General features: G+C 43.3%; 106 protein-coding genes, 4 pseudogenes and 1 riboswitch (2 of these 111 running past the window's edge). Of the genes and pseudogenes, 77 read left to right on the top strand and 33 right to left on the bottom strand.

Annotated elements, in window-relative coordinates; genetic code table 11:
• From JOD82_RS20420 to JOD82_RS20410, 3 genes are all read left to right on the top strand, one after another.
• Positions 1-570, top strand: the 3' portion of a protein-coding gene (locus JOD82_RS20420; RefSeq protein ID WP_080710677.1) for a 5'-3' exonuclease. 327 nt of this gene lie to the left of the window's left edge; only the last 570 of its 897 coding nucleotides appear in the window; its start codon lies off the left edge, out of view; it ends in the stop codon at positions 568-570.
• Positions 571-791: 221 nt separating this feature from the next.
• On the top strand, positions 792-1,670 hold the full coding sequence (locus JOD82_RS20415) for an ROK family protein (RefSeq protein ID WP_209949855.1): 879 nt from the start codon (positions 792-794) through the stop codon (positions 1,668-1,670).
• Positions 1,671-1,835: 165 nt separating this feature from the next.
• On the top strand, positions 1,836-2,843 hold the full coding sequence (locus tag JOD82_RS20410) for an HRDC domain-containing protein (protein ID WP_209949854.1): 1,008 nt from the start codon (positions 1,836-1,838) through the stop codon (positions 2,841-2,843).
• A gap of 160 nt (positions 2,844-3,003) precedes the next feature.
• On the opposite strand, the gene corA is transcribed toward JOD82_RS20410, so the two are convergent.
• A complete protein-coding gene (gene corA / locus JOD82_RS20405; RefSeq protein ID WP_023987788.1) occupies positions 3,004-3,939 on the bottom strand; it encodes a magnesium/cobalt transporter CorA in 936 nt (311 codons plus the stop codon).
• Between the two features lie 552 nt (positions 3,940-4,491).
• Positions 4,492-4,617: riboswitch (SAM riboswitch) on the top strand.
• Positions 4,618-4,735: 118 nt separating this feature from the next.
• Between corA and metA the strand changes: the two genes are divergently transcribed.
• From metA to mqnC, 4 genes are all read left to right on the top strand, one after another.
• On the top strand, positions 4,736-5,653 hold the full coding sequence (gene metA, locus JOD82_RS20400; protein WP_039269776.1) for a homoserine O-acetyltransferase MetA: 918 nt from the start codon (positions 4,736-4,738) through the stop codon (positions 5,651-5,653).
• Positions 5,654-5,778: 125 nt separating this feature from the next.
• Positions 5,779-6,963 (top strand): PLP-dependent transferase, encoded by a 1,185-nt coding sequence (locus JOD82_RS20395; protein ID WP_069012830.1) that lies wholly within the window; start codon positions 5,779-5,781, stop codon positions 6,961-6,963.
• Complete coding sequence (locus tag JOD82_RS20390) at positions 6,960-8,138, top strand: aminotransferase class I/II-fold pyridoxal phosphate-dependent enzyme (RefSeq protein ID WP_069012829.1); 1,179 nt, start codon at positions 6,960-6,962, stop codon at positions 8,136-8,138. Before JOD82_RS20395 ends, JOD82_RS20390 begins: the two co-directional genes overlap by 4 nt.
• A 432-nt stretch (positions 8,139-8,570) precedes the next feature.
• Positions 8,571-9,704 (top strand): cyclic dehypoxanthinyl futalosine synthase, encoded by a 1,134-nt coding sequence (gene mqnC, locus JOD82_RS20385; protein ID WP_069012828.1) that lies wholly within the window; start codon positions 8,571-8,573, stop codon positions 9,702-9,704.
• A 95-nt stretch (positions 9,705-9,799) separates the two neighbouring features.
• Here the strand turns inward: mqnC and JOD82_RS20380 are convergent, their stop codons facing one another.
• The 4 genes from JOD82_RS20380 to JOD82_RS20365 all read right to left on the bottom strand — a co-directional run bounded on the left by JOD82_RS20380 (position 9,800) and on the right by JOD82_RS20365 (position 13,076).
• On the bottom strand, positions 9,800-10,663 hold the full coding sequence (locus JOD82_RS20380; protein ID WP_069012827.1) for a YitT family protein: 864 nt from the start codon (positions 10,661-10,663) through the stop codon (positions 9,800-9,802).
• Between the two features lie 83 nt (positions 10,664-10,746).
• Positions 10,747-11,973, bottom strand: coding sequence for a cation:proton antiporter (locus JOD82_RS20375; RefSeq protein WP_069012826.1), 1,227 nt, complete (start codon positions 11,971-11,973; stop codon positions 10,747-10,749).
• Positions 11,974-11,977: 4 nt separating this feature from the next.
• The gene (locus JOD82_RS20370) at positions 11,978-12,472 is read right to left on the bottom strand and encodes a cation:proton antiporter regulatory subunit (protein WP_039269782.1); all 495 of its coding nucleotides are present in this window, start codon (positions 12,470-12,472) and stop codon (positions 11,978-11,980) included.
• A gap of 208 nt (positions 12,473-12,680) precedes the next feature.
• Positions 12,681-13,076 (bottom strand): hypothetical protein, encoded by a 396-nt coding sequence (locus JOD82_RS20365; RefSeq protein ID WP_069012825.1) that lies wholly within the window; start codon positions 13,074-13,076, stop codon positions 12,681-12,683.
• A 239-nt stretch (positions 13,077-13,315) separates the two neighbouring features.
• Here JOD82_RS20365 and JOD82_RS20360 point away from each other — a divergent pair, with 239 nt between their 5' ends.
• From JOD82_RS20360 to JOD82_RS20305, 12 genes are all read left to right on the top strand, one after another.
• Positions 13,316-14,197, top strand: a complete 882-nt coding sequence (locus JOD82_RS20360) for a putative sporulation protein YtxC (protein WP_069012824.1) — start codon at positions 13,316-13,318, stop codon at positions 14,195-14,197.
• Positions 14,198-14,258: 61 nt separating this feature from the next.
• The gene (locus JOD82_RS20355; protein ID WP_013309429.1) at positions 14,259-14,834 is read left to right on the top strand and encodes a 3D domain-containing protein; all 576 of its coding nucleotides are present in this window, start codon (positions 14,259-14,261) and stop codon (positions 14,832-14,834) included.
• An 84-nt stretch (positions 14,835-14,918) separates the two neighbouring features.
• On the top strand, positions 14,919-15,227 hold the full coding sequence (locus JOD82_RS20350) for a hypothetical protein (protein WP_069012823.1): 309 nt from the start codon (positions 14,919-14,921) through the stop codon (positions 15,225-15,227).
• Positions 15,228-15,422: 195 nt separating this feature from the next.
• Complete coding sequence (locus tag JOD82_RS20345) at positions 15,423-17,009, top strand: S1C family serine protease (RefSeq protein ID WP_029516508.1); 1,587 nt, start codon at positions 15,423-15,425, stop codon at positions 17,007-17,009.
• A gap of 149 nt (positions 17,010-17,158) precedes the next feature.
• Complete coding sequence (locus JOD82_RS20340) at positions 17,159-17,848, top strand: response regulator transcription factor (RefSeq protein WP_069012822.1); 690 nt, start codon at positions 17,159-17,161, stop codon at positions 17,846-17,848.
• A gap of 1 nt (position 17,849) precedes the next feature.
• A complete protein-coding gene (locus JOD82_RS20335; RefSeq protein ID WP_029516510.1) occupies positions 17,850-19,328 on the top strand; it encodes a sensor histidine kinase in 1,479 nt (492 codons plus the stop codon).
• 111 nt (positions 19,329-19,439) lie between these two features.
• Entirely contained in the window at positions 19,440-20,396 is a 957-nt protein-coding gene (locus tag JOD82_RS20330; RefSeq protein ID WP_069012821.1) for a 4-hydroxy-3-methylbut-2-enyl diphosphate reductase, read from the top strand.
• 262 nt (positions 20,397-20,658) lie between these two features.
• Complete coding sequence (gene aroF, locus JOD82_RS20325) at positions 20,659-21,696, top strand: 3-deoxy-7-phosphoheptulonate synthase (RefSeq protein ID WP_023987802.1); 1,038 nt, start codon at positions 20,659-20,661, stop codon at positions 21,694-21,696.
• A gap of 271 nt (positions 21,697-21,967) precedes the next feature.
• Positions 21,968-23,392, top strand: coding sequence for a type I glutamate--ammonia ligase (glnA, locus tag JOD82_RS20320; RefSeq protein ID WP_029516512.1), 1,425 nt, complete (start codon positions 21,968-21,970; stop codon positions 23,390-23,392).
• Between the two features lie 265 nt (positions 23,393-23,657).
• Positions 23,658-24,749 (top strand): 3-phosphoserine/phosphohydroxythreonine transaminase, encoded by a 1,092-nt coding sequence (gene serC / locus JOD82_RS20315; RefSeq protein WP_029516513.1) that lies wholly within the window; start codon positions 23,658-23,660, stop codon positions 24,747-24,749.
• Between the two features lie 239 nt (positions 24,750-24,988).
• The gene (gene trmL / locus JOD82_RS20310) at positions 24,989-25,453 is read left to right on the top strand and encodes a tRNA (uridine(34)/cytosine(34)/5-carboxymethylaminomethyluridine(34)-2'-O)-methyltransferase TrmL (protein ID WP_029516514.1); all 465 of its coding nucleotides are present in this window, start codon (positions 24,989-24,991) and stop codon (positions 25,451-25,453) included.
• A gap of 375 nt (positions 25,454-25,828) precedes the next feature.
• Complete coding sequence (locus JOD82_RS20305; RefSeq protein WP_013309439.1) at positions 25,829-26,077, top strand: AbrB/MazE/SpoVT family DNA-binding domain-containing protein; 249 nt, start codon at positions 25,829-25,831, stop codon at positions 26,075-26,077.
• Positions 26,078-26,175: 98 nt separating this feature from the next.
• Here JOD82_RS20305 and JOD82_RS20300 read toward each other — a convergent pair whose 3' ends face one another.
• Both JOD82_RS20300 and JOD82_RS20295 read right to left on the bottom strand, forming a co-directional pair.
• Complete coding sequence (locus JOD82_RS20300) at positions 26,176-27,243, bottom strand: phosphodiester glycosidase family protein (protein ID WP_029516515.1); 1,068 nt, start codon at positions 27,241-27,243, stop codon at positions 26,176-26,178.
• The gene (locus JOD82_RS20295; RefSeq protein ID WP_029516516.1) at positions 27,240-27,647 is read right to left on the bottom strand and encodes a hypothetical protein; all 408 of its coding nucleotides are present in this window, start codon (positions 27,645-27,647) and stop codon (positions 27,240-27,242) included. Before JOD82_RS20295 ends, JOD82_RS20300 begins: the two co-directional genes overlap by 4 nt.
• 275 nt (positions 27,648-27,922) lie before the next feature.
• Here JOD82_RS20295 and JOD82_RS20290 point away from each other — a divergent pair, with 275 nt between their 5' ends.
• Together JOD82_RS20290 and JOD82_RS20285 are read left to right on the top strand one after the other, a co-directional pair.
• On the top strand, positions 27,923-28,579 hold the full coding sequence (locus tag JOD82_RS20290) for a response regulator transcription factor (protein ID WP_029516517.1): 657 nt from the start codon (positions 27,923-27,925) through the stop codon (positions 28,577-28,579).
• Positions 28,580-28,629: 50 nt separating this feature from the next.
• Positions 28,630-29,883: an aminotransferase-like domain-containing protein gene (locus JOD82_RS20285; protein ID WP_165145068.1), complete on the top strand. Its 1,254-nt coding sequence runs from the start codon at positions 28,630-28,632 to the stop codon at positions 29,881-29,883.
• A 19-nt stretch (positions 29,884-29,902) separates the two neighbouring features.
• Here the strand turns inward: JOD82_RS20285 and JOD82_RS20280 are convergent, their stop codons facing one another.
• On the bottom strand, positions 29,903-30,736 hold the full coding sequence (locus JOD82_RS20280; RefSeq protein WP_209949853.1) for a DUF2161 domain-containing phosphodiesterase: 834 nt from the start codon (positions 30,734-30,736) through the stop codon (positions 29,903-29,905).
• Positions 30,737-31,019: 283 nt separating this feature from the next.
• On the opposite strand from JOD82_RS20280, the gene JOD82_RS20275 reads away from it, so the two are divergent.
• Positions 31,020-32,915, top strand: coding sequence for a PrkA family serine protein kinase (locus JOD82_RS20275; RefSeq protein ID WP_209949852.1), 1,896 nt, complete (start codon positions 31,020-31,022; stop codon positions 32,913-32,915).
• A gap of 325 nt (positions 32,916-33,240) precedes the next feature.
• On the opposite strand, the gene JOD82_RS20270 is transcribed toward JOD82_RS20275, so the two are convergent.
• The 7 genes from JOD82_RS20270 to JOD82_RS20240 all read right to left on the bottom strand — a co-directional run bounded on the left by JOD82_RS20270 (position 33,241) and on the right by JOD82_RS20240 (position 39,839).
• Positions 33,241-34,119, bottom strand: a complete 879-nt coding sequence (locus JOD82_RS20270; RefSeq protein ID WP_209949851.1) for an arylamine N-acetyltransferase family protein — start codon at positions 34,117-34,119, stop codon at positions 33,241-33,243.
• A gap of 244 nt (positions 34,120-34,363) precedes the next feature.
• Positions 34,364-35,260, bottom strand: a complete 897-nt coding sequence (locus JOD82_RS20265) for an aminoglycoside phosphotransferase family protein (RefSeq protein WP_209949850.1) — start codon at positions 35,258-35,260, stop codon at positions 34,364-34,366.
• 18 nt (positions 35,261-35,278) lie between these two features.
• A complete protein-coding gene (locus tag JOD82_RS20260; RefSeq protein ID WP_209949849.1) occupies positions 35,279-36,289 on the bottom strand; it encodes an aminoglycoside phosphotransferase family protein in 1,011 nt (336 codons plus the stop codon).
• 207 nt (positions 36,290-36,496) lie between these two features.
• The gene (locus tag JOD82_RS20255; protein WP_209949848.1) at positions 36,497-37,045 is read right to left on the bottom strand and encodes a PepSY domain-containing protein; all 549 of its coding nucleotides are present in this window, start codon (positions 37,043-37,045) and stop codon (positions 36,497-36,499) included.
• A 118-nt stretch (positions 37,046-37,163) separates the two neighbouring features.
• Complete coding sequence (locus JOD82_RS20250; protein ID WP_209949847.1) at positions 37,164-37,757, bottom strand: PepSY domain-containing protein; 594 nt, start codon at positions 37,755-37,757, stop codon at positions 37,164-37,166.
• Between the two features lie 22 nt (positions 37,758-37,779).
• Complete coding sequence (locus tag JOD82_RS20245) at positions 37,780-39,141, bottom strand: sensor histidine kinase (RefSeq protein WP_209949846.1); 1,362 nt, start codon at positions 39,139-39,141, stop codon at positions 37,780-37,782.
• Positions 39,138-39,839, bottom strand: a complete 702-nt coding sequence (locus JOD82_RS20240; RefSeq protein ID WP_076294949.1) for a response regulator transcription factor — start codon at positions 39,837-39,839, stop codon at positions 39,138-39,140. The genes JOD82_RS20245 and JOD82_RS20240 overlap by 4 nt, the downstream gene beginning before the upstream one ends.
• 252 nt (positions 39,840-40,091) lie before the next feature.
• Between JOD82_RS20240 and JOD82_RS20235 the strand changes: the two genes are divergently transcribed.
• The 3 genes from JOD82_RS20235 to JOD82_RS20225 all read left to right on the top strand — a co-directional run bounded on the left by JOD82_RS20235 (position 40,092) and on the right by JOD82_RS20225 (position 43,662).
• Positions 40,092-40,778 carry a response regulator transcription factor gene (locus JOD82_RS20235; RefSeq protein WP_029516529.1) on the top strand — a complete coding sequence of 229 codons (687 nt, stop codon included), beginning with the start codon at positions 40,092-40,094 and terminating at the stop codon, positions 40,776-40,778.
• The gene (locus JOD82_RS20230) at positions 40,775-42,358 is read left to right on the top strand and encodes a sensor histidine kinase (RefSeq protein ID WP_209949845.1); all 1,584 of its coding nucleotides are present in this window, start codon (positions 40,775-40,777) and stop codon (positions 42,356-42,358) included. The genes JOD82_RS20235 and JOD82_RS20230 overlap by 4 nt, the downstream gene beginning before the upstream one ends.
• A gap of 122 nt (positions 42,359-42,480) precedes the next feature.
• Positions 42,481-43,662: a TolB-like translocation protein gene (locus JOD82_RS20225; RefSeq protein ID WP_209949844.1), complete on the top strand. Its 1,182-nt coding sequence runs from the start codon at positions 42,481-42,483 to the stop codon at positions 43,660-43,662.
• Positions 43,663-43,853: 191 nt separating this feature from the next.
• Here the strand turns inward: JOD82_RS20225 and JOD82_RS20220 are convergent, their stop codons facing one another.
• Together JOD82_RS20220 and yhbH are read right to left on the bottom strand one after the other, a co-directional pair.
• Positions 43,854-45,296: a SpoVR family protein gene (locus JOD82_RS20220; RefSeq protein WP_069012807.1), complete on the bottom strand. Its 1,443-nt coding sequence runs from the start codon at positions 45,294-45,296 to the stop codon at positions 43,854-43,856.
• Positions 45,293-46,459, bottom strand: coding sequence for a sporulation protein YhbH (yhbH, locus tag JOD82_RS20215; RefSeq protein ID WP_029516533.1), 1,167 nt, complete (start codon positions 46,457-46,459; stop codon positions 45,293-45,295). Before yhbH ends, JOD82_RS20220 begins: the two co-directional genes overlap by 4 nt.
• 164 nt (positions 46,460-46,623) lie before the next feature.
• On the opposite strand from yhbH, the gene JOD82_RS20210 reads away from it, so the two are divergent.
• From JOD82_RS20210 to JOD82_RS20165, 10 genes are all read left to right on the top strand, one after another.
• On the top strand, positions 46,624-47,337 hold the full coding sequence (locus JOD82_RS20210; protein ID WP_069012805.1) for a response regulator transcription factor: 714 nt from the start codon (positions 46,624-46,626) through the stop codon (positions 47,335-47,337).
• A 2-nt stretch (positions 47,338-47,339) separates the two neighbouring features.
• Positions 47,340-48,410 carry a sensor histidine kinase gene (locus JOD82_RS20205; RefSeq protein WP_069012804.1) on the top strand — a complete coding sequence of 357 codons (1,071 nt, stop codon included), beginning with the start codon at positions 47,340-47,342 and terminating at the stop codon, positions 48,408-48,410.
• Positions 48,411-48,554: 144 nt separating this feature from the next.
• On the top strand, positions 48,555-49,478 hold the full coding sequence (locus tag JOD82_RS20200; protein WP_069012803.1) for an ABC transporter ATP-binding protein: 924 nt from the start codon (positions 48,555-48,557) through the stop codon (positions 49,476-49,478).
• Positions 49,475-50,182 (top strand): ABC transporter permease, encoded by a 708-nt coding sequence (locus tag JOD82_RS20195; protein ID WP_023987832.1) that lies wholly within the window; start codon positions 49,475-49,477, stop codon positions 50,180-50,182. The genes JOD82_RS20200 and JOD82_RS20195 overlap by 4 nt, the downstream gene beginning before the upstream one ends.
• A 14-nt stretch (positions 50,183-50,196) precedes the next feature.
• A complete protein-coding gene (locus JOD82_RS20190; protein WP_013309463.1) occupies positions 50,197-50,931 on the top strand; it encodes an ABC transporter permease in 735 nt (244 codons plus the stop codon).
• A gap of 225 nt (positions 50,932-51,156) precedes the next feature.
• Positions 51,157-51,849, top strand: coding sequence for an ABC transporter ATP-binding protein (locus JOD82_RS20185; RefSeq protein WP_029516538.1), 693 nt, complete (start codon positions 51,157-51,159; stop codon positions 51,847-51,849).
• Positions 51,850-51,866: 17 nt separating this feature from the next.
• Positions 51,867-53,168, top strand: coding sequence for a radical SAM/SPASM domain-containing protein (locus tag JOD82_RS20180; RefSeq protein ID WP_069012802.1), 1,302 nt, complete (start codon positions 51,867-51,869; stop codon positions 53,166-53,168).
• Positions 53,169-53,386: 218 nt separating this feature from the next.
• Entirely contained in the window at positions 53,387-54,166 is a 780-nt protein-coding gene (locus JOD82_RS20175; RefSeq protein WP_069012801.1) for a hypothetical protein, read from the top strand.
• Positions 54,167-54,215: 49 nt separating this feature from the next.
• On the top strand, positions 54,216-54,827 hold the full coding sequence (locus JOD82_RS20170) for a response regulator transcription factor (RefSeq protein ID WP_209949843.1): 612 nt from the start codon (positions 54,216-54,218) through the stop codon (positions 54,825-54,827).
• Between the two features lie 24 nt (positions 54,828-54,851).
• Positions 54,852-56,573: an ABC transporter ATP-binding protein gene (locus JOD82_RS20165; RefSeq protein ID WP_069012799.1), complete on the top strand. Its 1,722-nt coding sequence runs from the start codon at positions 54,852-54,854 to the stop codon at positions 56,571-56,573.
• Between the two features lie 42 nt (positions 56,574-56,615).
• Here the strand turns inward: JOD82_RS20165 and JOD82_RS20160 are convergent, their stop codons facing one another.
• From JOD82_RS20160 to JOD82_RS20150, 3 genes are all read right to left on the bottom strand, one after another.
• Positions 56,616-56,945, bottom strand: coding sequence for an AzlD domain-containing protein (locus JOD82_RS20160; RefSeq protein WP_029516541.1), 330 nt, complete (start codon positions 56,943-56,945; stop codon positions 56,616-56,618).
• The gene (locus JOD82_RS20155) at positions 56,942-57,667 is read right to left on the bottom strand and encodes an AzlC family ABC transporter permease (protein WP_069012798.1); all 726 of its coding nucleotides are present in this window, start codon (positions 57,665-57,667) and stop codon (positions 56,942-56,944) included. Before JOD82_RS20155 ends, JOD82_RS20160 begins: the two co-directional genes overlap by 4 nt.
• A 323-nt stretch (positions 57,668-57,990) precedes the next feature.
• On the bottom strand, positions 57,991-59,229 hold the full coding sequence (locus tag JOD82_RS20150; RefSeq protein ID WP_029516543.1) for an MFS transporter: 1,239 nt from the start codon (positions 59,227-59,229) through the stop codon (positions 57,991-57,993).
• 334 nt (positions 59,230-59,563) lie between these two features.
• On the opposite strand from JOD82_RS20150, the gene JOD82_RS20145 reads away from it, so the two are divergent.
• On the top strand, positions 59,564-60,112 hold the full coding sequence (locus JOD82_RS20145) for a helix-turn-helix domain-containing protein (RefSeq protein WP_029516544.1): 549 nt from the start codon (positions 59,564-59,566) through the stop codon (positions 60,110-60,112).
• Positions 60,113-60,211: 99 nt separating this feature from the next.
• Positions 60,212-60,727 (top strand): acyl-CoA thioesterase, encoded by a 516-nt coding sequence (locus tag JOD82_RS20140; RefSeq protein ID WP_013309488.1) that lies wholly within the window; start codon positions 60,212-60,214, stop codon positions 60,725-60,727.
• A 109-nt stretch (positions 60,728-60,836) separates the two neighbouring features.
• Here JOD82_RS20140 and JOD82_RS20135 read toward each other — a convergent pair whose 3' ends face one another.
• Positions 60,837-62,303, bottom strand: coding sequence for an RICIN domain-containing protein (locus JOD82_RS20135; protein ID WP_069012797.1), 1,467 nt, complete (start codon positions 62,301-62,303; stop codon positions 60,837-60,839).
• A 227-nt stretch (positions 62,304-62,530) separates the two neighbouring features.
• Here JOD82_RS20135 and JOD82_RS20130 point away from each other — a divergent pair, with 227 nt between their 5' ends.
• Complete coding sequence (locus JOD82_RS20130; RefSeq protein ID WP_069012796.1) at positions 62,531-63,229, top strand: 4'-phosphopantetheinyl transferase family protein; 699 nt, start codon at positions 62,531-62,533, stop codon at positions 63,227-63,229.
• A gap of 45 nt (positions 63,230-63,274) precedes the next feature.
• Complete coding sequence (locus tag JOD82_RS20125; protein ID WP_069012795.1) at positions 63,275-64,864, top strand: amidohydrolase; 1,590 nt, start codon at positions 63,275-63,277, stop codon at positions 64,862-64,864.
• A 69-nt stretch (positions 64,865-64,933) separates the two neighbouring features.
• Here JOD82_RS20125 and JOD82_RS20120 read toward each other — a convergent pair whose 3' ends face one another.
• The 3 genes from JOD82_RS20120 to JOD82_RS20110 form a co-directional block, all read right to left on the bottom strand.
• Positions 64,934-66,559, bottom strand: coding sequence for an S-layer homology domain-containing protein (locus JOD82_RS20120; RefSeq protein ID WP_069012794.1), 1,626 nt, complete (start codon positions 66,557-66,559; stop codon positions 64,934-64,936).
• Between the two features lie 157 nt (positions 66,560-66,716).
• A complete protein-coding gene (locus tag JOD82_RS20115) occupies positions 66,717-67,568 on the bottom strand; it encodes a DegV family protein (RefSeq protein WP_069012793.1) in 852 nt (283 codons plus the stop codon).
• Positions 67,569-67,600: 32 nt separating this feature from the next.
• Complete coding sequence (locus tag JOD82_RS20110; protein ID WP_069012792.1) at positions 67,601-68,074, bottom strand: hypothetical protein; 474 nt, start codon at positions 68,072-68,074, stop codon at positions 67,601-67,603.
• 220 nt (positions 68,075-68,294) lie between these two features.
• On the opposite strand from JOD82_RS20110, the gene JOD82_RS20105 reads away from it, so the two are divergent.
• Positions 68,295-68,678: a DUF423 domain-containing protein gene (locus tag JOD82_RS20105; RefSeq protein WP_069012791.1), complete on the top strand. Its 384-nt coding sequence runs from the start codon at positions 68,295-68,297 to the stop codon at positions 68,676-68,678.
• 106 nt (positions 68,679-68,784) lie between these two features.
• Here JOD82_RS20105 and JOD82_RS20100 read toward each other — a convergent pair whose 3' ends face one another.
• The gene (locus tag JOD82_RS20100) at positions 68,785-69,333 is read right to left on the bottom strand and encodes a hypothetical protein (RefSeq protein WP_029516552.1); all 549 of its coding nucleotides are present in this window, start codon (positions 69,331-69,333) and stop codon (positions 68,785-68,787) included.
• A 437-nt stretch (positions 69,334-69,770) separates the two neighbouring features.
• On the bottom strand, positions 69,771-70,541 hold the full coding sequence (locus JOD82_RS20095) for an ANT(4')-I family aminoglycoside nucleotidyltransferase (RefSeq protein WP_069012790.1): 771 nt from the start codon (positions 70,539-70,541) through the stop codon (positions 69,771-69,773).
• 609 nt (positions 70,542-71,150) lie between these two features.
• On the opposite strand from JOD82_RS20095, the gene JOD82_RS20090 reads away from it, so the two are divergent.
• Together JOD82_RS20090 and JOD82_RS20085 are read left to right on the top strand one after the other, a co-directional pair.
• A complete protein-coding gene (locus tag JOD82_RS20090) occupies positions 71,151-71,732 on the top strand; it encodes an RNA polymerase sigma factor (protein ID WP_238794812.1) in 582 nt (193 codons plus the stop codon).
• Positions 71,689-73,386, top strand: coding sequence for a DUF4179 domain-containing protein (locus tag JOD82_RS20085; RefSeq protein ID WP_069012789.1), 1,698 nt, complete (start codon positions 71,689-71,691; stop codon positions 73,384-73,386). Before JOD82_RS20090 ends, JOD82_RS20085 begins: the two co-directional genes overlap by 44 nt.
• Positions 73,387-73,570: 184 nt before the next feature.
• Here the strand turns inward: JOD82_RS20085 and infC are convergent, their stop codons facing one another.
• Positions 73,571-74,083 carry a translation initiation factor IF-3 gene (gene infC / locus JOD82_RS20080; RefSeq protein WP_069012788.1) on the bottom strand — a complete coding sequence of 171 codons (513 nt, stop codon included), beginning with the start codon at positions 74,081-74,083 and terminating at the stop codon, positions 73,571-73,573.
• Positions 74,084-74,251: 168 nt separating this feature from the next.
• Here infC and JOD82_RS20075 point away from each other — a divergent pair, with 168 nt between their 5' ends.
• From JOD82_RS20075 to JOD82_RS20030, 10 genes are all read left to right on the top strand, one after another.
• Positions 74,252-75,247 (top strand): ABC transporter substrate-binding protein, encoded by a 996-nt coding sequence (locus JOD82_RS20075; protein ID WP_069012787.1) that lies wholly within the window; start codon positions 74,252-74,254, stop codon positions 75,245-75,247.
• Positions 75,244-77,292: an iron ABC transporter permease gene (locus tag JOD82_RS20070; RefSeq protein WP_069012786.1), complete on the top strand. Its 2,049-nt coding sequence runs from the start codon at positions 75,244-75,246 to the stop codon at positions 77,290-77,292. Before JOD82_RS20075 ends, JOD82_RS20070 begins: the two co-directional genes overlap by 4 nt.
• A 130-nt stretch (positions 77,293-77,422) precedes the next feature.
• A complete protein-coding gene (locus JOD82_RS20065; RefSeq protein WP_023987858.1) occupies positions 77,423-77,734 on the top strand; it encodes an ArsR/SmtB family transcription factor in 312 nt (103 codons plus the stop codon).
• A 76-nt stretch (positions 77,735-77,810) separates the two neighbouring features.
• Complete coding sequence (locus tag JOD82_RS20060) at positions 77,811-78,986, top strand: MFS transporter (protein WP_069012785.1); 1,176 nt, start codon at positions 77,811-77,813, stop codon at positions 78,984-78,986.
• Positions 78,987-79,219: 233 nt separating this feature from the next.
• Positions 79,220-79,753 (top strand): hypothetical protein, encoded by a 534-nt coding sequence (locus JOD82_RS20055; protein ID WP_069012784.1) that lies wholly within the window; start codon positions 79,220-79,222, stop codon positions 79,751-79,753.
• 85 nt (positions 79,754-79,838) lie between these two features.
• Positions 79,839-80,513, top strand: a complete 675-nt coding sequence (locus tag JOD82_RS20050) for a VOC family protein (protein ID WP_069012783.1) — start codon at positions 79,839-79,841, stop codon at positions 80,511-80,513.
• 100 nt (positions 80,514-80,613) lie between these two features.
• Positions 80,614-81,069: a GNAT family N-acetyltransferase gene (locus tag JOD82_RS20045; protein WP_069012782.1), complete on the top strand. Its 456-nt coding sequence runs from the start codon at positions 80,614-80,616 to the stop codon at positions 81,067-81,069.
• Positions 81,070-81,292: 223 nt separating this feature from the next.
• Entirely contained in the window at positions 81,293-82,624 is a 1,332-nt protein-coding gene (locus JOD82_RS20040; RefSeq protein ID WP_069012856.1) for a helix-turn-helix domain-containing protein, read from the top strand.
• A gap of 440 nt (positions 82,625-83,064) precedes the next feature.
• On the top strand, positions 83,065-84,438 hold the full coding sequence (locus JOD82_RS20035; protein ID WP_069012781.1) for a transcriptional regulator: 1,374 nt from the start codon (positions 83,065-83,067) through the stop codon (positions 84,436-84,438).
• A gap of 162 nt (positions 84,439-84,600) precedes the next feature.
• Positions 84,601-85,005, top strand: a complete 405-nt coding sequence (locus JOD82_RS20030) for a hypothetical protein (protein WP_069012780.1) — start codon at positions 84,601-84,603, stop codon at positions 85,003-85,005.
• A gap of 139 nt (positions 85,006-85,144) precedes the next feature.
• On the opposite strand, the gene JOD82_RS20025 is transcribed toward JOD82_RS20030, so the two are convergent.
• Positions 85,145-85,384 carry a hypothetical protein gene (locus JOD82_RS20025; protein ID WP_039269860.1) on the bottom strand — a complete coding sequence of 80 codons (240 nt, stop codon included), beginning with the start codon at positions 85,382-85,384 and terminating at the stop codon, positions 85,145-85,147.
• Positions 85,385-85,781: 397 nt separating this feature from the next.
• Between JOD82_RS20025 and JOD82_RS20020 the strand changes: the two genes are divergently transcribed.
• The 5 genes and pseudogenes from JOD82_RS20020 to JOD82_RS29635 form a co-directional block, all read left to right on the top strand.
• Entirely contained in the window at positions 85,782-87,125 is a 1,344-nt protein-coding gene (locus JOD82_RS20020) for a WXG100 family type VII secretion target (protein ID WP_069012778.1), read from the top strand.
• Positions 87,125-87,613 (top strand): hypothetical protein, encoded by a 489-nt coding sequence (locus JOD82_RS20015; protein ID WP_029516567.1) that lies wholly within the window; start codon positions 87,125-87,127, stop codon positions 87,611-87,613. The genes JOD82_RS20020 and JOD82_RS20015 overlap by 1 nt, the downstream gene beginning before the upstream one ends.
• A 718-nt stretch (positions 87,614-88,331) precedes the next feature.
• A complete protein-coding gene (locus tag JOD82_RS20010) occupies positions 88,332-89,111 on the top strand; it encodes a hypothetical protein (protein WP_230584964.1) in 780 nt (259 codons plus the stop codon).
• 149 nt (positions 89,112-89,260) lie between these two features.
• Positions 89,261-89,425 (top strand): hypothetical protein, encoded by a 165-nt coding sequence (locus tag JOD82_RS20005; protein WP_155271686.1) that lies wholly within the window; start codon positions 89,261-89,263, stop codon positions 89,423-89,425.
• Positions 89,426-89,770: 345 nt separating this feature from the next.
• Positions 89,771-89,890 (top strand): annotated as a pseudogene (locus tag JOD82_RS29635) (YunC family protein); the annotation flags it as partial.
• A gap of 265 nt (positions 89,891-90,155) precedes the next feature.
• Here the strand turns inward: JOD82_RS29635 and JOD82_RS19995 are convergent.
• From JOD82_RS19995 to JOD82_RS19985, 3 genes and pseudogenes are all read right to left on the bottom strand, one after another.
• Positions 90,156-90,395 carry a DUF3139 domain-containing protein gene (locus JOD82_RS19995; RefSeq protein WP_245231550.1) on the bottom strand — a complete coding sequence of 80 codons (240 nt, stop codon included), beginning with the start codon at positions 90,393-90,395 and terminating at the stop codon, positions 90,156-90,158.
• A 590-nt stretch (positions 90,396-90,985) separates the two neighbouring features.
• On the bottom strand, positions 90,986-92,230 hold the full coding sequence (locus JOD82_RS19990; RefSeq protein WP_029516570.1) for a hypothetical protein: 1,245 nt from the start codon (positions 92,228-92,230) through the stop codon (positions 90,986-90,988).
• A gap of 615 nt (positions 92,231-92,845) precedes the next feature.
• Positions 92,846-95,123, bottom strand: a pseudogene (locus JOD82_RS19985) (preprotein translocase subunit SecA).
• A gap of 436 nt (positions 95,124-95,559) precedes the next feature.
• Between JOD82_RS19985 and JOD82_RS19980 the strand changes: the two are divergent.
• The 14 genes and pseudogenes from JOD82_RS19980 (at position 95,560) to JOD82_RS19915 (ending at position 106,583) form a co-directional block, all read left to right on the top strand.
• Positions 95,560-95,877: a DUF3102 domain-containing protein gene (locus JOD82_RS19980; protein ID WP_230584987.1), complete on the top strand. Its 318-nt coding sequence runs from the start codon at positions 95,560-95,562 to the stop codon at positions 95,875-95,877.
• Between the two features lie 1,014 nt (positions 95,878-96,891).
• Entirely contained in the window at positions 96,892-97,623 is a 732-nt protein-coding gene (locus JOD82_RS19975) for a YiiX/YebB-like N1pC/P60 family cysteine hydrolase (protein ID WP_029516572.1), read from the top strand.
• 65 nt (positions 97,624-97,688) lie between these two features.
• Complete coding sequence (locus JOD82_RS29330) at positions 97,689-98,861, top strand: YncE family protein (RefSeq protein WP_230584967.1); 1,173 nt, start codon at positions 97,689-97,691, stop codon at positions 98,859-98,861.
• Positions 98,862-98,879: 18 nt separating this feature from the next.
• Entirely contained in the window at positions 98,880-99,158 is a 279-nt protein-coding gene (locus JOD82_RS19965) for a hypothetical protein (RefSeq protein ID WP_029516574.1), read from the top strand.
• A 200-nt stretch (positions 99,159-99,358) separates the two neighbouring features.
• A complete protein-coding gene (locus tag JOD82_RS19960) occupies positions 99,359-99,691 on the top strand; it encodes a hypothetical protein (protein WP_209949842.1) in 333 nt (110 codons plus the stop codon).
• Positions 99,692-99,869: 178 nt separating this feature from the next.
• Positions 99,870-99,953 (top strand): annotated as a pseudogene (locus JOD82_RS29325) (recombinase family protein); the annotation flags it as partial.
• 153 nt (positions 99,954-100,106) lie between these two features.
• Positions 100,107-101,522: a tetratricopeptide repeat protein gene (locus JOD82_RS19955; RefSeq protein WP_209949841.1), complete on the top strand. Its 1,416-nt coding sequence runs from the start codon at positions 100,107-100,109 to the stop codon at positions 101,520-101,522.
• A gap of 549 nt (positions 101,523-102,071) precedes the next feature.
• Positions 102,072-102,671 carry a C39 family peptidase gene (locus JOD82_RS19950; RefSeq protein ID WP_029516577.1) on the top strand — a complete coding sequence of 200 codons (600 nt, stop codon included), beginning with the start codon at positions 102,072-102,074 and terminating at the stop codon, positions 102,669-102,671.
• Positions 102,672-102,696: 25 nt separating this feature from the next.
• Positions 102,697-103,482, top strand: coding sequence for an LPXTG cell wall anchor domain-containing protein (locus JOD82_RS29320; protein ID WP_230584968.1), 786 nt, complete (start codon positions 102,697-102,699; stop codon positions 103,480-103,482).
• A gap of 167 nt (positions 103,483-103,649) precedes the next feature.
• Positions 103,650-103,853, top strand: a complete 204-nt coding sequence (locus JOD82_RS19935) for a hypothetical protein (protein WP_165145182.1) — start codon at positions 103,650-103,652, stop codon at positions 103,851-103,853.
• A gap of 122 nt (positions 103,854-103,975) precedes the next feature.
• Positions 103,976-105,130 (top strand): annotated as a pseudogene (locus JOD82_RS19930) (WXG100 family type VII secretion target).
• A 13-nt stretch (positions 105,131-105,143) separates the two neighbouring features.
• On the top strand, positions 105,144-105,395 hold the full coding sequence (locus JOD82_RS19925; protein ID WP_029516580.1) for a hypothetical protein: 252 nt from the start codon (positions 105,144-105,146) through the stop codon (positions 105,393-105,395).
• A 140-nt stretch (positions 105,396-105,535) separates the two neighbouring features.
• Positions 105,536-106,084, top strand: a complete 549-nt coding sequence (locus JOD82_RS19920) for an RNA 2'-phosphotransferase (protein WP_069012772.1) — start codon at positions 105,536-105,538, stop codon at positions 106,082-106,084.
• A 196-nt stretch (positions 106,085-106,280) separates the two neighbouring features.
• Positions 106,281-106,583 (top strand): YunC family protein, encoded by a 303-nt coding sequence (locus JOD82_RS19915; protein WP_017425931.1) that lies wholly within the window; start codon positions 106,281-106,283, stop codon positions 106,581-106,583.
• Between the two features lie 149 nt (positions 106,584-106,732).
• On the opposite strand, the gene mtnA is transcribed toward JOD82_RS19915, so the two are convergent.
• Together mtnA and mtnK are read right to left on the bottom strand one after the other, a co-directional pair.
• A complete protein-coding gene (mtnA, locus tag JOD82_RS19910) occupies positions 106,733-107,842 on the bottom strand; it encodes an S-methyl-5-thioribose-1-phosphate isomerase (protein ID WP_069012771.1) in 1,110 nt (369 codons plus the stop codon).
• Between the two features lie 5 nt (positions 107,843-107,847).
• Positions 107,848-109,071 (bottom strand): S-methyl-5-thioribose kinase, encoded by a 1,224-nt coding sequence (gene mtnK, locus JOD82_RS19905; RefSeq protein ID WP_069012770.1) that lies wholly within the window; start codon positions 109,069-109,071, stop codon positions 107,848-107,850.
• Positions 109,072-109,383: 312 nt separating this feature from the next.
• Here mtnK and JOD82_RS19900 point away from each other — a divergent pair, with 312 nt between their 5' ends.
• From JOD82_RS19900 to sufB, 6 genes are all read left to right on the top strand, one after another.
• Positions 109,384-109,854, top strand: coding sequence for a Dps family protein (locus JOD82_RS19900; RefSeq protein WP_013309551.1), 471 nt, complete (start codon positions 109,384-109,386; stop codon positions 109,852-109,854).
• Positions 109,855-110,244: 390 nt separating this feature from the next.
• Positions 110,245-111,027, top strand: coding sequence for a Fe-S cluster assembly ATPase SufC (gene sufC / locus JOD82_RS19895; RefSeq protein WP_069012769.1), 783 nt, complete (start codon positions 110,245-110,247; stop codon positions 111,025-111,027).
• A gap of 23 nt (positions 111,028-111,050) precedes the next feature.
• Positions 111,051-112,355: a Fe-S cluster assembly protein SufD gene (gene sufD / locus JOD82_RS19890; protein WP_025719242.1), complete on the top strand. Its 1,305-nt coding sequence runs from the start codon at positions 111,051-111,053 to the stop codon at positions 112,353-112,355.
• A complete protein-coding gene (locus JOD82_RS19885) occupies positions 112,352-113,575 on the top strand; it encodes a cysteine desulfurase (protein ID WP_029516586.1) in 1,224 nt (407 codons plus the stop codon). The genes sufD and JOD82_RS19885 overlap by 4 nt, the downstream gene beginning before the upstream one ends.
• Positions 113,565-113,987, top strand: a complete 423-nt coding sequence (gene sufU / locus JOD82_RS19880) for a Fe-S cluster assembly sulfur transfer protein SufU (protein ID WP_069012768.1) — start codon at positions 113,565-113,567, stop codon at positions 113,985-113,987. The genes JOD82_RS19885 and sufU overlap by 11 nt, the downstream gene beginning before the upstream one ends.
• A 30-nt stretch (positions 113,988-114,017) precedes the next feature.
• Positions 114,018-115,343, top strand: partial view of a Fe-S cluster assembly protein SufB gene (gene sufB, locus JOD82_RS19875; protein WP_013309556.1) — the 5' portion only. 72 nt of this gene lie beyond the right edge of the window; the window shows 1,326 of its 1,398 coding nt (coding positions 1-1,326); the start codon lies at positions 114,018-114,020; its stop codon lies beyond the right edge, outside the window.

The raw sequence follows: 115,343 nt of genomic DNA, 5'->3' as shown, positions 1-115,343 counted from the left end.
AACATTGGAGCGGAAGGCTTTGAAGCCGATGATTGTATCGGTACGCTTGCACGCCATTATTCGCAAAATGAGGACATGGATGTAATGATTCTCTCGGGAGATCATGATTTACTTCAATTAGTGGATGATCGGACACGGGTCATTATTATGAAAAAAGGCCACGGCAATTATATGGTATACACCCCGGAGACCCTGCTGACTGAAAAAGGACTTAAGCCACGCCAAGTGGTGGACCTTAAAGGCCTGATGGGGGATGCAAGCGATAATTATCCAGGAGTACGAGGTATTGGTGAGAAAACGGCACTCAAGCTGGTGCAGGAATACGACTCTATTGAGGGCATTCTGGAGAATCTGGATCAATTAACACCATCGGTCCGCAAAAAAATTGAGAGTGATTTGGATATGCTGCATCTTTCACGCAAACTCGCTGAAATTCACTGTGGTGTACCTGTAGCATGTGCTTTGGATAGTTGTCTGCTGACGTTGGATCACGTGCAAATTGTAGACAAGTTTGAGCAGCTTGAAATGAAAAGCTTGTGTACATTGATGGGTGTCGCAACCGGATCATAATGAAGCTATTAGGCCTGGTACGACAATTTAAATAAAGTAAGTTATATAGGGATGCTGAGGCGGGATGCGTCAGTGTCCTTATTTGTATACGTTATGTTAACGGAGTTATATCGTCTTGTGAAGGATTATATACAATTGCGATTAGGGGATTGACCTCAGGTACATTTCAGGTGAATATAGTGGAGAGAGAACCGGATTATCGAAAGGGGACAACAGCAACTATGACAGTATTGGGAGCAATTGAGGCAGGCGGTACCAAATTTGTATGTGGAATTGGCAACGAACGTGGAGAGGTACTGGAACGAGCGAGCTTTCCAACAACCACACCAGCAGAAACAATGGAGAATGTCATCGCATTTTTTGAAGGCAAGGGCATTGAAGCATTGGGCGTAGGATCGTTCGGGCCGATTGATCCTATCGAAGGTAGTGATACATATGGTTATATTACAACAACGCCAAAGCCACATTGGGGAAATTACAATCTGATTGGTAAACTGAAAGAGCATTTTGATGTGCCTATGGGGTTTGATACGGATGTGAATGGAGCAGCACTTGGTGAGTCTATTTGGGGTGCCGCCAAAGGATTGGACAACTGTCTGTATATCACGATAGGCACAGGCATCGGGGCAGGTGCTTTGGTTGGTGGAAAGCTGATACATGGATTATCTCACCCGGAAATGGGGCATATTCTGGTACGTCGTCACCCAGAAGATACTTACGAGGGGACATGTCCTTATCACGGAGATTGTTTGGAGGGACTGGCAGCAGGTCCTGCGCTCGAAAAAAGATGGAAGGTTAAAGGACATGAACTTTCTGTCGATCACGCAGCCTGGGAAATGGAAGCGTACTATCTGGCACAGGCTTTAATGAGCTATGTATTAATCCTGTCACCGCAAAAAATTATTATGGGCGGGGGAGTGATGAAGCAGGACCAACTGTTCCCGCTCATTCGTACCAAGCTTCAAGAACTTTTGAACGGATACGTACAGCATTCGAGTCTGACAACAGATATTGAGCAATATATCGTATCTCCGGGATTGGGTGACAATGCTGGATTGTGCGGTGCTCTGGCATTGGCAAAGGAAAAGCTGAATCATTAGAATTTATGGTTGACGGCACTCCAAGGTACGGTTATTATATAGGCAACAGTATAGTACGGCTCAAAAAGGGAAGCACCTTTCTTGCGAATACGCAGGATAGGTGCTTTTTTTGCGTTTTTGTGTTGTGCGGGACTGTCTTTCAACGATATGAGGGAGGAAGAAATCATGGAGATTGTATTTTTAAATCGCTTGTCCAAACGGAATGAACAGGGCTATGAGGATTTTGCTCAGGTATGGATTGGGCAACATGAAGGGGGATGGAGTGCAGGCTGGAGCACACACCATGTCCCGGATGAAAGTATAGACGACCTTTGGTATGAGGGCAGCTTGTGGCAGGAATTACTGCATGTATACCGTCATGAGCTGGCGCTCAAAATGGCTGAGGGCTACAGGCCCTTAATCCATGGCGTATTTCATGAGCAAGAAGGATCATCAGGACGAGGACAAACGCTGCAAAAGCTGTATTGCTACAGTGATTTGTTTCCACGTGATGAAGTGTATGAGCAGTTGACGATGTGGAGACGGCAAAAAGCAGCAACGGAACGAAAAGCGCCTTATTTTATCGCTACGAATCGGCTGCTTCGGCTCATTAGCGTCTATCTTCCCCATACCGAAGAAGAATTGTTGGAGCTGCCTGGTATGGGTCAGGGTAAGGTGTCGCAATATGGGACGGAGCTATTGGCTATTACGACACAAAATGACCGGACCACGCCATTTCCGTTGAACTGGGTAACAGAGACGCTGGAAGAAGAAGTTTTTTTGTCATGGTTATACAAGCAAAAAGAGAACCAGTACAGGCAGGAGCTGAACAAATTCAGCTTAACTAGAACGATTATTGAAGGCATTTCGGACGGTCTTTCACTGGAGCATATCGGAATGAAGACAGGTTTGCATCGTAGAGAGATGATTGAAGCTGTGGAGCATTTGGATAGAGACGGTATTGATATGGACAAGCTGATCCACAAGGAATTGGTGAATGTATCTGAGGCGGAGCAGGCAGCTATCTGGTCTGCTTATGAAGAGTTGGGGGATACGTTGCTCAAGCCCGTCATGCTGAAAGTGTATGGGGAAGAAAAGGCAACCGAAACAGGACTGGATCAGATTTATGAGCGTCTGCGTCTGATCCGTATACGGTTTCGTCATCAGCAGGTACCCGACCGACATGTTGGATAATATAGAACTATTTGGATAAAGATGGGTATTGAAGTATATTCAGGGTCCAACATACTAAAAAGCAGCAGCCAGTTCCTCACAGGACACGGCTGCTGCTTTTTATGACCAAGCTTGAAAATAGAAAAAAGTATCCAATTTGATACTTTTTCCCCTTTTATTTTTAAACCCAGTCTTTCTTACGGAAAATACAGAACATACTGACGCCTAATGCCACCATAATACCAATGACGACAAAATAGCCATAACGTGTATGAAGCTCAGGCATATTATCGAAGTTCATCCCATATATTCCGGTAATGACCGTCAATGGCATAAATACGGTCGTAATTGCTGTAAACACACGCATAATTTCATTGGCACGGTTGGCGATACTGGATTGATAAGCTTCTCGAAGGTTACCCATCAAGTCGCGGTAAGTTTCGAAAGTCTCCGAAATTTTCACAGCATTTTCATAAATGTCGCTAAAATATTTTTGCAATTGATCGTCGATGAGCCGCAAATCCCGCTTGTTCAGGGTATTGATGACTTCTTTTTGCGGGCCCAACACTTTTTTCAGCCACAGAATCTCACTGCGTAAGCCGATGATTTCGTTCAAATGCGACTTTTTCGTATGCATTAGAATATCTTCTTCCAGCTTTTCAATGCGGACCTCAATCCGGTCACCAACCAGAAAATAGTTGTCAACAATTAAGTCGACCAACAGATACATAAAACGGTCAGGCTGGCTGACTTCTTGCTCCCACAGCATAGGCTTGAGGGTACGAAGCTCATTGATTTTCTGCTTGGTCACCGTAATGATAAAATGGCGGCCGAGAAAAATGTTCAAAGCTCGCAAAAATATTTCTTCATCATCAAAACGAATGCTATTTACAACGATAAAATAATGGCTTTCATAAATTTCAATCTTCGGACGCTGTTCTTCTTCACTCAAACAGTCTTCTACTGCAAGATCATGCATGGAAAATAAAGGCTGGAGCACTGCCAAATCATCGACATCGGCATCAATCCAATAAAAACCTTCTGCCGGTGCAGTAAGCGCCATTTCAATTTCTTCGACAGGGGTAAAAACCCCGTTGTTGACCAAACGGATTTTCATATACGTCACTCCTTATGCTCCGCCGTAACGGAAATACGTTTACCTTAAGCATAAGGAATGGACTCAGTTAGCCAGTTAGCCGGTGCGGGTAAGCGTGCACTCTCATCAAAAGCCGGAGGCTTTTGGAGCATGCAGAGCCTGGCGTCCCGTCTTTCGGCAAGCTGAAGTCATTCCTATGCTGTTGTTCAGGGATCGCCGCCTATTCGGACTCGGGTCGCCTTCCATTCCGGATTCACCTCTCAAATGTTCTTTTTTTAGATTGCCACAGTATCGCAGGAAACACTCAAGTCTGCACTACTGCTCCATATTTTTGCCTAATAGCACTTGTATAGTATAACGCTCGGCCTACGGCCTTTCAAGCGCAAAATCATGGGCAAAATCAACAGTAGTGTCAAGAGCTTCAGCGATAGGAGGGATATGATTTAACCTATGGAAAAGGTAGACAAAATGTGAATGCAGGTTACAAATTTGCAAGTCCCATCTTGACGAAGCCCAGCCGATGCATTAAAGTGAACAACAAGAACTTTGTGAACCCAAAATGAATATAGCGAAATCTTATCAAGAGCAGGTGGAGGGACTAGCCCGATGATACCCGGCAACCGGCGATTTTAATCGCACGGTGCTAATTCTTGCAGGACGCGCGCTTTGTACAAAGCGCGTTGCCCTGACAGATGAGAGAGGCGCATATGGATACAAATATGACCTTTCTCTAACCAGAGAAAGGTCTTTTTATTATATGCCCGGCATCTCAACAAGACGATTTTCGCAAAACTTACCGAACAAGGAGTGAGTTTACATGCCGATTAAAATCCCAGACACATTACCTGCTAAGGAAGTGCTGGAGGGCGAAAATATTTTCGTAATGGATGAAAGCTTGGCTTATCATCAGGATATTCGTCCGTTGCGTATCGCCATTTTGAATTTAATGCCTACAAAGGAAACGACGGAAACCCAACTGTTGCGCCTGGTCGGCAATACGCCGTTGCAAGTGGATGTCACGCTGGTGCATATGAAGTCTCATGTATCCAAAAATACATCGCAAGAATATTTGAACATGTTCTATAAAACGTTTGACGAGATCAAGAACAGTCGTTTTGACGGCATGGTCATTACAGGAGCCCCGGTTGAACAGCTTGAGTTTGAGGATGTGAACTACTGGGAGGAAATCCGGCAAATCTTTGAATGGACGAAAACGAATGTAACTTCTACCATGCATATCTGTTGGGCCTCACAGGCAGGCTTATACCATCATTTCGATGTCCCTAAATATGGGCTCGACTACAAATGCTTCGGTGTATTTCCACACACCGTGATTAAACCTAAAGTAAAATTGTTACGCGGCTTTGATGAACTGTTTTATGCTCCTCATTCCAGGCATACGGAGGTTCGTCGGGAAGATATTGATCATATCGCCGAATTAGAAGTTTTATCCGAATCCGAAGAAGCTGGAGTGTACCTCGTAGCCACGCTTGACGGTAAACAAATTTTTGTAACTGGGCATTCTGAATATGACCCGCTTTCACTGAAATGGGAATACGACCGCGATGTAGCCAAAGGAATGGATATTGAAGTCCCCAAAAATTATTTTCCTAATGATGATCCTGAGCGCACCCCCCCCTCAATTTGGCGGGCGCACGCCAATTTATTATTCTCGAATTGGCTGAACTATTATGTATACCAAGAAACACCTTATGATATCGGGCCCCAGATTTAAAAAAGGAGCATGTAGTTTACCTTTGTAGAGTATCACCTTGCAGTAGCGCAGCAGTATAGTCTTTGACATCCATTTTTGCAGGATTGGTTATAGCACCCACTATGGAAGTTAACAGGAGGATTCATATGAGTGAGAAACAGTGGAAAATCGAAAGTAGATTGGCACAAATCGGTTCAGTAGAAGAGCCAGTAACCGGGGCTGTTAATTACCCGATTTACCAATCTACGGCGTTCCGCCATCCCCGTCTGGGTCAAAGCACAGGATTTGATTACATTCGGACGATCAATCCCACGCGAAAGGTACTGGAAGAGGCTTCTGCTGCACTTGAATCGGGTGATGCAGGCTTTGCATGCAGCTCAGGTATGGCGGCGCTGCAAACGGTATTTGCATTGTTTGGACAGGGAGATCATCTCATAGTATCGCTGGATCTGTATGGCGGGACGTATCGTTTGCTGGAGCGTATTTTGTCTAAATTTGGTGTGACAGCCAGTTATGTGGATACGAACGATCTTGAAGCGCTCGAACAGTCATGTCGACCGAATACCAAAGCTGTATTCATAGAAACGCCTACAAATCCGTTAATGATGATTACTGATATTCGAGCGGTGGCTAAATGGGCATCACAACATCAGTTGCTTACCATTGTAGATAATACGCTGCTAACGCCATATTTCCAGCGGCCATTGGAACTGGGCGCGGATATTGTGGTACATAGCGCAACCAAATATTTGGGCGGACACAATGATGTGCTGGCAGGGTTGATCGTAACCAAAGGCAAAGAGCTATCAGCTGAAATTGCATTCCTGCACAATTCCATAGGGGCAGTGCTTTCCCCAAGCGATTGCTACCAGTTAATGAAGGGCATGAAGACGTTAGCGCTGCGTATGGACCGGCACGAGCATAATGCAACAGTGCTGTCTAACTATTTACTGACGCATCCGGCTGTGGCGGAAGTATTTTATCCAGCTCTAGAAGGCCATCCAGGTCGTGAGATTCAAAATAAACAATCCAGCGGAAATACGGGTATCTTTTCCTTTAAAGTAAAGGATGCTCGTTATGTGGAACCTTTGCTTCGTCACATTAAGCTCATTGCGTTTGCGGAAAGTCTCGGCGGTGTGGAATCGTTAATGACCTATCCCGCTGTGCAGACACATGCGGACATACCAGCAGAAATTCGGGATGCAGTCGGGGTAGATGACAGGCTGTTGCGTTTCTCCGTAGGCATTGAGCATACAGACGACCTAATTGAAGATTTACGTTCGGCGTTGGAAGCGGCACGTCAAGAAGTAGAAGGAGGAGAGCTGCAATGATAGAGGATGCGAGGAGGATCGGGCAGGATCTGAACAAAGAGCGGAAGTTCGCTACCAAGCTGCTGCATTTTGGCTCTGAAATTGACAGCGTTACGGGGGCATCGAGCGTCCCGATCTATCAAGCTTCTACCTTCCACCATCACGATATTTTTAATCCTCCACAGCATGACTATAGCCGTTCAGGTAATCCGACACGACAAGCTTTGGAGGATTATATCGCTTTATTAGAAGGCGGGGCGTGCGGTTTTGCCTTTGCATCAGGTATGGCGGCCATCTCTACTACATTTATGCTCTTGTCTGCTGGAGATCATGTCATTGTTTCCGAGGACGTATATGGAGGAACATATCGACTGCTGACCTCCATTTTGAAACGGATGAATATCGAAACGACCTTCGTCGACATGACGGACCTCAACCTTGTGAAAGATGCGTTGCAGGAGAATACAAGGGCTGTATATATGGAAACTCCGTCCAATCCGACACTCAAAATTACCGATGTGGCAGGAATAACTTCTTGGGCACAGGACAACGGGCTTTTAACGTTATTGGATAATACTTTTATGACACCTTATTATCAACGTCCGATTGAGCAGGGAGTTGATATTGTATTGCACAGTGCGACCAAGTTTCTGGGCGGACACAGCGATGTGCTGGCAGGACTTGCGGTAGCACGTACCGAATCGTTGGGAAGACAAATCAAGCAGCTCCAAAATGGACTGGGTACCGTGTTGGCTCCGCAGGAGTCATGGTTGCTCATGCGCGGTATGAAGACACTGGAGGCTCGTATGGCTCACAGCGAAAAGAGCGCAGCGAAGCTCGCTAACTGGCTGAACGAGCGCAACGACATTGAGGCGGTATACTACCCGGGTCTGGAGAATCATCCAGGGCGTGAAGTTCATGAGCGCCAATCCAGCGGTTATGGTGCAGTGATATCTTTTGATGTGGGTTCTGGTGAGCGTGCAAAAGAAGTCCTCAGTCGCGTACGTATTCCAATTGTAGCGGTGAGTCTGGGAGCTGTGGAAAGCATCTTGTCGTATCCGGCGATGATGTCACATGCGGCTATGCCCCATAGTGTACGATTGGAGCGCGGGATTACGAACGGACTGCTCCGTTTCTCCGTAGGTTTGGAGGATATTGACGACCTGATCAGTGATCTGGATGAGGCGCTGCGCTAGAGCGTTAGCACATCCGCAGCATCTTTGTCGTTTTCACGCTGAGAGCAAATATGTACAGTACTAAACAGCAAGTTTCCAGTATTTCAGGAGGCTTGCTGTTTTCTATAAAATAACATGAACGACAGTGTGAAAAAAGACACTTTTCAGTTCTGTTTTCTTATTTTTTGGCTATATGCAACGTTGAGATAAGCTTGGCAGTTGCCTGTTTTCCTAGGTGAAAAGCAGAAAAAAGCGGGAATAAGTATGGTTGCTTACCTAAAGATATGTTAGTATTATCATTAGGTTTTACTATGCTAAATAGCACAGACAACATACAAGGCTAGTCATGAACATACATTACGGCAGGGTTCGAACGCAGGTTTGTGAAAGCATTCTCGTTCATAAGTCCTGTCGTTCATTTCGTCGCCCTGTGACAGCGAAGGAGGATACACCATGAGTGTAATCGACCATATTTTAGATAAAGCCCTACGCGGCGAACGCCTGAATTTAGAGGATACCGTTGCTTTGTTCGAATCAGACGAGGTAGAAAAAATCGGTCATGCGGCGAATAAAGTCATGAATCGCATGCATCCCGATCCCGTTAAAACCTTCGTTATCGGACGAAATATTAACTATACAAACGTGTGTGACGTATACTGTCGCTTCTGCGCTTTTTATCGTAGACCAGGTTCTGATGAAGGTTATGTTTTGCCGGATGAGGTGATCTTTCAGAAGATCAAGGAAACGCAGGAAGTAGGTGGCACCGAAATTCTAATGCAAGGCGGTGTGAACCCGAATCTGCCGTTCAGTTATTATACCGATTTGCTGAAAGATATCAAGGAGCGTTTTCCCGATATTACGATGCACTCCTTCTCGCCAGCTGAAATTCACAAAATGAAGGAGAAATCTGGTCTTTCTATGGAAGAAACAATCCGCGCCATTCATGAAGCTGGATTGGATTCGCTTCCGGGCGGAGGTGGAGAAATTTTGGATGACCGCACACGCCGCAAAATTAGCCGTCTCAAAGGCTCTTGGCGTGATTGGATGGATGTCATGCAAACGGCTCATAAGGTTGGGATGAACACGACTGCTACGATGGTTATTGGCTTTGGCGAGTTGATGGAGGAGCGTGCGCTGCATTTGTTGCGTGTTCGTGATGCTCAGGACGAATGCATTGAAAACAAATATAATTCTGAAGGATTTTTGGCCTTTATTCCTTGGACCTTCCAGCCAGACAATACCAACCTGAAGAAGGAACGTCAGACGCCGGAGGAATATCTGAAGACCGTTGCGATCAGTCGTCTTGTATTGGATAACATCAAGCATATTCAATCCTCATGGGTAACTATGGGACCTGAAATCGGTAAAAAATCGTTGTACTACGGTTGCGATGATTTTGGTAGCACCATGATTGAGGAAAACGTAGTTTCCGCTGCAGGCGCAACGTATAAGGTTAACATTGAATCCATTTTACAGTTGATCCGCGAGACGGGTCACATTCCGGCACAGCGTAATACCCGTTATGATATTATTCGTACTTTTGACAGTGCCAGCAGTATTGAACATGATTTTATCATGCAGAATTAATATCCGTTAATATAGTGTTCATTACAAAACGCCTATCTGTACTAATCGTTATACATAGATTAGTGCAGATAAGCGTTTTTTGATGTGTTACTTTGCTATGCTTTCCATCGTTTCATATACATGATCTCAGCTTGCGGGTCTGCCATTTGGATGACTGCCTTAAAGCGCTGCAAATCCAACAGATGAACGCTGTAAACGATGACCATTTGTTCTTTTTTATCCTCAGATTCGCTTTTGATCTTGCCCTCTATCTGGGCAGAGCCTTCAACAGGCGTGCTGTGTATACGCAACCTGCGATATATAGCATCCTCGACGGTTGGCTGCTTCTTGCTGACAACACAAACCATACGCGTCAGACCGGTAAACATCAGCCGGGTCGTTTCGTAGGCGGCGAGGCAGGATAAGGCTGAATATAGAGCTGGCTCCCAGCCTAGCACAAAGCCAGCTGTAATGAGCAGCAGACCGTTACATAGCATAACAATCTGTATTAACGGAATCTTGCGGTGTGTTAGCAACAATGTGGATGGACGGCCATCGCCTGTTTCGTTAAGTCCTAGTGAATCAAGCAGACCACCGTGACGAGCTGCCAGCCCTGCGCCAAGACCGATACAGATTCCGCCGCCCAAAGCACATACGACCGGATGGCCGCTCACTGCCGGAAAAGGCGAAAGAATGATGGCTGAGCCTGAAAAGGCGAACAAGCCGGGTAGTGCACGGAGCAGCATGGGTTTGTGAGTGGATAATGAATACAGCAGCATGAGTGGCAAGTTCAAAACGAATAGCAATAACCCAAAATGCTCTTGTGTATAAAGCGACATGAGTCTGGAGATCCCCGTGACGCCTCCAGCGATCATATCATGCGGATGCAAAAACAATTCCAGACCGACGGATGCCGTAATTCCGCCAATCACCGTATAAAAGACAGGGAACCTGCTCGCATCTTCTGAAGCGGGCTTCACAAGCCGCCTCATAGAGTTTCGGCATGTTTAATAGCGTGCGGCATAGCCTTCCCTCCTATGGATTGTCGTATCCAGCTTTACAGTTACGCCGAGTTACTTTCTTCTTTTCGTAGGCGGGGGTCCTTGAACTTGAATATTTTGTTTAACATATTAAAAATAGGTTTTGACTGCTTTGTGAGAAGTGGTCCAAGAATGGCCAGTATGAGTACATAGATGGCTGCAAAAGGTTGAACAATATCAAGTAAACCACCTTCTTTACCCAAGTTGGCCATGATAATCGAAAATTCACCCCGTGCCACAATGGTCAGTCCGATATTTGCTGACGCTTTGGGAGATAAGGAGGCCGTACGCCCAGCCAACATTCCTGCCCAAATGTTCCCAAATAACGTGAGAACGACTGCTGCCAGCGCAAGCCATATCGCGTTTCCTCCTAGGGACAGTGGATCAATGGATAGCCCAAAGCTGAAAAAGAACAGAGCGCCAAAGAAATCGCGGAAAGGAACAATTAAATGCTCGATCCGTTTGGCATGTTCCGTTTCGGCCAGTACGAGACCGACTAACAGGGCGCCGATAGCTTCCGCCACATGAATCGTTTCCGAAAAACCAGCCACCAGAAACAGGGAGCCGAAAACAACAAGTCCGAATACCTCATTGGAGCGAATACGGAGAATCCGATTTAACAGAGGGACGGCCTTACGACCCATAATAATGACTGCAAGCATAAAGCCAAGCGCGATTAGCGCTGATAGCAGTACACCCCCGAGCGAGGATGAATCGCTAAGAACCAATCCGGAGAGGATGGAGATGTATACGGCGAGGAAAACATCCTCGAACATAATAATGCCCAAAATCATTTCAGTTTCAGCATTGGCAGTCCGCTTGAGATCTACCAGCACCTTCGCAGCAATAGCACTGGATGATATGGTTGTAATTCCGGCGATAACCAGTGTTTCTGCTACAGGAAAGCCGCTCAGGAAGCCAAGAGCCAGCCCCAGTGTGAAATTGATGCCAATATAAATGGTGCCACCCACGGCAATGGAGCGGCCTGATTTAATTAACCGACCTACTGAAAACTCCAGACCCAAGTAGAAGAGAAGAAACAGCACTCCGATTCTTCCCATAAAATCAATAAAAGGGGCGCTTTCGATAAAGCGAAAATCAAAATGCCATAGCTCCATCGCATGCGGTCCAACTGCCATTCCGATCAGGATATAAAAAGGGATGACCGAGAAGCGCAGTTTGGAGGAAATAAGTCCGGCTGCAGCGATGAGAGCAATAGCCAATCCAACCTCAAATACCAGATGATCCATCCAATCACCCGCTTCCGTTCATAAGGATTTGTTTAAAGCGTTTTTGCTGATCGCGTTCCCCAACAACAACTACAGTGGCATCATCGTTAATAATCACTTCAGGACCAGGATTTACATATTTCATTCCCTTTTTCTCCACAATGGCAATAACAGTGGCTCCCGAATTTTGTCTAATATCCAGCTCACCGATGGATTTGCCAACACTTGCATAGTGAGATTCCACTCTATACCATTCGATAATAAAATCGTCAAACGTCATTTCTACACTTTCAAGCTGTTTCGGCTTATAAGTCATACCCCCGATGATGGAGGCTACCAATCGTGCTTCCTGATCATTCAGGGTTGTCATAGAAATACTTTGTTCCAAATCCTCGTAATCAAAGTGATACAACTCACGCCTGCCATCATCATGAATAATAATGACAATTCGGTCGCCACTCTCTGCATCTATTCGATACTTAATCCCGATTCCTGGCAAAATAGACTCTCGAATATCCATTTGTAAAGCCTCCTGTGCGATACGTTATTTAAATGAATGGTATGGGAAATAAATCACATGCTTTGGGAGTGACATGGAAACTTTCTTTTTGTATTAAATTTTATAAATTAACATAGAAAACCTGATAAATATACTTAACGTATTACACTTATTGGGAACGGTTAACAAATAGACATGCAAATGTGGTGATGTGCATGCTTAAGGGAGGTTAAGCCACATAACTAGAGGTAAATTTGATGGGGAACAAGTACAATTGCTTCTTTAGTTTGCAAATGACAGGAATAAAAGGCAGACGTAGTTTAGGGATGCTCAATAGCAGCACAAACGCTATCAAAATGACAAAGGGAAGTGATTTGGCCGCAGCGATCACCAGATGAAGTAAAGGGGAGGATTTGCGTATAGCTGGTTTGGGATGGTGCTCCAGACCGTGAGAATCGGTTTCTAACGAGGAAACATCAGCATGAGACAGGAGAGAAGATCCCGCAGTAAACTGAAGGGATTGAGTAGTGTCTTCCGCATGAAACGTCACAGGAAGGGACAAAATCTGAACGAGGCTCAATATGACGATCATGAATGTACGCAGCATGTTCAGCATCGTTGACATCTTATCTCCTCCCTCTTGTGAAAAATTCATATTAATTAACCTTAACATACCCCACCCTAAATATTCAAACGTCTTTCGTTTTTTTCCTATACCACAGTAATTGTTTATAACACGCCAACCGGCTTTTTGAAACCTGATCATCCTCTTTTGACTATGTCTTTCTGTTTCCAGTCGTTCACTTCGTATAACCCTTCAGAGGCCGCCATATACTGAAAGCAGTGATCGAAAGGAGTGAGCCAATGGAACTGTTTACAGTGTGGACCAATACAAACGGAGATCAGGAAACCGACCGGTTTTACGAAGTGGTCAAAAGTAGAACAAAGGGGCTACATATGTCACGGCGCGGATTTCGATTCACTTTCAGACAGCTGGACAACAAAGTGGCATGGACCTGCAAGGGCACAGAAAGCAATTCGGCGTTTGAAAGCTTTCTCCCCTGTGTATACAGCATCATGTCTTCGGCAATAGCGGATTATATTATCGAGGTCAAGGAGTGGGGGCTGCTTAATCTCATTCTCACCAAAGCCTGTTCGCTGCTGGAGAAAGAGGATACAGAGCAAATTCGCAGTATGATTCGTTCACTGTTAAACGATGATGGCCCGAGAGGTCGTTTGAAGCGTCATGGTAAGCTGACCACTCTCCTGGAGAAGGATTTTAAGGAGCTTCGTGTGATCAATTTGGAAGGACTGATTCAATTTAGGCTCCATGCGTATAAAAAAGAGCTTGAAGAAATCGTCGACTATGCCATGGAAGAATTCTGGGCAGATCGGCAATACGAAGAATTTATGGGGTTGCTTAAATATTTTGTTTTTTTTCAGGAAAGCAAAGTTCCGCTCGTACACGTACTTCACCAAGGCGGACATAATTTTACGATTCTGGATAGTGCCATGGTGCCGATACCGACTCCCGATGCAGATGACATCATTGTCGAGATGCCAGGCATTGAACTGGAAATGGAGGTCGAGGATCGAATCGTGAGCACCCTTATTTCGATTTCTCCTGCTTCCATTATATTGCATACAGACGATGAGCACACCCCCATAGTGCGGACACTCCTGCATATTTTTGAAGATAAAGTGAAGCTGAGCAGATTTTATCCAGGTCAGGATGTTCAAAAATAATAATCTGTTCGTATAAACCAATGGATTTCTGGAAAGCCTTTGCCTCAAGGGGAGGTTTTTTATGAGATCCATGTTGGTATGGAAACGGATTTTGGGAACCGTGTTAATCGCAACCTGTCTGGTATTGCCCGGCAATGAAGTTTACGGTCACAAAGAACCGGTCCAGCATAAGAAATGGCAGTCCACACCTGTTTTAGCTCCACGTGAAGAGCAGGTTATTACGACCATGACGGTCACAGCAACAGGATATACAGCAGGCTATGAATCGACTGGCAAACGGCCAAGTCATCCCGGTTACGGTATTACGTATTCCGGTGTAAAAGTGCGTCGTGACAAGAACACGCTGTCTACGATTGCGGCTGATCCCAAAACGTTTCCTTTGGGAAGCATATTGTACATTCCTGGTTATGGATACGGGATTGTAGCAGATACAGGTTCTGCGATTAAGGGCAATAAAATTGATTTGTATTTTAAAACAACCCGGCAGGTGTATTCTGAATGGGGCAAGAAAGATGTGGATGTTCAAATTATAAAAAAAGGTAACGGAAAATGTACGGAAAAGATGGTGAAATCGCTCCAAAAGGCGATAGAAACGCATAAAACCATTCCGACCGCGACACTGGATGCTTCCATATAATCCTTGAATATTGTTTTTTCCAACATCACATACTATGTTGCGGGATGAGTTTATCCCACAAAACATACTGGGAGGTTGAGAATTATGCCAAATCAAGGCGGAAGTTCTTTCACGAACAAAGGCTTCAATGCAAGCACAGGAAATCAGTTCAGAGCGGAATTTGCACAAGACAATACGGTAGGTGTTGTTTCACAAAAGGTAAAGCAGTCTGAACAAAATAAAATTCAAGACAACTTCCAGACACCAAATGAGAAGTATGATGAAGAATTTGCAACAGATCAAGGCGGTACAGGTGCAGTAGCACAAAAAGTTCAAAACTCTAGTCGCAACAAAATTCAAAACAATGCTCAAACACCGAATGAAAAGTTCGACGAAAACTTTAACACGAAATAAAAAAGCATATACAATCGATTATGCTCCGGATTATATCCGGGGCATTTCGTTTTGAGTAAAGTGGTTAGGTACAAATAGGTCTAAGGTTTTATCTCCTTTTTAATTGTTTTTAAGGTGGAATTAAGGTTTAAAGTGCAAAATAAAGTCAGTTAAACAACACCACCTTGAAGCATAGGGTTTGGGAGGAGATATACAATGGACGAATTTAAAAATAATAACTCCGGACGCCGGAACGACAACGATCAGGTTGATACCGATAACGTAACTCGGCAAAACGATTCGAACGGTTCCTCATATTATTATTCTTACGGCCCTTTTTCTTCAGTTCAATCGGACGGACAACGTAAGGAAGGGCAGTCGGTGGAAAAAGATGTTGAGATCACGCCACCGCAGGCAGTAAGACCCCTTCCTCCCTCATACCATCGTGCTATGCCTGAGCAACAGGATGGTTCGGGTCGAAATGGCGGCAACTGGCAATTCAAACCGAATAAGCCCAAGTCGCAGGTGAAAACAATTTTCTTATCTTTTTTGGCCGGGATGCTGGTCATTACAGTATTGATGTATACAGCTGACCGAACAAATATGTTCACACCCGAGACGGCGTTGACTTCGGCGGCAGCTGAAAGCGGAGAAACGACTAATTCAGGAACAACCAGTTCGACTCCAAGCGCAGTTCCGGCTGTGATGCCTTCAGGTACCGCTGATGTTCAATCTGTTGTGGCTAAGGCTGGACCGGCAGTCGTCAAAATCGAAACGCTTGCCAAACAAACCAGTGGCAGCAGCGGCAGACAAAGTAGCCCTTATTACAATGACCCGCTGTATCAATACTTTTTCGGTAATCAGTATGGTGACAGTGGCAGCAGCGGTAACAGTAATGAAAATGAAGGTAGCAACAGCGGACAGCTGACTCCGCTTGGTATTGGTTCCGGTTTTATTTTTGATAAATCGGGTTACGTCCTAACCAATAACCATGTTGTTGAAGGGGCGAGTGTGGTTCAGGTTACAGTAGAGGGAACTAATAAGCCTTACGAAGCCAAAGTCTTGGGCAAAAATGCTGATCTTGATTTGGCGGTACTTAAAATTGAAGGCAAAAATAACTTTCCGACAGTAACTTTGGGTGACTCCGATAACGCTAAAGTCGGCGAGTGGATGGTCGCAATTGGCAACCCTGAAGGCTTTGAGCATTCGGTAACAGCCGGGGTGCTAAGTGCGAAAGAACGTACGATCACCATTAATAGTGAATCAACTGGAAAACCGACGCAATACAAGCATCTCATTCAGACGGATGCGTCCATTAACCCTGGTAACTCTGGTGGACCGCTGTTAAATCTGCAAGGGCAAGTTATCGGTATGAACGTAGCTGTTAGTGCAGACGCACAGGGAATCGGGTTTGCGATTCCGTCCAATACGATTTTGGAAGTCGTCGATAAGCTGAAAAATAACCAGCCTATCCCTAAAGAACCTGTGCCTTTCATTGGTGCAAGTCTGTTAAATTTGAGTCCTGAAGTAGCCAAAGAACTGGGAACAACCCTGACCGAAGGCTCGGTTGTGCGGGATATTATATACAAATCACCAGCTTATCAGGCTGATCTGCGTCCTTACGATGTGATTATCGGAGCCAATGGCACGCCTTATAGCACATCACAAGAGCTGATCCAGTTCATTCAAAAACAAAAAGTGGGTACAGCACTGACGCTTAACATCGAACGAGCTGGGCAGAAAAAAGATGTTCAACTGAAAATTGGCAACAAAAATGACTTTAGCTCGACGCTCCAGCAATAAGATGATAACTTTACAAAAATGAACATGTGCACGCAAGAAACGGAAGGAAGTTCCCTTCCGTTTCTTGCTGTATGAAGTAGCGAGATGCTACGCGCGTGTACTCCTGCTACAATAGAGGGAAAAGAAGAGATAAAGGAGTTCGATCGTGTATGCGTTCTACTATTTTGATCATTGATGACGATGAAAAAATTGTTTCCATGCTGCGCAGAGGGCTGGCATTTGAAGGCTATGAAGTGCTGACAGCCGCCAATGGAGCAGAGGGATTAAATAAAATGCTGACAGCTGAGCCTGATGTAGTCGTGCTGGATGTAATGATGCCGCAAGTCGATGGTTTTGAGGTATGCCGTCGCATGCGGGAGGGGGGGAGCACGGTACCTGTCCTAATGCTTACAGCCAAGGATGAGGTTGAGAATCGGGTTAAAGGCTTGGATCTAGGGGCCGATGATTATCTCGTCAAGCCGTTTGCTCTGGAGGAGTTGCTGGCACGAGTGCGAGCGCTTTTGCGGCGTAAAACCGAACAACAGGGCAATAACGGAAATAGACTTACCTTCGAGGATTTACAACTGGATAACGAATCCCGTGAAGTGGTTCGTGGCGGCAAACGCTTGGAACTGACGGCCAAAGAATTTGAACTGCTCCATTTGTTCATGCAAAACCCGAAGCGTGTTCTGTCGCGTGATCTGATTATGGACAAAATTTGGGGCTATGACTATAGCGGAGAATCGAATGTGCTCGAAGTATATGTTGCCATGCTACGACAAAAAACGGAGCAGGATGGCGGTAAACGTCTCATTCGTACAATTCGGGGAGCTGGCTACATTTTAAGAGGTGATGTGTAATATGTCTATTCGGTGGCGGCTGACAGCTTGGTATTCGAGCATCTTGGCTATAGTGCTTGTCATTTTTGGTCTGGCTATTTACGGACTGGTTTATTATTACACATACAATGAAGTAAAAAGTCAGCTTACGACTCAGGCGCCACGGATTAACAAGCAGCTACTGCTTACAATTAAAGGGGGGTTATTTGAAGTCCCCAATCTGGATTTGGGTTTAGTGCAAGAACGTGGAATTGATGATTCACAGCTATATGTACAAATTTACAATTATACATCAGGTGTTACCAAAACCACCCAAAACATGAAAGACCTCAATATCACCTTCCCTGTTCCATCTACAGCGACAGGAGCAGTTCAAAATGAGGGAATCCGGCGTGTGAACGTAAATGGGGATACCTTTATGATTTACCAACAGCCCATTAAGTCCGAGGAGTTGGGCTTGGTAGTCGGGTTGCTACAGGTAGGACAATTCACGGGCTCTCAGGATCGACTCATGAACAGGTTGCAAAATGTGCTTGTATATGGTTCGTTGTTTGCATTACTTGCTGCTGCGACTTCAGGTCTCTTTCTGGCCCGCAAGTCTATGAAGCCGCTGGTCAAGGTAATTGAGGGGGCAAATCAGATTCAATCCAGTAATGATTTGAGTGTTCGGATTGAATATGACGGACCACCAGATGAAATTGGACAATTAATCGGGACAGTTAACAACATGCTGGGGCGTACAGAGGTGTTTTACAAGGAGTTGGAAGATGCGTACGGTGCACAGCGCCGCTTTGTGGCTGATGCTTCCCATGAGCTTCGTACGCCGCTAACGACGATCCGTGGCAACGTTGATTTTTTGCTCAAAATGTGGACTACCGAACCAGGAGAGCGACCGAATATGGATGAAGAGATGATTCGTGAGCTTTCTATGGAGGCATTAAATGACATGGCAGATGAAGGCAAACGGATGAGTCGTTTGGTGAGTGATATGTTGTCACTTGCGAGAGCAGACACAGGGAAAACGTTCGATAAGACTCCCGTTGCGCTGGAACCCCTTGTAAGTGAGGTTGCCCGTCGTGCTCAGTTTTTAGAGCGAACGGCCGAATGGAATGTGGGAGATTTTTCGTTGCTGAATGGTATTTATATGGATGGGAGCAAGGATTATTTACAGCAAATGCTATTCATTTTCATTGATAATGCATTCAAATACACACCTGAAGGCACGGTCCGATTTGATGCCATTGTTTATCAAGGACAGGTAGGGCTACGGATCAGTGATACGGGCATTGGAATGGACAAGAGTGAGGTTCCCTTTATTTTTGACCGCTTTTACCGGGCAGATGAGTCGCGCGGGGTGACAGAGGGAATTGGATTGGGGCTGTCTATTGCCAAGTGGATTATTGATGAACATCACGGGTCTGTGGAAGTGGTTACGCGTCAAGGAGAAGGAACGACATTTGTCATCTGGCTTCCGGTCAGCTTTTCCGCGCCTTTGGAATAGGCTATAATAGGAAGGCAACTACATCATAGAATTGGCCGGTAAAGGCTTGGATGCCCACAGCTACCGAGTTATCGGAGCTGTATACTGTGTCGAAGAAAGCGGGGGCTCATTTTGGAAGTACTCAGAATTTCGCCCCGGGGTTACTGCTACGGCGTAGTCGATGCCATGGTATTGGCTCGTCAGGCAGCCAGAAATCTGGACTTACCCCGGCCTATTTATATATTGGGCATGATCGTGCATAACAGTCATGTCACGAATTCCTTTGAAGACGAAGGGATTATTACACTGGACGGCCCGAACCGTATGGAGATTTTAAGCCAGGTAGAGAGCGGCACTGTTATCTTTACTGCTCATGGCGTATCACCAGAGGTACGCAAGCTGGCACGAGACAAGGGGCTGACTACGGTAGACGCGACTTGCCCTGACGTCACAAAAACGCATGATCTGATTCGGGAGAAGTCTGCCGAAGGCTACCAGATTGTTTATATTGGCAAAAAGAATCATCCAGAGCCGGAGGGAGCTATCGGTATTGCTCCTGACCATGTTCATCTGATTGAAAAGGAAGAAGAGATCGACAGTCTTACGTTGCCAGCTGGCAAAATCCTTATCACGAATCAGACGACCATGAGCCAATGGGACATCAAGCACATTATGAAGAAGCTGCTGGAGAAGTTCCCGGGTGCTGAGATACACAATGAAATCTGTTTGGCGACGCAGGTACGTCAGGAAGCGGTAGCTGAGCAAGCTGGACAGGCGGATCTGGTGATCGTTGTCGGTGATCCACGCAGTAACAATTCAAACCGATTGGCTCAGGTGTCGGAGGAAATTGCTGGTACAACAGCTTATCGTATTTCTGATGTAAGCGAGCTGAAGAGAGAGTGGCTTGAGGGCGTAGCCAAAGTGGCTGTGACTTCTGGGGCTTCAACGCCGACACTGATTACCAAAGAGGTTATTACGTATTTGGAGCAGTATGATGCGGCTAACCCGGATACGTGGGAGATTCAGCGAACCATAGATATGAAAAAACTGCTGCCTCCTGTACGAGAGAAGTCAAAAACGACGAAATAGTATGCAATTGATTACAGCCGTTATTCGGATACAACCATCCGGATAGCGGCTTTTCAATTGTTTAAATTTATAGATATTATCCGGTAAGCTTCACTAAGTTTGAATATTGAATAATTCGGGATAATTAAACCTTGACGAGTATAGCTAAAACAGGTATAGTTGCTTTAACGAATAAAAGCTTAAAAGCGAACAAGCGTCTAAGTGTCATAATATCAATCTATTACTGGTTAATAAAATATGTTTCATAGAGAGGAAGAAAAAAATGATCGTTATCGCTGGTGTTCAAACACCTGAAGAGCATATTCAAGCTATTGTTGAAGTTATTGAGAAAGAAGGATTGCAGGCTCATGTATCAAGGGGATCGGATCGCACGATCATCGGACTGATCGGTAGCGTAGAGCCCAAGCTGGCTGAACATCTGCGTCAAATGAAAGGCGTAGAAAATGTGGTTAAAATATCGAAGTCCTATAAATTGGCCAGCCGTGATTTTCATCCGGAAAATACGGTTATCTCCATTAAAGGTGTAAATATCGGTGGGGGCGAGCTTGTCATTATGGGTGGACCATGTGCCGTTGAGTCTGCTGCACAGATAGATGAGATTGCCGGATTGGTCAAAGCAGCAGGTGCGCAAGTTCTCCGTGGAGGTGCCTTTAAGCCGCGTACAGGGCCTTACAGCTTCCAGGGAACTGGTGTAGAAGGACTGATCATGATGGCTGAGGCCGGCCAAAAGCACGACCTCCTGACCATCACAGAGGTCATGACACCTGAATACGTAGACATTTGTGCGGAATATGCCGATATCCTGCAAGTAGGTACACGTAATATGCAAAACTTTGATCTGCTGCGCAAGTTGGGAACTTGCGGCAAGCCAGTGTTGCTCAAACGCGGTTTTAGCTCGACTTATGACGAGTTTTTGAATGCTGCCGAGTACATCCTGGCAGGTGGCAATCCGAATGTTATGCTGTGTGAGCGCGGTATCCGCACATTTGAAACCTACACCAGAAATACACTCGATTTGTCCGCGATCCCTGTGTTGCAACAATTGAGCCATTTGCCAGTTATTTCTGATCCTAGCCATGGCACGGGTAGACGTGAATTGGTTGTTCCTATGACGAAGGCTTCGGTTGCTGCCGGAGCGGACGGACTAATTATTGAAATGCATACAGATCCCGACAACTCGATGACGGGTGATGGTGTGCAATCCCTGTTCCCGGATCAATTTTCAGATTTACTAAAAGATTTGGAAATATTGGCTCCTGCTGTGGGGAAAACATTTCACACGCCTAGTACCATTGCCTAAAACCAATGTTTAACATTAATGCATAAAAGTTTTGCTGCAACGCAGTAATGAGATTTAAATTGCCTAAAAGCCCGATGTTTCGGGCTTTTTGTGCTATCCAAATGTTATCAAGGGCGTAAGCATATCTAACATTAGTTTAAAAAATACCTTACATAGCTATTGACCCGTGTCATGTTTGAGATTTATAATGACGACAGAAAAAAACATTCGATCATGAACATTTCAGGGTTGTATAAGACTTAATGTTCGGAAAAATTGGGAGGAAGAAGACATGTCCGTTGAAAACGTATTGAAAACAATTCAGGAAAATAATATTGAGTGGGTAGATTTTCGTTTTGTAGATTTGTCTGGTCGTGCTCACCATATTTCATTGCCAGCTTCCGAAGTAGATGCAGAAACATTTGTTAACGGTGTTGCTTTCGACGGTTCTTCCATTCCCGGCTATCGTGGCATCGAGGAATCCGACATGGTTATGCTGCCCGATGCAGAAGCGGTTTTTATTGACCCTTTCACTCAGCATCCTACACTGAATATTCTGTGTGACATTGCTACGCCAGATGGCGAAAAATACGACCGCGATCCTCGCGGCATTGCAAAAAAAGCTGAGGAATTTCTGCAATCCGCAGGAGTCGGCACAGCAGCATTTTTTGCACCTGAGTCCGAGTTTTTCATCTTTGATGATGTACGCTACGAAAGCGGCATGAATAGCTCCTCCTTCTTCGTAGATTCCGAGGAAGCAGCTTGGAACACGAACCGTAAGGAAGAAGGCGGCAACCTGGGCTTTAAAGTGGGAGTGAAGGGCGGATATGTACCTGTAGCGCCAGTAGACACCCAACAAGATATCCGTAGTGAAATGTGCCGTTTGCTTGAAGAAGCAGGTCTGAGAATTGAGCGCCATCACCATGAGGTAGCTACGGCAGGCCAAGCGGAAATCAACTTCCGTTTTGACACACTCAAGAAAACAGCAGATAACCTGCTCGTTTATAAATACATTGTACACAACACAGCTCGTCAATATGGTAAAGTGGCAACATTCATGCCGAAACCGATTTTTGGGGATAACGGAAGCGGTATGCACGTTCACCAATCTATTTTCGATGGGGACACTCCTTTGTTCTACGAAAAAGGTGGTTATGCTAATCTGAGCGAAATGGCTCTTCATTACATTGGCGGTATTCTGTACCACGCACCTGCGTTGATCGCTTTGACCAACCCAAGCACCAACTCGTTCAAACGTCTCGTTCCTGGCTACGAAGCACCAGTTAACCTGGTATTTTCCAAAGGTAACCGTTCTGCGGCTGTACGTATTCCAGTAGCAGCTGTTACTCCTAAAGGCTGTCGGATCGAGTTCCGTACACCGGACTCCACGGCTAACCCTTACCTTGCCTTCTCAGCAATGCTGATGGCGGGTCTGGATGGCATCAAGCGCAAACTGAACCCAATCGAATTGGGATATGGTCCACTTGACAGCAACATCTACGAGCTGTCTGATGCTGAAAAAGGTAAAATCCGTAGCGTACCTGGTTCATTGGATGAGGCTCTGGACGCTCTGGAAGCTGACTACGAATTCTTGACTGAAGGCGGCGTATTTACGAAGGACTTTATTGATAACTATGTAGAGCTCAAACGTTCTGAAGCTAAATCGGTGAACATCCGTGTTCATCCACACGAATACAGCCTGTATTTTGACTGCTAATAAGTCGATAGCATAGCTGCTTTGAATAAAAAACATTAGCTTACGGGTAACACTTGTTATTCAAAATAGGTCTCCGGTCTTATGCCGGGGACCTTTTAATATTAAAGTGAAAATCACAGAATAAAGATGTTAAATATGTTAACATTCACAACTTTGTCACATCATAAATGAAATTGAAAACATTTTTATACAAGTCTTGAACGCATTTATGAATACTGCTATCATAGCGATAATATCCACACCAGAGTAGAGAAGGGATGGGAATTTGTTGAGTAAGAGAGCCTACAATTTTAATGCAGGACCAGCGGCATTGCCGCTCAAAGTACTGGAACGTGTACAAGCTGAATTCGTAGATTTCCAGGGAACAGGGATGTCGATCATGGAAATGTCACACCGTGGAGCTGTGTATGAATCTGTTCATAATGAGGCGCAGGAACGTCTGTTATCTCTGCTGGGCAATCCACAGGGCTACAAGGTGTTATTCCTACAAGGGGGCGCAAGTACGCAGTTTGCAATGCTACCTTTAAATTTCTTGCGCGAAGGACAGACTGGGAGCTATGTAATGACAGGTAGCTGGTCGGACAAGGCATATAAAGAAGCCAAGCTACTGGGCAAGGCTCATATTGCTGCATCCTCCGCTGATGAGAAGTACATGCGTCTTCCGAATGTGGATTCCTTGGACTTGCCTGAGAATACTGCTTATGTGCATATGACGTCCAACGAAACGATTGAAGGTACACAATTTAAGCAATTTCCGGATACGGGTTCCGTACCATTGATTGTGGACATGTCCAGTGATATTTTTTGCAAGCCTTTTGATGTTACTCAATTTGGATTGATTTATGCTGGCGCACAAAAAAATCTGGGACCTTCTGGTGTGACGGTCGTGATTGCCCGTGAAGAGTTGCTGACTTCCTCACCGGACAATATTCCTACCATGTTGCGTTATAGCACATATGAAAAAAATAACTCTCTCTACAATACCCCCCCATCTTTTGCCATATACATGGTGAATGAAGTGCTGAAATGGATTCAGGAAGAAGGCGGTTTGGAAGGTATTGAGCGTGTGAACCAGCAGAAGGCTGCTTTGCTATACGACCGTATTGACAGTAGCGAAGGCTTCTATCGTGGTTGTGTGGACAGCGCTGATCGCTCTATTATGAATGTAACCTTCCGCCTTGCGAATGGGGATCTGGAAAAACAATTTATTAAGGAATCCGAACAGGCCGGGTTCATCGGACTGAAGGGACATCGCAGCGTAGGAGGGCTTCGCGCCTCGATCTACAATGCTGTTCCATTGGAGAACTGTCAAGCATTAGCCGAGTTTATGGACGGATTCAAGCAACGTAACAGTTGATTACGTCGACATATATTTCGATACACGATATTTGAAATCGAAAAAGTAAATGTAGAGCCTTCCCTGAATGTGTATAGGGGAAGGCTTTTAGTGGTGTGGGTTGAAATTTTTGTCGTTTGATGTTCATATCTGTCTGATTTTGTTAAAATAGAAGAATGTGTATGTTTTCAATGTATACACTTTGGTTAAACTGTAGGTTATTTGTCTGATGAATTTAATGATGAAGGGAACGAAACGAGATGCCATTACATATTGTGCTTGTCGAGCCGGAAATCCCGGCCAACACAGGGAATATTGCCAGAACGTGTGCTGCAACCGGAACTCATCTGCATTTGGTGAAGCCACTCGGCTTCCGTACCGACGATGCCACGTTAAAACGCGCCGGACTTGATTATTGGTACGCTGTCCACATTGAATATCACGAGTCTTTTGCTGAAGTGCAGGAGAAATATCAGGAAGGTCGCTTTTTTTATGCGACGACCAAAGCAAATCAGCGGTATAGTGATATTGCATTTCAGGATGGAGATTTTTTGGTATTTGGTAAGGAAACGAAAGGCTTGCCTCCTGAATTGTTAGCTGCTAATCCAGATACATGTATCAAGATGCCTATGTCTGATAAAGTAAGATCTCTAAACTTGTCGAATTCCGCTGCAATTATCGTATATGAAGCGCTGAGACAAATGGATTTTCTGGATTTATCATAAAGAGCATCAGGTGAACAAGTATAAATGCGAATAAAGAACCAGGACCTTAGTTGCTAATAAAAGTTTCACTTTTATTGCTCAAAAGTATATGACAGTGGAGCTTAAATCAAGCTTGTATGGTCAAAAATTTGCGAAATTTCTCAACTAGGGCTAATAATAATTGGCTTTCCGGTCGATAAAAATATTATAGACATTCTGTACCATACTTTGATATGGTTCATGATTTTATGAAAAAATGTAATAAAATTTCCTGTGATCAGCAGGATTCGACAAAAAGACAGCGAATACTACATAAAGAATAGTGTCTTTGTACCTAGTTTTTCGCATGGTAAGAAATTGTAAGTTATTACTCAATAGGAGAGGTGTACGATCACGATGAAACCTGCCGGTGTGGTACGTAAAGTTGATCAGCTGGGGAGAATAGTTTTGCCTAAGTCACTGCGTAAAAGATATCAAATGAATGAGGGAGATCCTGTCGAAATTTTGGTTCAGGGTGACCACATTATTTTGGAGCGTTACCGTCCAAAATGTGTATTCTGCGGGTCAGTAGAACAAGTGAACGATTTCAAAGACCGTTATATTTGTGCTCAATGCCTGACAGAAATGACACAGTATTCCTCCTAAATGAGGCAAAAGCATCACGACATTCGTTCGTGATGCTTTTTTTCGGATAGAGACGTACGTCGGCAAGCATATTTAATTTGGTAGCAGACTACACATAACTATTTATAGAACAAAAAATGAGTAGGGACTGGACGCAAATTACCATCTGACGGTTTGTTTACGACTCGACCGTTAAGTATAAGCGACGAGGAACCGCCTCCGTCCAAATTATAGGCATCTTGAACACCTAGATTGTACATTTTTCCTTGCAGTTCTTCGAGCGTCGCGCCCGAACCCCCGCTTTCATTGTAGCCGTCTACGACAATAATGAGCAACTGATCATCTTTATAGTTGCCAATGACCGTACGTGGGGCCCGCTTGGGGGAGACTTTCCATTTGTCAGGAATAGGCATTTTTTGTCCCCTTTGCAGCAGGACGGGAACGAAGGTAGCCCCAAAGGTAGGCTTTAAGCTGTCAAGTGCACCTTGACTGTAAAATTTGCCACCGATAAGCTTGCCATCGTTACTCAATCCGACGAAGGATAAATCCTTAAAACTGGACTGAAAGCCAGTAAGGTAGTGGCCATTCAAGACAGTAGTGCTTAATGGATAGCGTTTGCCGTCTCCATCCGCAAAGCCGCCTGCATTGATGCCTGCAATAGCTCCGTGTCTCAAGACTGCACGCATGGTGGTTTCGGAGCCACCCAATTTGTCACTTCCCAAAGACATTTTCATAGCAGTAGGATCTTTAAGTTTGACCTTCATAGCGTAGCCATGATAAATTCCCGGGTTTACCTTAAACAATTCAATGGTAATCCGGTTGCTATCTACCCGCTCATAGGGAACCCCCAGTTTGGCGGTGATGCGTCGATCATAGATGACCGCGGGCCGCTTGGACTGCGTAGAGGCAGTCACGACAAGCTGATTCATCGTTTGGGTCGTTTGCTTGTAGAGCTCAGAAGTCCGGCGAATTGTAGATAAGGTGTACGTTGCCGTTTGCTTGGCTTCATCAAGCTGCTTGCCTACTGATTGCGTTTGTAGAGTGACTTCAGCTTTTTGCAGACTTGAAGAAGTAGACCCAGGAAAGCTCAATGAGGGATGCACTAACAAAATACACCCTAACAAACCGATAAAAGGAGCAAGGGCCAACATAAAGAACCGATTCACTTGTTTTGCGTCTACATTCATTTTAGCAAGTCCATTTTTTTCTGAAGTGTATTGAGCTGCTGCTTGACTTCGTTTAATTGGGTGTACAGTTTATTACTGTTATCGGTCTTATTGTTTGCATTATCCTTCGTGAAGGTCAGTAGTTCATTGAAGGACTGGACTTTGCCTTGCAATCCGCTAACTTCCTTGGAAAGAGCAGTCAGTTGCTTTTCATAGTCAGATTTGAGTGCTTGAATCTGTTGGTCTGTATGGGTTTGCATCTCGTTTAGCATTTGCTGCTTCAAGTGATTGCTATACAGATAGGTTGCGAGAGCACCTAGTATAATAAGAATGAACCAAAATAGCAGAAAAGCCTTTATGGGTAACCCCTTTCTTGAATTGCTCCGCCGAGCTTCGGCAGAAGGACGTTCAGGTGAAGCTTGCATACGATTTTCAACTCCCGTGTAAAGTCAAATTTCCAGTCTTTATTTGCAGTTCCAATTCTATCATGGGCCTATTTATTTCGCAAAAGCGAAATAGTCGTATAAAAATATTGGAAAAAGAGATTGCATCGGAAGGAAGTCCTAGGATACAATTTCCTTAAACGTTTTTCGCTTCCTATACGTTCACATTCGCGCAATTTCTACATATGCAATCACCAATTTTAGGATTATTTTCGCTATTAACTATGTATTTTTTTGTAAAATCAGGAGGTTTAGATATGAGAAAAGTATGGCAGGTGGTCATCATAGATATCCATCCTACAAGTATGCTGGGAACAAAGCTTATTTTGGAAGACCAGCAGGATTTGCTTGTCAGAGGGATGTCTTCCTCCGGAACGGAAGGCTTGGAGCTCGCTTGCTCCATTCGACCAGAAATCGTTTTAATGGACTACAGGTTGCCTGAGGGAACGGCGGAACCATTTTTGACACAAATGCGGGCCTTGTCTCCGGACAGCCATATTGTTATTATGACGGATGAGGATAATATTACTTTGTTTCAGCAGCTAATTTCGCTCGGAGCAAATGGAATGTTATCCAAACAGGCATCACCGAGCCAGTTAATCCATCTGATCAACGGTTTACGCGAAGGATTTGCTTCCTTGCCGATGGATTGGATTCGGTATGGAAACTGGCCCTTTATGCCGTTAATGGCATCCGAGCCTTTTGACGAATTGACACAAACCGAAGTGTTTATTATGGAACGTATTGTACAAGGAATTACATATGACAAAATTGCTATCGAGATCGAAGTTAGCCGGCGCTCCATTGATAATTATCTACGTAAAATTTATGCAAAATTAGGCGTGTCCAGCCGGGCGCAGGCGATTGAACGTTATGCCTTATATGCGCGTCAGAGGAAGCAGCTATATGCCTGATGCGTCAGCCCGGAGATCATGACCTATTTTTCAGGAGAAGGAGGATGTTCATGCAATATTCCTTTGCTTCACGAACGGCTGCGATGTTGGCTTCTCCAGTGCGTCATATCCGGGAAAATGCGAGAAGACACTCCTTTATATCTCTGGCTGAAGAATTGCCTGCACAAGAGCTGTTTCCGGTGAAGTTGCTGGAAGAAGCGGCCCATGATGTGTTTGGCTCCGGCCCTGATGCCCTCCAGTATGGTGAACCGGAGGGCTATTTTCCTTTGCGAGCATGGCTTGCGGGTGAGTGGGAACAGCGTAAAGGAGTAAGAGTACCACCAGGTCAAATCCTTCTCACGACAGGTAGTCAGCAGGCCATTGACCTGATCATAAGGCTGATGGTGGATGAGCGTGATCCGGTATTGGTCGAAAATCCTACATCTCCTGGATGTTTACAAGTACTATCTATGCAGGGTGCACAGATCGTTCCTGTAGAATCAGATGGGGAAGGTGTCATTCCTGATAAGCTTGAAGCTTTAATGATCCGTTATCGACCCAAGCTTTTTTTTGCCACGCCAACGTTTACGAACCCCACGGGCTCCTTGTGGAGCGCTGCAAGGCGGCAGGAAATTTTGGACCTGTGTAGGCATCATGAGGTACTGGTAGTTGAGGACGATTCTTATGGTGAATTGCATTTGAAGCAAAAAAATGAGTCCCATGACAAGAGTCCGCATGGTCAGAGTCGAAAATTCGCAGAGACTTACCCCTCACTATTTGCGCTGGATCATGCGGGTCAGGGCGGTCAAGTGCTCTATATCGGTTCGTTCAATAAAACCGTTGCTCCTGCGCTGAGAACGGGTTGGGCTGCTGGTCCTGCGCCGCTGATTGAAGGAATGTACGCCTTGAAGCAGTTGGCTGATATGCAATCCAGTACGATGAACCAACGGCTGCTGTTCCAATTGCTGACCAGCTCGCGTTTTCAATGGCACGAGCACTTAGCGATGCTGAACAAGGAATATTCGACTCGACTTCAATTAATCTTGGAGTTGCTCAAGCGTCCGTTTTGGAAAGACGTGACGTATCATATTCCGTCCGGTGGCATGTATGTATGGGTGCAGCTGCCCGAGGGGCTGGACAGCGCATTGCTGCTAAAGGCGGCGTTACCCAAAGGCGTAGCCTTTATGCCAGGTGCGCTATGTGCGGTTGGTAGTGAAGGCGCGTCCCATATTCGCCTCAATTTCAGCCATCCGGGCCGTGAGCAATTGCTTATGGGCATGAATCTGATCGGTGAGACGATTAGTGAATTTACTGCACGGAGCTAGCAAAAACCATCGCCCCATGTCAGTCATCCACCGTTTCCGCAGCAACGGTGGAGTAAGTGATTGGCGCTTCCGCAATCTGGCGCTGTCCACTGTCCTCGTCAAGCTCTGCGTCCATTCCAGCGGCCGTTTTAATGCCATGTTCTTGCAGTACTGCCGCATACTCGTTCAGGGCAGCTTCGCCAAACGGAGTCAGTCGATAGCGGCCGCGGGATACGCGCTCAAACCAGCCGTAGTAGTTATGCTGAAGCACGGCAGCAGCTGTGCTGACGGCTGCTATGCGAGCGAGCTGCGCCGGAGCGGCTTCCCCCAAGCTCTGCAAGGCTGCCGCTACGCGCAGCGCTTTTTCCCGATAGGCAGTGACCAGCTTGCGTCGGGTGCTGCCGCCAGTATTGTGGTCACCGCTGCGTGCGTGAAATTCCCGCAGTAGCTTTTCCTTGCGCGAGCCCGGGCGTACCGCTGCTGCATTGCGGGCATTGTCGCTAGGTAGCGCAGGGTTACACAGTACCTCAACGAGCGGCGGCTTCGTTTTGAAATGGGTGACGGTAAGCAAGCCAAGTCCTAACTGGCGGCACAGTCCCACCAGTTCGTTCCAGCGCTGATTCACGGCCCCTTTTTTGGCACGATTCCGTTCTACAGCCACATATACATTGCTGCTTAGTTTCAAACGCTGCATGCCTTGCAGCACAAGCGCCAGGTTAAACGTCTTTTTGATCTCTACAATCAGTGGTGTCTGTTGCCCTGGCTTGATACCCACCAAATCGCAGTTGCGCACCTCTCCTTTGACTTCATATCCCAAGCTCTCAAAAAAGGCTTTCACCGGAGCGTACAGCTCCGTCTCATGCCGAACCGCCATGACTTCTCCCGCTCCTTTATCCCATTATTCCGAGCTTATATTGTACCATAATGCGTCAGGTCCGCGTCGTTGTTGTATATTTTAGCACAGTGTATCCCTTGGTTTTTTCGATAAAGCAGAGAGACCTGTCACAAAAAATAGGTCAATTCTGAAATCAATCTGCATAGGTATGTATTACACTTTTTTTAAGGGGATTGCATCATATCCTGAAAGGCGTGACGAGTGTAGCCATAATCATCCGGAGTGGAGGATAGTCATTACGCAGTCATGGGAGGAACCGAGCATGAATATTTTTGAACGCGTTGCGGAGTACCGGGCGGAAAACAACCGTCTGGCCTGGAGCGGCACTTTTAGAGAGTATATTGAGATACTCAAGAAAGACCCGACGCCGGCGATGACAGCTCATGCACGGGTTTACAAGATGATTGAATCTTTTGGTGTAGAAGAGGTTCGGGGACATAAGCGATATAAATTTTTTGAGCAGGAGATCTTCGGACTGGATCGAGCGCTGGAAAAGTTGGTGGAGGAATATTTCCATTCCTCAGCCAGGCGACTCGATGTGCGCAAGCGTATCCTTCTTTTGATGGGACCCGTCAGTGGGGGGAAATCGACACTGGTCACGTTGCTAAAGCGTGGCCTGGAGAAATTTTCGAGAACGGATCAGGGAGCCGTATACGCGATTGAAGGCTGCCCGATGCATGAGGACCCGCTTCATCTGATTCCCCATGAGCTGCGTCCCGATTTTGAAAAGGAGCTGGGTGTACGGATTGAAGGTAATCTCTGCCCATCCTGCCAGATGAGATTGCGCACAGAATTTGATGGCGATATTGAAAAGGTCCGCGTGGAGCGGGTGTTTATATCAGAAGAAAACCGGATTGGTATTGGTACGTTCAGCCCTTCTGATCCGAAGTCACAGGATATTGCTGATTTGACGGGCAGCATCGACTTTTCCACGATTACGGAGTATGGTTCGGAATCCGACCCGCGTGCGTATCGGTTTGACGGAGAGTTGAACAAAGCAAATCGTGGACTGATGGAGTTTCAGGAAATGCTGAAATGCGATGAGAAGTTTTTGTGGAATTTGCTTTCTCTGACCCAAGAGGGGAATTTCAAGGCCGGACGGTTTGCGCTCATCAGTGCAGATGAGATGATCGTGGCTCACACCAATGAATCCGAGTATAAAAGTTTCATTGCAAACAAAAAGAACGAGGCATTGCAATCAAGGATGATTGTAATGCCGATTCCTTATAACCTGAAGGTGTCTGAAGAAGAAAAGATTTACGCCAAGCTCATTAAACAAAGTGATATGAGACATATCCACATTGCGCCTCATGCGCTGCGTACGGCTGCCATTTTCTCCGTGCTTACCCGCTTGAAGGAGACGAAGAAACAGGGGATGGATCTGGTCAAAAAGATGCGCATGTATGACGGTGAAGAGGTCGAAGGATACAAGGAAGCCGATCTGAAAGAAATGCAAAGTGAGTTTCTGGAGGAAGGTATGTCCGGGGTAGACCCGCGGTACGTCATTAATCGCATTTCTAGTGCATTGATTAAGCAAAATGTGGAATCCATCAATGCCCTGGACATTTTACGAGCAATCAAGGATGGTCTGGATCAACATGCCTCCATCACAAAGGAAGAACGGGAGCGCTATCTGAATTTCATTTCCGTGGCTCGTAAGGAGTATGACGAATTGGCGAAAAAAGAAGTGCAGAAGGCCTTTGTGTACTCTTTCGAGGAATCAGCCAAGACGCTGTTTGACAACTATTTGGATAACATCGAAGCTTTTTGCAATTGGGCGAAAATTCGCGATCCGCTCACAGATGAGGAACTCGACCCGGATGAGCGGCTCATGCGCTCTATTGAGGACCAAATCGGGGTATCGGAAAATGCGAAAAAGGCATTCCGTGAAGAAATATTAATCCGTATTTCTGCGTATTCTCGCAAGGGACGGAAGTTTGAGTATCATCATCATGATCGGCTGCGAGAAGCCATTGAGAAGAAGCTGTTCGCCGATTTGAAGGATATTGTGAAGATTACGACTTCAACCAAAACGCCTGACGCTAATCAGCTCAAACGGATGAATGAGGTGATTAAACGACTGATTGAGGAGCATGGCTACACAGGAGCCAGCGCTAACGATCTGTTAAGGTATGTAGGTAGCCTCCTGAATCGGTAAGACGAAATAATAAATAAGTACAGCATGGTGAAACTATGGATTGATCTGGATGGTGCCACACAGTTGTGAGGTTCCGATAAACGTGTTTTAGAGGGAATTCGGCAAGCACAGGGGGGTTCAGGTGCCTGTCGAATTCTTTTTTTAGTATCATTAGGCAGCGGAGAGTGCCTGCAATATTGCTTCTTCGCAGGAACATACAGAGGAATTGGCTTCGTTCACGAAGCTGATAAAACATGGTGAAGGAATTGGAAATGCTACAGCACTCCTCGGAAATGTTAAAGGTGTAAGATGTGGCTTGAAGACTATCCTTACGTTGGAAGCTTTACTATTGCAATGATTCAGTCATAGACTTTTTCCATTCCATATGAGCCGCAAGTACTCTTTTCCATAACTCGTCCCGTTCCTGGCGACTGTAGTTAACGAGCGGCTCGCCAAATACATCTGCCAACACTTCCAGCCACTGCGACTTCTTATCCAACTCTATTTTTTCCAAACCGTTTAGCCCGCGTTTTTTCCAAATACATCCTCTGAGTTCATTCGCCTCTAATGCTTGCCTTTGCCGAATCAGAAACAGGTTAAACCATGGAGATTCCGGTGAGCGGCTATAGAAATGATGTTTCGGCATAAATTCTTCCAAATCCTGAACAACCGTAGGAGCAAAATCAACGCCAACAAATGAAGCAAGCGAGTCATGCTCTAAGCGCCAACCTTTTGTAACAACCCCGGATTCCATGACTTTATAATGAAGAGGGGCTTGTTCATAAGTCCCCATACGGAGTGGAAGAGGCTCATATGGCATATCGCCCAGCCCGACATCAACAATCCATACTTCATCTTCTTGCTGCTCATTTAGCAAGTTCACTGTTAGTCCAAGATGAAATGAATTAATGCGTGGTTCAGCTCCCAGAGGTTGTACCCCGGCACGATGCAGAGAAACTTTGTACCCTAGTGAATATAGTAGTGCACTAAATGCACCATTCAGATGGAAACAATAACCACTTCTCCCATGTAGAATGAGTTGAACGGATTCTTGAAAACCAATGGCTGCCGGCTTCCTTGCAAAAATGTCCAATGTTTGCCATGAAAGATGTTTTACATGAGCCTTATGCAGCTCAACTAGATAGGAAAAGGTAGGAGGCTGAATTTCGGGAATTCCGATTCTGTTTAAATAAGCTTTTATTTCTTCTTTTGTCATGGTGTACATGTACAATCACCTCTATTGTTAGTTTCCCAAATTCTCTTCTCGAAACCATTAAGCATTGAGTCTTAGCATCATTGTAGAAGGGGGAAGTGCTGTTTACAATGCTATATATTTTTGGTTGTACCGGTACAGTCAGCAATTCGATTGGCTTTAGCGGCATGCGCTTTTCCTGTAGTTGGTTGTCAGAACACAAAAAAACAGACCGCTTCATCGGGTCTGTTTTTTTGTTTAGTTCCAAGCTGACAGATTATAAGAGTGATCTAAGTTCACGTCGGTATTTGTTCAAATGCGCGAACGACGGAATGACTCGCTTGGCAGAACGGAAGCCGCCTATTCTGATATTGCGGACCACATGATAGGGAGAGATCAATAGTGCGTGAAGCAGATGCAAATCATGGGTGCTCAATGGACGATATCGTTGATAGTAATCTATCGCGCGCAGCATCTTTGTCCCATTCCAAAGACAATTCCGATGAAGAAGATGGGAGAGATCTTTCATCCTTACATGTAGGGAGCAATTTTCAAAGTCGATCATATGGATTTTGAGCTGTTTGTCTTTAATCAGATTGGGATAATTATAGTCGCCGTGTATAAATGCGGCGGCTTTTTGCTCTTGAGCAATGGCTTCTCTAACTTTGGGCTGCTGTAGGCGATGGGACACTTCTTCACAAAGAGCTACGAGATGTGCTGTACCTCTGTATGGGATGAGGCGTTTTTTGTATCCAGCTATTTCATCGCTCAAGCCTTCATACCGGATTCTGGATGGCGGAGCTTCAGTGATAGGAAAGCCAACGGCACTGGAATGGAATTTGGCTAAAGTAGCAATTCCCTTTTTGAAGTCTATTCTTTTTGTGAATTCTGGTCTGAGTCCATGAACCCAATTGGTTAATGTATACGAAACACCTTCATAGGTCATGTAAGCCGTTTGTTGTACTGTTGGATAGACCTTTTGGCTGCGTGTAAACCCGCGCTCATCCAAGTAGGACAAGACACGTGTAATAAAACGGATCTCTTCTTCCGGGAATTTGTAGGGTTTTAAGCAATAAGTCGTATTAGCGGTCTCAATCTTGTGAATGTCCTTCATTTGACGGGTACGCTGAATTTTGATTCCGTACATCTGCTCAACGTTCGATAAAATCGACATTTTGATCCTCACTTTCTTTTATACATGAGCCCACTCCTGCAAAATATGGATGATTTGTAATCGAAGAGGCCACGACTGATCCCAATTGTCCAGGATTTCGCGATCTCTTGAACGATTCGGGTGTCGGGAAGCATGCCAGGCTTCTCGTGGTAGTTTATATAAAGCTGTGACAATCTTCCGTTCTGTACGGCTTAGTGGTTTGCTCTTTTGGTATCCCTTCAGCAAGGATTGCACAAATTCAGGATTGAATTGAGTCGTATTCATAAGGGCCTTTGCCAAATCAGCATAGACTGAGCCGATCTTAACCCGATCCCAATCAATGATTTTGAGATGACCGTCATCCGAAATAATGACATTCGGGGTAGTGATATCACTGTGTATCAAGGAGGGATGACGATGTTCCATCCGAAGCAGCCTTATAATGGATGCGTCCTGCAAATCCTTCCATGCTCGCCTGGATAAACGTTTGCAGTCTTCGCCGTGAGCATTGTACCAGTTGCGGTACGTTTTATCATGGTGACTGGTTTTTGTCATTTTTTTTTGAAAAAGACGATCCTGGTTTTTCCATATCCGCAATTGTTGAATGGTCGGAGGGGATTTTCCTTTATCCATCTGATGCAAGCCGGTGGAGGTGGCGTGAAGTGTAGCAAGTGCCCGCCCCAGTTTTTCGAAATCTTCAGCGGTCTCCAGTCCCCGTCCTTTGATCCACTGACTTACATAAAATGGCGTCCCCTGATATAGAGTCCATAACTTGCCGGAATGAGTGGGGAGCCATGCGGGCATGTAAGTATACTTTCTCTTTTTCAAAAGCCTGATATGGCTCGCAGCTCGTTCCATCTGTTGAATCGTATTTGAACGGACCATCTTTGTACGACTAAAGGGCTTTAGTGCATAAGTTCCTTTTTTCGTTTTCACCTGGATCACTGCATTTTTTCGGTATAATGATGAGACTAAGCTTGATTTTAACGGGATCAGGCCGAAACGACGGGTGATTTTGCGAATCTGTGCTTTAGTATAGGATTTCGCCATAAGAACCTCACTTGACTTTGGATTGAAGAAAAAAGGTAATCCTCTGTTAGTTATCAGTCTATTCATGAAGAAATAATAGGTGCAGTTTTATGGAGCCATCTTCGTTCTTTTCCTGTGTCACATTGGTCAAAAAAACGGAGCAGCGAAAGTTCGCTGCTCCGTTTTAATTAGCTCTGTATTTAGTTACCCTAATTATGACCTGGGTAATTAATATTCGTTGTCATCATCATCGTCTGTATCCACGATTGCGCCAGATGATGCATGGATATCAAGCTCAACGGTTCCTTCGTTGGTGAGTACCTTTACCTCGTAGATGAATTGTCCATCTTCCTTATCCAATTTAGAAGACAAAAGGGTACTCCCGGGCACGTGTTTAAGCGCAATTTGCCCAGCCTGCTTTTCAGTCAGGGTGATGTGATTTGGCTTGTTAAGGATGGACTCGTCATTCGAGTCATGATCAAGCTCAGAATGGGAACGGATGGTTTTCCCAGTGTAAGCATCAACATCTATATCCCAATCTTTATCTCCTTGTTGGAGATCCACCTCATAGTAGACCTTTCCGTTTTTGCGCTCCAGTTCGACATCTTCAACTTGTGCATTATTCCCCACAGCTTTCTTGGCAATGTTGGCAGCGGCGGTCGCTCCAATAAGACCCGTAGGTTTAGCGGCCCATACGGCACTCGCTGAGACACCCGTAACCGTAACTCCAAGCAGAACCGTGGCTGCCATAATTCCTAATGTATAATTTTTTTTCATTACATCATTCCTCCTTGTGCTATAAGCATGAATACAGCTTATCTCTTGAACATGAGAGGAACATAATAGAATCATGAGAAAACCATGAGAAACATGAGCTAAGATGATCGTCAAATCGTCATGATTCGTCGTGCTCCTGTTTTTCTTTTTCCCAAGTTATAGAGTCAATAGAGCCCGATACTGCATTGACCTGTACTACTGCTTCACGCCCATCTTTTACCTCAACCTCAACCAGATAGTAGAGGCCTTTGTCGTTGCGATGAAGCTCAATATCATCGGATGTTCCGTTAACTGCTTGGGCAGCAAGCTTGGCTGCTTCTTTCTCCGTAATGACGAGAGAAGCTGGGTCAGGTTTATTAGTTGGATTCGATGTGTCTCTGGTTGGTGAGGTACCGGGCTTGTGGTCCTGGGGCTCCTGCTTCGCATCTGTATAAGCCTGTGCCCGCTTAATGGATTCGATGACACCGTCATAGGCATTGGCTTTTATATCGTACTTCCCTTTGGCGCGTTCCAGCCTGATCAGATAAAAATCACCCAAGCGTTGGGATTCGAGCACCTCGCCGGGATACTGATGCAAAACGGATTGGATGACGGCCTTTTCTTCCAATGGAGAAGCTGCTAACGACCGTGCCCTAGGCCACTGTAAAAGACAAATTGTAATCAATACAGCCGCCAGCGTACCCCCAATCATCCACACATAGATGGCTTTCATCGTTATTCCCTCCTTTGGCTTATTATTTTGGAACGGTAGGGAGGATGATCGTTGCCGTTGTTCCGCTCCCCTCTACACTTTCTAGCCCAATTTGAGCATGTATAGCTTGTGCAATTCCTGTAGCTAATGATAAGCCTAGCCCAGCCCCACCTTCCTCGCGGCTTCTGGCTTCATCCACACGATAGAAACGGTCGAATACTTTAGATAACTTTTCTTCCGGGATTCCAATTCCTTGATCTGTGATTTTTATGCAGGGTTGAGTTGTGCCGTCCACGGTATCAATCATCAGGTATATCGGCTCGTCACTGTATTTGCGTGCATTATCCAAAAAGATAAATAGGAGCTGCTTCAGCTTATTTTCATCGGTATAGCCAATGCAGTCTGCCTGTACATCCAGTTGAATTTGTCGGGCGAACGCATTTTCAAATGTAGCCTTTAATTCTGTCGCTATTCTGGTCAGGCGTACAGGCTCCAGCACGACATTCCACTGTTCTTCGTTTCTGGCTAACAGAAGAAGCTGCTCTGCCATGTCCTTCATTCGGATCGCCTCGGAATGGATCGCTTCAACGGATTCGGCAAAAATCTTGGGATGCTGCAACCCCCGCCGTTTGAGCAGGCTGGCATAACTTTCAATAATGGTGAGCGGCGTCTTCAATTCATGGGACGCATTAGATACAAATTGTTCTTGCCTGACGAAATTTCGCTCTAGCAGTTCAATCATGTCATTAAATGTTTCACCCATTTCGACCAGTTCGTCGCGTGATGATGAATGGAGCGGAAGACGTTTAAATTTCCCGCTGCGCTGAATTTCTTTCATCGTGCTAATCATAGATGTAATTGGACGTGTAATCAGTCTGCCGAGCAGTCTTCCCGATACCACGACAGGAATGAGCGCAATTCCAGTGACAGCAACAAGTACGATTCTGAGTACCTGTAGCGTCTGCATCGTCGGTTGCAGACTTTCGGTCACCTGGAGATTGACAACCTCGCCATTGGTCCAAATCATGGGGAGCGATACAAGAATGTAACGGTTGCTTTCATAGGTAATGATGCGAACCTGCCGTGTTTCATCAAAAACGCCCTTCATCAAGCTAAGAGATTGCTCGGAAGAAGAGGTGATAGGGGGAAGAAAGTCGCCTTCTGGTTTCATTAGCCGAAGCATGCCATCCAGCGGTACATAGGCTCGGAGAAGATCCTCAGCGGCTACGGATACCGGAGCACGTTGAATCCCACGAATCATGTTTTCTGCTGCGGCCTCTACCTGGTCTTTTCGACTGTCTATCGAAAGTTGGCTGAATAGGAAATAGACTGAGAAGTTAATGGCCACAAGTAAAATCCCGAATAATAACGAGGTATACGTATGGATTTTGTTTTGTAGCTTCATAAGGATTCCTTCAGTACATAACCAATTCCGCGTACAGTATGGATCAGCTCAGGGAGCTGGCGCGTAGGGTCGATTTTATTGCGCACGTAGCGAATATACACATCGACCACATTGGTATCGCCCATATAATCTATGCCCCATACATTCTCCAGTAATTGTTCACGGCTAAGTACCTGCCGCTGGTGTCTGAGTAAATGAACGAGCAAGTCAAACTCTCGCGGTGTAAGCTCAATGTTGTGCTCTCCCCGAAGAACTTCACGAGTACCTTCATGGAGACGTAAATCCCCGGCACTAAGCCATTTATCTACCACTTGTGGAGCCATGTCTTTCGTTGCACCCACTCTGAGTGCGGCCCGTACACGTGCAAGCAGCTCTTCGATCACAAACGGTTTGGTAACATAATCATTGGCTCCCAAATCGAGTCCCTCGACCTTATCTGCAATGGAACTTTTAGCCGTCAGCAAAATGACAGGAACGTTCGCATCATGCTTGCGAATCCTCCGAAGTAGCTCGATGCCATTGAGACCGGGAATCATAATATCCAACAACACTAGGTCCCAATTGCCTTTGCAATACGTCTCCAGCCCATCAATTCCGTTTTTTTCTTTACATACTTGATAGCCTTCAAATTGAAGTTCGATCTCTAGAAGCCGGGCAATCTTTTCTTCGTCTTCTACGATCAAAATAGATTGTTTCATGATCATGCCCTCCTGTAGGCGAATAGCCGATACGGAAGTATTTTAGCATATACGGACAGGTAAGACACTTCAAAGCGCAGGGCAGTGAGGGAAGAGATGTTTATACTGCGTCATATTTCCTTGACATTAAAAAGGGACAAAGTGTAACGATAGCGCTATGGAAAGTTGCAGTAACATAAGTTCAGGCCGCGGGCTTGCCCTTTGTCGCCAGGAGCGTAAAATAAAATGAAGCGAAAGCAGGGAGGGCAGGACATGGATAAAAAAATACTGATAGCGGACGATGAGGCGAGCATTCGAAATGCGCTGGCTTATGCGTTAAAGCGAGAGGGTTTTTTGGTGGAAACCGCCGTTGACGGGGAGGACGCCTTGGAAAAAATACGTTTGTTCCATCCGGATGTGCTCATATTGGATGTGATGATGCCCAAACTGGGTGGATATGAGGTGTGCCGCCGTTTGGAAAGTCGGAAGGGCATCGGTATTTTACTGCTGACGGCCAAAAACGATATCGTTGATAAGGTACTCGGACTGGAGCTGGGTGCGGACGATTTTATGAGCAAACCGTTTGATCTGAGGGAGCTGCTCGCTCGTATTAAAGCATTGGTACGGAGACTGGAGCGAGAAGGAGCACCTGCCCCGGAAGGAACAGAAATGGTACTCGGCCCATTACGGGTACGTCCGTCCAGCCGAACAGCTGAACTTGGAGCCATAGCGCTGGATCTGACCCCCAAGGAGTTTGATGTGCTGGCGCTGTTGGTGTCTCATGCCGGAAGGGTGTATACACGGGACGAGCTGCTGGAGCAGGTATGGAGCTTCGATTATGTGGGCGGAACGCGGACGGTGGATATTCATATCCAGCGTTTGCGCAAGAAGCTTGAGCCGCATCAGGCGATATTGCAGACCGTGTATGGTATCGGCTATAAGGCAGAGAAAATGACGTGAACGAACATCATTCACTCCATCAGCAAGGAAGCTTGCGGTCCACCCACCAGCAGAAGCGCAAACGCAAACCTACAGGCTTGAGCCTGCGTTGGAAATTTCCGCTGGTACTGGCGGCTTTGCTGCTGTTTACTGTCGGTGTGCTGAGCTGGCTCGTGCTTACTGGTATTCGCGCTAACCAGACAGACCAAATGGAACGCAGCTTAAAGCGTCAGGCCGAAATTGTAGAAATGCGTGTAAAACAGTCTTACCTGTTGGGAGTGCGCCAATCACCGGAAGACTTTATGAAGAAGCAGGCACCTGGGCTCGCAGTGGAACTGGGCGTATCCAGTAATATGCGCGTTATTTTATATGATGGTCAAGGGCATGAGGTTGGCAATTCTCTACCGCTGGCTTTTAGAACAGATGTCAGCCAGGCGCTCTCCTATGCGATCCAAGGCAAAATTGCATACATTACGGAAGGAAGCGCAATCACTTATTTGGCTCCGCTTCAAGGTCCGGACGGCTTACTGGGAGTGGTACAGCTTCACAGCTCAATAGAAGCGCAGCAGCAGTTCTACCGGGCCATTGCCCACTTGTTTCTATGGACGGGGGGTGCGGTGCTGGTATTGAGCTTTATCTTAGGTTTAGGCTATGTCAGCCGCCAGACGAGGGACATCGGAAGACTAACTCGCGCTTCTGAACAGATATCGGCAGGGCATTATCCGGAAGCCAGACTGCTTCGGCGGCAGGATGAGCTGGGAAGACTGGATGAAGGAATGCTCCAGATGAGCCATGTGATCCGGGAGAGCATTACCGCGCTGGAAAACGAAAAGCTTCGGCTGGAAGAAACGGTTCAGCGTTTGAGAGAGCTAGAGCAGCAGCAAAAATCTTTTATTGGAAATATCAGTCATGAACTAAAGACCCCGTTAACCTCTATTCAAGCTTATGCTGATTTACTGGATATGTATGGGGATGATCCTGAACTGGTGCGTGAAGCGAGAGAAAGCATCAGTAAGGAAACAAAACGGTTATACGAGCTTGTCGAGGACTCGCTGCGGCTATCTGTGCTGGATAAATATGATTTTGAATTGCATACGGAGGTTGTGGAACTGCATTCGTTACTGGAAGATGCGGGGAGCCATATTCGAGGAAAAGCGGCAGCGCGTAGACTGGATTTTTCGATAGATACCGTTCCAGCCCAGGTGTGGGGAGACCCTAAGCATCTGATGCATATTGTACTAAATTTGCTGGATAATGCAGTAAAGTATAATCAAGACGGTGGATGGATTACGTTATCGAATCGGGTAGAACAGGACACTGTGATTGTGTATGTACGCAATTCCGGTCCGTGGATTCCTAGGGAGCAATGGGACATGATTTTTGAGCCGTTTGCTACTTTAAGTCGTGATCGATCTCGCCAGGACAGCGGTACGGGACTCGGTCTTCCTCTGGCACGCAGACTGGCGGAGCGCATGGGGGGAGAGTTGCAGCTTACAGCTTCAGATTATAGTAGCTTGGAAAATGACAACAGGCATACAAATGTAAGTGGAAATGAATTTTCGCTTAGACTCCCTCTCTTGGTTCACGATGGCTCCCTGTAAACGGCCAACTGTTAGCACAGGGCTAGAATGGTGTCTTGTTTACAACTTGGAAACAATTCGATGTATTCATGAGATGTTCGGGCATTAAACTGGGGGTATCGTTAACAAGGAGGCCGTTGTACATGATAAAGAAAAACATAGACAGCTATGGGCAAAAGAACGGTTCCTCTCATCGCGAAGATTCCCGTACAAGAATTTTCAGACAGAAAGCCACTGGGCTGCTTATGACCGGCTTAATCGCCGGAGGATTGCTCAGCGGTTGTGGCATGAAGAGCGCAGGAGAGACAAATCCAGCATTCGGTATGAAACCGGGCCAACAGCTTACTGTGATTGACACGGATGCAGCCCAGCAGCAAGTAACGGACGAGCTGGTGGTATCGTCTATCGACAGGCTGGGGGATGTCTACGCGAGGTCTTGGCTGAGTGACGAAGAGCTGATTGTGGAGCGTAAAACCCAGCTGTGGATTCATAATGTAGAGACAGACAAGGAGCGGATTTTAACACCAGGTCGTAAAGCTCCACAGTTACTTGCTGTGGTATCACCGGATCAGCGCCATGTCTTCTTTACTGAAGGTAGCCCCAACAGCAAATATGATATTCAGGGCTACATTTTGGAACTAAGCAGTGGTAAGGTTACATCGATTGGCAAGTTGGATATGACTAACGAAGTGAGCTGGAGCGATGAGAATCATCTCATTACAGGCACACCGGATGGTAAAATCCGACTGATTGGTCTGGACGGCAAAGCTGAAGAATTGAATTTTCAAGATCCGAATCGCTCTGAATTGATGTCTCATGTTGAAAAAGTGGGTAACGCCATATTTTATACAGGCAGTGATAAACAAGGGTATCCAGTGCTGAATCGGTTCACCCTTAATCATCCTCAGGCTGTGACCATTGCAGAGGGTGCCATGTCCTTTGCCGTGTCGCCTGACGGTAAGTCTATTGCCATTGAAAAGCAGAAATGGAATACATCCGAACCAGCCCGTATGATCATTTTGGATGAACAGGGCAAAGAGAAAGGAATTGTCGGGCAAGGTACTTTAATGAGTCGTGGAAGCTGGTCCAGTGACGGGTCCAAGCTTGCTTTTTCCATTTATGATGAGGATCAGCAAGGCATGAGAGGGCTGTATGTATTTGACCAGTCCACGGGTAAAACCACTCCGGTTACGACCAATATCCAATCCTATGACAGCCCAACGGTATGGAGCCCATCCGCCCGGTTTTTATCCATGTACCAGAACATTTCGGAAGGTGGAAAACAGCTCAATCAAAGCTATATCGTCGAATTTAAGGAAAAGTAGTAAAAGGCGTATATCCGTTTGTTCGGAATGCGCCTTTTTAAATGCAGACTGGCTATTGATTTTATATGAGAATCAATTTCATAACTCATTAAAGTTTGATGGTTGTAACTAGAAATAGACAAATTAAAACATTTTGATCTATATCTAGTTTTAATTGAAGCAGCTAGAGGTATTATGAAATTGATGCATGACTATACAAATTTACGATGATGCTTCTTACCGTCATATGAGAATAAGGCGAGCTTACCCTCAATCATCGTTTCCAAATGAACGGTGCGCCCCCACAGCTGATATACATACGGAAGCGTGCGCTCCATATATTTTAAATCTAGCTCAATGCCTTCGTACTGGTGCTTGAGCTTCAACTCGCCCGTATGCAGGTAATCTCCATCCTCGACGACGATATAAGGGGAGCCTCCATTCACACGTGAAAACACGAGCTGATCCCGTATGTTTTCCCAGGATTTATCGGTAATTTTCCAATCAGGTCCTCGTTTCTCAAACACGTACAGATCCAAATCCTCTGTCAGCTTCTTGGTCATGTAATTGCGTATAAAAGAGGTGTCTGAGTCAAACTCTCGCACCTCGAACATTTTAGCTCGACCCTCGCCCGGTTTGCGCCCTTGTCGCTCTTGCTCCTCACGGGTTGGGTTATCCCAACGTTTTTCAATATCCTCAAATATTTTCAGTCCCAAATAGTATGGGTTCAGGCTTTGCTTGGAAGGCTGTACGACAGAAGCGTTCAGCATCGCAAATTCAACGGTTTCCTCCCCGGTCAAATCCAGTTCCCTGACAATCCGCTGGTGCCAATAGGAGGCCCAGCCTTCATTCATGATTTTGGTCTCCATTTGGGGCCAGAAATATAGCATTTCGTCCCGCAGCATCGTCATAATATCTCGCTGCCAGTCCTCCAGTACCTCGGAGAATTCCTGAATAAACCAGACGATATCTTTTTCAGGTTCCGGTGGGAACTGGCGTACCTTAATACCCTCGGTCTCGGCCGAATCATGCTGCTTTACTGTGTCCAGTGACCACAGATCATCGTAAGGTCCGATGGGACGCTGGTGTTTTTTGGGTTCTTTTTGCTCCTTGATTTTGAGTTCCATATAGCGCTGTTTATCCAGATGCCTTGGTTTGATAAGCTGTGGGTCTACATGCTCCTGTATCGCCAGTACAGAGTCAATGAAGGATTCAACAGTCTTTGAACCATATTCCATTTCATAGCTGTTGATTCGATCTGCTGTGGCCGACATACTCTCCACCATATTGCGATTAGAAGCTGAAAAGCGGGCGTTGTGTTTGAAAAAATCACAGTGTGCCAGTACATGAGCGACAATTAGTTTATTTTGCACCAAAGAATTTCCTTCCAGCAGGAAGGCATAGCAGGGATTGGAGTTAATGACCAGCTCATAAATTTTGCTCAATCCAAAATCGTACTGCATTTTCATCTTGTGAAACGTTTTTCCAAAACTCCAGTGGCTGAAGCGCGTGGGCATACCATAGGCTCCGAACGTATAAACAATATCCGCCGGACAAATCTCATATCGCATCGGGTAGTAGTCGAGCCCGAATCCATCTGCAATCTCCATAATTTCTGATATCGCATATTCTAGCTCCTTCTGGTCGGTGCTCATCCCACCGTTCCCCCTTCCCGTTTGCGAAAAAAGGTGCGTAAGGCTTGGTATACCTCACCTTTCTCCTTGATGACATAGTACATAAACTGATCCTTTTTAATATTCTTGTAGGCTGACATCAGCGTGCTGCTGCGATTATATTGATTCACTTCGCCATAGCCGAACATATTGCTCCGCTTTATAAGTTCCTCGATTAGCTTCACGCACCGCTCATTGTCTGAGGTCAGGTTATCGCCATCCGAGAAATGGAAGGGATAAATATTGTAGCTGGAAGGAGGATATCGTTTGTCGATAATCTCTAGTGCTTTCAAATAAGCGGAAGAGCAGATCGTGCCGCCACTTTCTCCGCGGGTAAAAAATTCTTCTTCCGTAACCTCTTTAGCCTCGGTATGATGCGCGAGAAAGACAATTTCCACCTTTTCATACTGACGGCGCAAAAAGCGGGTCATCCAGAAAAAGAAGCTGCGAGCACAATATTTTTCAAAAGCGCCCATTGAGCCTGAGGTGTCCATCATGGCTATAATGACCGCGTTGGATTGGGGAATGGTCTTCTCTTCCCATGTCTTGTAACGAAGATCGTCCGGACTAATATGATGAATGCCGGGCTTCCCTTCACGGGCGTTGCGACGTAGATTTTCGAGAATGGTTCGTTTCTTGTCAATGTTCGCTTGCATGCCTTTTTTACGTATATCATTGAACACGATAGATTCAACCTCAATTTGATCCTTGTCTTTTTGCTGTAAATTCGGCAATTCCATTTCCTCGAACAGCATATCTTCCAGCTCTTCTATGCTGACTTCCGTTTCCATAATATCGTGTCCCGGCTGGTCGCCGGCTTTCTCACCTTTACCAGGCTTCTGGGAGGCAGAATCACGCCCGATGACATCTCCCACCTGACTATCTCCATCCCCTTGGCCTACATGCTTTTGCTTTTGATAGTTATAAATGAAGCGATATTCATCCAGGCTGCGAATCGGCACTTTAATAATCTGTTGACCGTCCGACATAATAATATTTTCTTCCGTTATCAGATCGGGTAGATTTTGCTTAATGACATCTTTGACCTTCTGCTGATGACGTTGCTGGTCCTGGTACCCTTTGCGATGCAGCGACCAATCTTCGCGGGATACGACGAATGAATATGGCTGGCGTGGTTCCGGCATTATTAGGCACCCCCCAAGTGGATACACGGCACAGTTTGGCCTTGTTGGTTATTAAGTATATTCACGGGGATGAACGATATGTGATGGAACTCGATTTAAATTCTGCCCGTTTGCTTTTATAATGAAAGTAAAAAATGTAAAAAAAGAATGGAGAACCTTGGGTTATGGAAGAAATTGCAGTACTTATAGTAGACGATGAGCAGGGGTTGCGGGATATGCTGACAACGGTGTTAAAAAAAGAAGGGTTCCTTCAAGTCAGGCATGCTGCAACGGGGCGGCAAGCGCTGCAAGTCGTGATGGAATCTCATATAGATGTGATTGTACTTGATGTCATGCTGCCTGATAACGATGGGTTTGAGATATGTCGTCAAATGCGACTATATACGGATGCCCCTATCCTTTTTTTGACGGCAAGAGATACAGATCTGGACAAATTAATGGGGTTCGGTATCGGAGGAGACGACTATATTACCAAACCGTTTAACCCGCTGGAAGTCGTTGCCCGTATGAAGGCTCGAATGAAATATCGGAAAGTTTCGACAGTGGTCATGAAACCGACCTTACGCACTTTAGATTTTGGATATTTTCGACTGGAACTGGAATCCGGTGTGTTGTATGTGGAGGACAAGCAGGTCGAGTGTCCGGCGCGTGAATGGCTACTGCTGGCATTTATGTGCAAGCATCCTAACCGTATTTTCAGTGTACGGCAGCTTTACGAGGCGATATGGAGCGAGGCCTTCTTGGGTGATGAGAAGACCGTAGTGATTCATATCTCCCGTTTGCGGAAAAAAATAGAACCTGATCCCAAGCACCCGCAATTTTTAATCAATGTAAGGGGGCTTGGTTATAAAATGATGTCAGTCAAGATGGAGGAATGAGGATGAACTCTCTGGTTAAGATGTCCTTCCGTTTTATGAAAGTAACGTTATGTTTTGTACTGGCCTATGTCCTATGTTTTGTTATTTGCACGATCTTATATATTTTTATAAAAAGTATATTTGGAGCATCTCAAAATATAAATATTAATCTATTCTGGACAGGACTTGGTATCGTGCAGAGTGCTGTGTTCATAGCTGCCTACGGATGGTATATAGGCAAGCCTTTGGTGTATGTAATCAAATGGATTGGAAATATTGCCACAGGGGAATTTCAAGCGCCACTAACTGAATTGGAACTACCGGAGCGTAAAAAAAATCAGAAAAATAGTTATAAACCTCCGTATCAATTGTATAAAGAAGTTTTTGAACAAATGAACATCTTATCGGCTCAATTGCGCAGCAATGAGGAAGAAAGAATGGAAATAGAGAAACGAAAACAGCAGTGGGTAGCAGGTGTCAGCCATGATCTCAAAACACCATTATCTTATATTGAAGGATATGCGGCCATGCTAACTGCTCAAGAGTATGACTGGTCTGATGAAGAAAGAAGAAGCTTTAGTATGAGTATCAGTGAGAAAGTGACTGAAATGAAGCAGTTGATTCAGGATTTGAATGCTTCTATGCAGCTTAATGAAAGTCCATTGCCCGTCCAATTGGAGAAGGAGGACATTGTGGAGTTTCTCCGTAGTGCAGTCATAGATATCGCTAACCATCCTTCGGCTGAGCAATACGAATTTTCTTTTACGTCCATGGAGGCGACTTGTATTATGTCCTTCGATAGCAAGCTATTAGGCAGAGCGCTGCAGAATTTTTTGATTAATGCTATCATTCATAATCCTCCAGGTACACACGTTTCCATGGAAGTAAGCAAAGCGAACGATAAGCTTCATATTTCTATCGAAGACGACGGAATAGGAATGAATTCCAATGAGTACATGCAGGTATCTCATTCCCAAGGGCATGGAATACCTATTGCCAAAAGCTTTATTGAGGCGCATAACGGAACGCTTCGTATCCTACCAGGCAGTAAAGCGGGTACAAGGATGGAGATTTCACTGCCGCTAAATATCTAATTTTTTAACATCTAATCTCACATTTTGCAGTTTGCTCGGTTTTTTTGCCTGTTGTTTAGGGACTGTTTACCTGATGTTTACTTTACTTCAGTAAACTGTATGTAACTTAAGCTTCAGCATTAGAAGTCGAGAGGAGATCAGGAAATGTCTGCATATGTAATACATACACAGCAGCTAACTAGGCGTTTTGGAAAACGGGAATTTGTAAAACGAATAAATCTCCAGGTACCCGGACAGCAGATTTATGGATTTTTAGGACCTAATGGAGCGGGTAAAACAACCACGATTCGTATGCTACTTGGGCTGATTAAATCCACATCCGGGGAAATTGAGATTTTTGGGAAAAAGCTGAAGGATCAGCGTATGGAAATATTGAAGGATATTGGTTCCTTGGTTGAATCACCTGCCTATTATGCCCATTTATCCGCATATCGAAATTTAGAAATCGTTACAACCATGCGTGGACTGCCGACCCGAAGAATTCATGAAGTGCTGGATTTAGTGAGATTAACCAAGGATGCGTATCGTCCGGTAAAGGGATATTCCTTGGGGATGCGACAAAGACTGGGGATTGCTATGGCGCTTATTGCCAACCCCAAATTGTTAATACTTGATGAACCGACGAATGGTTTGGACCCGTCTGGTATTCAGGAAATTCGGGAGTTAATTATGAGCCTTCCTGGCGCCTACGGAATGACGGTACTGGTTTCGAGCCATTTATTAAGCGAAATTGAGCAGATTGCAACCTATGTAGGAATTATTAATCAGGGTGAAATGATCTTCCAGGGAACGATGAAGGAACTCACCGCCAAAAGCAAGCCTCAATTATTCATTGAAACCCCAGATCCTGTTCTGGCTGCCGGTGCACTGATTCAGCATGGGTGGACGGCCGGGGCTGAATCGATTGAACAAAATGAGGTCGTGACTCCTATTGTAGATCGGCAACAATCTTCGGAGATGATCAAGGTGCTTGTGGAACACAATCATCCCATTTATCGGGTCACAGAGAAGAAAAAAACATTGGAGGAGATATTCCTGGAACTGACAGGTAAGGAGCGAAGCTTATGATACTCCGGGTTATAAAGGCAGAGGGGCTTAAGCTGAAGAAAATATGCTGGTGGATTCCTCTTATACAGGGGTGTGTACTTACAGGCATGACTGCTGTGGAATGGTATCTTTACTTTCGGCAAGGACCGGGAGGTGTCTACGCTGGTTTTGCCGTTATGTTTATGTTCCTTTCGTTTGTGATGCTGCTTGGCGGTACACTTTTGGCGAGCATTATGGCCGGTACAGAGCATGATACTCAAACATGGAAGCAGCTTATGGCCATGCCTGTTCCCAGAAGTTATATCTATTTATCCAAAATCGTATGGATTGTGATTCTGCAGTTGGGTACCGCCTTGATCACTGTAGCAGGTATGAGCCTCATCTGGGTGTTATATACAAACGAACCCATTCCTTGGCGGATCATGTTGTTACAGCCGATTAATGCAAGCTTGGCTACCCTACCAGTACTTGCAATTCAACTTTGGCTGTCTACGCTTTTCACTAATCAGGCATTCCCATTAGCGTTTGGTATATTCGGTTCAATTGCAAGCTTGTTTTTGGCACGCACAAGTATTCTGTGGATTAAAATATTGCCTTGGTCGTACCCTGCATTATCAAGTCCTCTGATGAAGGAACACATGATTTGGGTGATCGTTGCTTTAAGTGCAGGAGTCATCTTTACGGGACTTGGTACACTACAGTTTACCAAGCATGAATTCAAATAGAGAGGAAAAGATACATGGGCTCTATTTTACGCGTGGAGACAATAAAGCTTCAATGGATCATGGTTTGGATTCTCATTATATTGGATGCGATCATAAATTCTTTAATGGGAGTCCTGGAACTGAATGATTTGAAGCAGTTTTTTTCACCCAGTTGGTTAACTTTATATACTTATTCAGCGCAATTTCACTCTATGTTTTTTTATCCGCTCTATTGTGGAATTATTGCTTCTCTTTTGTGTGCGTACGAGCACCGGGATGGAGGATGGAAGATTTTATTGAGCAGCCCGTATCCTCGTCAGCAAATTTATTATGCAAAATATATATTGCTCATTCTCATACTGGGTCTGGATCAGCTTATATTTATAGTAGGCTATTTTGTAAGTGGAAATATAGCAGGTGCTCCAGGAGAAATCCCTTGGTCTGTCGTTCTTTCTACCGGTTTGGGAGGTTGGCTCGGGATTTTTCCCCTGGCAGCACTACAGCTTATGCTCTCGATAAAAATTCGGAATTTTGGAGCTTCTCTGGGAATGTCCATTTGTTGTGTGGTTCCTAATATTGTCATAACAGGCTTTCACTCTTCCATAGGTGCGTGGTTTCCTTTTACGATTCCTTATTATATTATGATGCCGCAAACAGCGACTTATGCACCCAGAGTTGAGCCTTATAGTCTCGGACTGATTGTCATTTTTACGTTTTTAGCCTATCTGTATGGTGGAAGAAAGATGTTTGTGAATAGGGACTGGTTGTAGTTAGGATAGCATGAGGATGTAATCCATAAGCGATCCTTTCAGTCGACAAGTTAATTGAAATAAACAATGATTACAAAAATAACGACAAAATCTTGCGGAAAAATTGCGTTGTTTACTTTCAAATCAGATAGTAATATACAGAAGAAAGAGCACTTCTTTTGGAAAAAATGTGAAAATAAAAAAGTTTTAAATAATATTATAGGATACTTATAAGGGGTTGGTATATTGGATTATATATTGAATTGTAATAATGTTACAAAGAAGTATGGTAGTAAAAAAGCTCTTGACTCATTAACTCTTTCAATAAAGCCTGGAACTATCTTAGGACTTCTTGGTCCCAATGGAGCAGGGAAAACGACATTAATGAAACTCATCGTATCTCTGCTGAGGGATTATAGAGGTGAGATTCGTATTAAAGGTTTGAAACCTAGTGTTGAAACGAAGAAGATCGTTTCTTATTTGCCTGACAGAGAATTTCTTTACCAGTGGATGACCATCGAGCAAGCTATTGCTTTTTTTGAACATTCTTTTGTCGATTTTAACCGAGGTTTAGCATACAAAATGGTGAAATCATTGGGTTTGGATATAAACGACAAAATTAAATCTTTATCTAAAGGAATGCAGGAAAGATTAAGTATTTCCTTGGCTTTTGCAAGGAAAGCAACGCTGTATATTTTGGATGAACCTTTGGCGGCTGTGGATCCTTCTACACGGGATAAGATTATACAAATTATACTTGATAACTTTGATCCTACTAGTGCGGTTATTATAAGTACTCATTTAATTAATGATGTTGAAAAATTGTTTACTGATGTAGCATTTGTGAATGACGGAAAGGTACTGCTACAAGGAAATGTAAAAGATATAAGAGACGAATATGAACAGTCTATAGAGGAAATATTCAAGTCTATGATCTAAGATGAGGAGGATTAATTTTGCGAGTTTCATCTTACAACGAATATTTGCTATTAAATGATTCTGATGAGGAAAGTTATTTAATTTATAACAGCTTATCGAATGGATTCGGTGAAATACATAAGGGTTTGTATAATGCCTTAATTCAAAAAGATATGGACTATCTTGAACATTGTGCAGAGAAAGAACAATTACTTCAAGGTCAGTTCCTATATGTAGGGCCTATAAAAGAACTAGACCAGATGGAGGAACAGTTCAAAATAGTTAGACATCAGAATGAGACCTTGAATTTAACTATTTTGCCTACATTTAGCTGTAATTTTAGATGTTCTTATTGTTTTGAAAATTTGACTTCTAAATCAGGAAAGAGAGCTTTTTCGCAAAAAATACAGAATGAAATTCTGACTTATATAGAAAAGTCGGTTGAAGAATTACATTTTAAACGTATTATTGTGAATTGGACAGGAGGTGAACCATTACTTGAATTTAAAAATATAACCAGTCTTATGGAGCGTATAAACTTTATCGCTAATAAAAATAAAATATCCATTGATCATTTTATGGTAAGCAATGGATATTTACTTACATCTGACCGGGCTAAGAAATTGAAAGAATTAGGTGTTAAAAGGATCCAAATTACAATAGATGGTTCAAAAAAAAGCCACGATCAAAGAAGAATATTAGCTAATAAAGAGGGCACTTTTGATAAAATTATAGAAAATATTAATAAATCATGTGAATTTATCCATATTACGATTAGAACAAATGTGGATTTGGATAATATTCATTTTATGAATGAGTATATTGAATATATGGGAAGGCAACTTTTCAAAGACAAGGTAAGTATTTATTTTTCAGCAACTACTGAATATAGCGCAGGGGGATGTGTTAGCAACAGCAGTTGTTATGCGAATAAAGATTTTTCAAAGGTAATTATAAAATTATACGAATGCGCATTAGAAAAAGGATTGAATATATCTTACTATCCTCAGTATGAACCGGTTGCTTGCGCTGCAATCGCAGCTAACTCTATGGTCATTCAGCCAGATGGAGGCATTCAGAAGTGCTGGAATACGGTTGGAAATAAGAACTATTTAATTGGACATATTAGCGAAAACTTTAGTATTGAACAACTTAATTCTAACAAATGGATAGATTATTCTCCTTACAAATTCGAAAAATGTAGGGGTTGTAATGTTTTACCTTTATGTGGTGGAGGATGCGCTCAGCAAGCATTTGAAAGTGAAGAAAAGCAGCCTGTTTGTAGAGAATTTAAATATAATTTAGAGGAAATGCTTGCGTTTAACTTTCGTCATCAATAAATCTAGGGAATTTAACTATAACTATTAATATATTTGAAAGGAGGTGAGTTGAATGCGGTGGATTGTAAAACCTCAAAAAGTAATGAACAATGTAACTCCTGCATTTTGTCTTGTAGATAACAAAAATTCTTGTGTCTTGTATGTTTAAACAAAATATTCTGGAATTACCGCCTGTTTTTTACTAAACAGGCGGCTATTTCATTGAAAAGGGGCCTAATATGTTATTTTCTCATATATTTAAAGTAGAAGTTAAAAGACATTTTATGGTGTTTGCTATTCTTACGATCTTAAGCGGTATATTTAGTCTTCATTTTTTAATTAATAATCATCAACAATTAGCATTCTCTTATCTACTAATCAATATGGTTATAGGGATATTGATACCCATTTACATATTTATGGACTTTTACAATGAGTTTTTTATAGGAAAAATGACACTTAATCATATGCTACCACTCAAAACATCAAGTCTATTCTTTATTAAATCAGTAGTGTTTTTAATTGGTATTATGGTTGTGTGGGGGGCAACTCTCATAGAGATTTTTCTTAATCCGCAAGGGCTATACTTAACACGCATTGTGCAGTCAACTAGTCCTTCCGAAGGTATTATATATTTATTTTGCTCAAAGTTTTTTGGAATGTTAAGTGGGCTTTCATTAATGGGGTTTGCAATCTCTTTAGCAAAATGGTTGAGTAAAAAGGTAGCGACAGGTCACCTATTGATTGCCTTTATTTTTATTGCAGTTATCGGCTTTCAATTTGCTTTAATAATAAAAGGATCTTGGCATTGGAGCATTGGAACATCATCACTAGAATCGTTTAAACAGTACGCCAATATGCTTACAATAAGTACCTTTTCCAATCGATCAACCTTTCCCGACATTAAAGAAACAATTCATTGGGATACAGTTGTAATAAATGTAATTGTTACAATAATTTCAGGAAGTTTTGCAGCTTTATTATTTAATTCAAAAAGGTACGAAATTTATGGTAAATAAATTGGCTTACATTCAGTGAGCCTTTATTTTAGTTCTAGGAGGCAAGGGGATGAGCGATATAAATACCATTGTAATCATAGAAAATCAATTGGCTTGGCAAAACAAACTCAAAGTATGGATTGAGCCGGAAAAGGACATGTATGCATTATTTTTTAAATCGTATACTGATTTTATTGAAAAAGGTATATTTGAGGATTACCAACTATTAATTTGTGATATAGAATTAATCAGTTTGGATGAACAGGAGCCCATATACAGAAGAGATCGGCCAATAATAACAAGCATTTCAAACCATAAGTCTCCCAAAATAAAGCAGTTAATGAAACTTGGCATCTCAGGCATTGTGTATAAGACAGCTACATCGGCACAATTGTTGCGGACCATTCGTAATGCTTTGGATGGATTGGCCACGTTACCAATGGAATTATTTCAAAGCTTACATACCATTCCAGAATATGATGATATATTAATCAGTCCTAAGGAACTCTCAATTCTAGAAGGGTTAGCACTAGGAAAAAGCAACAAAGAGCTAGCAACCCTTTTATATGTTAGCCAGAGGACAGTAGAATATCATTTGACACATATATTTAGTAAATTCAATGTTCATACAAGAACTGAGGCCGTAATGGCGGCTAAGTCTAAAGGAATAATTCATGTGTGAATACCTTTTTCTGGAGGAAAGAAAATGACTTTATTTCTATTTAAATATAAATATAGGTTTTTTGTAGTCATTTTTATGATCAGTCTCGCTAGTTTGCTCGATATTTATCTAGCCTTTATATTCAAAAGTTTAATAGATACCGCCACATCGCAGGGGGAAAAGCAGTTTATTGAAATTTCCTTAATTGCAATAGGCTTCATTATAATTAACTCTCTCGTAAAAATGTTTTCCAATTTATCGCAATCTTCTTATCTCTGTAAGACGGTGTTGTTTTTAAAAGAGATTGTTTTCCAACATATTCTATATAAAGACCATTCTCAGTTTACTTCAAACCATAGTGCAAAGTACATTTCGATCATGAATAATGATATTAAAATGATTGAGGATGATTACTTAAAAAATATATTTTCTTTGACCAGTACAGGAGTTTCGTTTTTGGCGGCTCTTTTTGCTATGTTTGTTTTGAGTCCTAATATTGTTGTTATATTACTTTTACTTACACTAATATCTATTTTAATTCCACGTATTTTTGAAAAAAAAATCCGAGCTAGAAAACGAAATATTGCAGATGCTTTAGAAAAATTTACGATAAAAATAAATGATGTTTTTTCTGGATTTGCTGTTATTAAAAGCTATGGAGTAGAGCAACATGTGGAGCAGCAATTTCGTTTGAATAATACTGTCGTTGAAAATAATAAGTATTTATTTTTTAAATTAAATGCTTATGTAAGCTCATTGAGCGATGTATTTGGCGGAGTAATGTTTATCTCTGTATTTCTTGTTGGCAGTTTTTTATCCATTCGAGGAGCTATCACACTAGGTACTATGATCGCTTGTGTACAGTTGACTAATAAAGTTGTCAATCCAGTATATATGAGTATTCAATACATAACTCAAATTAGGGCATTGCGTGATATTTCGGCTAAAATATTAGAAATTTTACACGAAGATCAGGATGGTAACCAATATATAAAAAAAACATCAATAGAACACTCAGTTCGTTTTACAAATGTGAGCTTTGGTTATGCCCGAAATCACCTAAATTTACATGATATTAATATGGTTTTGAATAAAGGGGGAAAATATGCCCTTGTAGGGCCTAGCGGGTCTGGAAAGTCTACTTTGCTTAAGCTCCTAATGAAACAATATGATGATTATGATGGAATTATTTATGTAGATGATTTGGATTTAAAGTTCATATCTGCTGAGGATTGGTGTCGGTTAGAATCGGTTGTGCAGCAAGACGTTTTTTTATTCGATGGCAGTATTAAAGAAAATATTACAATGTATCAATCGTTCCAAGATGAGATTCTTTCCAATGTGATAAGTGCCTCTGGGCTTAATAAACTTATCGATAAATTGCCTTATGGTTTGGACACACAGATTGGTGAAAAAGGAGGGAGGCTATCAGGGGGAGAAAAACAAAGAATTGCGATTGCCAGAACCTTAATTAGGCAAACACCGTTATTACTCCTTGATGAAGCAACTTCATCTTTGGATAGTGAAACGGCGAATGCCATTGAAGAGGTGATATTAGGTCTCGAAACTATTACATGTTTGGTAGTAACGCATCGTTTGTCTAAAGCTGCATTGCAGAAATATGATAAGATATTTGTTATGTCAGATGGAAGAGTAGTAGAAGAAGGTTCCTTTGATTATTTAATAGAGAATAAAGGTTATTTTTATCATTTATATAAATTTGTAAATGATTCTTCAATAAATCAGACACAACCTATATATACTTGATTTCACGATTTAACTATAGTTAGTTCTACACCCTTTTTTGATCTACCCCATCCATAAAAGTCGAACTACAGCCATACTCACAATACCGACAACGACGGTAGCCAGCAGGTTTTTGCTCCACAAGGCGGTCACTAGCGTTGGAAAGACAGCCATAAGCACTTGCCCATTAAAAGTGACGGAGGTCTCGGTTCGGACGAGCAGATTTTCCATCACGAGTGCAGTGAAAATACAAATAGGAATATAGGAAAGCCATTGTAGCACTGGCTTGGGTAGCGCCAGCCTTTGCAGCACGACAAAGGGAATGATCCTTGGGATCGCCGTGACAATCATGGCACCGATAATGATATACAGGACATGGGGATTAATGTTCATTTGTCGGTTAACACTCCAATCGTTGCGGTGATCATGGTCGCTACAATGACAGCAATATGTGACGGCACCCACCAGGACAAAAGGTACATCAGAACAGCCATACATAGCACAAGCAGCAGACGATGCTTGAGTTTGGAGGTATGGACACTTTGGAGCTGGGAAATGAGTAGGGCAAGAAACATCGCAGGCAAGGCAAAATCCAGACCAAAAACCTCCGGTCGGGAAATCCAGTTTCCGAGAATCCCTCCTGCCACACAGGATGCAATCCAGGCGAGATAAGCTGTAATATTAAGCCCGTTCATCCAACGGTCACTGACCTGTCCGCCTTTAGCCAATTTATCAGACGCTACCCCAAAGGATTCGTCCGTCAAAAGAACGCCGATACCTATGTTTTTCCATAGTGAATATTTAGAAAAGTAAGGAGCCAGCGACGCACTTAACAGCAGGTGGCGGGCATTTACAATGAATGTCGTTAAAATAATGACGGATGGAGGACTGGCTACAGCCAGCATTGAGCACATAATAAACTGGGAGGCTCCTGCATATACAAGCGCCGACATCAGGGCAATTTCCATGGTGCTAACCCCTGACGAAGCGCCCACAATCCCTGCCGCGAACCCAATGCATACATAACCAAGCAATGTAGGAATGCAATCTTTAACCCCTTGTAAAAAGCTGAGTGAATCGTGCTTCGTTCCGCTCAACTCCGAAGCTATGGACATTTTAACCTTACCCCCAGTGTATAAATTTTATAATAGTATATAACGGAAGTTATGAAGTATCAATATATTATACAATTGTATGTTATATTGAATAATCCTTAAAAAGCTGTTTGATTTACTATGACAACCCAAAGAAGACTATGTATTTACCAAAAAGCTTCGCTCGTGTTCCGGTTGCAGACGATTTGGCAGCAGCCAGTATCCAAAAGCGGTGTTCAAATCGGATGTGTTCATACAAGGACTGTTTTGGCTGAATGGGGAGTTCGTAAAAAAAGGGCGTCCCAGTCAGTTCATGACTTATGGGACAACCCTAAGATGGTGACTTATATAAGCTCCTGCCGTTTTTTCAGATATCTGTAGAGAATAATTCCCGAGACCGCGCAGATGGCTGCGCATAGACCGATAACTCCATATCCCGCCTGAAGCCCGCGCAGCATGCCAAGCTCAGTAGTTGCGCCGTAGACTATCTTGACCCCTTCGATTACCCAGCCGATCACATAGTTGCCAATGACACTACCTATACCCATCAGCGTGACGACGAACGTAATAGCTGTATCACTGTCCTTCGGATATCTCCGTGCTATGAACGCCATCACGGTCGGATAGATCATTGCAATGCCTGCACCCGATACGGCAAAGAGAAACGCCAGTCTCTCCCCACCCGCGATTGCTGCGAACGTACATATCGCTGAGAAGGCGGAGAATAGAATCGTCGAAAGCACAAACCCCATCCGGTCAGTGAGCGGACCAAGCAACAGGCGCCCCAACGAGAAGGTAAGAAAGAACGCTGAGAGCATGCTGGACGCCTTCACCGTACTCCATGAATACGCTTTCTCTAAGAAGTTGACTAGCCAGCCCCCAACTGCGAGCTCAGAGACTACCCCAAACGACAGGATCATTACCATCATCCAGAGTGCCGGATCGCGGGTTAGGGTCTTGAGTGAGGTCCGTTCCTCATGCTGCAGATCGTCTCCCGGGAAGGTGCTGAGCAGTGCGGCCACAATCGGCAGCAGGCAGAGCGACAACATAGCCAGATACATCCCCCGCCAGTCCAGCGTATGTCCAAATACCGTCAGTGACATGACTCCCGTCGCCAGCAAAGGGGCGACTGTTGAGCTGAGCCCATAGAAAAAGTGGGACAAATTCATCATCGTGCCGGTATTTTTCACAAAAATCCTCGCCCCCAAAATGGCGAGCGCAATCTCCAGCATGCCGTTCCCAATATACATCAAGAAGTAAGACGAGGCGAAGAAAGGATACGTGTGCGACAGATAGATGAACACTCCCGAGATGATCATGGAAGCAAAGGAAATGATGCTGACCGCCTTGATTCCCCACTTACGGACAAGAACGGCGGTGAACGAGCAGGCAATCAAATAACCAAGTGCGTTTAGAGACAACAATGTTCCGAGCTGCTGTTCATCCAGATTGAAGTCGAATTGAATGCGTGGAATAGCAGGGCCTTTAATATTTTCCGAGATGCCAAATACAATAAAGCCAATAAAAATTGTCGCCAGCTGCATCGTGTACATGTAACGGGACTTGCGGGTTTGCGGATTCAATTTAGTCCCTCCTAGATAGTCAACGTTGGTTTTCTCACCTGTTGGGTGTTCAGGGACGGAAAAGTTGTAGGATAGCAACCCTCCTTCAGGATATTACAATAGTTTTCAAAAACGTTTTAATAAGTGAAGTTTAAGGACATTTATATTCAATGTCAAATGTTTTTATTGGCATGTTGAAGTTAACGAGGAACCTGACCATATTACAGTAAATTATAGCATGCCTACTTCCCGTTTAAGCCTTGTATATACCTTGATCGGCTTCTATATATAGCGAACACACAGTCTTTTGTGTATTCTTCTTATATAGACTTTTGGATACAAGGAGGCATCGTCCGTGGATTCAATGCAGTATATTATTGGCTCTAATTTGGCTCAAATCAGGAAGACTAGAGGATTAAGTTTGGATAAGGTGGCTGAACTGACAGGGGTCAGCAAAGGGATGCTGGCTCAGATTGAGAAGGGGAAATCCAATCCTACGGTAACAACCCTTTGGAAAATTGCGAACGGTTTGCACGTATCCTTCTCCACCTTTCTTAAAGAAGACCCGCCGCAAATCACGAAGATTCGAAGGGAAGACCTGCATCCGGTTATTGATGAGGACGGTAACTATTTTGTTTACCCTGTATTCCCGTATCACGCGGAAAAGAAGTTTGAGGTGTTCACGGTAAGTCTGAAGCCAGGCTTTACACACCAGGCAGAGAAGCATCTGGGAGAGGAAACGATTCTCATGATCCGTGGGGAAATGTACTTTGAGATGCAGGGGCAACAGCTCAAGCTGAGTGCAGGGGATGCCGTGCAATTTCAAGTATCTGACATACATACCTACCGTAATGATTCGGATGAGGATGCCGATTTTTATGTATTGATTTATTATGCGGATTAGTGGGATGATTAGCATAGTCTAAAACAGGCTTCCACATCAGGATTTTGCAAAATCCTGAGATATAAAAGAGAGCAACGAGGAAAAGAGAGGAAAGAACCCATGGAAAGCAAGTACATCCGAGAAACCTACTGCTTTAAGACATCCCGAGTATTTCCCAACGATATCAACAATCATAACACGCTCTTCGGCGGCCGATTGATGTCGTATATCGACGATATCGCATCTATTGCAGCTGCTAAGCTGTGTCGTACGAACACAGTTACAGCCTCAACGGATTCGGTGGATTTTTTGCTACCTATCCATCCGAGTGATTCTGTCACGCTAGAAGCGTTCGTAACCTGGACAGGCCGTAGCTCGATGGAGGTGTTCGTAAAGGTAATTCGTGAAGGACTAATGACTGGCGACCGAAAAATCGCAGCCACCGCCTTCCTGACCTTTGTGGCATTGGACGAGAACAACCGTAAAGTGACCGTGCCGCAGGTGATTCCAGAAACAGAAGAGCAGTTACAATTGCACCAGACGGCTCCATCACGCGCAGCCATACGGCGTCAGCGGAGGGAAGAAAGCAAGCAGCTGGCTAGTTTTCTGACAACAGATTATCCGTGGGAACTATAACGTACTAAAGATTATCAATTTCATCGTTTTACGTAAAAAGGAGCCGTTATTTCCGTTAGCAGTCACCATGATCTGCTCGGAATACGGCTCCTTTTGAAAATAACTTGGGCTATTCTACTTTAACTACACGGAAATGCTGATTTGTCCCACCATTATCGCCCCATTGAATGGCTTTGGCTCCATCGGCGGTGGCGCCTTCAGAAATATCGATCAGCTTGCCAGTTGCCCGATTTTTCAGCTTGTAATAACCACCGGTTACGGATACTAATTGCCAGTGCTGACTGGACCAGCCTCCGTCGCTCCACTGCTCAATAACTGTACCATCCGTTGTAGTACCGCTTTCAACACCAATTAGCTTTCCGCTGTTGCGGTTCACAATTTTATAATATCCGCTGCCTGCATCTTTGAGTTGCCATTGTTGGCTTGCTGTTCCCGCATCTGCACGCTGTTCCAGGTCTGCGCCGTCCGTCGTTGCATTGCCAATAATGCTTAGTGGCTTATTGCTCTTGCGATTCACTAGCTGATAATAGGCATCCGGATCAATGGCAATTGGGGTCGTTATCCCCTCGACCACACCACTGGCGGTGTCAATATTAATGCTGTCGAACCAATCCATAGCTAATGAAGTCGCTGTTGGAAAACGCAGTGGCAACCATACATATTGAGAATCCTGCACAGGACCGCTCCACGCACCCGCCCAACGGTCGCCCAAATACAGGTATGAAGTTGTCTGGGCACCTTCAACAGGAATCACGTAAGCCGACTGTGAACCATAAGTCGTACCGTCCCCAAAGTTTATCGTATTACTCCAGGTTCCTTCAATGCTGGATGCGGTAGCATACTTGGCCTGATTGGGATTCCAGCCGGTCGCCCCTGATGTAATCAGGAAGTAGACGTCTCCTTTTTTGAACATCGCTGGAGCTTCACGATATTGTCCTGGCCAAAGTGTAGTCACTAGCGACTCAACTTGCAGAAAATCCGGTGTCAGACGATAAATGTTCAGATCCGCGTTTACCCGGGTAGCCGAAATAAGGTAAGCTGTACCGTTATCGTTGTATACGGTCATATCGCGCGAATCGTAATCCAGAGGACGGAAGCTACCCTGATATGTGTAATCGCCGTCCACCGTATCGGAGGAGGCGACAGCCACTCGGGCCTCGTTGTAATTAACCCCATTCTCCTTGTGCATCCATAATACGTATTTGCGTGTTTTTTCATTATAAATCACTTTCGGACGTTCAATATTCGAAACATTCAGCTCTACGGCGGAGCTGCTGGTCAGTACGTTTTTACGAAACTCCCAGTTTTTTAAATCAGAGGAACGGTAGGCGGATACCGCCTTGAACGTGCCGTTAGGATTACGATTTTCACCAAACCAATAATAGTAACCGTCTACTTTAATCATACCACCCCCATGGGCATGGACCACGTTTCCATCTGTATCTTTAAACTGAATGCCATTCACGACATTCGCTGAAGCGGCTGAAGCGATCTTTGGTGAAAACATCTGAAAAATGCTCAACGTCAGCAAAATAGAGAGCATAATACACAGCAAGCGGGCAAAATCATATTTCATTGTTTCGTCCTCCTCTGTATGCTTTATTTTAAAGCGCTTTCATTAATGGACTCTATAAAGTAGTTTTAATAGAGCTACTTATCCCAATTGTATCCATATTGAATTGAAAGTGCTAGAGTAGTATATTGACCATGTACACGGCACACGCCATCCATATCTAACAGACTTCCATCGAACGGTGAGTGTTACAAACTGGCTGATATTCATTAGGTATATAGGAGGCGACCATGAAAATATACGCGATTGATACGAGCAAGCCGGAAGCTGAGGAGCATTACGAATTACTGGTACCTCGGGTTTCACTAGAAAAGCAGCGCAAGTTAGATCGTTTTTTACATCGGGAAGATGCTTTGAGGGGCTTATATGCCGATGTACTGCTAAGATGGTTGGCCTGTCGGCAATTGAAGGTATCGAATGCCAGTCTTCAATTTACATACAATGCATTCGGTAAGCCTTCCTTAATAAATGCACCTGCATTCCATTTTAATGTTTCTCACTCGGGAAAATGGGTGGTATGCGCTATTGATGATCACCCGCTTGGAATCGACATTGAGCAGCTCCGTCCTATTGATTTTGAGGTAGGTAGGGTGTGCTTTTCGGACACAGAGTATGATGCGTTAATGCGTCAGGATGCAGACAGCCGCTTATCCTATTTTTACGATCTATGGACGCTTAAGGAAAGCTTTGTGAAGGCCGAGGGGCAGGGACTAACCCTACCGTTGAAGTCTTTTTCATTTGAGCTAAAGGCACAACCATTCATAGGCTTCACGACAGAGGGCTTTACCACCGAGTATTATCATTTTAAGCAGTATGGGCTGGATCAGGATTATAAAATGGCTGTCTGTGCAGCTCATGACCAATTTGCCGAGCAGGTGCAGCAGATAGATATAAATACACTACGCTTGGAAGTGGCAACACAGGCGTAATATGAAGTGGGTATGCGTATAGTTGAAAAAAGGAGATGAGTGGCGTTGACATTCGTTTTGTTCAAGCACGGCCGGTTGTATGGGGAGTGGGCTTCCAAAGGAGACTCCATCGTTGTACAGCAGGGTCGGATACAGGCCGTCGGATATGCTCGGGAGCTTGAATTGCAGTTGTCCGGTAAGGAATATGAAACCGTGGATTGGGAAGATGCCTATGTACTGCCAGGCTTAACCGATTCACATATGCATTTGTCTATGCATGGTATGAAGTTATCTATGCTCGATTTAACATCAGCTACCTCCAAGGGCGAGATGCTGGCTATGCTACGCAAACGGGTCGCTGTAACACCGCCGGGAGAGTGGATTTTAGGACTTAACTGGAACGAAAATGCTTTTATTCCTGTTGAAATTCCGGATATATCCGAGCTGGATGCCATTACAGATCAGCATCCGGTATATCTCACTCGTACGTGCTTTCATACGTTTTTGGCCAATTCAGAGGCATTTCGACGTGCGGGTATTAACGAGGACACCCCTGACCCGGCTTCGGGGGCCTATGGACGAGACGCAGATGGACGGTTGAACGGATTGGTTTATGAGGAAGCCTCCTTTGCCTTTACTAGCGTGCAGCCAGAACCGGATTATTCGGTTAAGAAGGATACGATTCGGCGGGCTTCTATGGATGCGTTAAGGCTTGGTTTGACTGCTGCACACACGGAAGATTTACGTTTTTTGGGCAGCGTGGAGACGATGCAGCGAATTTACAGGGAGCTGAGGGAAGAAGGTCTTCCTTTTCGCACACACCAGCTCATCTATCATCCATTTTTGGAAGAAGCGAAAATGCAAGGGCTGCGTGCAGGTACTGGAAATGAGTGGATTAAAATTGGTGCGATTAAAATGTTTGCCGATGGGGCTATTGGCGGAAGAACGGCATTATTGTCTGAACCCTATAGTGATGCTCCGCATACCTGCGGAATGGCGATTCAACCGCAGCCAGAGCTGAATCAGATGGTGGCAGCTGCCAGGGCCGCAGGCTTTCCAGTGGCTGTACATGCAATAGGGGATGGGGCAGCGCACATGATTTTGACAGCGATGGAGGCCCATGCGCTCACGGAGGAAAGCGGTTTGCCAGATCGCCTGATCCATGGACAGGTGCTTAGGGGGGATTTGGTCAAGAGAATGGCGAAGCTGCCGCTGATTGCGGACATCCAGCCCCGTTTTGTCGCAAGTGACTTCCCTTGGGTACTGGATCGGGTGGGGAAAGAGCGGACGGAATATTTATACGCCTGGAAAAAGCTGCTGGAAGCAGGTATTCCATGTGCTGGAGGTAGTGACGCGCCGATTGAGCCGTTAAACCCTTTTCTTGGTATTCACGCGGCAGTGACTCGTGCCAAACCGGAAGAAATGCATGAGGGCTATCTTCCCGCTGAAAAGCTGGATGTACATGAAGCCATTCGTTTGTTTACCACGGGAAGCGCAGTAGCAGCTGGTGAGGCTGATGAAAGAGGGACGATAGCTGAAGGGAAAGCCGCTGACTTTACAGTCATTGACCGTGATGTATCGGAAAGCCCGCAAGCTTTACTTGATGTTAAGGTACGGATGACCGTTGTAAACGGGAAAGTTGCATATCGGTCATAGGCCGATGCTAAGTATGTATGCCAAAAGCCTTCAACTTCACTTTTCATGTGAGGTTGAAGGCTTTGTATTTTATAAACCACGCTCTATAAATCGGTCAGCGTTTTTTACACTGGACCACAGATCAGAGCTGGCTCCGCCCGCATACCAGTAGGCGAAGCCAGCAAACCCAGCATCCTGTCCCAAGCGATACTTACGAGTGAAGGATCGTCCTTCCTCGAGCCACAACTTATGAAGCTGTGTGTCTTTGTAAGACACGGTATACTGCTGAATATCCTCATTCCAGATTGGTTTGGAGCCGTAACGAGATACGAGCTGGTTTTGCTGATCTAGTGAAATATCAGAGGAAGCGATTGATTGCCCGCTAGCGTTAAGCGTCCAGTTCCGTGTAAATAATGGCAACGCCAAGATCGCTTTCTCCGGATAGGTGGTTTGTACAAAACGCCGCACGCTTTCACGAAGCCATGGCAGTGAGGACACAGAGCCGGGGATCGAGCTACCTCCCCAATGCTCGTCATATCCCATCAGGATCAGATAGTCTGCCGCAGCGCCAAGCTGTTTATAATCAAAGGCGGCAGTCCAGTCCGTTCCGTAATCAGGAGATACACAAATCGCCAGTACCGTATTCTGACTTTTTAACTTAGCTTTTAATTGTTGGACGAACAATGTTAAATGGGCACGATCCGGACCATCTACATTTTCAAAATCAATGATAAGTCCATTCAAACCGTGTACAGATACAGCATTAGCAAGCTGACTTATGGTTGTATTTCGTAGAACCTCACTGGACAAAATTTGGTGCGTCAGTGCCAGGTTGGAACGGTTGCCTACCATCGCCCAGATATTTTTATGATGCTGTTTGGCCCAGGTGAGCAGCGATGAATTGGTATAATCGCTGATAATACCTGTTTCATTCAGAAAAAACCAACGTGGTGACAGGGTGTTGATGTTGGATTGGAGCACCGTATTTTCAAACTGCTGAATGGTTTGATCATATTGCCAGCCAATTCGGATGGAAGAAGCGGTGGAAGCAGTTTGGTTAGCATGTTTTGTTGAATACGTTAGCAGTCGCTCCAGTAAGACCGCTGTTTCTTCACGAGTCAGAGAGGATGCAGGACGAAAATAGTTACTTTCACCTTTCATAAAGCCGTAACGATTTACGGTGGTTACCGCATTCAGAGCCCAATCTGCAATTTCTCCAGTATCTGTGAAGGAGGAAGTAGCATCTCCTGATCCGCTCGAAGAGCGGATGAGACGTGCGATCATCAAAGCCGCTTCTTGACGGGTTATAGGACTATTAGGTTGGAATGTGGTAGACGTTCCCCCCTGAACGATATTGAGCTGCGAAGCCGCTTCAATCCATCCATAGTACCACGTCTTTTTGGCAACATCTCGGTAGGAGGGAACGGGTGCTTGTACAGGCTCCAGACCGAGTGTACGGTCCAGTGCGGTAACCCATTCGGCTCTGGTAACAGCCTTTTTAGGAGAGAAGTAACCAGGTCGTGTACCGTTCAAAATTCCTTTAGCGTGCAGGGAAATAATAGACTGATAGGCATAGCTGTGTGCAGTATCCTGGAACGTAGCGCCGGATGCTGCTGCTGGAGCAGCTAAGTATGAAGAGAATGTTGTGAATATTGTGATGGCTGCCGTTGCTGATAGGGTAAGCTTGGCTAACCAACGTGATCGTTTGGAACTCATACCAAATAACCTTCTTTTTTATGATAGATTGTAGATTCATAGTTCGTTACTCGACGAATAATACTATCAAAAAGAGGAAAGTTATTCATTGCTAAATTGCTGGAAAAATACCAAAAAACCCGCTACCTATGCGGCAACGGGTCTGATATTGGATAAACTATGCCTTTTTGGCATACATAATACCGATAGTCTGTGGACCACAATGACTGGAAATAACACAGCCTGCTGTAGTTAGCAGTACCTCATGTGCGTTCGTTTCTTCTTTCAAGCGAGCTTGCAGCATCAGCGCATCTTCCTCGGCCAAAGCGTGCACGACAATAATGATATCGTTATCCATCTGATCTCGTTGATTCAGAGCGTTTTGCAGCATCTGATCCAGTGCTTTTTCACGTTTGCCGCGGACTTTGTAGGCTGGCGTCATTTTTCCGTCAATTACTTTGATCACCGGACGAATTTTGAGAAGACTGCCGATCAGATTTTGCATGCCTGAGCATCTTCCGCCTTTATACAGGTATTCAAGTGTATCAATGACAAATTCCGTATCTATTAACGGCCTGGTTTTCGTCAACATGTCTACAATCTGCTCTATCGTATTGCCGTTGGTTGCCGCACGAGCAGCTTTCATCACAAGCAGGCCAAAGCCACACGACAAATTCAAGGAATCAAAAACCGTAACGCGGCCTTCCGGAAATTCAGAGGCAGCGAGTAGCGCATTCTGGTACGTTGATGATAGCTCGGAAGACAGACTGATATATAAAATGTCGTCCCCTTGTTCTATGTAAGGAGCAAAGGCTTGAATAAAATCCGACGGAGAAGGTGCGGCGGTACGTGGTAAATGTCCCTCGCGACTTACACGTTGAAATAATTGTTCCGGGTGAATGTTCACCCCGTCCTGCAATGCTTCATCACCAAATACCGTATACAAAGGTACAATGCTAATCTCGTACTGTTGCCGCCAGTGAGTAGGAATATCACTGGTACTGTCGGCAAAAATTTTAATTTTGTTCATACATTGAATCCTCTCTGTGTGATGCAGAAAAATTATAAAGATTGCACGGAGGAAGGATAGATATCCGCTGTGCTATTCGGAACGGAAAGACCGATGGCAAGAAGTGCAATAAAGCCTACAATAATAAGTGCATTAATGATTAAGCCTGTAATAGCAAAGGTTTTCTTACGATTTTTTAACGCAATTCCAATGATACCAACGACAAGTCCGCTACAATTCAGCAACAGGCTGCCTAAAAAAATAAAAGGAAGCAATACCGTTCCGGTTTGCTGCAGAGCGATTTCCGGGTTCATCGTCTGGTATTGGCCGAAATGAGCCAGTAGATTAATAACCATAATAGCCAGAATAATATATCCGATCAGACTGACAAGCGACATAATAAAAGAAGCAATTCCGGGACCAGAATGTTTGAGCTTGACCGGAGGCTGGAACACAGGAGATTCTGAAAAAACAGGGTGCTCCTCAGACGCAGCAGGCTTTTGCAAATTAGGATCTTGGTTACTCATTTTTTCCACTCCTTGAACATAGTCCGAACAGGTACTAATTTTCCACAAAATAAACAAAAAAGCAAGCCACCCTACACATTACCCTTCAAAAGACAGGGTCTAATCATCCAATTCTGTATGCGGTCTGTTCACACACGCTGGCTGGTAAACTTCATACGGTTTCGATAAAATAAGAAGAACATTCGGCTAAAAAGGATGAGATGAAAAGGAGTACACAAACATGCAACGAAAATGGATACTTGTGGGATCTATAATGATGATGTTGGCGGTAGCCATTGGAGCGTTCGGGGCACATATTGTGAAAGCCCGGATCGACGCGGATGCTTTGGCCGTATATGAAACAGGTGTGAAATATCATATGATTCACGCTGTCGGTTTGCTGATCATTGCGTTGGCTGCTGGACAGTGGGGGCCTTCCAACCGTCTAAGATGGGCAGCTCGTCTGTTATTGACGGGTATCATTTTGTTTTCTGGTAGCTTGTATGTGCTAAGTCTGACCGGAATCCGTGTGCTGGGGGCTATCACCCCTCTAGGAGGCGTGTGTTTTATAGCAGGATGGATATTACTGGCCTGGGCTGCCATGGGTCTGAAGAAAGAGGATTAAAGTTTTTTTCAGATAATACAAAAAAAGAGAATGGACAAGAAAGACATCATGTTTTTCCTGAACGTTCTCTTTTTTCATGCTTCGTTTTTTTGTGAAGTATTTACATTTACGATGTGATTTCATCGATCTCATTCATTTTAAAGGAGTACACTTGCTTCTCATCTACATGATACACACTCAGCAGGCTATTATCATGGTCCAGATTGAGGATGCGGCAAGGAATGCTGCGTTGTCCACCATAGCGGTTTACGATTAACCGTACAAGCGTATTATCATGTATATAGCGTTTGATCCATTCATACGTACTAAGGTCTTGTTGTGTTGCAGGCTTTGGCTGTACGTGGGATTGTTTGATCTCTTGAACGACTGGCGGCTTGTTCGTAATTGCGGCTGATTTCTTTTTAGAAAATTTTTCCGCGAGCGTAGCGGCTGCATCAGATGGGCTATTCACGGCTGACTGTTTTTTTAGGTACAGTGCAGCTTCAATTAAATTGCCAAGTTCGATACCGGATTGAATCCGGCTATCCGCAATGTGTTCGTTTTGGCTCAAGAGATTAAGCAGGAACTGAAGGGCCTCTACATTCGAACGGCCTTTAACTAATACATCTACATTAAATAAATAACTGGTTTCGTCTTGATTTGATTCCTTTTTCATACATCCTCCAGCCCAAGCCATGGGTAATTAGTCTTTTATGGTACCTATCAATATATCATTAAAATGTAATCTATCATAGTGCCTAAGGCCCTGTTGTTGGATATTAACAAAAATAAAATCTATATAAAGCTTTATGTGTAAAATTTTAATGGAGTACACTGGAATTGTACATTTTTTGCATGTGTATACGAATGAGGAAAGTATGTGAGCATCGGATATAGATAAGCAAAGACAGAGTTACATATACAGAGAATAAAGGAGGTAGTGGGTGAAATCAAGTAGTTTAAATTTTAAATATATTACAGTGGAAAAACATAACGAAGAAGTATTATTCATCCAGAAGAAAAGTAAAATCCCCCCTTAACGAAAGGGGGACTTGGCCTATCAAAAACATGATAAATTATAGTAAGCGCAATTAAAGCAAATTTTAATTTCGATTAAAAGGGGATCCGTTGTGATCGAATAAGGTAGTCATGTTCGACTGCCCAATTCACAAGACCACTCCAGAAATCTTCACAGGCTGAAATGATCTTCGCTGGTTCAGCTAAATCTCCGGACATAACCAACTTAACTACATGATCAAGTCCTTCTGGACGACTCGGCAGTTCCAGGGCCTCCGGTAGAACCATTGAACCCGTTGAGAAGAGCTTCTGATTGTGTAACCCAACTAACATAGCCCCATATTGGGCAAACTGCATTACCAAGTATGGCAAGTAGGTATGAGGACCATTTACACGGACATTCCTAAGCTTTCCTATAAACTCGTACATTTCACCTACAAGCACTTCGTTGATGGCATGCCTGAAATCTTCCTTTGTGGGGGATTCGGCAGCTTCCTTTAATATAGAAAAAAAGTCTTCAGGATCATACAGACGAAGTGGGGAAAAGAAGGGGCCATGTGTCAACGGCCATTCGCCCTCAACAGTAGAGGCAATTTTAAGAAGAACGTCTGAACTACAGACGTTCACCTCCGCTTTCCAGGGTCCCGCTGACCATTCATGGCTAAATTCTACGGGGCCGTTTGATTCACTTAGTACACAAAACATTTCAATGTCCGAGAAAGGGCCGTCAGTACCTTTGGCAACAGATCCATAGACCCCTATAGCCAGAATTTTGTCTCTATATACTTCATGTAACCTCGCAGCTATATCGTGGCAAGTCTGAAGTCTCTCACTTCGAGAAATGTTGACAGGTCCATTCATGTTCATTAGTATCCTCCTCTGTTTTATTAGGGTGAGTTGAAACTAAAACATGGATGGAGGAGCTCGGGCTTAACGGGGGACATTTTTTCGATTCATTCGAATTCCTCCCAAGCGATTTTGTTATGGGGATTGTACCCAAACGGGTTTATTTTAGCAAGCATGTTGCCTTTTCTATCTTGCTTACGGCTATGATAGGGCGGTTATAGGGTGAATCCATAGCTGAAAATTGTTGCTGGAGAGCTGTGGAAAATAGCGGCAAGTTTAATGCATATATTTTATGAGTAAAGCGATGATCTGAAGAAGTTATTTTTTAAGGGAACTAGAAAAATTATGGTCAATAATTTTCTTTTCTCGAATCAATCTTCGTAAACCCAATACTTGCGCCCTACGCTATAGCACTTGGATGGGACTAGCCCAGAAAGAAACAGATGAAAACGGGACAGGCTGATCTTCTCATAGCTGAACTAGGCATAAGAGGAATGAGTCATATGTTCAGACCTCGAGGGCAACAAAAACTCAAGGTCTTTTTTATATGGATCGAGTGAGAGAAAAAATGCAGATTAGGAGTCTTAGAAGCAAGACAAACAAAAGCCAGACCTAAAAGGAGGGGAACGCGTGGAGCTGACAGACGATCATTCAATTATTGAAGCTGTACTAAAAGGCAATAAACAAGCGTACGCGGGCATTGTCCGGCGCTATCAGAATAAGCTTTACGGATTGTTCCGCAAGATGGGGTCTTCCGAAGCGGATGCTCAGGATCTGACTCAGGAGACACTACTTAAAGCCTATCGTAAACTGGGAGCGCATAACCCGACGCAGAGTTTTGCCGGTTGGATGTATACAATTGCTGTCAATTTGCAGAAGGACCGTGGACGCCGAAAAGATCCAAAGTCTCTGACACAGGAAGATACATATGAACGTGAAACACCTGAATCGAAGTTGCTGCAAAAGGAACTGCGTTTCGAATTGGATTGCTTGTTAGAGACGCTGCCCGAGCATTATCGACTTGTGTTGATTCTGCGCTACACCAACCAACTGAGTCACAAGGAGATCGCTGGTATTACTGGCATGTCGGTTCGGCAGGTTAACAACGCCGTCCACCGTGCTAAAATCAGTCTGCGCAAAACCGTAGAAGCCAAGGAGGGGCAACGTTATGAGAGTCTGGGATCGTACAACAACGAAAAAAGCCAATCTTGAAACAGAGGACGGCAAATCGACGATAGAAGACAGAAACTGGGAAATTTTGTTGTTTCACGAAAGGCTATCTAATGAGTTTACCGACCAGGTGATGCTGGCGCTGGAAGGAATCGAGATCGAACCAGCTGACAGAGCCGACGCGAGCGATCATGATGTATCCAGATACTCTCCGAGCGAGCAACCAGCGGAAACGGAGGCACAGATCTTGACGGGACCGACTGAATACAGGAATCGGCAACAGAACGCAGCCGCGTACGATGACACGTCCATCGTCGCCCAGGTGAAACATTACCGCGCTGCCAGACGCACTTCACAGTTTAAAGTATGGAGTTTGGTGGTCGCCGTCGTTGTATTTGTGGTTAGCACACTGCTGTATACGCAGCCGACTCTTGCAGATATGGTGAGGTCGCTGTTTGCGAAAGACAGCTATGTGGATAATGGCATGAAGAAGGTCCGTGAAGCAGGACTGGTACAGATTTCGGGTGCCAGTGCTAAAGATCAGGGTTACACTCTGAAAGTCAACGAACTTATCGCCGATTCGACTAGAATGATTATCGGAATCGAAGTTTTCGATGTTGAAGGAAATGCTGTAACCGGGGATTTTAGTATTCAAGATGTCGATTTCAGCCTCTTTGATAACCAGAGAGGTGATGTTGGCGCTGTTCCTTTTGAAGTAAGCACAGGGGGCAACGAGAATATTAGTAGGATTGAGTTCGACTTTATGCGGCCGGTACTGACCGACAAGCTGCAGCTTAGTGCACATATCCGTGAATTGAGGCTGTATGCGGACAAACTTAATGTGGAAGCTCCTATTAAAACGGTAAAAGGAGATTGGAGACTGGATGTGGAGGCAGATCTAACCAAAGCCAAAGCGCAAACGTTGCTGACTCCGATTGATAAAACGTATGAGACGCCAAGCGGCTTACGTATTCACATGCAGGGAGCTACCCGGACGCCGAGCGGCGGATCATTGGAATATACTACAGAGTTGACCCCAGAAGCCGCAGACCGAGCGCTGAACGGACAAAGCGGGTTCCACGAGCTTAAGTATCATCTGGAAGATGCACACGGGAAATGGCTTGGGGATAACAGAGACCCTGAATTCGGACGTCGATCTGGATTGGACCGTTGGAGTGGCAAGACGCACTGGTTCTACCAGTTTAATGATTTTGCCTATGATAAGCAGCAAATTCGATTCGTATTGGACGGCTATATAATTCGAGAGAGAAGCGAGGCGTCGGTCGTACTCGACCCGGCTCAAACTTCAGCTGTGCATCCCGTTAAATTCGAAGACTCGGGTGATGCTTATCTGTTCAAGGGGCTCAAACTTCGTCCCAACAGTTCTAATTCGGGCAAAATGTATGCGACCATTCCGATTGGCGGTATCTTCAGTAGTCCTAACTTCACGCAAGACATTTGGGTTGCCGTTGACGAGAATAATAAGGAGTATTCGATGTTTTTTGGCGGAGGCTACACAACAGATCGTTCAGGTGTAATCGAGATGCAGGAGGATGCCGGATATTTCGTCGATGGGCTAAATCAAATGCCGAAACAGCTCACGCTAAAACGAAAGGTCGTCAACCATTTGTACAAGGATGCCGATTGGTCGTTTGTCATACCGCAAACGGGAACGAACGGCGTCATCCTAAAATAAGCAAGCGGGTATGTATCGAGGTTGATGGATGAGAAGCGTTTTTGGTATGCTCCCTTGGTGCAAGTAGCTATGACAAGAAAGAGCCTGAATCATACCCTGTAACCAAGGAATTTATAACAGAGGGCCGAATGGGCCCTCTGTTTCCTACGGTCTAAGTGACTGGTCCAATTTACGGATTCGCCATTCAGCGAGGGTTTAATTTCACTTGTGAGCCCTTGCCGCCCGTCTGGATTCCAGTATCCTTCACTCCGGCTTCCTTCAAATCGATTAGTAGCCGCTCTAGTACCGCTTTGGCGACAGGCGCTTCTTTTGCACCAGACGCTTTAACGACCAGCTGCACCGGTTTGCCGGAACGCAGATGTTTGTCTGCCTGACGCAGCTTCGTGTCGTAATCATGTTCCTCAATATGAGCAGTGAAGCGAAGCTCCTTGATCTTTTCTTTGCCGCTGTTTTTTGCGGCTCGGCCGACATTTTTGCTTGCTGCGGCTTCTTTTTGCGCCAGCGCTTTTCCTTTACCCTTCGCGACCAAGCTACAGGGTGGTGGACTGCTCATCAATGAGGTGCAGACCAGGTCCACCCCTTTGGATCGGGCCATAGCCAAGGCTTCTGACTTGGATACAACGCCGAGCTTCTCCCCTGCGAGTCCAGTGAGTACCACTTCGTCAGCTTTAATTTGCTCGTTGGTTAATACCGCCACGTAAATGAAGCCTCCCTTAAACAATGATAAAGCTATCATATACGGAACCTGTTTGCGATTCAATTTTAGATTTATCTGTATTGACAAAAGTCACTAAGCCCTATAATCTTTTACTGATAATGATTATCATTTTCCAATGCAATATACATACAGGGGTGATTGAGAGAAATGAAAAAGATGTTGAATAGCCTATTATTTTTTGTAGTTTTTACTATTGTATTGGCGGGCTGCGGTGCGGCTGGGGATAGCTCGAAGACGGAAGGTACTGCAGGGTCTGAGCAGACATCCACAACGGCTGGTCCGGTTACGGTTAAGGATGACCATGGGGAAGTCAAGCTGGACAAGCCAGCGGAACGTGTGGTTGTACTCGAATGGACGTTTACCGAGGACCTCATTGCACTTGGCGTACAGCCTGTCGGCAATGCGGACAATGAAAACTACAAGCTGTGGGTAACACCGGAGGCGAAGCTGGCTGATACCGTAACTGATATCGGTACACGGGGCGAACCGAATCTAGAAGCGATTGCGGCGCTCAAGCCGGATCTTATTATCTCTAACGCCGATAACAATGCAGCGATCTATGCACAGCTAAAGGGGATTGCACCAACGATAGAATTCGATCCTTACAAGGGGAACGGCTATGATTACGACCGTATGGTCGAAATTTTCAAGCAAGTCGCTGTGGCTACCGGAAAAACGGAACAGGCTGATAAGGTCCTAAGCGAACTTGACCAGCACTATGCAGAAGCAAAGGCTACATTAGAGAAAGCGGGCAAAGCAGATTTCCACTATGCGCTGACACAGGCCTTCACAGCTCAAAATGCTGCTAGTCTGCGAATGTTCAAGGAAAATTCGGTTGTAGTGGGAACGCTCGCGAAAATTGGCATGGTGAACGACTGGAAGTCGGACAAGACCGAGAAGTATGGGTTTAGCACCGTTGGCATTGAAGCTCTTCCAGCTGTGCAGGACAGCAATTTTATCTATATTACGCAAAAGACGGACGATGTATTTGGAGCCGCGATGAAGAACAACTCGGTATGGAACGGACTAAACTTTGTCAAAGAAAAACGGACCTATCCACTGGACGGTACAACATGGACGTTCGGCGGCCCAATCTCATCCAAAGTACTGGTTGATCAGGTAGTCGGAGCCCTGACGAAATGACCCGAACAGACACAACGGGTTTATCGAAGACTTGGCGTGTAGGAAGCATCTTTGGGGGCGGATTGATCGTCCTCATCGTGCTTTTTTTTGTAAGCTTGTGTTATGGAGAGGCTTCGATCCCGCTTCACACGGTAATTGAGGCGTTGACCCAGCGTCAGGATACGCTTGAACATAACATGGTGTGGGATCTCCGGATGCCGCGTACGGTCATCGGAATCCTGGCTGGTGGTGCGCTTGCCATCGCTGGTGCTTTGCTTCAGGCCATCACCAAAAATCCGCTGGCGGCTTCTGATACACTCGGAATTAACGCTGGTGCCTACTTTGTGGTTGTCCTTGGCGCGGTGATGTTTCCCGGACTGCTGCATCAGGCGCCGTTTCTATTTGCCGCTGTCGGCGGCCTGCTGGCAGCGGTACTCGCTTACTTCATGGGCGGGGGACGAGCGGGAAGTCCGATTCGGTTGGCGCTTGCCGGCTTGATTGTATCCATGGTTCTCGGTTCGTTTACCGGAGCTTTGCATATCTTTTATTCATTTGAAACGCAGGGACTGTTTCTCTGGGGTTCTGGCTCGCTTGTGCAAAACGACTGGAGCGGGACGACTTACGCCTGGCCCTGGGTCGTAGGACTCTCGGTCATTGCCTTTCTGCTGTCAAGACAATTTGATGTCCTGGATCTGGATGAGTCCACATCCACGTCACTTGGACAAAAGGTTAGTTTGACCCGGGCGGTGGGTATTGTATTAGCTGTCCTGCTGTCGACCATTACAGTTAGCGTCATTGGACCTATTGGTTTTGTGGGTTTGGTAGCTCCACATTTGGTGCGCTTAAGCGGCCTAAAAATGCATCGCTGGGTGCTGCCTGGTTCCTTTCTGTGGGGAGCATTACTGTTGACAGGCGCTGACGTGCTGGCGAAGATGGTCCACCAATCAAGCATGGATCTGCCGACCGGAGCAATGATGGCCTTGATTGGGGCTCCTTGGCTAATTTGGTTGATTCTGTGGAAGATGAAGCTGCCTTCTGGGATTAATGGACAATCTTCAATGAACATAGGTGTGCGCTCTCGGAAATCACCCTATGGCAGGCTGGTCACGTTGCTTGGGTGCGGTGCCGTGCTGTTGACCGTATTCAGCCTGATGTTTGGAGGGATGCGAATTCCGGTTGGCGATTTGCTATCTGGCCTATTTGGCGGTGAGAACGCAAATTCGGCCCTGCTGCAGTTTAGAATTCCGCGCACGCTGGTGGCAGCCGGGGCTGGTATCGCGCTTGCGGTCAGCGGTGTCTTGATCCAATTAGCCGTTCGTAATCCCTTAGCGGATGCCTCGATCATTGGTGTTTCTTCAGGGGCTGGCTTTGGCGCGCTTGCAGTGATTATCGTTTGGCCTGGGCTGCCTGTTTATATGCTGCCTATCGCGGCGATTGCCGGAGCGACGGTGTCGGCGGCGGTGATCTTCTTTTTATCATGGAACAAGCACCTAAACCCGTCTGTGGTCATCCTACTTGGGATTGCTGTATCAGCGATCGGAGCAGCTGGCATTCAGATACTGATTATCCAAGGTTCGCTTTGGGGCAGCACAGGCTATATTTGGCTGACGGGTAGTACCTACGCTCGAAACTGGGGGCAGGTGGCGACGATTTTGGCTTTTCTGCTCGTGTTGTTGCCAATAGCCTGGTGGCTAGCTCGCCGCTTCGATCTTTTGGTGTTTGACGACAGCAGCGCTATGGGACTGGGACTTCCGGTGCGCCGCACCCGGTTGCTGGCGATGGCAGTGGGGGTGCTGCTGGCGGGCGGAGCGGTAGCCTGTGTAGGTACAGTTGGCTTCATCGGGCTGATTGCTCCGCATATCGTGCGTACGTTGATTGGGCACCATGTACGTCGCTCTATCGTTCTGTCTAGCATCTTGGGAGCGGTAATGCTGGTGCTGGCTGATACGATTGGACGGACAGTGCTTGCGCCGACTGAAATTCCTTCCGGATTACTGATCGCACTGATCGGTGCACCGTATTTCCTGTACTTGATGTATCGCTCCAATAAGAGTAAGTCAGTGTAGTTGAATATGTACTTGAACAGGCTGTTTCCCAACGGATTTCCCGTGGGAAAGCAGCCTTTATTATTTATTTTTCTACGTAATCATTGGACTTTATATTTACAAATCTAATAAAATAGATATAATGTTTTATATGGAACCGTCATTGATTTATAAAGCATTGTCAAACGAAACTCGCCGTCTAATTATGCTGTGGTTAAAAAAACCAGAAGAGTTTTTTGATGAACAGGCTTATCTGAAGCAAGGGCTTAATTTTCAAATTGGTGTATGTGTGGGAGATATTCAGGCTAAAGCGGGACTTGCGCAGTCTGTGATTTCAAGTTATTTATTAACGATGCAAAAATCCGGTTTGTTAGAGTCTGAGCGTATTGGGAAGTGGACGTACTATCGTCGGAATGAAAAAACAATCCGGGAATTTGCCGAGTATGTTCAAAAGGAATTATAAATAGAAAGGAGGTTTTTTTTCACAATACATATCTACAAATCTATATATATAATTAAATTGGAGGCTTATACTTAAAATGAAAAAGGTTAACCCGTTACTTATTATCATTCTGGCTTTAGGCGTATTCGGTATTATTACAACGGAAATGGGGATTATAGGCGTTCTTCCTCAAGTAACTCAAAAATTCAATGTATCAGCTGCCCAGGCGGGTTGGCTCGTTAGTATATTTTCTTTCGTTGTTGCCCTTTCAGGTCCGTTTTTGACCTTACTCGTTTCCAGCATGAATCGTAAAGTCATTCTATTAACCGCTGTATTCAGTTTTGTCATCTCCAATATAGTCTACGCCTATACCACTCATTTTGAGGTCATGCTCATTTTTCGTGTTCTTCCCGCTATTTTTCATCCTGTCTTTTTTTCGGTCGCCCTCGTGACTGCAGCTCATCTGGTCCCTCGTGAAAAGAGTAGTAAAGCCGTCACCAAGGTTTTCGCTGGAATTACGGTAGGATTTGCGTTTGGCGTGCCTTTGACTTCCTATCTTGCTGAAAAGATATCGTTAGAAGCTGCCTTCTTATTTGGAGCTGTCGTAAGCATGATTGCATTTGTGGGAATACTCGTATGGCTTCCTTCCCTGCCAGTTCAGGAAAAGATGTCTTATGGCAAACAGCTTGGTATATTACGTAAACCTCAATTGTGGTTCAACATTGTGACTGTTATTTTTATCTTTGCAGCTATGTTTTCGGTGTATAGCTATTTTGCCGAATATCTTGGAGAAGTAACTCTGATGAACGGGTCATGGATCAGCATGATGTTGATGGTCTTTGGAATCGTCATGATTTTTGGAAATTTTTTATTCGGGGGATTATTACATAAAAATCTGACCAAGACCGTAATTATGTTCCCATTGCTATATATGGTCATTTACGTATTCACCTATGCTCTGGGTGCTTCTTTCCTACCGATGATTGTGGTTGTGCTCATTTGGGGGGCCGTGCATTCTGGGGGGCTTATTATTAGTCAAACATGGTTAACCACGGAAGCGAAAGAAGCTCCAGAGTTTGGTAACAGCCTGTTTGTCTCATTTTCTAATCTAGGTATTACGATAGGGGCTGCTACGGGCGGGTGGTTTATCTCTCACTTGGGAATACACCAGCTCATCTGGAGCGGAATGATGTTCGCATTACTAGCTTTTTCATCCATTATCATAAAAATAAAAATATTCAATTCGAATGCAGCGGAAGCCAACGTGCGTTAAAATATGGAGAGACATTAGAAGAGTACTCTACAAGATGACCATAAAATGATGCATGGGGTGATGTTGATTGCATATCGTATGGACTTCGATCTTAATGACATTCGTAATCGTTAGCGGGATCTTGGCGTTGCTCATCTGGGGAGTGATATCCTTAATCAAGCGCTTTCGCTAAACGCAATGAGGAGTAGACATCTCTATGTGTTGAACTTATATTATCCAATTGGGAGGAATAGATGAATATTCGAATGTACCACGATCTGGAGGCTCAATTGGAAGAAGAGATTTGGGAGCTTGGAGAGGATGCAGCTCATACACTCCCATTAGATAGCAACTTGGCTGTGGAAAAAGCCCAGAAGGCTTGGGATCTAATACCCGAGCCTAAGCATAAATGGGGCATCACAGGTGTAACCTTGCATCAATACGTTCAAATTCTCAATTATAACGAGCATACTCAGCGATCAGTAGAGCTTTTAAATGAGGAGATTTTAGATTTGGAAGGTACAGGGTACCGCATTATACATGCTGAACCTTATATTCAGATGGCGGAAACACTTCTTCATCAGAGCAAGCCTGTATTAGCTCATGAATATCTCCAGAAGGCATACTCGATTGGGAGGGCAAGAGCGTTTCGGGACCAGCCCGAGCTTTATCTCGAAATAGCAAAAAGTAAAGCTCTAGATGAACAGGATATACTACTTCAATTTGCGGCGTTAGATGTGAACGCCAAATTTTTAAGCGACTTAAAGGATAATAAACAAACATTGTAATGACCTCATATAGTCTGAGATAAAATGCTGATATGGATTAGACGGACAATGGGTTTCAAAATTATTTGTGGGGAGGACCAGTGCATTGAAATTAAAAGAAGTGCTCTTAGGCACCCATAGTTTCGAAGCGATAAAAGCTTTTTACGGCTCTCTCTTGGATTTGCAGATTGCGGAGGAAAGCCCTTCGCGGCTGTCGTTTCAAGTAGGGGAATCGGTTCTTGCTTTTCAGGAATCCTCCCATATGGAAAATGAGTTTTATCATATTGCGGTTACGATCCCAACGAATAAATTCATAGAAGCAAAACAGTGGGTAATCGACCGTGGAATTTCATTGATTTCAAGACCCCAAGAAGATGAGTTTTTTTTCGAAAACTGGAATGCAACAGCGCTTTACTTCTATGATCCGGATCATAACCTTGTCGAGTTCATCGCTCACCATACACTCGACAATGCAGTCACTGAAGCTTTCGGGCCCAACTCTCTACTTCGTATAAGCGAGATCGGTCTTCCTGTCGATGATGTCCCTGAAGTATCTAGGATAATCACCCAAACGTTCCAACTTGATCCATGGGGAGGGGCTGGACAAAAATTTGCGCCGCTAGGGAATGTTGAAGGATCATTTATAGTCATAGACAAGCAACGGCCTTGGTTTCCTGATGATAGGCTTCCGGCCGTATTTAATACCAGTGTCTTGTTTGAAGGTCCATACTCTGCCCGTCTTTCACTGCATAATGGTTTGTATAAATTGAGGTCAACCTGAGTTAAGGCTTCATCTCATCGCCATCACCCCCGGATTTCTGGAATAAAGCTTACGATAAGGGGGGAAACCCGGGGGCCATAATACATTCAGGAGAGAATATATGAATATTAGACTACTTAATTCAAATGAAAAATATCCAATAGATCTCTTGCTACTAGCTGATCCTTCGCGCCAACTTGTTGAGGAATATTTGAAAAGAGGGCAGTGTTATGTAGCAGAAATTGACAATCATATTGTTGGAGTCTATGTTCTTTTACCTACAAGACCTGAAACAGTTGAGTTAGTGAATATAGCAGTATCAGAAGATATGCATGGTAAAGGAATAGGCAGACTATTAGTGACACATGCCATTGAAACAGCTAGGGCACAAGGTTATAAAACGATGGAAATGGGCACAGGAAACTCTAGCATTGGGCAGTTAGCCCTCTACCAAAAATGCGGGTTTAGAATTGTAGGTGTAGATCTAGATTTCTTTATCAGACATAACTATGTAGAAAAAATTTATGAGAATGGCATACAGTGTAGAGATATGATTCGTATGTCTCAGGATTTATAGAGCTTAATCTTCTTTACAAACCCTTCAAAGGTATCTTAAGTAAGGTTCTGAAAGGTATATGATATTGTGCCAAAAGATGGTACAATGAATTGCGGAAAGGCTATACAATCATTGGATTGCAATAGTCCTTTTTTAATGAGTTGATATCCTACTAAGTTCCTGACAAGGGGTGGTTACTTTGTACAACACAACAACCACGATACTCACAGAGATAACAAAACATATGAAAGATCATGATTTAATCCTAAGTGATTTAGCTAGAGAAGCAGAAATGAATCCGGGCACCATGAGCAGTATTATTAATGGGAACCGCACACTTTCAGTCGATCAGTTAGATCGAATTACAAAAGCAATGGGGCTTCCCGTTGGCTATTACTACGAACGGTATGTGTCTGAGTATTTAACAGAGGCTAATCCGAATTGGCGTCGAATGAGTCCTTTTATACATAATTGTGCGAAATTAAATAAATTGGACTGCATTCATGATGTGGTTAATTTATTGATGGATAAACTAGGCTATTCAGAATCTTTATTTGAGCTTGCCGAAGAACTTTTTAGAGAAGGGCTTTACGAAGCGGCAACTATTCTATATGAGAATGTGGCTCTAAGTGAGAAAAAGCAATATTCAGAACGTCTGGCTATGTGTCAGTACCGTTTGTTCCAAACGAGACAAGGAGATAATCAAGAGAAAAACTATGAAGCAGCCGTTCAATTTGAAATATACGTTGATCGACTAGATGAGATAGAACAGTTAGATGCATTAAAAGATCTGGCGAATACATACCGTTCGTTACGAAAATGGGACAAAGTAGAATTATTCGCTAAAGCTTTGGGAGACAAGGCAAAAATTCAATATAACATGGAGCAACAACGGCATCCTTCCAAAAAAGAAAATGCAAAGAAACCAAGCTTTCCTCTGTTTGCTTATTGGGCTTTTTCTCATTTACTTCGTGATGAAGTTTGCGAAGCACATAAAGATTATGAGAAAGCGCTTCAACATACGTACACATATGCTGACCTAAGTTGGGTGAAGGAAACTGATGACATTACCATGGAATGGAAAAGGCGATATGAAGAATGGGCTGAAGCCAACGCTTATGTAAATAAACTTCACGCTGGTGAAATTGGTGTTTTGAATGATTATGTAGCGTTTTTTTCTTCAAGGAAAGAAGAGACACTTCCTGGATTAGATAACGTAATTGAAGCTGCTAATCGATTTAATTTAAATGTTGATCATATTCTAAATCAATTTCAAACGGGAATTTTAGCTATGCGAGATAAACATGAGGGTGTAGGTGTCTACAATCAACAATTTATTATAGAACGTTATGCTCATTTTACATTTGAATTAGCGGTTTACTACTTTAATAAAAATAATTTTGCAGATGGATTTACTTTTTTATTAAGTTGTTTGGAAAAATCTACATTAGCAAACAATAAATCGTATATAATTAAATGTGTAAAGCTGTATGAATCCTATCTGGAGTATGCATCGTTTGAAACGAAGGCAGCATACAGAAATTTGATTAATAAGGTGGATGAGGATGGGACGTAAAGTGATGATAGCTTTCTTGGTAACAAGTCTTACACTAGCAGCGGTAATGGTTATCCCCCTTCAGTATCAAGACAAAGGATCTACTTACGAGCCGACTGGAAAACACGGAGGAATGTGAGAATAAAAAGGTCTCAAGTTCAAGGTCACAGTAGAACCTAGAAAATCACCATTATTAAGTGGTTAGACGGAATGATCCGTCTAGCCTTTTTATTACCTATTTTGCTGTATATCAGCAATATGAGGAAATCTTCTTTTGAGGAATATATGTAAAAAGTGCAAAAATGTAATGTGTGTTATTGTACACAACTGAAGGGTGTATGGCTTTGTTCTAAAAGACGATACAATTATGGGTGATAAAGTGATTTTTACTAACCATTTCTCTATTACATCGTTTAACTGCATATTATATGTCGAGTTTATGTTGAAAGGGTGGCTTATCTATGGAGATCACACCTACGATTAGAGCAGAAGTACAAACCTATCTGATACGGAAAAGCTTAACCATGACCGAGTTTGGTCACATGATTGATTTGAACGTAGGTACAGTTAGTGGCATTGTGACGGGCAACCGATCAATTTCAGTTCACCAGCTAGATCGCATCACTATGGGAATGGATTTACCACCGGATTATTTTTATGAACGTTATATTGATGAATGTATTGAAGAAGAACCGCTCAACTGGCGAAGAATCAGTCCTTTTTTGTACCGCTGCGTGGAGCTAGGACGACTTGATTGCTTGCGAAGAGTTGTAGGTATGTTGCTAGATAATCCTGTTTATCTTCCTTCACTTTTTGAAGTAGCCGAGGATTCTTATAAAAAAGGTTATACTGAAGCAGCGGCGTTCCTTTATGAAAATGTGGCAGAAGGGGAAAAGTATCAGTATTCAGAACGATTAGCCGTTTGCCAGTATCGATTGTTTACGATTCGTATTGGAGACGATCAAGAGAAAGACTATGATGCAGCCATTCAATTTGAGCCTTACATTGAACGGTTAGATGAGGTAGATCAGTTAGAGGCATTAAAAGACTTGGCGAATACATATCGTTCGTTACGAAAATGGGATAAAGTAGAACTATTCGCTAAAGCTATGGGAGACAAGGCAAAAATTCAATTCAAACTGCAACAACAGCGGCATCATGTACACAAAGATAATTCGAAGAAACCTAATTTTCCTTTGTTTGCGTATTGGGCATTCTCGCATTTACTTCGTTCACAAGCATGTGGTGAGAGGAAAGACTATGAAAAGGGACTTCAACACATTAAAAAATACGCTGATTTAAGTTGGGTTACTGATACAGATGAAGAAGCTTTGAAATGGAGAAAAAAGTACGAAGACTGGGCAGTAGTAAACACGTATGTTAATAAGCTTCTTTCTGGTGATAAGAGCGTTCTTTCTGATTATGTAGCTTATATTTCTTCAAGAAAAGATGAGATTCTTCCCGCACTTGATATTATGATTGAGGCAGCTAACCGATACCATTTTGATGTAGATAATATTTTAAAGCAATTCGAAGAAGAAATCATCTCCTTTCTGGAGCAGAAAAAAGTTGAAGGATTGTATACTCAACGATTCACAACGGAGCGATACACTCATTTCGCAAGGGAATTGGCGATCTATCTTTTGCGCAAGGGGAGGTTTTCAGAAGGCTTCGCATTTTTGTTTAGCTGTTTGGAAAAGTCTGCTGAATCTAATAATAGAATACAAGCAATCAGATGTATGAGATTGTTTACACATTTTAAAGAACATGCATCTGCTCACACGAAGGAAGTCTACGGAGATCTGATTAAAGCGGTTAACGAAGATGAAGAGTAAGCTGATCTCACCATTCCAGTTTTATGTTAGTAGCCAGTGAAGGCACCTCCTATTGAGCATTGAGAGAATGGCTCGAATTACGGACCAACGGGTCACCACGTGGCAGTCTGAGAATAAAATGCTCTCAAGTTCAAAATCACAGCCATTAGAAGGAGTAAGAGGATGAAGATAGATAAAATAAATGATACCTACTATGCTGGCTTTGAAGGAGAACCAGAAATAAGATTGATTTATACAAATTCAGATAAAAGCTATGTATTGAAGATATGGAATGGATACTTTGATACATTAATGGATTGTTTGGTTCAACTAGAATCTGCACAAAGTAATATACTAAGTGAATATTATGCTCACGAAGGCTGGTATGAGGAAAGTCCATGGGAAGTGGAAAATATTAGAGAGACCCTACAATTGTTTGATTCATTTGATATTAAATATTTGACCGAGGAAGAAGCGAAAAGTTTGACTAATATATTACCTGTACTTCCTGATCTTAAGAACGATATAATTATATTGTTACAAAAAGCCGTCAATGGAAACGGCAATGTGTTCATTGAGTATGATTAATATTTTATAAGCTTGCTCCTTAACATTAAAATGGGAGCAGGCTTTTTTGCATAGTTTGTCAATTAAATAAAGGGTCGATAAAGAAAAGGAGCTATTGCGATGGGTTGGCTCCTTTTGTTTTGGGATTATTCTGGGAAATCTACTTATTTCCTTTTATACATAAAAAAACGATTGTATACACCACTCCAGCAATGAGGCTTAGTATAAACGAGATTGATAAAGTTCTGAAAATAAAAGTAGAAGTGGGTACTGTATAAAACTCAAACATACCGTTGATTGAAGAACTCATTGTTGTTGGCCCTTTAATAAAGGAATAATAAATTCCTACACAAAAACCGTAAGACAAATACTTAATTAGATTTTTTTCAAATTTACTCATTTACTAGCCTCCAATAATGTTTATGGAAAAGGAGAAATTTGTACTATGAAGCCATTCAAAGTTATATAGGAAAAGCCTTTAAATATAGCGTCCTAGAATTATATAGTAAGGATGTTTATTGATATTATGTCAATTATATTGTTATAAATCAAGAAAAAGTAATAATGATATAATCAACATTAATCAATACTTGATCACTAGCCTGCGGATAGAACAGCTAAAACTAACTTAGGCATCATCTAACAGCGTTATACACTACTTTAGACATAATAAATCTGTTTATTTCAGTTCAAATGTCACATGGATTAAAAGGAAATAACAGGATAGCAGATGGATTTCCCTAAATCACCCCTTCTGATAAGATTATTTCCATCAAAATTAAAGTGGGCGTGGTAGAATGGGGAGAATATTAGTTCTACCTGACAAATTGATGGAAGTGGCTGACCAGTTCTTACACAGAAAGCATGAAATGGAACGTATGCTGAATTTTTTGAGTGGACGAATTGATTTTGTCCAACAAGGCTGGTCTGGAGCTACCCAAGAGAGATTTTTTCAGGAATTTCAGGTTTCTCGACAATCCATGAGTGTGACGATTGAACGACTATTGACAGTAGCACAAGAACTTATTTTTATTTCAAAAAACTTTGCACAGGTGGACGGGGAGAAAGTCGTACTGGATGTGCCGTGGCTAGGAGCTCCTGTTAAAACGGCATCCACAGGTGAAGGTTGGTTACATAAAATCTTTGAACAGATTGGACAAGCTGAGATCACTAAGGCTGAGGCTCAAATGGAAGCTAGCAAACTTCAAGGAGAAATCCTTTGGGATACTGCACAGGGAGCAAAAGGAGCTATTCAGGGGAATTTGACAGTGGGGATATGGCCTGATAAAGAACGGAATTATGATCATCCCATGGCAGCTAAAGTAGGAGAAATTCTCGGAAATGTAGCTACAACATTGCAAGGGGCAGGTGAGGTAGTAGCTGGAATAGGTGGAGAAGGATTATCCGTTGCTGTTTCATCTACAGGTGTAGGGAGTATCATTGGGGTACCCGGATTAATTGGATCGGCAGCTTTGGCGGCGCATGGAGCTACAACTGCGATTAAAAGTGCAAAAGGAGCAGGGGAAAGCTCAGCAGAATTGTGGCAGATGGCGAAAGGAGAAGGTGGAGGCTCATCAAAATCCACTCCTTCTTCGGGAGCTAAGGCAGAAAAGGCACCGCATGTCGTCGAGGGAACCCACAATTACAATAGGGGTAGCATAATTAAGGAAGGAAATAAGACGAAATATACAAACCCTGCTGGCAATGAACTGACATGGGTTGATCAACATCCCAAAAATATTAACCGTGATATTGAAAACTTTATGAATAGCTCAGATGTAGGAAAGGCAACTGAAGCAAAAGTAGCTGGCTTTTTAAAAGAAGAACGTGAAGTCACTGGTTTTGGGCAAAAAATATTAAAGAAAGATGGTCAATTTGCAGGTGATTTAGATGTGGTTACAAAAAATGAATTAATTGAGGTAAAGGCTTCGATCAAAGCAGTTAAAGAAGGACAACTTGAGAAAATGACAATTACTACTGATAAGCTTTATTTTAATCCAGAACAGAAGAAAGTTATACTTTATATTGATAAGCCTTTGGGCAATCTATCTCAAAGTAATATAGAAAAATTAGATAATATCAAGAAGCTAGGAGTAACTGTTGTAAATTCCTTGGAGGAATTAAGAAAGGTGGTTAAGTGATGGGGAGTTCGGCTTTTATTTTAATAGAACGAGAAAAATATACACCTGAGAAATTACTAGGAGATGCAATCGTAGCTGCCTTTCATGCAGATGCTGGATTATATTTTGACAATGATAAAAAATATAAGAACGAACAGTTTTTTTCAACAACTCTAAATATATCTTATAACCCACTAGGTGCTGAAAATAACCAGCAGTTTATATTCTATATTGATGGAATTTATAATTACGAAATTAATTATGAGCATGATGAGGATATTAGTGGATTAGATTCAAGCTTGTCCTTGTATCAAGTAGGATGTATTGAAGATGTTTATGGTGTTGAAGAGCTGATTTTTCGATTTATATATGAATATCTCAAGCTAAATCCTACTGACTATTTTTGGATTCCTGATTACGATTGGGTCTACAGTTGGGAAGATATGCAGAAGTTCAGATCTCTGCCCTATGATCCAAACTGGTGCTATAAAAATCCTAAATCAATATAATTCACAACGATTAATGAATATCTATAAGCTTGCTCCTTTAACAATAAAATGGGAGCAAGCTTTTTTCATAGTAATTTATCTGATAAAGAAGATAATTTGCATGCACCTAAGAATTAAGAGGCGGGTTTAAACAGGAGAGTCTCCAATCAGGCTACTAACTTAGCGATATGGGTAAAGTATACGGAAGGTGCGTGAATGTTATGAAGTATGATACATTCTTAAAATTATGGGAAGAACAAAATAGTCTAATGAGACTATTGTTCTGTGAAGATAAAGTGTTAGACTGAAAAACAAAGCATTAGACCGTGAAAAATAAAGTTGTAGACTGGCAGCCGGCATTAGCCAACGGGCAGGATAACGCAACCATCAGATGGACTTATGGTTCTCATTTGATACAATTTATCCCAGAAGTATCTTCGAGGGTTAATGAAAAGCAGCGGTGATGAACTAATAGGAGACCAACACAAAAAAAGTGGTAGTTTATGGATATGCAATAGTCTACTATAGGATCTTATTCTCGGTTCGTCTGAACCGATTGTAACGGAGATTCATGAAGTGCCTGGAGAGATGGAAATAAAAGTGTTGTCTGACAATGGACAGAGCGGGATTGGAAGAGCGGAAGTGAAGTGGCAAAGCCCGTAAGCGTAGGTCACAGCTCATAATACGAACGGAGAACTATAGCTTAACCAAGAAATTACTGGAAAATGCGGAGGGTAATTTGGATCGTAATTCGCTGGAATCGAGCGGAGATTCACTTCGCAGACAACTGGTGGCACTACGCGCCGAATGGAACTTGGTACTAAAAGGAGGGGCAGGACACATGCAAGAAGAACAGGAAATATTCGCGGGCGACGGATATAACAGGTCGTACGCAATGGCTACGGGTATGCCGATTTTGAATCTTAGGGGTAGCATACCGCGTGAAAGTAACGGCCAACTACCGTTTCCGTGGGTGACAACGGGCATCAGGATTGATAAAGAACAGATGTTGGAAACCGTTATGAAGCAAAAGACACTCGAGTATTTGTTTAATATGCAATTCAGTAAGGAGGAAATGACCGACCGCAATTTGGTTGTAGGCTGTTATGAATACAGGAATCCGAATGACAAGGAACAAATAATGCTATATGCGCTGGTTTCGTTGAAGGAATTTCTCGCGAGATACGGCGATGAACGGGCATTGGAGATTCTGATGCGAGTTGGCTGCACATACGAGAAGATTATGGAGGAATGTGATGAAGCCATTAAAGAACACTTTGCAGTGTTGCGCCGGTCACTTCATTTAAAGAATTTGAGGGACAAATATGATGTCGTTTACGAGTGGAGTGAAGAGGAAGGGGTAAAGACGTACATAATCAGATACACCAAATCGAGTTATACGAAGATTAAAGCTAAATCATTCGAAGAGTTGACCAAACTCTATGATGAGCAACGGAAGAAGGATGCAAAGAAGACGTTCGCGACTCTGGAGCCGTTAGAAGCATTCATGCAAGCATAAGAAAACCGCCCCTTTACGGGGTGGTTATTCAACATTTCATTGAACGAAGATTCGAGGAATATCCAGCGATAGAGAGGATTCTCGACAGTCGCATCGGAAAGTGCTGACCCGTACGCCAGATATGGTCGAATGGGGACTGATGGAAGACGTTGATCCAGCCGATTATTTCGGCAAAACCAATAGAGGTAGAACGATTTAAGGCGATTGGAAGCCTAGCGATTCAGGGAGAATTTATCGCCTCGGTGTTTCTTACTGACGGTAAGCCGATCGGCAGCACCGAAACGGTTGTAGATATATCGCATGAAATAATTTAGCACCACTTGTTACGCTAACAGAGAACGTTAGTTCAATAAACCAGCGGCAGTCTAGGACTTTATTTTCAGGTCCTTGACTGCCGCTGGTTTTATATTTGGGTCAGTCTAAAACTTATTATTCCAAGTCTGACGATTTAGCAATTCAGAATCAGCTTAGGACCAACAAATCCAGTCTAAATCTTTATTTTCATCGGACAACTATTAGAGAGGAGGGATTTAAGAATCGGAAAATTTTTTATCATGGATTTGATAAGAAGTATTTTCGGTTATTTTCATTGTGGGCTGGGACTTGCAAAAATATTGGAGGCTTATAGCATAAACAAAGAGGAGGTGCATGAAATCACCATGATACACATGGAACCTATTCAAGTGGGTGAGCATACATTTATCGGAGTCGAGGTCAAACTGCCTAAAACAACGCTGTTAACGATCTCTAACTCCCGTGGTTACATCATGTGTGGTGCGTCTAAGATGCGGCTATTTCAGGGGATATAAAATTTTCTTTATTTAAGCCTTAAAGTCAAGCAGGACAAGCTTTCATAGCAGTTTTCAATTTACTGATCTTTACTGATTCATTCTATTGAAATCTTATAAATGACTGAATTTTGTGACCTCTTGGAGGAGGACAAGCATGTGACTGTGCATTGCATTTCCGTTATAATCCTTCAAAGAATAATTATACGCCCCATCATCTACTCCTTTAATGGGGGCTTAGCTACGCTGAATAATTTTATCTTGCTCTTTTAAAATACCTTGCATTGGTTTCGTCCTTAAAAATAACTTGTGTACTAACTAAGGGAGCTTTACCTATTTGAGTTTTAACTGAATAAATTTCAGATGGTTTGTATCCTTGAATTTTTACAAGATAATCGAATACTTTATTTTGAGTATCACTTTTAGCGTAACTACTAAGCATCCAAACGCTTGCGAATATCATTACTATAAAGATTGATATTCCATATTTTCTCATAACTATCTCCTTTGTTGGAGCAAGCTAAAGTGGCGCTACCAATGACGTAATATTTGCTTCGAACCGTTACTTAAGAAAAGGAGCCGTTGCGATTTGGACAGCTTCTTTTGCTTTGGAGTTATTCAAAGAATCTACTTATTTCCTCTTATACACAAAAAAGTAATTGTATACACTACTCCAGCAAAGAGGCTTAGTAGAAACGAGGTTGATAATGTTCTAAAAATAAAAGTAGAAGTGGGTACCGTATAAAATTCAAACATACCGTTGATCGGAGTACTCGTTGTTGTTGGCCCTTTAATAAAGGAATAGTATATTCCTACAATAAAACCGTAAGACAAATACTTAATTAGATTTTTTTCAAATTTACTCATTTGTGAGCCTCCAATAATGTTTTTGGAAAAGTAGAATTCTTGTACTATGAAGCCATTCAAATTAGTATAGGAAAAGCCTAGTATTAAAAAAAATCTTTGTTAAGCTAACGGGAAACGTTAGTTGAAATCTGTTCATTGAGAGGAATGTTACATGAATGAAAAACAAAGTTTGAAGATTATTGTTACCATTTAGCTGGTATTAGATCTGGAAGAGAAGAATTATGGGTTTTTCTTGGTTTTAGGCAACACTTCGACTGCTATCTCAGCCCATTTGACAGAGCCGTACGGTGAACTACCTCCCACAAATACATCTGGACTTAGAATATTGACCAGATAAGTGCCAGGTTTTTGAATAACGACAGAACCGCTAAAGAATTTATCCTGTTTGAGGGGGATAACGGTCTTTTTTTCAACTTCAACAAAATCACCGTTCTGAAATGCTGCCACTCCAAAAGAAACTTCATTGCTTTCCAGATACGTAGCTGTCACGACTCCAGCAATTGCTATTGGGTCTCCAGCCTGTACACGGAGGTACCCCTGTGTCGGCTTGGTGAAGCGGATGTCATGCTCGTTCTCGGGATGGTTGTATCTAATAGGGACGGAGGACGGGTTTAATACTTTGCGATGCACCATAATCTTAACAGATCCTTTATCATTAGTGGTAATTTCCAACGGATTTGGACCGGGACGAAGCTCAACTGAATATTCAATCCGCCGAAATGTTTGCCCATTTATTATAATCGGCTTTCCAATGCTTTTTTCTTTTCCCTTAAACGTGCTGATGCTACCTCCAATGGAACTTGTCATGCCACCGTGCCCTGTATTTACCATAAGATAAGCATGCCCGAACTCTTTTTGTACTAATGCACTAAAAGTGATTTTTTCCTTATCCGTTGTATACGTTGGATGAAGCGCTTTAACTACTTTGTCGTTCCAGACCCAGTGCATGACTCCATTACTCCATGTATAATTTATTCCCATCTTAGGCAGAAGTGACGCTGGAATATACAATTGATCGTTTTTCATAAACGTTTTAGGGATTGGCTCATCCAGCGCTGTCATGGTTCCGTCTTCGTATCTGAAAATCTTTGCTTGGTTAGGCATCAACCGAAATGAGGAAAAAGGTACCGAGTTCTCAGTGTCAAACTCCGCCCACGTGCTGCCTGTCTTTGCATCCCACTTGGTGGTTGCCAAGTGAGCTGTTTCCAGCCATTTGAACGGGAAATACAAGTGATTATTTTTCTTCAGCAGGGGAGCGGTCTTTATGGAGACGGAATCCAGCGATAAAGAAGATTTGTTTAATTCGGCAGTCAGTTGGTGCGGAACCAGATAGAACACAGCCGCATCCTCTACTACAACGGGAAGATTGGAATTTGAATTCTCCGCATAACTCAGAGGCGCTAGAAGCAGGCCAGAAATAAGAAGGCAGGAAGATACAAGTAGAGAAACAAAAATTCGTCTCATTGAATAAACACCCAGTTTCATTTTTTTATCATATATACCAGAAAAACGAAAAAAAAGTTGCGTATATATAGTCTTTTACTCTGACCATTAGCCTTTTTGAATAACTTAGTTCTTTCATTCAACTGCTTTCTTATTTTGTTTTATGACAAGCTTTATGATACTTCGACACGACTTTTACTATAAGATAAAAAAGACTAATTTACTTTGGAGGTGTCTTTTTGGAGTTATTTCTATTTATACTTAACATTTTAGTTATCCTCCTTTCTATTGCTGGCGGAGTGCTTTTAATTGGATTAGTGTACAGAGGATATGTACTGCTAGGTTTACTTATTGCTGAGAAAAAGAGAAGAATAACGAATCAATCTCAAAATCAGGCTTGACTATTAGCCCAACATCCGATGGCGGTTACATTCTATAGAATGGCTGCTTTATAGCGGATACGCTTGTTGCCATTGGCATATAAATCCCTCCTCAAAATGAGTGCAAAAAAGCCGCCATAGCTTTGGCGGCCGTGATTGGTAGGTATGTTTATACCGATTATAAAATTGAGGAATCCAAGCGGACGTCCGAAGTCAACACGGAGTCAATGCTCATCCTCGAAAAAGCTACGCTGCATCAAAACTTTGACAGTTTGAATATAGGCCTCAAAATCTTGCGAATCCCAAAAGCAAATACAGTCATAGCGGTCCATGAGCTGCGCATATTCTGGATGTATTGATCGTTGATTATATAAGTCCGAGTGGAAGTAGGGCTCTTCAGACCGAACTCTTCCCACTCCGCCGGATCATTCGAACCTCCGAGCCTTACAAGCATATTCGCCGACTCGCTATTTACTTTAGCTGGAATTTGTTCGTATGCTTGGGTGATTTGTGCATGAAATTCGTCGATCGGATTGCCGCTGACAAGGCTTTCCAAGTGGATGCCTTCACGAAGGTAAGAAACGTATGCTAGATGGTCGGCCCAGAACTTGTCGATATAAAAAAGCCGTACGCGTTGCTCCAAAGGACTCATCAGCTTCTTGCCTTTTAAAATTGCGAGCCGCTCCTCGTATAGAATTCGTCGCTGTTCCTCTACCATATCCGAATAACGGTTTAGTTCTTGATGGATATCGAAGTTCTGGCCCATAATAACGCGCTGAATATGCGCGATTTTGCTGCGTAGCACCGGGTCTTCGAGAGTCTCATCCTGCCTGTGGGCGCGAATCGCTTTATCGATGCCGAATCGAAGTAACAACTCGTCCTCTAAGCTTACGAAAAATACGGAAGCTCCAGGGTCGCCTTGGCGCCCAGAACGCCCGCGCAGTTGGTCGTCGATCCGCACGCTTTCGTGCACATGCGTACCAATCACGTACAACCCGCCCAGCTTGGCGACAACTTCTGCTTGCGTAGGGTTGCCACCGCCGATCCGAATGTCGACGCCGCGTCCCGCCATATTCGTAGACACCGTCACGGCGCCGATTTCTCCCGCTTTGGCAATGACCTCGGCTTCTTCTGCGTCGTTTTTCGCATTCAGGATATGGCAAGGTACGTCGGCAACCGCTAGCGCCTTTGCCAGCATGTCCGACTCCTCCACGCTTGACGTACCAATGAGAATTGGGCGTCCCGTCGCATGTACGGACGAGATTTCTTGTACAAGCGCCTTAAGCTTGGCTTCTTTATGTGTATAAATTCGGTGCGGATGGTCGATCCGTATGTTTGGCCGGTTCGGCGGAATTTGCACGACCTGCAGTGCATAAATCTCTTTGAATTCCATGGCGGAAGCGTACGCGGTAGCCGTCATTCCGCAAATTTTTGGATACAGGCTAATGAAGTGTTGAAGGGTGATCGTCCCGAGAATTTTCCCGCCGACTTTCGAGTGCAGCCCTTCTTTGGCTGCAAGCGCGGCTTGCAGTCCTTCTGGCAAATGCCTATTCTCCGCCACGCGGCCGGTATATTCGTCGATCAGCTCGATTTTCCCGTCCCGGACGATGTAATCGACGTCTTTTTTCAATAACGTTTCCGCATACAACGCGCAATTTAACGACGACAACAAATGACTATTATGGCTTTCGTACAAATTGCCGCACCCCAGCAGCGCCTCCGCTTTCGCAGCGCCCGCCTCATTCAAATAAACGTTCCGCTTGAACTCGTCGAAGTCGTAATACTTATCTTGCTCGAGCTGCCTAGTCACATCTGCGAAACGAATTACGTCGTTGCCGGAAGAATCCGGCTCGCCAGCGATGACTAGCGGCACCCGAGCTTCGTCGAGAAGCAGTGAATCCGCTTCGTCGACGATGACGTAGTGGAAAGGACGATGCACGGTATCGGCTTCGCTTAGTGTGATCGTGTCGCGCAAATAATCGAATCCCGCTTCTTTGGCCGTCACATAGGTTATATCCGCGGCGTACGCTTCTCGTTTCTCGGACAAGCTCATGCCCGCTTGAACCGATTTTACCGTTAACCCGAGGAAACGATAGATCGGACCCATCCACTCCGCATCCCGATTTGCCAAATAATCGTTAAAAGTGAGCACATGAACGCCTTCGCCGGTCAGCGCATTTAGATAAGCAGGCATAACAGCAGAGAGCGTTTTTCCTTCGCCGGTATTGTTGCTCGATCACAAATCTCTCGTGCAGAGCGATGGCAGCCATAATCTGAACATCGTAAGGCTGTAATCCGAGCTTTCGCTTCGCTGCCTCGCAGACTAGCGCATAGGCATCGACAAGCAGTTCGTCCAAAGGCGTACCCGATTCTGCTTCCTTTTTCAGCCGGAGAGATTCCGCTTTCAGCCGCTGATCGTCCCATGCTTCCAAATTCCGTTTCCTAATGAGCTCCGCTTTGTCCCGATAGCCTTTCAGCTTATTCTGAGTATCGCGGTCTTTGAATTTTTGCATCAACTTGACGGCTAAATTCATTGGAATTTGATCCCTCCTCGCTAGAAACACGCAATTCTAATAGTGGCTAAAGTATAATCAAACTCTATAACAATAGCAAAGTTTGGAATAAAAAAAATATATGGAAATGTCAAGGGTCAGCTTGATAGTTGGGTATTCAACTAAAGCCTATGAAAAAGAAAACTATTTTTATCATTATCGGAGTCGTTTTAGCAATTTTTATCGTCTTTTTCCTTTTTAACTTATGGGCGATTAATAATCTGCATGTTCCTGCTCAATAACTACAATGTGTCCAAAGATATTAAGCCTTCCTTTATTGGGAAGGCTTTTTGTATTATTAAAGTGGAAGCGTGGTTAACATAATGATTACATTTAAAATAGGAGGCTTAATCGCAATTCACGAGAAACAAATAGCTGGACAGTCGCTATTTGAGATTGGGCACGACAATTGAAGCATGTGAAAGAGAATGACTTAGTTCATGGTGAGTGGGAGAAGTGGCTAAAGACAGTCGATTTTACTCCCAGAACAGCACAAAGAATGATTAAAGCATTTGAACAATTCGGAAATGCGACGACGTCGTCGCTTTTGGCAAACAGTAAAATATTTGAAATGCTATCTTTGCCTGAATCTGTAGACCGCTTAGAGTTTATTGATCAGGAACACACCATCCCCTCAACTGGTGAACAGAAAACAGTGGATGAAATGACTGTGCGTGAGCTGCGGTATGATTCAACGCTGAGACAATTTGTCTTAGGCTTCAGCTATTACATATGAGTTGAGTAAGTATGATAGAGTGTTTGAATCGATTTTCTTATTGATAATATCGGAATGACTATTATAACACTCCCACTCCGCGATTCTTGTTACGATTTACGATACGTGTTTGCTGTGTTTAAAAATGTAGATAAATAAAGGATTTTCTAATTTTTGATTTCGCACAATTTAATTTATAATAACTTAAAATTCACTTGATGCATCAAGCTTTTTTACACATTACTCCTCGATACCTACGATTGAAACCACAATGTAAAGCAATTCTTCACAAATCCCTTTATTTATCTATGTTTTAGCTATTTTTCGATACGGCAACAATTTAAATATATTCTGGCACAATTTTGAACCACAATGACTCAAAAAACCATATGAAATAAGTGTTTTATGCACATAAGATCAATTTTTACGATTGAGCTTCGATACGGGTGTAGTTACAGACTATCTCTACAGTGCCTCCCAAATTGGTGATACCCTCATATGGTTGACACAGCGTCAACTTCCTATCCACTTTACTGAGAACATCAAAATATTACTTTCAAACTATGATTACAAATAGCTTAAAAAATGTTGATCAATTTGACTTTTATTGAATCTATGTATATAATTTGAATATATTGGATAGGAATTTTTATCCAGTAGCTTAGAATATACATTTTTAATCAAAATTAGAGATTATAGCACATGTATAGATCGCCCAAATCTATATTTACTGGTACATACTTTTTCATAAATCTCTGTTTAAAAAAATTGATTGTTATTGGACGGTTATCCTGCCGGACATAAACAATATATTCGCAATTGCTACTTCTTACTTAGAAGGTGATTGCGTAAGCTCGTATTTCTATTTGACTTATGGAGCTAACTAACTAAATTTAACATACATCATCCTCCAAAAAATAGACATACGAGACTTTGTTATATGGAGGGACAAAAAATGAAGTATGGATAAACATGTAGACAAACTTTGAACAAGTACTCTCTTATATCAATTAAATCCCATTTGGAGGTATAATCATGAAAAATGTTCTTAGTTTGGCTTTTTCCGCTAGTCTTGCTCTAAGTATCCTTCTTCTTCCCAGTGCAAACATTTATGCCGCCGATGAAACATCGCCTTCTTTCAGTGTTAATGACAATTCTTATCAGAAAATGAAAGATGCTGGAATGAGTGATAATGATATTGAGTTACTCCGTAAACATAATGAAAATGATCTTCAGATCCTAAAAAGCGGGGAATTGGAAGAGAAGGCATTGAATGACCAAAAAACTAGCCAATCGCTCACTGATAGCTCGGAGAATCCTAGGCTAGCAGCATCAAGTTTAGGAACAGTCGGTGATATTTTGGTTGCCTATAACGCAAGTTCGTGGGGTATTGATTTCGGATATCCAGGACATGCTGCTATTGTTTCCTTACTAAGTGGTAAAACAGTAGAATCGTTCCCAGCTGATGGAGTTCAATATCACACAAATGATTGGAGAGGTCGCTCAAATGTTTATGGAATGAGCGTTAAAGGGGCTTCGGGTTCCCAATATAGGGCAGCTGCACAATATGCAGCTAATCAAATTGGAAAACCCTATAACTGGAATTTTGTTAATCCATGGACAGAAGCTAAATTTTATTGTTCACAATTGGTGTGGAAGGCTTGGAAAACTCAGGGGATTGATGTTGATTATATAACAATTGATCCTATTGTTACCCCAATGGAAATAGCTAAATCCGGTAATACTTCAATTTACTATAGTAACTAACAAACCTAATCACTCACAGGAATATATATTTTTTCCTGTGAGTGATTTCACTAAGGGGGGACATTATGCTCTTTAAAAAAAGAATAAGAATTATTTTTGCAACTTTATTTTTACTTGCATTGGCAGTTTCAACGTTTTGGTTTACTACAACACATCATTCATTGAAAAATATAACAAAATCCGAGACATTTACTGTTGTTTATTCAAATGCAATGGATGACGGTGCAGAAATTGTGAAATACAGTAATAAAGGCGAGATTTTAGACAAAAAAAACTTAGTTAATGCTCAGTCACTTTATTATTTTGCCAAAGTAAAGAATGACTATTATTTAATGTCTGAACGAAAAAATAGACATTACATACTTAATCAAAATGGAATTCTTCAACCATTTTTTGGATCTAATAAATATGGAAAAGATAGGAATATCGGAACTTCATTTTTGAAAGAAAGCGACAATCATCTATTTTTCTCCATGAACGTGGGTATTAATCCGAGTTATTCTCCCACACAGTACACCAATGAATTGGTTTATTTCGATAAAAAAAATTTAAAATATAGAAATATTCTTTTGAATGGATATTTATTATCAACCGTTGAATACAATAATATGGCATACACTTTATATGTGAACAATAATGATAATTCTGTAGGTATTTATGTCATTGATTTAAAAACATCAAAGAAGATCAAACAATTCACTATAGAAAATCGTTTACATGGTTTAAAAGAATACTTTCCGGTAGGCCAAAATGGAGCATCACTACAAATATTTAAAGGCAAGCTTATTGTATTTCTTGATGGCAATACATCTGATACACAATTTCATCCTATAATGCAGATAATTGACCCTAAAAATGGTAAGTTGGAAAATGAAACATCTTTGTCAGATACTTCATTTTTGTTTTATGACAGCCAAATTTACAACGATAAATTATATATTCTCTCTGAAGACTTAAATTATACTATTTTCAATGACCTCAACAAAAAGCCTAAAAAGTTGAGATTAAAACAAAGCAATTCCGTCTCCGAAAAAATACAAAATGAGAAAGGAGTAATATCTGGAGTACAGTATTTTGCAGGATCTGTTTTTGTCCTATATGATTATGTCAAAAATTCTCCTGTTGATAGAATAAGGGAAATAAGAGAATATGACTTATTGACAGGCAAAGAATTACATGTCATTCCTCTAGCATTTAAATCAAACAAGGAAATGATTCGTTTTTTTCTGACTAATTAACTTTAAGGAGTGATTATTATGATTTACTGGTTATTTCCAAAACTTAATCCCCTCTTCCCTACTTTTATATTTTGCCCCATTCTGGCAATCTTGATCGGAGTATGTTTCGCCTATTTCAAAGGAAACATCTACTTAGGATTAATACTAGCCTTGCTACTGCCTCTTATATTTATTGCCACCAATTTAGAAACCATTGCAGTTAATATAGATGCTTGGCTTCTATATGGTTTTATCTACGCAATTATTACGTTTGTGGCTTATAAGATGGCGTTTTCACAGTTAGGAAAATCGAGTTGATTTTTTTACACTATTATCAATAGTCACCACGATCAAATTTTCGCACACTAACTTAGGTATAACAGGCGACGATGCATCTTTTGAGTTCAATCCAGTTTATTTGCTAATTGGAAATCATTCCGGAAATGATGGGTCTGGTTACCCGATTAAAATTTCTGAGAATGGATATGCAAATTAATTAATGAAGGGTTAGGGAAGAAGTGAAGGCTAAATTGAAATTTTTGGGGTTGGCTGCCCTTACTGTTACGTTTGCTGTAGTTATTGGTAATAATGTTTTTGCTAGTGACGATACTTCTGAAGAAATGAAGGGCGTTACAAAAGCAATAGTCCCTGACAGTGTATTAGAAGAACTTAATCATCCTGATAAAATTTATACTAAAGATGGGTTATTTATAAAAAAACCGCAATCTCTCCATGATGAAGATAAGTTCAGTCAAGATGAAGTAGTCTACGACGTTTCAAAGACTACTGATGAAACTAAAGCAATCATTCAATATGACGCTATTTACATCAAGGAAGAAGACAGTAAATAGATTTGTGTACTAAAGTATTTGAAAAGTTAAGTTGTATAATGGAATATCTAGGGCGACTTCGGTTGCCCTTTTTATTATGCTCAATTTAGCCAAGTCTTTTTCCAACACTTTGTCATATAGTATACATTTTGACATACTTTGCTAAATACAATTAATGACATAGTAGAGGATGATCCATATGAGTGAGATTAGACGCTATGGTTACATAAGAGTATCGAGTAAAGATCAGAATGAAGCTAGACAATTAGAATCGATGAAGGAAGGTATCTTGAGTACTATATGAAAGGTATATGATTTTATACCAAAAGATGGTACAATCAAGATCGTTAGAGCATTTTACTACTTGTTTCACAACTACATAATAATTTTTACTATGCATCGTATTGTGAGTCTACATTGAAAGGGTGGTTTATCGATGAAAATTACACCCACGATTAGAGCAGAATTGGAACAATATCTTAAACAAGAAGGCTTAAACCTATCGGAATTTGGACAAATTACAGGGATGAATAGGGGAATAATAAGTAGCATTGTAACAGGTAATAAATCTATGTCTATTAACCAGCTCGATCGTATTACTGAAGCTATGGGCTTACCAGAGGGTCACTTTTATGAATTGTTTATAGAAAATTACATCATTGATCATCCTCCAAATATGAGGCGAATCGAGCCGTTTTTGTATCGCTGTGCGGAGTTGGACAAGTTGGATGCGATCCGTCGAGTAGTGGGAGCCATCATGGACAATCTACTCTATTCACCCAAGCTATTTGAAATAGCGGAAGAATTGTTGTCGCAGGGACGACTAGAAGCGGCATTGATACTTTATGAGGGGGTAGCTGAAGCGGAGAGATATCAACATTCTGAACGCCTGGCAATCTGCCAATATCGTATTTTTAAAATTCAGATTAATGACGATCAAAATCAAAATGTTGGGGCGGCAGCCGTATTTGAAGCTTTTGTCGAAAGACTAGATGAAATAGACCAGCTTGACGCATTGAAGGATTTGGCTAACGTGTACAGATCATTGCGTAAATGGGATAAGGTTGATGAGATGGCGAGGAAAATGAGAGCTAAAGCCGAAATACAATGTACACTGAACCATCAACAGAACAGCCGAGAACAGATCGAATCTAGCGACAAGCTAAGTCGTCCCTTGTTTGTGTACATTGCTTATGCAGACTTGCTCTGTGCTAATGCATGTGAAGAGCAGGGTAATTATGAGCAGGCATTACACTATACATATGCCTACTCCAATTTAGATTGGGTTAGAGAGACCGATGAGGATACCCAGCACTGGATTGGCTTGTTTAAACATTGGTCACAAGCTAACATACTTGCATATAGGCTTTTATCTGGTGATGTGAGTGTGCTTCATGAATATCTAAACTTTATTGATGACTCATCAGATACGATTCAAGAAGATAGGGTAACTCAACTACTTAACATAATGACGGCGGCTAACCGTTATGAGCTTGATTTAAACGATATACTTAAACGATTTGAAACAGAGATTGCGTCTTTATCTCAGCGACCATCATCAGATGATATGTATACCCAGCAAGTAATACCGGAATACTCTGCACTTTGTGGATATGAATTGGCTTATTATTATTTAGATCATGGGATGCACAATGATGGCTTTAATCATTTGTTTTGTGCAATGGTAAAAGCGCATATACTAAATAATGAGACATATTTTATAAATTGTATGGGGTTGTTTGTGCGTTTCAAAGCCCATGCGGTATCTGAAACCAAAACAGAGTTTTACAATCTCATTGAAAAGGTGTGGTTAAACAATGTTGAAAAAAGTGGTAATGTTGATCGTTGTTAGTAGCTTTTTGTTCACCTTAGCTGTACCTATTTATCTGGATAGTCATGATGGAGGATTTCAAGTCTTTGCAACACATGGAGGAGCTTAAATACGAATTGATTTGAAAATTCGTTAAAACTGCACCCCTGAAATAGGTTTAATTACGGAACCCAATAGGCCAACGCAGGGGAACCTCAAAAATTCTATTATTAAATAATGTTCTATTCCAAGACCTACAACTAAAGTAGGTCTTCTTTATGATTTGTTAAAACTTTTTTTGTGAACTAATCCATTATTAACCAAGACGAGGGTTTGAAGAAGGAGGTGCATTATGAAAAGGGACGACGGTTTACGTCAAAGGATGGGATACCTTCAACGTTGTGCGTAATTAAGGAAGTAGCAGGATACTGTTTTATTAAAATTGTTGATATTTTAACACTTACAGGAAAATGATTAATATAGTGCCGACTTACTATTTTTGCAATAATGTTGAATGAAATGTTATATTATTGTATTTTCTGTATTATTATTATATTGTATTCCAAATAAGAAAAAAGAAAGTTTCATTACATGAAAAAAATAAAAATGACAGCATTTGTGCTTATGGGGGTATTAGCACTTAGTGCTATCGCTCCATTAACATCAGCCCAAGAGATCAATTCAGACAAAATCACACCTAGTTACATAGATTACAAATCTCTTCCTGTGCCTTCGCATAAACAAGAGAAATCTAATTGGTGCTGGGCTGCTACTTCACAGATGGCTATAGAACATTTAGGTGGAAATAAAACTCAATCTCAAATCGTAAAATATATTAAAGGTAGCCTCGTAAATAAGGGAGGCACGGATAAGGAAGTAAAAAGCGCGTTAGCATATGGGGGGTTGAACTCTACAATTGATAAAGAGCCGATACCCTTTGGAACTATTATCTCTCAAATAAAAAGAAATCAACCGCAATTAGCACATATCGTGTGGAAGGACGACTCTGATCTTGGACATATGTATCTAATAAATGGATATTCCGATAATACAAATTTAGGATTTCAAAAAGTATATTACAAAGACCCTGCCGTTGGTGAGAAGATGGATAAAATAGATTACTATGATGGATTTGTTAATAATAGAGATTTTAGTTGGTACAGCACTATAAACGAAATTTATGTTAATTAAAACGAGACTAAGGAGGACTGATAAAATGTATAAAAAAATAATTGGTATTGCGTTTTCTTGTATCTTATTGTTACCTATAACCGTCTTAGCGGCAAATGAGGTTCCGAAAGAAGTTGAGCAATCTATTGAAAAGGATTTGGGGAATTTCAAAGATGATATTAGAAAGAATACAGGATTTAAAATAACAACTACTAAAGAAGCGGAAAATTTAACTCTTGATGAAGGTTTTAAGGTTTACACTGTTAATTCTAAAGCTGTTAGATCAGGGAATACAGATAGAGCTAATGACATTTTAAAATCTAAAGGGTACTTATTTTCCATAAAAAGTGGACAACAAAATAATGGTATTGTTTTTTCAGAAGATGGGAAAAGAATACGATCAGCTTATAGTGATCTTGAGTTTCCGAGTCAATTCGAAGAAGCAAAGAAATTGATTGGCTACGATGAAAGCAGCAAACTGATATATGATGATCGACTGGCTACGGTTGCTCTAATTTCTGATATAGATGGGAAGGAAGTTGTGGTTCCTCTTAGAGAGAGCGTATACATGGAATTTAAGCCATTGAAAGTATACAATTTACAGGAGTTTGTAGAGTTTCTATCTGCCAATGAGAAGGCTCGGCAAGAAGCTTCTGAAAAAAATGATTCAGATGAACTGATCTCTGGGGGGAGTCCATCTAATCTAAACTCGACTACTTCGCAGCTCATTACAAGCAAAATCAGCACAGAAAAAGTGTCACTATTTTCTATTGCAGGGTTAGCAATTATTGGTGGCATTTTTTTCGTAATTAAAAGAAGAAAAAAGTTATAGATTAATCTTGTATACAATAAACTGTGTAATAGTTTTGATATAATTAGACGGCTTGGCGGGCTGGAATTATCTATTTAAATTCAACTCAGATAATGAAGTGTTGTAGGTGGCTAGATGGATATTCCGTCTAGCCTTTTTGATTTGTGTTGATTTGGAAAGAATCTGGAGTGAGGGATGGGAGCGCCAATCTAGAAGGGAATAATCAGCATACATATGAAAGTGCTGAGCAAAATAATTTTGGTCAGCAAAAAACACAGGCTGATATTGCACATGAGTTAAATATAACAACTCAGCAACTAAGAAACTACAAAAAACTCCTTACGCTTATCCCTGGGTTGCAAGATATGGTTGAAGATCATGGCACGTTTTAAGTCTTTAGACGTAGGTAGAAAGGTTAATCCTTCATATAACAATTAGGAATTAAGTTCATTTTCCATAAATCGGAATAGTGTTACTATGTCATAACGAATTCATGACTAGAGGTAACTAACCTATGACAACTATTAAAGTGACGCCTGAGCAACTTATGACTATCTCCAAGCAGTTTGAGTTAGCACAGCAAACGGCAACTCAAGTGAATAGCAATTTAGTAAAACAAATTTCATCTATGGGACAATTGTGGGAAGGACTGACTAAAGAGCACTTTTACTAGACCTCTCAGAAGAATATGAATGACTTTGTTACCCTGATGGATTCTATTGCTAGGGAGTTACGTCACCATGCAGATAAATTCAGATTAGCAGATCTGATGGAAACAGGTAACATTGATGCAAGTTGTTTACCACCTCCACCGAATTCATGTGCTGTTCCTGCTCCAGATACACGAAATGCATTCCAGAAATCGGTAGATAGCTTAACTGAACTAGGTCAGGATTTTGTAGATGCTAATTCAGTACGTTATGAGAAAAAGTTTGATTCGGTTTGGAGCTTCTTAGATTATATGTCGTATGGTATTCCAAAAGGAATGTATCAAGGGTACATGGAACGAGCAGCTAAACAAAACGATTCGTGGAATGACATGCTCAATTTCAGTACATTTGGAATAACGGGTATGATTCAGGGCGCATTTAATCCTACCAATGCGTGGTCAAAGGAACATTGGGCTAATATGATTGGTACAGCAGGATTGTTTGGAGGAGTCAGCTCAGTTATTAAGCCTAAAATTGGTTTGAAACCATCTATTCAGTATGAGATTCCGAAGAATAATACGAGTTCCAGCTTACGGAATTCAATAGAATCTGAATCTAAAACAGAAGTACAAACAGGTGGGAGAAACGATCTTTCAATTGATGAATATTTTCGTAGAGAAGCTGAAGCAGATGAGATGTATGATCAAATCAGAGCTTCAGATAGTGATGTAAGAGCAATAGCTGAGAATTCTGGAATGAAGGAAAGTAGGATTCAAAGAATCAAAGAACACGTTTTCATAAAAGAACACATAAAATCAAGTGGTTATGGCAGATTTCATTCTGATTACGAAATAGCTCAAGCATGGGATAGATTACAAAAAGGGATACAAACAGAAAAAGATATGGATTTGCTTAACCATGAATTGTTTGAATCTAGATTTGAGGGTATATTTAAAACAGACTATGAGACTGCTCATAACGCTGCGGTAAGGTCGGGTCGTCCATGGGAAATAGAATAGAGGAGATTTTATAATGGGAGCATTTGTTTTACTTTTTAAAGAACATGAAGATGATACAGTAGTTATTTATAAATATGGTCCAAACGAACACACTATGGGGAAAATTCAATTAAACAAGGATACTAAGCTGTTCTCTGAAATTGAACCTTTACCAGATTCGAATCATTCAAACAAATTTTATTTTGATAGGGCTGCACAGCGGATGGCACGTTGCTTCGTTAAAGAAGGTGGTATATTTCCTGACAAGATGACATTTGAATCATAAAGTAGCTTCAGGAATACGAACCGAGCTTGCTCCATTGATAATAAAATGAGAGTAAGCTTTTTTCATTGCAATCTATCTGATTAAAGAGGAAAATTTTTATCCACCCTAGAATTAAGAGACGATTTTAGAAGGAGCATATCATGTTAACGCCAAAACAAGAAGAGAGCCTTAGTAAATTTATGAGTAAGATTCTTAGGCATACACCAGAACAGTTTGGTCTTGAGCTAGACCATGAGGGTTATTGTGACATTCAAGACCTGATTCAAGGAATAAGATCAGAGAATAGATGGTCTGACGTAAGCGAGTCGGATATCAAGCAAGTAGTAAGCCATTGTCCAAAACAAAGATATGAGATTGTTAATGGGTACATAAGAGCTAATTATGGGCACAGTGCAGGCAGATTGGATTATAAGGAGGCCACTCCACCAACCATTCTCTATCACGGTACAAACACAAAGGTAATCCATAACATTTTTACTGAAGGAATTAAGCCAATGGGCAGAAAGTATGTACATCTGTCTGAAGCCCTTGAGTTTGCAATTCTGGCAGGTAAAAGACGTGGGGAACTGGTGATCCTTGAAGTAGATACAGAAAAGGCATTGGCTAATCAAGTGAAGTTTTATAAAGCCAACCACGGTGTTTGGCTTGCCGACCTTGTGCCGCCACAGTACTTAAAAAAGTTTGAATAAAGCGTAACCCAGACCGTTAACGATGATCACCGAGACTAGATGAGAAAAAATTCGTCTGGTCTTTTTGATATCGTCTATTTTGCTGTACATACATTCCCCTCCTAATATTTTGAATGTATCCACGAGTGTCCACACTTACCCGCAAATGCCGCATAAAATATCCCGGATGAACAAAGAGGAGGTGCATGAAATCACCATGATACACATGGAACCTATTCAAGTGGGTGAGCATACATTTATCGGAGTCGAGGTCAAACTGCCTAAAACAACGCTGTTAACGATTTCTAACTCCCGTGGCTACATCATGTGTGGTGCGCTGGATGTTGGATTGCTCAATGAACGGCTGGCGGATCGGAAAATTCTTGCCGCACGAGCTGTGGGGGTAAAAACACTAAAGGAACTGTTGGAAGCGCCGATGGAGTCAGTGACGACAGAAGCCGAGCAACTTGGAATTAAACCAGGGATGCCAGGCTATGAAGCACTATTGAAACTGGTGTAGTGAAGCCTATGTGCATATGTTGCATAAAAGTAGAGGAACAAGAACCGAAAAAAACCGGACTTTTTGGCTCCGGTTTTTTTCTATGAAAAGTTACACTCTATCGAGCAGACTATTCGGCTTTATACGAACGGTATGATCTGCAAGAACGATTAATCGGCAAACAAAGCGGGGAGGTTGTCGCTAAAGGGTGCTTGGACAATTCCTTTTTCGGTAATGATGGCGGTAATGTACTCATGAGGTGTAACGTCGAAAGCCGGGTTGTAGACTTTGATGCCCTGCGGGGCAGTCCTTTTACCAAAGCTTTCGGTAACTTCCTCCGCAGAACGCTCCTCAATCGGAATATCTGCGCCTGTTGCGGTCTGCAAATCAATGGTAGATAGTGGCGAAGCGACATAAAAAGGAATGCCATGCGCCTTCGCTAACACGGCTAGGCTATAGGTGCCGATTTTGTTGGCGACATCGCCATTAGCAGCGACTCTATCTGTGCCGACAATAACAGCCTGTACCCATCCTTTGGACATCACCATGCCCGCCATATTGTCACAGAGCAGGGTGACATCAATGCCTGCCTGCTGAAGCTCGAAAGCGGTCAGGCGCGCTCCCTGCAGCACGGGGCGAGTTTCGTTGGCAAATACTTTGAGTTGGATGCCGTTCTCCTGCGCAAGGTACATCGGCGCGAGCGCTGTTCCGTATTTGGCTGTCGCCAATCCGCCTGCATTGCAGTGAGTGAGTACGCCCATCCCGTCCTCGAACAGAGGTAAAGCATGGATGCCGATCTGGCGGCATACTTCCTCATCCTCTGCCTGAATGGCTATGGCTTCACGCTCCAGCCCGGCATTCCAGTCTTCGACCTGACTTCCGCTAGCTTCAACGATGAGTTCCCCGGCTCGCTTCTTCATGCGATCCAACGCCCAGAACAGATTTACGGCAGTTGGCCGTGAAGTAGCCAAATGTCCGCACACGTCGTGTACATGCTGCAGCCACCCAGCAGCGTCGGTGTCGTCGTAGGCGGTAGCTCCTAGCACAACGCCGTAGGCCGCAGCCATCCCGATGGCGGGCGCACCGCGTACCTTCATGGCGTGTATGCCATCCCATACTTCCTCGACCGTGAATAAATCTAGCATGACAATCGTTTCGGGTAGCAGACGCTGATCCAACATGGACAAGTGGTTGCCTTTCCACACCAGCGAAGATAGAGCCTGACTGGACACTGCAGCTTTCCCAGAGGTCACGGGCGCCGCTTCTTTCTGTTCACTCATATTCATTAAGCTCCTTTAGTTTGGGCAGCTGTTGCTGTCCGAACAATGTCTCCCAGTTCCCGAATCGAATGAAGCCCGCGATTGCGAAGAACCAAGGATTTACCGATAGATAACGCCAGACGTTCCGCAGCTTCCTTGAGGTCAGGATCGGCTATTGTCTCGATATCTGCCACATGCGACAGGCTGATGATACGGCGGATCACTTTGCACCCTGCAAAACCAATCGTATCTTGTAGTACTTTCTGAAGATACAAGTCCTGATACCCCGCTGTACGTGCCATATGATCGGTGACATGCTCGTCCCACAGTTTGCGGAACCTACGCTCAAACTGCTCCCATACCTGAATGGCAGTCTCCAGAACCCAGTCGCGCCTTTCTTTTAGAGCCTTCTCACCAGAGGTCCATCCGGGCTGTGCAGCGTAGTTCAACAGCAGATTGGCGATCACCGCTCCGATATCAAAGCCCATGGGTCCGTAGTAGGCAAATTCAGGATCAATGACTTTAGTTGATTCGGTCGTTACAAAAATGCTACCAGTATGAAGGTCACCGTGCAGAAGCGCTTCGGTTCGTGTCAAAAACTTTTCTCGCAGCAAAGCCACTTCCAGATGAAGCGCTTGATCTGTACGGAGTGCCTCTGCTTCGTCTTCGATGTACGCACCATAGTTGTTATTATCTGAGAACCGATACGGTTCATCCAGAATCAGATCCTCAGTTATTTTGCAGAGATCCGGGTTGATAAAACGTTTGACTAGGTCTTTTTTATCCTGCTGATTCATGCCCAAATCTGAGGTGAAGAAGAGCGTGCGTGCCAGAAACTCCCCAATATGATTAGCGAAATATGGATATGTGTTTCCTTCTATTAGTCCCTTGCGCATGATGGTGTGGGAGCTAAGATCCTCCATTACGGTCAATGCAAGCTCATCGTCATACGCCAGTATCGCAGGAACCAATTCGGGGCAAATGTGGTGCTCCTGCTGAAGTGCCTCGCGTTCAATACGGGCACGATCCAGTGAGAGCGGCCAGGATTCACCCACAATTTTTACATAAGGAAGTGCCTGCTTGGCAATGATACTCTTGTTAGATTCAGAATCCGTAATATGAAAAACCAGATTTAGGTTACCATCACCGATTTCCCGGCATTCCAGACGAGCTTCCTGACTAAAAAATCCGGGGATGTTCTTCACGAATTCGATTGCTTCTTCAGTCGTTAAAGGATGATATTGGGACAACGAAGTCACCTCCATAAATTGTGCACATGTAAATAGTCTGGAAATATCACAATATTAAACCAAGTATTTTGATAGGATAGATAAAGTATAACGAAAATCATTGAAGTTTTGTACATTTTTTTTATGGAGGATCGAAAGAGGGAGAAAGGAGAACTCTTCTTTTTGTTTCGTTTCCGTATAGAGAGGGTAAGTATGAAACAGACGTCCGGCAGGTGATTAGGATGCCCGCTGGCGTCTTACCGTCAGCAATGACGGTGATGGATACGTAAACGTTCCTGAAAATCAATTTGATGAAAAAGGAAGGGATTTATGATGGCTAAAACAACAAGTAACTCGAAAAATACGCAAACCAAATCGGTGGAGGAACTTTTAAACCGTCAAGTCGCTAACCTCAATGTGTTATATGTAAAAATTCATAACTATCACTGGTATGTGAAAGGCTCCAGTTTCTACACACTCCATGTTAAATTTGAAGAGTTATACAATGAAGTGACATTGAAAATGGATGAGATCGCCGAGCGTTTGCTCGCGTTGAAAGGTTCACCTTCCGCAACATTGAAGGAGTACCTGGAGCTGTCGTCGATTCAGGAAGCAACCGGCAACGAAGATGCTCCCAAGATGGTACAAACCTTGATCGAGGATTTTGCAACGGTATGCGAGGAGTTTCAGGAAGGTATTGAACTGGCGGAAAGCAATTCCGACCAACCAACTGCAGATTTGCTGATCGGCTATAAAGCGGATCTGGAGAAACATATGTGGATGCTTCGCTCTTATTTGGGCTAATTGTAGTGATGGGATTACGCTTTGAAATAAACTTTTTACATGTAAAACGCTACTGACGTCATGCTGTCAGTAGCGTTTTTATGGCTGAAAAGAGATCATGCATCTCATGTTTTTTGTACAAATTTATAATTATATAAACATTTGCAGGATGTATTTTGCCATTTGTGTGCTTGGTAGGGTGAACATTTTATGAAGAAAGTTGGATAACGTGTGTCTGTTGGTTGCACCCTTCAAGATATTTATTATAAAATAACTTGAGAATCATTGAGAATCAGTTTAGAATGATTATAAATAAATTTTTAAATATTACTTGAAATCAGGGGGCTCCCCTGTTTAAATATACTTTCTGATTTCGACACCACACTACATTTTTTGGAGGGTATTGCGAATATGGCTACAAACTTTAAGATTGAAGGTCTCAAAGCGACCATTGAAGGCAAGGAAATTTTGAAAGGTATTAACCTCGAAATGAAGGGCGGAGAAATCCATGCCATCATGGGTCCTAACGGTACGGGTAAAAGTACACTTGCGTCTGCTTTGATGGGTCATCCAAAATATGAAGTCACAGATGGTAAAGTAACTTTGGATGGAGAAGACGTGCTGGATATGGAAGTGGATGAGCGTGCACGTGCAGGATTGTTCTTGGCGATGCAGTACCCGAGTGAAATTGCAGGGGTAACGAACTCCGACTTTTTGCGTAGTGCGATCAACGCGCGCCGTGAAGAAGGACAAGAAATCTCCTTGATTAAGTTTATCCGTCAAATGGAAAGCAAAATGAAAGAGCTTGAAATGAACCCTGAGTTTGCTCACCGTTACCTGAACGAAGGCTTCTCTGGTGGTGAGAAAAAACGGAATGAAATTTTGCAAATGATGATGATTGATCCGAAAATCGTCATTCTTGATGAAATCGACTCCGGTCTGGATATCGATGCTTTGAGAATCGTGGCTAGCGGTGTCAATGCTATGCGTTCCGAAGAGCGTGGTTTCCTCGTGATTACTCACTACCAACGTCTGTTAAACTACGTTAAACCAGATTATGTACATGTAATGATGCAAGGACGTATCGTTAAATCCGGTGGTCCTGAGCTTGCTGAGCGTCTGGAAGCGGACGGTTATGACTGGATCAAGGAAGAGCTGGGTATCGTTGATGAAACTGTAGGACAAGAGGCGTAAGCCGGAAGCGAGGAGGAAAACTGATGACAACACAAACAATCCTTCCGGTAGATTCCGAGCAACTGCGTGTTCTGTCCGAACGTAACGGCGAGCCATCTTGGCTGGCTGAAGACAGACAAAAAGCACTTGAGCTTGCAGGCAAACTGGAGCTTCCGGTATTTGAAAAAACAAAAATCGAACGTTGGAAATTAAACGATTACGGTCAACATAAACAGAGCGAGGTCATTGCATCGGTAGGGCAGGTTCCTGCAGCCATTGCTGATCTGGTTAAAGAGCAACAGGAGGGCGGTCTGATTATTCAGCGCAACTCCGGCGCGGTATACGTGAAGCTGAGCGAGGAATTGGCGGCGCAAGGCGTCATTTTCACGGATTTACAAACAGCGGTTAAAGAGCATGCTGATTTGGTTAAAGCTCATCTGAACACAGTGATTAAGGCAGAAGAAAATTCATTATCTGCATTGCACGCAGCACTCTGGAACGGTGGAGTATTTGCTTATGTGCCTAAAAATGTAGAACTGAACGTTCCGCTTCAAGCTGTATTCCTGACAGACGATGCGACTGCAACGTTTGCGCCGCATGTGCTGCTTATTGTCGAAAGTCATAGTTCCGTGACGTACGTAGACAACTATGTATCTGCGGATTTGGCGGCACCTGTTCTTCATAACGGTGCGGTAGAAGTTGTTGCAAATGCTGGGGCTAAAGTTCGCTATGCGACAGTCCATCAGTTTGGAGAGCAAGTAACGGATATTTCAATTCGTCGTGCCACGTTGGGAAATGACGCAGCTATCGAATGGATTGTGGGCGAAATGAACAACGGCAATACAGCAAGCAATACCATGTCCGTGCTCAAAGGCAATGGCTCCAATTCGGATGCCAAGATCATTGCTGTAGGTTCCGGCTCACAAAAGCTGAACTATACGACACAAGCACAGCATTTCGGCAAAAATTCCGCTAGTCAGATGATAACGCGCGCAGTGATGCGTGAAGAAGCGTCTTCCATCATTAACGGAATTACAAAAATTGAAAAAGGTGCTACCAAAGCAGATGGTCAGCAAACAGAACGTGTTCTGATGCTCAGCCCGAAAGCGCGTGGTGACGCTAACCCAATCCTGCTGATTGATGAAGATGATGTAACAGCAGGTCACGCAGCATCGGTTGGTCAGGTTAACCGTGAACAAGTGTATTACTTGATGTCCCGCGGAATTAGCCGGGCAGAAGCTGAGCGTCTGATTATTTATGGCTTCTTGGCACCTGTCGTATCTGAGATTCCGCTCGAAGGACTTCAACATCAGCTGCAAAGCCTTGTTGAAAGGAAGTTAGGCCAATGAATACTGCATTGATCCGTGAACAATTCCCGATTTTACATCAGGAGATTAACGGTCATCCGCTGGTTTATTTGGATAATGCGGCTACTTCGCAAAAACCGCTGGCGGTCATCGAGGCGATCAAGCACTACTACGAATATGATAACTCAAATGTTCACCGTGGTGTGCATACCTTGGGTAGCCGGGCGACGGATGCTTATGAAGGTGCGAGGGAGAAGGTAGCTCGCTTTCTGAATGCCAAGCGCAGTCAGGAAATTATTTTTACACGCGGAACAACAACGGCGCTGAATCTGGTGGCTTCTTCTTATGGTAGAGCTAACTGTAAGGAGGGTGATGAAATTGTCATCACACAAATGGAGCATCACAGTAATCTGATCCCGTGGCAACAGGTAGCCAAAGCCACAGGCGCAACTTTAAAATATATTCCACTTCAAGAGGATGGTAGCGTTGATCTTGCTGATGTGGAGAATACTATTACAGAAAACACCAAAATTGTAGCGATTGCGCATGTCTCCAATGTGCTTGGTGTTGTGAACCCTGTCAAAGAGATTGCAGCTATTGCGCATCGCAAAGGCGCAGTTATCGTTATAGACGGTGCACAAAGCACACCACATATGAAAGTAGACGTGCAAGACATCGATGCTGACTTTTATGCCTTTTCGGGTCACAAAATGTGTGCGCCTACTGGGATCGGGGCACTGTACGGCAAGAAGGCGCTGCTGGAAAATATGGAGCCCATTGAGTTCGGCGGGGAAATGATCGACGATGTGGGATTGTATGAATCCACATGGAAGGAGCTGCCTTGGAAATTCGAAGGTGGAACTCCGATTATCGCTGGAGCTGTTGGTTTGGGAGCTGCTATTGATTTTCTGGAAAGCATCGGAATGGACGCCATTGCACAGCATGAGAGCCGTTTGTCCAACTATGCCCTCAAACGTCTCCGTGAAGTGGAGGGGTTGACGATATACGGACCGGCAGAACGTCATGTTGGGCTCGTAACATTCAACCTGGATGATGTGCATCCGCATGATGTAGCTACTGTACTGGATAGCAAAGGGGTGGCTGTACGTGCGGGACATCATTGCTGCCAGCCATTGATGCGCTGGCTGAAAGCCAGTGCAACTGCACGTGCCAGCTTTTATCTCTATAACACGGAAGAAGAAGTCGACGCTCTGGTCAGCGCCTTAATCCAAACAAAGGAGTATTTTGGCGATGCAACTTGATGACTTGTACCGACGCGTGATTATGGATCATTATAAAAATCCGCGCAATCGCGGACGTTTTGAGGATGATGCCGTTACGGTGGATTTGAATAATCCTACGTGTGGTGACCGGATTTCCCTTCAACTCAAAACGAAAGACGGCGTGGTCGAAGATGCCCGTTTTACTGGTGAAGGCTGCTCGATTAGTATGTCCTCAGCTTCGATGATGACAGAAGCAGTCAAAGGAAAAACGATTGATCAGGCATTGGATATGGCGAGCCGCTTCTCTTCTTTAATGAAGGGAGAAACCGTTGAATTTGATGATTATGAAGAATTGGAAGCTTTGTCAGGCGTAAATAAGTTCCCGGCCCGCATCAAATGTGCGACATTGGCTTGGAACGCGCTGCGCAAAGGGATTGATGAAGATAAATAATTTAAATAGAACAGAGGAGGTTTGAGAAACATGGCCAAGAAAGCACCGGAAATGGAAGAGTATAAATACGGCTTTCGTGACGAGCACAAGTCCATTTTCCAAACAGGTAAGGGTCTCACTCCGGAAATCGTAAAGGAAATCTCCAAAATTAAGGATGAGCCAGAATGGATGCTGGAGTTCCGTCTGAAGGCACTGAAGCAGTTTGAAAAAATGCCAATGCCAAACTGGGGCGGAGATATGGATGAACTGGATTTCAACGATATCCAGTACTATGTAAGACCTTCCGAGAAACAAGGGAAGACGTGGGAAGAGGTTCCTACGGAAATTAAAGAAACCTTTGATAAACTGGGTATTCCTGAGGCGGAGCAAAAGTTTTTGGCTGGTGTATCCGCACAGTATGAATCCGAGGTTGTCTACCACAGTATGCAAAAGGAACTGGAAGATCAGGGCGTTATTTTCATGGATACCGATACGGCGTTGCGTGAGCATCCTGAGATTCTGAAAGAGTATTTTGCAACAGTTGTACCTCCTGCGGACAATAAGTTTGCAGCACTGAACAGTGCGGTATGGTCAGGCGGGAGCTTCATCTATGTACCAAAAGGTGTGAAATGTGAAGTTCCATTGCAGGCTTACTTCCGTATCAACTCGGAAAACATGGGTCAATTTGAGCGTACGCTCATTATTGCTGACGAAGACAGCTTTGTGCATTATGTAGAAGGCTGTACGGCTCCGATTTACAGCACGAACTCGCTGCATAGTGCCGTGGTCGAAATTATTTGTAAGAAGAACGCACGCGTTCGTTATACAACGATCCAGAACTGGGCACCAAACATCTATAACCTGGTAACCAAACGTGCGGTTGCAGAAGAAAACGCAACGATGGAATGGGTCGATGGTAACATCGGTTCCAAGTTGACGATGAAGTATCCAGCCGTTGTATTGAAAGGCCGTGGAGCGAAAGGGATGGTCTTGTCCATCGCTGTTGCAGGCAAAGGCCAGCATCAGGATGCAGGTGCGAAAATGATCCACTTAGCACCAGACACCACGTCCACCATTGTATCCAAGTCGATCAGTAAGCACGGCGGTAAAGTAACGTATCGCGGATTAGCTTCATTCGGTCGTCAGGCTCAAGGTGCAAAATCCAATATCAAGTGTGATACGTTGATTTTGGATAATCAATCAACCTCAGATACTATTCCTTATAATGAAATCATGAATGATGACATCACGCTTGAGCACGAAGCAACGGTGTCCAAGGTATCGGAAGATCAGCTGTTCTATCTGATGAGCCGCGGTTTGACCGAAGCTGAGGCAACGCAAATGATCGTTATGGGCTTTATTGAGCCATTCACAAAA

This window comes from Paenibacillus sp. 1182, from assembly GCF_017833915.1.
GTDB classification, from domain to species: Bacteria; Bacillota; Bacilli; order Paenibacillales; family Paenibacillaceae; genus Paenibacillus; species Paenibacillus polymyxa_D.
This window is presented reverse-complemented; position numbering and strand designations above follow the sequence as displayed.

What these genes read in the sequence shown, in the direction of transcription:
- JOD82_RS20415 (WP_209949855.1), top strand. Translation starts at nt 792, where the DNA reads ATGACAGTATTGGGAGCAATTGAGGCAGGCGGTACCAAATTTGTATGT.
- JOD82_RS20410 (WP_209949854.1), top strand. Translation starts at nt 1,836, where the DNA reads ATGGAGATTGTATTTTTAAATCGCTTGTCCAAACGGAATGAACAGGGC.
- corA (WP_023987788.1), bottom strand. Translation starts at nt 3,939, where the DNA reads ATGAAAATCCGTTTGGTCAACAACGGGGTTTTTACCCCTGTCGAAGAA.
- metA (WP_039269776.1), top strand. Translation starts at nt 4,736, where the DNA reads ATGCCGATTAAAATCCCAGACACATTACCTGCTAAGGAAGTGCTGGAG.
- JOD82_RS20395 (WP_069012830.1), top strand. Translation starts at nt 5,779, where the DNA reads ATGAGTGAGAAACAGTGGAAAATCGAAAGTAGATTGGCACAAATCGGT.
- JOD82_RS20390 (WP_069012829.1), top strand. Translation starts at nt 6,960, where the DNA reads ATGATAGAGGATGCGAGGAGGATCGGGCAGGATCTGAACAAAGAGCGG.
- mqnC (WP_069012828.1), top strand. Translation starts at nt 8,571, where the DNA reads ATGAGTGTAATCGACCATATTTTAGATAAAGCCCTACGCGGCGAACGC.
- JOD82_RS20375 (WP_069012826.1), bottom strand. Translation starts at nt 11,973, where the DNA reads ATGGATCATCTGGTATTTGAGGTTGGATTGGCTATTGCTCTCATCGCT.
- JOD82_RS20370 (WP_039269782.1), bottom strand. Translation starts at nt 12,472, where the DNA reads ATGGATATTCGAGAGTCTATTTTGCCAGGAATCGGGATTAAGTATCGA.
- JOD82_RS20365 (WP_069012825.1), bottom strand. Translation starts at nt 13,076, where the DNA reads ATGTCAACGATGCTGAACATGCTGCGTACATTCATGATCGTCATATTG.
- JOD82_RS20360 (WP_069012824.1), top strand. Translation starts at nt 13,316, where the DNA reads ATGGAACTGTTTACAGTGTGGACCAATACAAACGGAGATCAGGAAACC.
- JOD82_RS20355 (WP_013309429.1), top strand. Translation starts at nt 14,259, where the DNA reads ATGAGATCCATGTTGGTATGGAAACGGATTTTGGGAACCGTGTTAATC.
- JOD82_RS20350 (WP_069012823.1), top strand. Translation starts at nt 14,919, where the DNA reads ATGCCAAATCAAGGCGGAAGTTCTTTCACGAACAAAGGCTTCAATGCA.
- JOD82_RS20345 (WP_029516508.1), top strand. Translation starts at nt 15,423, where the DNA reads ATGGACGAATTTAAAAATAATAACTCCGGACGCCGGAACGACAACGAT.
- JOD82_RS20340 (WP_069012822.1), top strand. Translation starts at nt 17,159, where the DNA reads ATGCGTTCTACTATTTTGATCATTGATGACGATGAAAAAATTGTTTCC.
- JOD82_RS20335 (WP_029516510.1), top strand. Translation starts at nt 17,850, where the DNA reads ATGTCTATTCGGTGGCGGCTGACAGCTTGGTATTCGAGCATCTTGGCT.
- aroF (WP_023987802.1), top strand. Translation starts at nt 20,659, where the DNA reads ATGATCGTTATCGCTGGTGTTCAAACACCTGAAGAGCATATTCAAGCT.
- glnA (WP_029516512.1), top strand. Translation starts at nt 21,968, where the DNA reads ATGTCCGTTGAAAACGTATTGAAAACAATTCAGGAAAATAATATTGAG.
- trmL (WP_029516514.1), top strand. Translation starts at nt 24,989, where the DNA reads ATGCCATTACATATTGTGCTTGTCGAGCCGGAAATCCCGGCCAACACA.
- JOD82_RS20305 (WP_013309439.1), top strand. Translation starts at nt 25,829, where the DNA reads ATGAAACCTGCCGGTGTGGTACGTAAAGTTGATCAGCTGGGGAGAATA.
- JOD82_RS20300 (WP_029516515.1), bottom strand. Translation starts at nt 27,243, where the DNA reads ATGAATGTAGACGCAAAACAAGTGAATCGGTTCTTTATGTTGGCCCTT.
- JOD82_RS20295 (WP_029516516.1), bottom strand. Translation starts at nt 27,647, where the DNA reads ATGCAAGCTTCACCTGAACGTCCTTCTGCCGAAGCTCGGCGGAGCAAT.
- JOD82_RS20290 (WP_029516517.1), top strand. Translation starts at nt 27,923, where the DNA reads ATGAGAAAAGTATGGCAGGTGGTCATCATAGATATCCATCCTACAAGT.
- JOD82_RS20285 (WP_165145068.1), top strand. Translation starts at nt 28,630, where the DNA reads ATGCAATATTCCTTTGCTTCACGAACGGCTGCGATGTTGGCTTCTCCA.
- JOD82_RS20280 (WP_209949853.1), bottom strand. Translation starts at nt 30,736, where the DNA reads ATGGCGGTTCGGCATGAGACGGAGCTGTACGCTCCGGTGAAAGCCTTT.
- JOD82_RS20275 (WP_209949852.1), top strand. Translation starts at nt 31,020, where the DNA reads ATGAATATTTTTGAACGCGTTGCGGAGTACCGGGCGGAAAACAACCGT.
- JOD82_RS20270 (WP_209949851.1), bottom strand. Translation starts at nt 34,119, where the DNA reads ATGTACACCATGACAAAAGAAGAAATAAAAGCTTATTTAAACAGAATC.
- JOD82_RS20265 (WP_209949850.1), bottom strand. Translation starts at nt 35,260, where the DNA reads ATGTCGATTTTATCGAACGTTGAGCAGATGTACGGAATCAAAATTCAG.
- JOD82_RS20260 (WP_209949849.1), bottom strand. Translation starts at nt 36,289, where the DNA reads ATGGCGAAATCCTATACTAAAGCACAGATTCGCAAAATCACCCGTCGT.
- JOD82_RS20255 (WP_209949848.1), bottom strand. Translation starts at nt 37,045, where the DNA reads ATGAAAAAAAATTATACATTAGGAATTATGGCAGCCACGGTTCTGCTT.
- JOD82_RS20250 (WP_209949847.1), bottom strand. Translation starts at nt 37,757, where the DNA reads ATGAAAGCCATCTATGTGTGGATGATTGGGGGTACGCTGGCGGCTGTA.
- JOD82_RS20245 (WP_209949846.1), bottom strand. Translation starts at nt 39,141, where the DNA reads ATGAAGCTACAAAACAAAATCCATACGTATACCTCGTTATTATTCGGG.
- JOD82_RS20240 (WP_076294949.1), bottom strand. Translation starts at nt 39,839, where the DNA reads ATGAAACAATCTATTTTGATCGTAGAAGACGAAGAAAAGATTGCCCGG.
- JOD82_RS20235 (WP_029516529.1), top strand. Translation starts at nt 40,092, where the DNA reads ATGGATAAAAAAATACTGATAGCGGACGATGAGGCGAGCATTCGAAAT.
- JOD82_RS20225 (WP_209949844.1), top strand. Translation starts at nt 42,481, where the DNA reads ATGATAAAGAAAAACATAGACAGCTATGGGCAAAAGAACGGTTCCTCT.
- JOD82_RS20220 (WP_069012807.1), bottom strand. Translation starts at nt 45,296, where the DNA reads ATGAGCACCGACCAGAAGGAGCTAGAATATGCGATATCAGAAATTATG.
- yhbH (WP_029516533.1), bottom strand. Translation starts at nt 46,459, where the DNA reads ATGCCGGAACCACGCCAGCCATATTCATTCGTCGTATCCCGCGAAGAT.
- JOD82_RS20210 (WP_069012805.1), top strand. Translation starts at nt 46,624, where the DNA reads ATGGAAGAAATTGCAGTACTTATAGTAGACGATGAGCAGGGGTTGCGG.
- JOD82_RS20205 (WP_069012804.1), top strand. Translation starts at nt 47,340, where the DNA reads ATGAACTCTCTGGTTAAGATGTCCTTCCGTTTTATGAAAGTAACGTTA.
- JOD82_RS20200 (WP_069012803.1), top strand. Translation starts at nt 48,555, where the DNA reads ATGTCTGCATATGTAATACATACACAGCAGCTAACTAGGCGTTTTGGA.
- JOD82_RS20195 (WP_023987832.1), top strand. Translation starts at nt 49,475, where the DNA reads ATGATACTCCGGGTTATAAAGGCAGAGGGGCTTAAGCTGAAGAAAATA.
- JOD82_RS20190 (WP_013309463.1), top strand. Translation starts at nt 50,197, where the DNA reads ATGGGCTCTATTTTACGCGTGGAGACAATAAAGCTTCAATGGATCATG.
- JOD82_RS20175 (WP_069012801.1), top strand. Translation starts at nt 53,387, where the DNA reads ATGTTATTTTCTCATATATTTAAAGTAGAAGTTAAAAGACATTTTATG.
- JOD82_RS20170 (WP_209949843.1), top strand. Translation starts at nt 54,216, where the DNA reads ATGAGCGATATAAATACCATTGTAATCATAGAAAATCAATTGGCTTGG.
- JOD82_RS20165 (WP_069012799.1), top strand. Translation starts at nt 54,852, where the DNA reads ATGACTTTATTTCTATTTAAATATAAATATAGGTTTTTTGTAGTCATT.
- JOD82_RS20160 (WP_029516541.1), bottom strand. Translation starts at nt 56,945, where the DNA reads ATGAACATTAATCCCCATGTCCTGTATATCATTATCGGTGCCATGATT.
- JOD82_RS20155 (WP_069012798.1), bottom strand. Translation starts at nt 57,667, where the DNA reads ATGTCCATAGCTTCGGAGTTGAGCGGAACGAAGCACGATTCACTCAGC.
- JOD82_RS20140 (WP_013309488.1), top strand. Translation starts at nt 60,212, where the DNA reads ATGGAAAGCAAGTACATCCGAGAAACCTACTGCTTTAAGACATCCCGA.
- JOD82_RS20135 (WP_069012797.1), bottom strand. Translation starts at nt 62,303, where the DNA reads ATGAAATATGATTTTGCCCGCTTGCTGTGTATTATGCTCTCTATTTTG.
- JOD82_RS20130 (WP_069012796.1), top strand. Translation starts at nt 62,531, where the DNA reads ATGAAAATATACGCGATTGATACGAGCAAGCCGGAAGCTGAGGAGCAT.
- JOD82_RS20120 (WP_069012794.1), bottom strand. Translation starts at nt 66,559, where the DNA reads ATGAGTTCCAAACGATCACGTTGGTTAGCCAAGCTTACCCTATCAGCA.
- JOD82_RS20115 (WP_069012793.1), bottom strand. Translation starts at nt 67,568, where the DNA reads ATGAACAAAATTAAAATTTTTGCCGACAGTACCAGTGATATTCCTACT.
- JOD82_RS20110 (WP_069012792.1), bottom strand. Translation starts at nt 68,074, where the DNA reads ATGAGTAACCAAGATCCTAATTTGCAAAAGCCTGCTGCGTCTGAGGAG.
- JOD82_RS20105 (WP_069012791.1), top strand. Translation starts at nt 68,295, where the DNA reads ATGCAACGAAAATGGATACTTGTGGGATCTATAATGATGATGTTGGCG.
- JOD82_RS20100 (WP_029516552.1), bottom strand. Translation starts at nt 69,333, where the DNA reads ATGAAAAAGGAATCAAATCAAGACGAAACCAGTTATTTATTTAATGTA.
- JOD82_RS20095 (WP_069012790.1), bottom strand. Translation starts at nt 70,541, where the DNA reads ATGAACATGAATGGACCTGTCAACATTTCTCGAAGTGAGAGACTTCAG.
- JOD82_RS20085 (WP_069012789.1), top strand. Translation starts at nt 71,689, where the DNA reads ATGAGAGTCTGGGATCGTACAACAACGAAAAAAGCCAATCTTGAAACA.
- JOD82_RS20075 (WP_069012787.1), top strand. Translation starts at nt 74,252, where the DNA reads ATGAAAAAGATGTTGAATAGCCTATTATTTTTTGTAGTTTTTACTATT.
- JOD82_RS20070 (WP_069012786.1), top strand. Translation starts at nt 75,244, where the DNA reads ATGACCCGAACAGACACAACGGGTTTATCGAAGACTTGGCGTGTAGGA.
- JOD82_RS20065 (WP_023987858.1), top strand. Translation starts at nt 77,423, where the DNA reads ATGGAACCGTCATTGATTTATAAAGCATTGTCAAACGAAACTCGCCGT.
- JOD82_RS20060 (WP_069012785.1), top strand. Translation starts at nt 77,811, where the DNA reads ATGAAAAAGGTTAACCCGTTACTTATTATCATTCTGGCTTTAGGCGTA.
- JOD82_RS20055 (WP_069012784.1), top strand. Translation starts at nt 79,220, where the DNA reads ATGAATATTCGAATGTACCACGATCTGGAGGCTCAATTGGAAGAAGAG.
- JOD82_RS20045 (WP_069012782.1), top strand. Translation starts at nt 80,614, where the DNA reads ATGAATATTAGACTACTTAATTCAAATGAAAAATATCCAATAGATCTC.
- JOD82_RS20040 (WP_069012856.1), top strand. Translation starts at nt 81,293, where the DNA reads ATGAAAGATCATGATTTAATCCTAAGTGATTTAGCTAGAGAAGCAGAA.
- JOD82_RS20035 (WP_069012781.1), top strand. Translation starts at nt 83,065, where the DNA reads ATGGAGATCACACCTACGATTAGAGCAGAAGTACAAACCTATCTGATA.
- JOD82_RS20030 (WP_069012780.1), top strand. Translation starts at nt 84,601, where the DNA reads ATGAAGATAGATAAAATAAATGATACCTACTATGCTGGCTTTGAAGGA.
- JOD82_RS20025 (WP_039269860.1), bottom strand. Translation starts at nt 85,384, where the DNA reads ATGAGTAAATTTGAAAAAAATCTAATTAAGTATTTGTCTTACGGTTTT.
- JOD82_RS20020 (WP_069012778.1), top strand. Translation starts at nt 85,782, where the DNA reads ATGGGGAGAATATTAGTTCTACCTGACAAATTGATGGAAGTGGCTGAC.
- JOD82_RS20015 (WP_029516567.1), top strand. Translation starts at nt 87,125, where the DNA reads ATGGGGAGTTCGGCTTTTATTTTAATAGAACGAGAAAAATATACACCT.
- JOD82_RS19995 (WP_245231550.1), bottom strand. Translation starts at nt 90,395, where the DNA reads ATGAGAAAATATGGAATATCAATCTTTATAGTAATGATATTCGCAAGC.
- JOD82_RS19990 (WP_029516570.1), bottom strand. Translation starts at nt 92,230, where the DNA reads ATGAGACGAATTTTTGTTTCTCTACTTGTATCTTCCTGCCTTCTTATT.
- JOD82_RS19975 (WP_029516572.1), top strand. Translation starts at nt 96,892, where the DNA reads ATGAAAAATGTTCTTAGTTTGGCTTTTTCCGCTAGTCTTGCTCTAAGT.
- JOD82_RS29330 (WP_230584967.1), top strand. Translation starts at nt 97,689, where the DNA reads ATGCTCTTTAAAAAAAGAATAAGAATTATTTTTGCAACTTTATTTTTA.
- JOD82_RS19965 (WP_029516574.1), top strand. Translation starts at nt 98,880, where the DNA reads ATGATTTACTGGTTATTTCCAAAACTTAATCCCCTCTTCCCTACTTTT.
- JOD82_RS19955 (WP_209949841.1), top strand. Translation starts at nt 100,107, where the DNA reads ATGAAAATTACACCCACGATTAGAGCAGAATTGGAACAATATCTTAAA.
- JOD82_RS19950 (WP_029516577.1), top strand. Translation starts at nt 102,072, where the DNA reads ATGAAAAAAATAAAAATGACAGCATTTGTGCTTATGGGGGTATTAGCA.
- JOD82_RS29320 (WP_230584968.1), top strand. Translation starts at nt 102,697, where the DNA reads ATGTATAAAAAAATAATTGGTATTGCGTTTTCTTGTATCTTATTGTTA.
- JOD82_RS19925 (WP_029516580.1), top strand. Translation starts at nt 105,144, where the DNA reads ATGGGAGCATTTGTTTTACTTTTTAAAGAACATGAAGATGATACAGTA.
- JOD82_RS19920 (WP_069012772.1), top strand. Translation starts at nt 105,536, where the DNA reads ATGTTAACGCCAAAACAAGAAGAGAGCCTTAGTAAATTTATGAGTAAG.
- JOD82_RS19915 (WP_017425931.1), top strand. Translation starts at nt 106,281, where the DNA reads ATGATACACATGGAACCTATTCAAGTGGGTGAGCATACATTTATCGGA.
- mtnA (WP_069012771.1), bottom strand. Translation starts at nt 107,842, where the DNA reads ATGAGTGAACAGAAAGAAGCGGCGCCCGTGACCTCTGGGAAAGCTGCA.
- JOD82_RS19900 (WP_013309551.1), top strand. Translation starts at nt 109,384, where the DNA reads ATGGCTAAAACAACAAGTAACTCGAAAAATACGCAAACCAAATCGGTG.
- sufC (WP_069012769.1), top strand. Translation starts at nt 110,245, where the DNA reads ATGGCTACAAACTTTAAGATTGAAGGTCTCAAAGCGACCATTGAAGGC.
- sufD (WP_025719242.1), top strand. Translation starts at nt 111,051, where the DNA reads ATGACAACACAAACAATCCTTCCGGTAGATTCCGAGCAACTGCGTGTT.
- JOD82_RS19885 (WP_029516586.1), top strand. Translation starts at nt 112,352, where the DNA reads ATGAATACTGCATTGATCCGTGAACAATTCCCGATTTTACATCAGGAG.
- sufU (WP_069012768.1), top strand. Translation starts at nt 113,565, where the DNA reads ATGCAACTTGATGACTTGTACCGACGCGTGATTATGGATCATTATAAA.